This window comes from Bacteroides sp. D20 (assembly GCF_003436255.1).
GTDB lineage: Bacteria > Bacteroidota > Bacteroidia > Bacteroidales > Bacteroidaceae > Bacteroides > Bacteroides uniformis.
In genome coordinates, this window is record NZ_QSOO01000019.1 from 1 (window position 1) to 105,711 (window position 105,711).

The window sequence follows — 105,711 nt, forward strand, 5'->3', positions numbered from 1 at the left end:
CAGAAGAAGCCTCCGTGTCTGATAAGGATACGGAGGCTTTGTTCGTTTTATATCTTTACATATACTTGGATGCCGGCATGGATTGTTCTTGTGTTTTAGGCCATGAGTTTTCTGCTGATTTGTAGTGATATCAGGGTGAAATGAACATAAAAAAATGAATATTTTACTCTAAATACTACATAATGAGGATAATTATTCGTATCTTTGTCGCCCGAATAAACAAAAGAAGCTTTGGGAAAGTTTGATAAATACAAAATAGACCTGAAAGGTATGCAAGCAGATTCATGCAAATATGAGTTTGTGCTAGACAACCTTTTCTTTGCCAATATTGATGGACCGGAAGTGCAGAAGGGTAAAGTCAATGTGGTGTTAGTTGTAAAGAAAACATCTCGTGCTTTCGAATTGAACTTCCAGACAGACGGAATGGTGTGGGTGCCATGTGACCGTTGTTTGGACGATATGGAACAGCTTGTCAGCTCGACAGATAAGCTGCTGGTTAAGTTCGGTCATGAATATGCCGAAGAAGGTGACAATCTCATTGTAATTCCCGAAGAGGAAGGTGAGATTAATGTAGCATGGTTTATGTACGAGTTTGTAGCTTTGGCCATCCCCATGAAGCATGTGCATGCTCCGGGTAAGTGTAACAAGGCAATGACCAGCAAATTGAGTAAGCATATGCGCACTACTCCGGATGATGATATGGCTGAGGACACATTTGCTCCGGAAGAAGAGGTGGAGCTGATGAATGAAGAAGAAACGCAGGTAGACCCGCGTTGGGACGAATTAAAGAAAATATTAGATAACAATTAAAGATTAAAGAAAATGGCACATCCTAAGAGAAGACAGTCAAAAACAAGAACTGCGAAGAGAAGAACTCATGATAAAGCAGTAGCTCCTACACTGGCTATTTGCCCGAATTGTGGTGAGTGGCATGTATATCACACTGTATGTGGTGCATGTGGTTACTATAGAGGTAAGCTTGCAGTTGAAAAGGAAGCTGCCGTATAATTACGGTCAGTTTGACTAAAACTTATACTTGAATATCGGGCGTCTAAAAAGATTTGTAATTTAATAAGCAAACCTTTTTAGACTACCGTTGTTTCAGTAGTTCTATAAGTAAACAAGATTTTAATGGAAAAAATAAATGCAGTAATTACAGGAGTCGGCGGTTATGTACCTGATTACGTCTTGACAAACGACGAAATCTCAAGAATGGTGGATACCAATGACGAATGGATTATGACTCGTATCGGAGTAAAGGAAAGACGTATCCTGAATGAAGAAGGGTTAGGTAGTTCCTATATGGCGCGTAAAGCTGCCAAACAGCTGATGCAACGTACTGGCGCGGATCCGGATGATATAGATCTGGTGATTGTAGCTACTTCCACTCCGGATTATCATTTCCCTTCTACAGCTTCTATTTTATGTGATAAGCTAAGGCTGAAAAATGCATATGCTTTTGACTTGCAGGCAGCCTGCAGCGGATTTCTCTATCTGATGGAGACGGCGGCCAATTTCATCCGTTCTGGAAGATATAAGAAGGTTATCATTGTGGGAGCCGACAAGATGTCGTCAATGGTTGATTATACAGACCGTGCTACTTGTCCTATCTTTGGAGACGGCGCTGCAGCTTTCATGCTCGAGCCGACAACAGAAGATGTAGGTATTATGGATGCTATTCTGAGAACCGACGGCAAAGGTTTGCCTTTCCTGCATATGAAAGCGGGTGGGTCGGTTTGTCCTCCCTCTTATTTTACTGTAGACAACCACATGCATTACATTTATCAGGAAGGACGTACTGTGTTTAAGTATGCCGTATCCAATATGTCGGATGTTAGCGCGGCCATTGCCGAGAAAAACGGTCTGACAAAGGATAGCATTGACTGGGTGATTCCGCACCAGGCCAATCTTCGTATCATTGATGCTGTGGCACATCGTCTGGAAGTTCCTCGTGAGAAAGTACTGATTAATATCGAACGTTACGGCAATACCAGTGCTGCTACGTTGCCTCTTTGCATCTGGGACTTTGAAGATAAGCTGAAGAAAGGCGACAACCTTATTTTCACTGCATTCGGCGCAGGATTTACCTGGGGAGCCGTGTATGTGAAGTGGGGATACGACGGAAAGAAGCAGTAACATACTATTGCTAAATATAATATGATAAAAACGCATCCTATTTCGATTCGATGCGTTTTTTTGTCTCAATTCAAATACTGAAGTCATGCACAAAGCAGGTTTTGTAAATATCGTGGGAAATCCGAATGTGGGCAAATCCACATTGATGAACGTTTTGGTGGGTGAGCGCATTTCTATCGCCACTTTCAAGGCGCAGACCACCCGTCATCGGATTATGGGCATCTATAATACGGATGACATGCAAATTGTGTTTTCGGACACTCCGGGTGTATTGAAGCCAAACTATAAGTTACAGGAGTCCATGCTGAATTTCTCCACTTCGGCATTGACGGATGCGGATGTGTTGCTGTATGTGACAGATGTGGTTGAGACTCCCGACAAGCATAATGACTTTGTGGAGAAAGTGGGACACTTGGACGTTCCGGTATTGCTGCTTATCAATAAGATTGATTTAAGCAACCAGGAAAAGCTGGTGGAACTGGTGGAAGCATGGAAGGAATTGCTGCCGAAGGCGGAAATTATTCCTATCTCTGCTACTTCGAAATTTAATGTGGATTATGTCATGAAGCGGGTGAAGGAGCTGTTGCCCGACTCTCCTCCCTATTTCGACAAGGACCAGTGGACGGACAAGCCGGCGCGTTTCTTCGTGACCGAAATAATCCGTGAGAAAATTCTGTTGTACTACGATAAGGAAATCCCTTATTCGGTGGAGGTGATGGTAGAACAGTTTAAGGAGGAGGCAAAGAAGATTCATATCAGTGCCGTAATCTATGTGGAGCGTGATTCGCAAAAAGGTATTATCATAGGCAAGCAGGGGAAGGCTTTGAAGAAAGTGGCTACTGAAGCGCGCCGTGATTTGGAGAGGTTTTTCGGGAAAACGATATTCCTGGAGACGTTTGTGAAAGTTGATAAGGATTGGCGGAGTTCGGACAAGGAACTGCGTAATTTTGGTTATCAGCTGGATTAAGAGTTATTCATACGACTGTGACAGTCGCAAAAAACAAAGAGTGTGAACTATGGGAAATTTAGTTGCAATCGTAGGACGTCCCAATGTGGGAAAGTCTACATTATTTAACCGTCTGACCAAGACACGTCAGGCAATTGTGAATGAGGAAGCGGGAACCACCCGTGACCGCCAATATGGAAAGACCGAATGGTTGGGACGTGAGTTCTCCGTGGTAGATACCGGCGGTTGGGTAGTGAACTCTGATGATATTTTCGAAGAAGAGATTCGTAAGCAGGTATTGATGGCGGTGGACGAAGCCGACGTGATACTGTTCGTGGTGGATGTGATGAACGGGGTTACGGACCTCGACGAGCAGGTAGCTGCCATCTTGCGTCGTGCCAAGAAGCCTGTGTTGCTGGTTGCCAATAAGACTGATAATCATGAACTGCAATACAATGCTCCTGAGTTTTACAGTTTGGGTTTGGGTGACCCTTATTGTATTTCTGCTGTAACGGGTAGCGGTACGGGCGATATGATGGACCTTATCGTCAGCAAGTTCAAGAAGGAATCTGATGAAATTCTGGACGAGGATATTCCCCGCTTTGCAGTAGTGGGACGCCCTAATGCCGGAAAGTCTTCCATAGTCAATGCCTTTATTGGAGAAGACCGCAACATCGTGACGGAGATTGCCGGTACCACGCGCGATTCTATCTATACCCGCTACAATAAATTCGGTTTTGATTTCTACCTGGTAGATACGGCGGGTATCCGTAAGAAGAACAAGGTGAATGAGGATTTGGAGTACTACTCTGTAATCCGTTCCATTCGTTCCATTGAGAATGCAGATGTATGTATTTTGATGGTAGACGCTACGCGTGGCATCGAAAGCCAGGATTTGAATATCTTCTCCTTGATACAGAAGAATGCCAAGGGGCTGGTGGTTGTGGTGAACAAGTGGGACTTGGTGAAGGACAAGACTGTGAAGGTGATGAAGACTTTCGAAGATGCTATCCGCAACCGTTTCGCTCCGTTTGTGGATTTTCCTATCATCTTTGCTTCGGCACTGACCAAACAGCGTATTCTGAAGGTATTGGAAGAGGCGCGTGATGTGTACGAAAATCGTATGACGCGTATTCCGACAGCTCGTTTGAACGAGGAAATGCTGCCGCTTATCGAGGCGTATCCACCCCCTTCAATTAAGGGTAAGTATATCAAGATAAAGTATATTACGCAGTTGCCCAATACCCAGGTGCCGTCATTTGTTTATTTTGCAAATCTTCCACAATATGTGAAAGAGCCTTACAGACGATTCCTGGAAAATAAGATGCGTGAGAAATGGAAGTTGACCGGAACTCCGATAAATATCTATATCCGGCAGAAGTAAAATATATCGTGATGATATAGTCGATTCTATTAACTGGTTTTATGAAGAGAAAGCGTCCGGAACATAGCTTCCGGACGCTTTCTTATGTAATAGGTTAGAAAATGAGGTGTGGTTTTATCCTTCAAGGTTCTGTATCTCCACTTCTTTGACTTTCCGGAATAGGTCAGATGCAAATATGAAACTGTTCAACCGCTCGTTGGTGGAAGTGAAGATATCGTCTTTATTGCCTTCCCATTCTTTGTGTCCTTCGTAAATATAGATGATTTTTTCTCCGATACCCATTACAGAGTTCATGTCATGAGTGTTGATGAGAGTAGTCATATTGTATTCTCGGGTTATATCTTGTATCAGTTCGTCGATGACAAGCGAGGTCTTGGGGTCAAGTCCTGAATTCGGCTCGTCACAAAACAAGTATTGCGGGTTTAGGGCAATGGCACGGGCAATGGCTACGCGTTTCTGCATACCGCCGCTGATTTCTCCGGGAAATTTGTCTTTGGCTTCAATCAGGTTTACACGCTCCAAGCAGAACATGGCACGACGAGTCCGATCGCGCAGGGTATCGTTGCTGAACATGTTCAGTGGAAACATCACATTGTCCAGTACCGTCATGGAATCGAACAGCGCGGCACTTTGGAAAATCATTCCCATTTCCCGGCGGAGCGCTTTCTTTTCCTTCTTTCCCATGGCGAGGAAGTTGCGGTGGTCATACAACAGTTCTCCTTTGTCCGGTGTCAGCAGACCCACGATACATTTCATGAGTACGGTTTTTCCCGAACCGCTCTGCCCTATAATCAGGTTGGTCTTTCCATTCTCGAAAGTGGCATTGATATCTTTCAGTACCTCTTTTTCTTCAAATGATTTGCAAAGTCCTTTCAGTTCAATCATCCCATTAAAAGTTGAGTTAATATTAGGTCGGCGAATAAGATAAGTACGCTGCTGCATACTACGGAGTCGGTGGACGCCTTGCCCACTTCGATGGAACCGCCTTCGACGGTGTAACCGAAGAATGCCGATACGCTGGCAATGATAAAGGCAAAGAACAGTGACTTGATGATGCCGCACCAAATAAACCATTCGACAAACATGTACTGCAAGCCGTATTCCAAATCTACCGCCGACATGATGCCGCCGAACCAGCAAGTACAGAAGGCACCTATGATGCCGGCGAATATACTGAACGTCACCATCAGTGGAATGGTTGTCACCATAGCGGCAATTTTCGGTAGGATGAGATAGTTGGCAGAATTGACACCCATAATTTCAAGGGCGTCTATCTGCTGGGTGACTCGCATGGTGCCCAGCTCCGAGGCGATGTTTGACCCGACCTTTCCTGCCAGAATCAGACACATGATGGAGGAGGAGAATTCCAGCAGCATGATTTCTCGGGTTACATATCCCACTGTCCATCGAGGCATGAAAGGACTCTCGATGTTCAACTTTATCTGTATGGTGATTACAGCTCCGATGAAGAACGATATCAGCAATACGATGCCGATAGAGTTCACGCCGAGCTGTTCCAACTCGTTGACATATTGGCGGAAAAACATACGCATACGTTCGGGACGGGCAAATACGCGTCCCATCAGTATGATATATCGTCCCACTGTCTTAAGTGCTTTAAACATAACATATAAGTATTTGAATGCAAATGTACACTATTTCGGCTTATTTTTGCTACATTTGCGGCGAAAACCTTTAGAGTATGGAAGAAGAAAAAGGCATAAAGGACAATGTAGAGGAAGTTAAGGAAAATCTGCAGGTCGGACCAAGCTTGACTGCCGGGGCAGAGCCACGGGAGGAAGGTAGCATGGTGCTGCGTACGGAGGATTTGGTGAAAAAGTACGGAAAGCGTACGGTAGTGAGCCATGTGTCCATTGATGTGAAGCAAGGGGAGATTGTCGGTTTGCTGGGGCCGAATGGCGCCGGTAAGACAACTTCGTTTTATATGACCGTAGGGCTGATTACTCCCAATGAGGGACGTATCTTCTTGAATGATTTGGATATAACGAAATATCCGGTATACAAGCGTGCGCAGACGGGTATCGGTTATTTGGCGCAGGAGGCTTCCGTGTTCCGTCAAATGAGTGTGGAAGACAATATTGCATCTGTACTGGAAATGACCGACAAGCCTTTGGAGTATCAGAAAGACAAGCTGGAGAGTCTGATTGCAGAGTTCCGCTTGCAGAAGGTAAGGAAGAACAAGGGTAACCAGTTGTCAGGTGGCGAGCGGCGCCGTACAGAAATTGCCCGTTGTCTGGCCATTGACCCCAAATTTATTATGTTGGACGAGCCTTTTGCCGGTGTAGACCCGATTGCAGTGGAGGATATTCAGCAGATTGTGTGGAAGTTGAAAGATAGGAATATCGGCATTTTGATTACTGACCACAATGTGCAGGAGACGCTGAGCATTACCGATCGTGCTTATCTGCTGTTTGAAGGAAAAATTCTGTTCCAGGGTACGCCGGAAGAGTTGGCCGAGAATAAGATTGTACGTGAAAAGTATCTGAGTAATAGCTTCGTACTTCGTCGCAAGGATTTTATGAAGTAATCCCGGATACTGTCGATTGATAGAAATAAAAAAAGACCACTCATTCAGTGGCCTTTTTTTATTTCTCCTTAAATCTCTATGATTAATATTTTGGAGGTCTTGCTTCTTTCACTACCATTTGGCGGCCGAAGAATTCAGCACCGTCTAGTTCGGCAATAGCTTTAGCTGCAGCAGCGTCATCTTCCATTTCTACAAAAGCGATGCCTCTGAAACGTCCGGTGGTGCGGTCATTGATAAATTTTACAGAAGATACTGTGCCGTAATCTTCCATTGCCTTCTGCAGGTCACTCTCCTTAACGCGGTAGTTAAGGTTTCCAACATAAATGTTCATAATGAAATTGATAAAATAAATATAATGAATAAAACTCTCTTGGAAGGAAGGCTGAATAATAAATGGATTACAACGACAGAGAGTTTACAAAAGCGTTCTTGAAAACGGAAGTAAAAACCATGTAATGGAAATCGAAAAACTAATGCGCCATCATTCCGCGACAAAGAAACGCATAAAATTCGGATAAACAATGTTTTTCCTTAATTATTTTTGTAGATTGTCGTGCCTTCGGGCATCTCCCATTTCTCTTCATAGAAACTGGACGGTTCGGTTTATCATCGTCTTTTCCCTGAGTATCTTTCCCGTAAACGTCCTCCGTTGTCAGCCCGATGGTTGGGCTCTTCTACCGCTCTATCCAAGAATTAAACTGAAATAAATCGGCAATGTTCTTTTGATAATTGAAAGAATAACGCTAATTTTGCACGCCCATTTGAGATATGGAACAAAGTATAAATCAAATAAATAATTGTCAGAATGAACGTTTCATTACAAAACATTGACAAAGTAAGCGCACTGCTTACTGTAAAGCTTGAGAAAGCAGATTATCAGGAAAAAGTAGACAAATCATTGAAGAGCTTCCGTCAGAAGGCACAGATTCCCGGTTTCCGTAAGGGAATGGTTCCTATGAGCTTAGTTAAGAAAATGTATGGTAAGTCTGCATTGGCTGAAGAGGTGAACAAGCTGCTTTCAGAAACAGTATATAAGTATATCCAGGACAATAAGGTAAATATATTGGGCGAGCCTTTGCCCAACGAAGACAAGCAGCAGGAAATTGATTTCGATACTATGGAAGAGTTCGAATTCTTGTTTGATATTGCTTTGGCTCCGGAATTTAAAGCTGAAGTCAGTGCAAAAGATAAGGTAGATTACTATACTATTGAAGTTACAGACGAAATGGTGGATAACCAGGTCAAGGCTTACACTCAACGTAACGGCAAGTATGACAAGGTAGACGTTTACGAGGACAATGACATGCTGAAAGGTTTGCTTGCTGAACTGGATGAAGAAGGTAATACCAAAGAGGGTGGTATTCAGGTGGAAGGTGCTGTAATGATGCCTTCGTACATGAAAAATGATGAACAGAAATCTATCTTTGCCGGTGCAAAAGTGAACGATGTGCTTGTATTCAATCCGAATACTGCTTGGGACGGAAATGCTGCCGAATTGTCTTCTTTATTGAAGATTGACAAGGAAGCTGCTCCCGAAGTAAAATCCAATTTCAGCTTCCAGGTAGAAGAAATCACACGTTTCGTTCCGGGTGACTTGACTCAGGAAATTTTCGACCAGGTATTTGGCGAAGGTAATGTGAAAACGGAAGAGGAATTCCGTGCCAAAGTGAAGGAAGTTATTGCCAACCAGTTCGTGGCAGACAGTGACTATAAGTTCTTGATTGACGCACGTAAGATGCTGACAGAGAAAGTAGGCAAGCTGGAATTCCCGGATGCATTACTGAAGCGCATTATGCGTCTGAACAATCCTGACAAGGAAGAAAGCTTTGTAGAGGACAACTATGACAAGAGCATCGAAGAGCTGACTTGGCACCTGATTAAAGAACAGCTGGTGAAAGCCAATGATATCAAGGTTGAGCAGGAAGACATCACAAACATGGCTAAGGAAGCTACCCGCGCACAGTTTGCACAATATGGTATGATGAGTGTGCCTGAAGAAATCCTGGAAAACTACTCAAAGGAAATGCTTAAGAAGAAAGAGAGCATAGAAGGCTTGGTTAATCGTGTGGTTGAATCTAAATTGGCTGCAGCATTGAAGTCTCAGGTGGAACTGGAGCATAAGAACGTTTCTGCTGAAGAGTTCAATAAGATGTTTGCATAAGAGTAATGTGAGCCTACGGCTAAAATTTATAAAGAAACACAGAGTTTGACAAACTATAACTCTGTGTTTTTTTGTGTCTCTGTGTTCTTTTTTGTTTCTTTGTATCCTTATAAATTAAAAAATAGAAAGAAATGGATGATTTTAGAAAATACGCTACCAAGCATCTTGGTATGAACAGTTTGGTGCTGGACGATGTGATTAAATCACAAGCCGGCTATTTGAATCCCTATATCCTCGAGGAACGCCAGCTCAATGTAACGCAGTTGGACGTGTTTTCCCGTCTGATGATGGACCGCATCATTTTCCTCGGTACGCAGGTTGATGACTATACAGCCAATACTTTGCAGGCTCAGTTGCTTTATCTGGATTCGGTGGATCCGGGCAAGGATATTTCCATCTATATCAATTCGCCGGGCGGTTCGGTATATGCCGGTCTGGGTATTTATGATACCATGCAGTTCATCAGTAGTGATGTGGCTACCATCTGTACTGGAATGGCGGCAAGCATGGCAGCCGTATTGCTGGTTGCCGGTGCCGAAGGCAAACGCTCCGCATTGACCCACTCCCGCGTGATGATACACCAGCCGATGGGAGGTGCCCAGGGGCAGGCCTCGGATATTGAAATCACGGCACGTGAAATCCAGAAGTTGAAGAAAGAACTTTATACCATTATCGCCGACCACTCCCACACTCCCTTTGACAAGGTATGGGCAGATTCTGACCGTGACTACTGGATGACAGCCCAGGAGGCCAAAGAATATGGTATGGTAGATGAGGTTTTGATTAAAAAATAAATATGGCAGATTCAAGAAAGAATAAAAATAGATGCAGTTTTTGCGGTCGCACCGAAGATGAAGTCGGATTTCTCATAACGGGGATGAATGGCTATATCTGCGACAGTTGCGCCACCCAGGCTTATGAGATTACTCAGGAGGCTTTGGGGGCTGGCAAGAAGGCAAGTGCCACGAAGCTGAATCTGAAAGAACTTCCTAAACCCGTAGAAATAAAGAAGTTCCTCGATCAATATGTCATTGGTCAGGACGATGCCAAGCGTTTCTTGTCTGTGTCGGTGTACAACCATTACAAACGTCTGCTCCAGAAGGACGGCGGTGATGATGTGGAAATTGAAAAATCGAACATCATCATGGTAGGCAGTACCGGTACAGGAAAGACGTTATTGGCGCGTACTATCGCCAAGTTGCTGCATGTTCCTTTTACTATTGTAGATGCAACGGTTCTGACAGAGGCAGGTTATGTGGGTGAGGACATTGAAAGCATTTTGACGCGTCTGCTCCAGGTGGCGGATTATAACGTGCCCGAGGCAGAGCAAGGTATCGTGTTTATTGATGAGATAGACAAAATAGCACGCAAGGGTGATAATCCTTCCATTACCCGTGATGTGAGTGGTGAAGGCGTGCAGCAGGGATTGCTGAAACTGCTGGAGGGTTCTGTGGTGAATGTGCCTCCTCAGGGTGGGCGCAAGCATCCCGACCAGAAAATGATTCCGGTCAATACCAAGAATATCCTGTTCATTTGCGGTGGGGCTTTCGATGGCATTGAAAAGAAAATTGCCCAGCGGCTGAATACGCACGTTGTCGGGTATAGCGCTGTACGCAATACGGCAACCATTGATAAGAGCAACATGATGCAGTACATTGCTCCGCAGGATTTGAAGTCGTTCGGACTGATTCCCGAGATTATCGGCCGCCTTCCGGTGCTGACTTATCTGAATCCGTTGGACCGTGCGGCATTGCGCTCCATTCTTACGGAACCGAAGAATTCCATCATCAAGCAATACATCAAACTGTTTGAGATGGACAATGTGAAGCTGACGTTTGAAGATGCTGTATTTGAATATATCGTGGATAAAGCGGTAGAATATAAGTTGGGAGCCCGCGGCTTGCGTTCCATTGTGGAGACAATTATGATGGATGCCATGTTCGAAATTCCGTCAGAACAGAAGGACAATTTTGTTGTGACGTTGGACTACGCCAAGCGCCAGCTTGAAAAGGCAAATATAGCACGACTGCAAAGTGCTTAAGAATCAGATGGTAATACGGGGTAAAACCGACTATTTTACTTTTTATTGAAAAATATTCGATGGATTATGCTTGAAATTTAAGAAGTTGTTTATAACTTTGTTAGGGTTCTTTGTGAAAACAAGGCGGAGTACCACTATTAAAAGTTAACTCAATAAACAACAACCTAATGAATCATGGCAGGGAAGAAGATTAATTTGACAGACCAGCTGAAGAAATACTTCGGGTTCGACACATTTAAAGGAAATCAGGAAGCAATCATAGAGAATCTGTTGGCAGGTAATGATACATTCGTGTTGATGCCTACCGGTGGAGGAAAATCTTTATGCTATCAGTTGCCTTCTTTATTGATGGAAGGCACGGGTATCGTGATTTCTCCTCTGATTGCCTTGATGAAGAATCAGGTCGATGCGATGCGTAACTTCAGCGAAGAGGATGGGATAGCCCACTTCATCAATTCTTCCCTAAACAAGAGTGCGATAGATCAGGTCCGGTCCGACATACTCAGTGGCAAGACAAAGCTGTTGTATGTGGCTCCGGAATCACTGACGAAGGAAGAGAATGTGGAGTTTCTGAAAACGGTGAAGATTTCGTTCTATGCCGTGGACGAAGCCCATTGTATCTCTGAATGGGGCCATGACTTCCGTCCTGAGTATCGCCGCATCCGTCCCATTATCAATGAAATAGGAAAAGCCCCTCTGATAGCGTTGACTGCGACGGCTACACCGAAAGTGCAGCATGACATCCAGAAGAATCTGGGTATGGTGGATGCGCAGGTGTTCAAGTCATCGTTCAACCGCCCGAATCTCTATTATGAGGTACGCCCCAAGACTGCAAATGTAGACCGGGACATCATCAAGTTCATTAAGAACAATCCCGAAAAGTCAGGCATTATCTATTGCCTGAGCCGGAAGAAAGTGGAGGAACTTGCTGAAATCCTGCAGGCAAACGGAATCAATGCCCGTGCCTATCATGCCGGAATGGATTCGGCTACACGAACACAGAACCAGGATGATTTCCTGATGGAAAAAATTGATGTGATTGTAGCTACCATTGCTTTTGGTATGGGGATTGACAAACCGGATGTGCGCTATGTCATTCATTACGATATACCTAAAAGTCTGGAAGGATATTACCAGGAGACCGGACGTGCCGGAAGAGATGGGGGAGAAGGGCAGTGTATTACTTTCTATACCAATAAAGACTTGCAGAAGCTCGAGAAGTTTATGCAAGGAAAACCTGTAGCAGAGCAGGAAATTGGCAAGCAGCTTCTGCTGGAGACTGCTGCGTATGCCGAATCTTCCGTATGCCGCCGAAAGGCGTTGCTTCATTACTTCGGTGAAGAATATATGGAAGAAAATTGTGGTAATTGTGACAACTGTTTAAATCCGAAAAAACAAGTGGAAGCTCAAGAATTATTGTGTACCGTGATTGAAGCTATTCTCGCGGTGAAAGAAAATTTTAAAGCGGACTATATTATAGACATAATACAAGGTAAGGAAACTTCAGAGGTGCAGGCGCATCTGCACGAAGATCTTGAAGTGTTCGGCTCTGGTATGGGCGAAGAAGACAAAACGTGGAATGCTGTGATCCGTCAGGCGCTTATTGCCGGTTATCTGAGTAAGGATGTCGAAAACTATGGCTTGCTGAAAGTGACGGATGACGGTAGGAAGTTCCTTAAACATCCCAAATCATTCAAGATAGTGGAAGACAATGACTTTGAGGATGTGGAAGAGGAAGCACCTGCACGTGGAGGCGGTGCGTGTGCGGTAGACCCGGCATTGTACTCCATGTTGAAGGACTTACGAAAGAAGTTGTCCAAGAAGTTGGAAGTTCCTCCTTATGTCATTTTCCAGGATCCGTCTTTGGAAGCGATGGCGACCATATATCCGGTGACTTTGGACGAGTTGCAGAACATACCGGGTGTAGGAGCCGGAAAGGCAAAACGCTACGGCGAGGAATTCTGTAAACTCATTAAGCGGCACTGTGAGGAGAATGAGATTGAACGTCCCGAGGACTTGCGTGTGCGTACTGTGGCCAATAAGTCAAAAATGAAGGTGGCCATCATTCAGGCCATTGATCGTAAGGTGGCATTGGATGACATTGCCATGTCAAAGGGCATTGAGTTTGAAGAGCTGCTGGATGAGATAGAAGCTATCGTCTACTCCGGAACGAAATTGAATATCGACTATTTCTTGGAGGATATTATGGATGAAGACCACTTGCTGGATATCTATGATTATTTCAAGGAATCTACCACTGATAAGATTGACGATGCTCTGGATGAGTTGGGTGATGACTTTACGGAAGAAGAGGTACGTTTGGTACGCATCAAGTTTATTTCAGAGATGGCAAACTGATTGGTTTTAGTTGATAAAAAAGAAAAAAATGTTGCGTGCAAGTATACGGAATGGAATAAAAACCGTATATTTGCACGCAATAAATTTTAAACGCATAGCCCTATGTCATTTATTGCTGATAAGATTGTAATGGATGGATTAACTTATGACGACGTACTGTTAATCCCCGCTTATTCTGAAGTCTTGCCTAAAACAGTCGAACTCTCGACTAAGTTTTCACGAAACATTGAGTTAAAAATCCCGTTTGTAACTGCTGCCATGGATACGGTTACCGAAGCGAAGATGGCTATTGCCATTGCCCGCGAAGGTGGTATCGGAGTTATTCATAAGAATATGTCCATTGAGGAGCAGGCACGTCAGGTAGCTATTGTGAAGCGTGCTGAAAACGGTATGATTTATGACCCGGTGACTATCAAGAGAGGTTCTACGGTAGCTGATGCGCTGGCTTTGATGGCTGAATACAAGATTGGTGGTATTCCGGTGGTAGATGATGAAAGATATTTGGTAGGCATTGTTACCAATCGTGACCTTCGTTTTGAGAAAGATATGAATAAGCGTATCGATGAGGTAATGACTAAGGAGAACATCATTACTACCAATCCTACGACGGATATGGAGGCTGTTTCTCAAATTCTGCAAGAACATAGAATCGAGAAGTTGCCGGTAGTAGATAAAGACAACAAATTGGTAGGTCTGATTACCTATAAGGATATTACCAAGGCAAAGGATAAACCTATGGCGTGCAAGGATAGCAAAGGTCGTCTGCGCGTTGCTGCCGGAGTGGGAGTGACGAATGACACTTTGGAGCGCATGCGGGCTTTGGTGGATGCAGGGGCGGATGCCATTGTCATTGATACGGCTCACGGACATTCCAAGGGGGTTATTGAAAAATTGAAAGAAGCCAAGGCTAACTTCCCTCATATTGATATTGTTGTTGGTAATATTGCTACCGGTGAAGCTGCGAAGGCATTGGTCGAGGCTGGTGCTGATGGAGTAAAGGTGGGCATCGGTCCGGGTTCCATCTGCACTACCCGTGTAGTTGCCGGTGTGGGTGTTCCTCAGTTGTCTGCGGTTTATGATGTGGCAAAGGCACTGAAGGACACGGGTATTCCTTTGATTGCCGATGGCGGTTTGCGTTACTCGGGCGACGTAGTGAAGGCGTTGGCTGCCGGTGGTTACAGCGTGATGATCGGTTCGCTGGTTGCCGGAACGGAAGAGTCTCCGGGCGATACGATTATTTTCAACGGTCGTAAGTTCAAGTCCTATCGGGGTATGGGGTCGCTGGAAGCTATGGAAAATGGTTCCAAGGACCGCTACTTCCAAAGCGGTACCAGTGACGTGAAGAAATTGGTTCCAGAGGGCATTGCTGCCCGCGTTCCTTATAAAGGTACTTTGTATGAAGTGATTTATCAGTTGGTTGGCGGTCTGCGTGCCGGTATGGGCTATTGCGGTGCAGCCAATATAGAGAAACTGCACGATGCCAAGTTTACCCGCATTACTAATGCAGGTGTACTCGAAAGCCATCCGCATGATGTATCTATAACCAGTGAGGCACCGAACTATAGCCGTCCAGAGTAAGATAATAACAAAATAATAGTGAATGCCCGGAGAGAGATTGCCGCTTTCCGGGCATTTTGTTTATATTTGCAGCCGTATAAAAAGAACGGATGGCGCTTATGGTTAGATTGTTTTGGGTGTTTTTCTTCCTCGGGTTCGGATTGGCTGTTTCGGCCCAGGACGATCCGGTACTGATGCGTATCAATGGAAAGGAGGTCTTCCGTTCTGAATTCGAACGTAGCTATAATAAGGGCGGTACCTCTGTCGGTGCAGGCCGGAAGGCATTGGATGCATATGTGAATAAGTTTATAGACTTCAGGCTGAAAATAGAGGCTGCCGAAGTTGCGGGATTGGATACTTCCCGTGTCTTCCAGAAGGAGCAGGATGAGTATCGCCGCTGTCTGATTAAATCATACTTGACAGATGAGGAGACGGCAGAGCAGGAGGCACGGCAGTATTATGACAAGATGAAATCCGGCCGGCGTGCGGGCCGGGTATATGTGAAGCATATTTTTAAATATCTTCCCCAGAATATTTCCGGTCATACCTTGCGTGAGATGGAGTCCAGGATGGATTCTATCTACAGGGCTCTTGCAAAGGAAGGGGGAGCTGTGCCGTCTTTCGATGCTTGCGTCGAGCAATTTTCCGATGAGAAGAAAGCGTTTTGGGTGGGTTGGCTGCAGATGCCGGTGGAGTTTGAGGATATTGTATTCGGGTTGAATGCCGGAGAGATTTCCCGTCCGTTCCTCACTCCTCAAGGCATTCATATCGTGAAAGTACTCGAACAGCAGGAAATCCTTCCTTTTGAGAGGATGAAGGACAAGATAATCCGTTGTCAAACCCGTCGTCATGGAATGGATAAAGGAACGCGGGCTTTTGTGGATAAACTGAAGAAAGAATATCACTATATGCCGGATAAAGCCGGTATCGACGAACTGCTGGCCAAAGGAAGCACTTCCCGTGTATTGTTTACACTGGATGGCAAGGCATACGGTGGAAAAGAGTTTGCCGGATTTGCCGCTGTTTATCCGGCAGGGACGCGCAGACAGTTGGAGGCTTTTACAGTAAAAACGATTCTGGACTATGAAAACTCCCGTCTGGAATTGAAGCATCCCGAATTCTGTGCGTTGGTGCAGGGGCATCGTGACAGCATGTTGCTTGCCGAAATCACTGACCGTGAAGTGGGAAAGAGGAGTGTGGTGGATGAAGCGGGATTGAAAGCATATTTTGAGGCGCACCGTTCGGACTTCCATTGGGACGAACCGCGTTATAAGGGTATTGTGCTGCATTGTACTACCAAGCGGGTGGCGAAGCAAGTACGGAAATTTCTGAAACAGATTCCGGAAGAGGAGTGGATGGATGCCATCCGTCTCACTTTCAATGCCGGCGATACTCCCAAGGTGCGGGCAGAGCAAGGATTATTTGCTCCCGGTGATAATGCATATGTGGATGAATTGGTGTTCAAAGGGAAGAATGCAACCCCGGTTTTGTCATTTCCCTTTACTGCTGTACAAGGTCGTAAGCAGAAGGGACCAGATAGTTGGCAAGAGGTGCGAGAGCCGCTCGTAACCGCTTATCGGAACTATTTGGAAACGCATTGGGTGGCAAAGTTGCGTGCTGCCGGTAAGGTTGAAATTGACCAAGAGGTTTTAAAAACCGTTAATAATCACTGATGCAACCGATTAAAACACTATCTTCGTACCTCAAAACGAAGTAAATATCAGTTGGTGATGCGAACAACCTGCTTTGGGCTTTTAATTTTCCTTCTCTGTGCGGCGTGCAGCGAGCAGCACGACCATAAAGGGTGGACACCGTTAGTGGAGTTGGACGGCAATTTCCTTTACCGGGAAGATTTGCAATCGGTACTTCCTGCCGGTTTGTCCAAAGACGACAGTCTGTTGTTTGCAGAACATTATATCCGTAATTGGGTGGAAGATATTTTGCTGTACGATAAAGCGCAGAGCAATATTCCCAATAACGGTGAGATTGATAAACTTGTGGAGAATTATCGCAAAGCATTGATAATGCATACCTATCAGCAGGCTTTAATACATCAGCGGCTATCAGAGGAGATTTCAGAACAAGACTTGACGGAGTATTACGAGAAGAACCAGGCGCTCTTCAAGGTGGAACGTCCGTTGATGAAAGGCTTGTTCATCAAAGTTCCTTTGACAGCCCCGCAGCTGGGCAATGTTCGTCGCTGGTACAAGACGGAAACCCGTGAGGCGGTGGAACATCTGGAAAAGTACAGTCTGCAGAATGCTGTGAAGTATGAGTATTTTTATGATAAATGGGTGCCGGTATCGGAAGTGCTGGATATGCTGCCCTTGAAGGTTCCTAATGTGGACGAGTATCTGGACAAGAATCGCCATGTAGAGCTGAAGGATACGGCTTTCCATTATTTCCTGAATGTGAGCGATTATCGCCCGGTGGGAGAGCAGGAACCCTATGAGTTTGCCCGTAGGCAAGTGAAGGATATGCTGCTGAACGTGAAGCAGGTGGAATTCATGAAGCAAGTGAAGGATGATTTGTACCAACGGGCGGTGAAAAGAGACAAGATTAAATATTATTTAGAATAAGACACCAAGAATGAAACAGTGTATGAACTTTAAGTTTGTAATTTTATTTGCCTTGACGCTATTAGTCGGTTCTACCGTTTATGGACAAGACAACGTAATTGACGAGGTAGTGTGGGTAGTAGGTGACGAGGCTATACTGAAGTCCGAAGTGGAAGAAGCACGCATGAGTGCATTGTATGAAGGACGCAAATTTGACCGTGACCCTTATTGCGTGATACCGGAGGAGATAGCCGTGCAGAAGCTGTATCTTCACCAGGCTGCCCTCGACAGTATCGAAGTATCCGAGAGTGAGGTTATCCAGCGTGTGGACTATATGACGAACATGTATATCGCCAACATCGGTTCGCGTGAGAAAATGGAGGAATACTTCAATAAGACTTCCAGCCAGATTCGTGAAACGCTGCGCGAGAATGCCCGTGAAGGATTGAAAGTTCAGAAGATGCAGCAGAAACTGGTGGGTGAGATTAAGATAACTCCGGCTGAGGTGCGCCGTTACTTCAAGGATTTGCCGCAGGACAGCATTCCTTATATCCCTACCCAGGTGGAGGTGCAGATTATCACTCAGCAGCCCAAGGTTCCTTTGGAGGAAATAGAAGATGTAAAGAGGCGTCTGCGTGAGTATACCGACCGTGTCAATAAGGGCGAAAGCTTTTCCATGTTGGCTCGTCTGTACTCCGAGGACCGTGGCTCGGCCATGCGTGGCGGTGAAATAGAGTTTTCGGGACGCGGTATGCTGGACCCCGCTTATGCCAATGTAGCTTTCAACTTGCAAGACCCCAGCAAGGTTTCCAAGATTGTAGAGTCTGAATATGGTTTCCATATCATTCAGTTGATAGAGAAGCGCGGTGACCGTATTAAAACACGCCACATTCTGTTGAAACCGCATATTCCGGAAGAAGCTCTGGCTGCCGGTTGTGCCCGTTTGGATTCTATTGCCGATGATATCCGCAATAACAAGTTCTCTTTTGAAGAGGCTGCCTCAGTGCTTTCGCAGGATAAGGATACGCGTAACAATCATGGTTTGTTGCCGAATCCCAATACGAACACTTCCCGTTTTGAGATGCAGGAACTTCCCCCTGAAATAGCCAAGGTGGTGGATAAGATGAAAGTGGGCGAAATCTCCGAAGCCTTCACCATGATTCCGCAAAAGACCGGAAAAGAAGAGTGTGTGATTGTGAAACTGAAGAGCCGTACGACGGGACACAAGGCTACCATTGCCGATGACTATCAGAACTTGAAAGAGATTGTGTTGGAGAAACGCCGCGACGAAGTGCTGGACAAGTGGATTCGTGAGAAGCAGAAGCACACGTATGTCCGTATCAAGGATAATTGGAAGAATAACTGTACGTTCAAGTATCCGGGCTGGATCAAAGAATAATCCGGAAGGATTTACATGGATTTGTATGCAAAAGAAGAATACAAAAAATCATTTCCTGAACAAGCATAGATACCTCCTGGTAGGCATTCTATGCTTGTTTGGCATCTGTCTGCTGAGTGCGCAGGACAAAAAGAAGAGTACTGGTGCACCGGAGAAGAGGAAAGTGGACTCGATTGAACAGAAAAAGACGGAGACGTCGGAAAAGAAGAAGACGCGCGTCGATTTGTTGTACGCAGATGAGGCGCAGGCGGACAAACAGTTGCGTCCTGATGTGCAGGTACTCATCGGTTCGGTGAGGATGAAGCATGACAGTATGTACATGTTCTGTGATAGTGCGCTGATATTCGAAAAGATAAATTCTGTGGAGGCATTCGGCAATGTGCGTATGGAGCAGGGCGACACCTTGTTTATCTATGGAGACTATCTGTATTATGACGGCATGTCGCAGCTGGCCATGCTGCGTGAGAATGTACGTATGATAAATCGTAATACGGTGCTGACAACCGACAGTTTGAACTATGACCGTCTGTACGATTTGGGTTATTACTTCGAAGGCGGTACGCTGACCGACGAGGATAATGTGCTGACTTCCGAGTGGGGAGAATATAGCCCTGCCACCAAGTTGGCTGTCTTCAATCACGACGTGAAGCTGGTCAATCCGAAGTTTGTCTTGACTTCGGATACCTTGAAGTATAGTACAGCTACCAAGATTGCTACTATTTTAGGCCCCTCCGACATTGTGAGTGATCAAAATCATATTTATTCCGAACGTGGCGTGTACAATACGACTACTGAGCAGGCAGAACTGCTCGACCGTTCCGTACTGACCAACGACGGCAAGAAATTGACCGGTGACAGCCTTTTCTACGACCGCATCTTGGGATACGGTGAGGCTTTTGACAATGTACAGATGAATGATACGGTCAACCGGAACATGTTGACTGGCGACTATTGTTTCTACAACGAACTGACCGGAAGCGCCGTTGCCACCAAACGTGCCGTAGCTATCGACTATTCGCAGGGCGACAGTCTGTTTATGCATGGTGATACTTTGCGGCTGATTACCTACCATATGAATACCGATTCCATGTACCGGGAGATGCGTGCCTATCATAAGGTGCGTGCTTATCGCACGGATGTGCAGGCCGTATGCGATTCGTTGGTGTATAATTCCAAGGACTCTTGCATGACGATGTACACCGACCCTATCTTGTGGCACGGGGAACAACAGTTGTTGGGCGAGGAAATTAAAATTTACATGAACGATAGTACCATCGACTGGGCACATATCATCAATCAGGCCCTGACGGTAGAGAAAAAGGACAGTATTCACTATAACCAAGTTTCCGGTAAGGAGATGAAAGCTTTCTTCATAGATGGAGACATGCGTCTGGTGGAGGTAAACGGCAATGTACTGGTGGTGTATTATCCGGTAGAGGAGAAGGACAGTTCGCTGATTATGATGAACTATTCGGAAGGTGGACTTTTGAAAATGTACTTGAAGGAGAGAAGAATGGAGCGCGGAGTCTTTGTTGGAAAGACTACCGGTACAGCCTATCCTTTGGACCAGATTCCACCAGATAAGAGCAGGCTGCCTTCTTTTGTTTGGTTCGACTACATCCGTCCGCTCAACAAGGAGGACATCTTCGAGTGGAGGGCTAAAAAAGCAGGTGAAGTATTGAAGAAAAGTGACCGGAAACCTGTAACTTCGCCAAGGAATATGCATATTAAACGAAATAATAAGTAGCGTCATGGGAATGTTTGCAATGCGGAAGCCTCGTGGCTTCAATCATAGCTATATCTATGTGGATGAGCGGAAAGAGAAGTTGGCGAAGATGGAAGAAAACGCCAAGCGTGACCTGGGTATGCTGCCGGAAAAGGAATTCTCGCCCGAGGATATACGGGGCAAATTCATAGAAGGAACAACTCACTTGAAGCGGCGCAAGGAGAGCGGACGTAAGCCGATGCATTTGGGCATAATCCTTGTTGTCATAGCTGTGCTGATTTATCTGTGGTATGCCATCAGTAACGGAATCATTTAATAATGATTAATCATTAATCCCTAATCATTAAACATTATCATGAGCGATATCATTCATTTGCTGCCCGATTCGGTTGCCAATCAGATTGCTGCCGGAGAGGTGATTCAGCGTCCGGCATCTGTTGTGAAGGAATTGGTGGAAAATGCAATTGATGCCGAAGCAGAGGAAATACATGTGCTGATTACCGATGCGGGCAAGACCTGCATCCAGGTGATTGATGACGGAAAGGGGATGTCCGAAACGGATGCGCGTCTTTCTTTTGAACGCCATGCAACTTCAAAGATACGCGAAGCTGCCGATTTGTTTGCCCTACGCACCATGGGCTTCCGTGGAGAAGCGTTGGCTTCCATTGCTGCGGTAGCTGAAGTGGAGTTGAAAACACGCCCAGCCAGCGAGGAACTGGGGACGCGACTGTTGATTGCCGGCTCTAAAGTCGAGGGCCAGGAAGCCGTTTCCTGCCCTAAGGGAAGCAATTTTTCCATCAAGAACCTATTCTTCAATATTCCTGCCCGGCGTAAATTCCTGAAAGCCAACTCTACGGAGTTGAGCAACATCCTTACGGAATTCGAGCGTATAGCGTTGGTGCATCCTGAGGTAGCCTTCTATCTGTATAGTAATGATACGGAATTGTTCAATCTTCCGGTAATGCCTTTGCGGCAACGCATCATGGCAGTCTTCGGAAAGAAGCTGAATCAGCAGTTGCTGTCCGTAGACGTCAATACGACGATGATAAAGATTTCCGGTTTTGTAGCCAAGCCGGAAACGTCCCGCAAGAAAGGAGCGCACCAATACTTTTTTGTGAACGGGCGCTATATGCGTCACCCCTATTTCCACAAAGCGGTGATGGATGCTTATGAACAGCTGATTCCTGCCGGTGAGCAAATCTCCTACTTTATTTATTTCGAGGTAGACCCTGCCAATATCGATGTGAACATCCATCCGACGAAGACGGAGATTAAGTTCGAGAATGAGCAGGCTATCTGGCAGATTCTGTCGGCTGCGGTCAAGGAATCCTTGGGCAAGTTTAGCGCTATACCTACTATTGATTTTGACACCGAGGATATGCCGGATATTCCTGCATTCGAGCAGGCTCGTCCGATAGAGCCTCCGAAGGTACACTATAACACGGATTTCAATCCCTTCAAGACGTCTTCCGCTTCTTCCTATGGAGGCGGTGGCAATTATTCGCGCCCCAAAGTGGAGTGGGAGGGGCTTTATTCCGGTTTGGAAAAAGCCAGCAGGATGAACGAGCCGATGGAGGAAGAGCCTTTTGTAGAGGATACGGTTACCGGTACGGCTCCAAGAGAGGAGGAGAGGGTTCCTTATTTCCAGGAAACGGTTCCTTCCGGGGTAAGCGCCTCTTTCTATGGCAATGAGGCAACGGTAGAGAAAGGAGCGCAACACTTCCAGTTCAAGGGGCGTTTTATTCTGACTTCCGTTAAATCGGGTCTGATGCTGATAGACCAGCACCGGGCGCATGTCCGGGTATTGTTCGACCGCTATATGAGTCAGATTCGACAGAAACAAGGCGTATCCCAGGGGGTATTGTTTCCGGAGATTATCCAGTTGCCGGCTTCGGAAGCTGCCGTACTGGAAAGTATATTGGAAGATTTGTCGGCAGTAGGCTTCGATTTGAGCCCGCTGGGTGGCGGCAGCTATGCCATCAACGGCATACCTTCGGGCATAGAGGGGTTGAACCCGGTAGAATTGGTCCGGAATATGGTACATACTGCTATGGAAAAAGGGAATGACGTTAAGGAAGAGGTGCAGACAATTCTTGCATCGACCTTGGCACGTGCTGCGGCCATCGTCTATGGACAAGTGCTGAGCAACGAGGAAATGTCCAATCTCGTGGACAATCTGTTTGCATGCCCATCCCCGAATTATACTCCGGACGGAAAGACGGTGCTGGCGACCATTAAAGAAGACGACATAGAAAAGCTTTTCTCCAAATAAGGAAGAGTACTTTCTTTTGCATCAAGGCAAAAAAAGTACAAATATTCAGAACCTTTTAGTTCTGTTGGCGTTAATTAGACAGTTTGAATGATAAAGAGTTTAATTAACCACTTAACTATTTTAAGGTATATGAAAAAGATTCTAATGTTACTGGCTTTAGCTGGTGTGTCTTCTGTTGCCATGGCGCAGCAAAAGACTGAAGTTGTGGAAGAATTTGGTGTTATCCAGGTTCAGGATAAATATCAGGTAATCACTAATCCGTTCTGGAGTAATTGGTTTTTCTCTATAGGCGGTGGTGCCGAAGCAACTTTTGGAGATAATGATAAGGCAGGAAGTTTTGGCAAGCGTATCAGTCCGACGCTGAATTTTGCCATCGGCAAATGGTTCACCCCGGGACTGGGAGTACGTCTGCAATATAGCGGCCTTCAGGCAAGAGGATATACGTATGATGCAGGTGCTGACTACGTGAAAGGCACTCAGATGGATGACGGCTACTACAAACAGCGTTTCGACTATATGAATCTGCACGGAGATGTGATGTTCAATCTGAATGCGCTGTTTGGAGGATACAACCAGCACCGTGTGTATGAAATCATTCCTTATGTAGGTGCTGGCTTCACTCACAACTACACAAAGCCTCACCGCGAAGCTCTGTCTGTAAACGCGGGTATCATCAATCGCTTCCGTATTTCCAATGCGATAGATATTAACCTGGAGCTGAGCGCAATGGGCGTTGAAGATAAGTTCGATGGCGAAGTTGGCGGCGATCATGGATATGATGGCGTGCTGAGTGCAACGGTAGGGTTGACATACCGTTTCCCCGCCCGTGGATTCCGTCGCCCGATGCCTCAGTTGATTTCTCAGGTAGAGCTGGCTGCCATGCAGGCACAGCTTGCAGAGATGGGAGCTGCCAACCAGCAGCTGCAGAATGCATTGGTGGCTGCACAGAACCAGCCGGTGGCCGAAGTTACGGAAACCGAAGTGATTGTTCCCGATCCGGATATAGCACCGCGTACCGTATTCTTCAATATCGGTTCTGCCGAAGTCTCTCCACGTGAAGCAATGAACTTGTCTTATCTGGCAGACCAGATGAAACAGTTCCCGAACGCCACTTACACTGTAAACGGATATGCAGACTCTGCAACCGGTACGCCGGCATTCAACAAAGAGTTGAGTTTGAAGCGTGCACAAGCCGTGGTCGATGTATTGGTAAAACAATACGGAATTCCTGCTGACCGCCTGAAGGTGGATGCCGGTGGTGGTGTCGATAAGTTCGGACAGCCGATTCTGAACCGTGTGGTATTGGTGAAATCTGCCAATTAGAAAGCTACGAGCTACAAGCTACAAGGAGTTACGAGTTATAGAAATGAGAAGGGGCATGCGTTATTATGACGCATGCCCCTCATTTTTTGTAACCAGTAACTTGTAACAGGTAGCTCCTTGTAACTCGTAACTTCTGTAACTCGTATCTCCTATCCCTTATTCTCCGCCGAATTTCTTTACTTGCTCTGCAATCAGTTCCGCATCATCAAAGTAGTTTATCTTCATAGCCTTGCGTACATCGTCCAAGGTTGCGGCAGCGGTTTCCCTGGCAGTTTCGCAACCTTTCTTCAGCATGTCGTAGATGGCGGGGATGTCTTTTTCAAACTCCTTGCGGCGGTTGCGGATAGGCTCCAGTGTCTCCTGCATAATTTCGTTGAGGAACTTCTTCACTTTCATGTCGCCCAGACCGCCACGTTGGTAGTGGGCTTTCAGTTCGTCCAGATTCGGATATTCGGGCAGATAAAGGCCGAAGTGTTCCGGACGGCAAAAGGCATCCAGGTAAGTGAATACGGTGTTGCCTTCCAATTTTCCGGGGTCTTGCACACGCAGGTGGTCGGGGTCGGTATACATGCTCTTCACCTTCTTCTGCACCTCGTCGGCAGAGTCCGAAAGATAGATACAGTTGCCGAGGCTCTTGCTCATCTTGGCTTTGCCGTCCGTTCCCGGCAGGCGCAGGCAGGCTGCATTGTCGGGCAACAGGATTTCCGGTTCCACGAGGGTTTCACCATATATATAGTTGAAACGGCGTACGATTTCACGAGCTTGTTCAATCATCGGCTCCTGGTCTTCGCCCACGGGCACGGTAGTGGCGCGGAAGGCGGTAATGTCCGCTGCCTGGCTGATGGGGTAGGTGAAGAAACCTACGGGGATGCTTGTCTCGAAATTACGCATCTGGATTTCGGTCTTTACCGTCGGGTTGCGTTGCAGGCGGCTCACGGTCACCAGGTCCATATAGTAGAAGGTCAGTTCGCAGAGTTCCGGTATCTGGGATTGGATGAAGATGGTACTCTTCGTCGGGTCCAGTCCGCAAGCCAGGTAGTCCAGTGCCACCTCGATGACGTTCTGGCGCACCTTTTCCGGATTCTCCATATTGTCCGTCAGCGCTTGTGCGTCGGCGATGAAGATGAAAATCTTGTCGTACAAGCCGGAGTTTTGCAGTTCCACTCTTCTTCTCAATGAGCCTACATAGTGTCCTATGTGCAGGCGTCCTGTGGGGCGGTCGCCCGTAAGGATGATTTTTTCTTTTGCCATATTATGTATTTTTTAGTTTCTTCATTGTATAAAAGCCATTAAGACCGGCAAAGATACCTATAATTATCGAAACCTCAAGGGATGACGCTTTCTTTCCTTTTCACGTATACCTTATGGCTTCCGATGCCGCTTGTATCGATTCCGCTGCCGGGAGTATGTGCCCATTTGCGCAGTTCCACGGTGGCGGTGGAGCGGACGAGTCCGGTCAGTTGCCGGTAGATGCTGACAGTAAGGAAGGCGTGCTTGTCCAGATACTGATGCGCCAGAGCCAGACGTTGTTCGGGGGTGTATTTCTTCGACGAGTGTGCGGGTTTCCAGGAGGCACGTTCCAGTTCGCACCAATGGTTGGTTTCTCTAATCAAGGCCTTGTCCGTGCGGAAGTTCACGCCGCTTACGTAGATGCTCCGTGCATTTCGCTTCGTGCTGCTTTCTTGGGGCTGTTCGCGTTCTTTGTCGGGGTAGATGGACAGTGCGGGGGTGAATACGCCCAATCCTTCTATCTTCACCGAGCGTCCCATTCCCATTTCGTGGGCCAGGGCTTCGCCCAGCTCGCAGATAACTCCTTCGGTTACGCCTTTCGAGAATCCCGAGGTCATGGCGATGTATTCCGCCAGTTCGCGCGTGCCGGTCTGTCCGGTCATCACCATCTTGGGGTAGGTGATTGGTTCGCCCGTACCTTGCAAGTCGGGCATTTCTTTCATTTGGTAGCGTGTGGTCATTGTTGCGTTCTCCTTTCTTTTCTTTCCTTCGTTGCAAAGTCCTTTTCCCTGCGGAGCAAAGTTCTTTTGGTGGCGGAGAAATCTTAGAATAAAGCCTTTATTCCAAGGAATAGAAATTTTATTTTTAAGAATAAAGGCTTTGTTTGTAGAAACAGAATCCTTGTTCTATTTTTGTATAGGCACAAAGGTAAGTTTCCGTGGCGAGAAAAGCAAGTTTTGGTGGGGAGAATCTTCATATTTATCCGCAAATGCCTTTACTGAGATATAGTCTTTCTTTTTTATATGGAATCGCATTTTTCGGAAAAAGATTTCGGTTGCGGGCGACGGCCGCTCTTCTATTATGGAGGATGACGTTTCTTTTATACAAAAAAATATGCCACAATTTGCTCTTTTCGTAAATAAGTCGTTACTTTGCACAAATTTTAAAGAGACTATGCAATCGCAGGAAATGAGAAGCAAATATAACCTCCGTTCGAATGAATTTCATTCGGGAGCCGTCAGTTTCTCTTTTTTCGAGAAAGATATTTTTAGTTCTTTGGTAATGCGTTAATCCTTTATTGGGTGACGCATTTTTTTTGTGAAATAGCTACAACTCGTAGTTCGTAGCTTGTAACTCGTAACTTAATAGACAACAAGAGAATATGGAAAAGAATTTAAAGAAAGTGCTTGTCTTGGGTTCTGGTGCGCTCAAGATTGGTCAGGCCGGAGAGTTTGACTATTCCGGTTCGCAGGCGCTGAAGGCGTTGCGCGAAGAAGGTATCGGTTCTGTTTTGGTAAACCCGAACATTGCTACTATCCAGACATCGGAAGGTATCGCCGATCAAGTTTATTTCTTGCCGGTAACTCCTTATTTCGTGGAAGAAATCATCAAGAAAGAACGTCCCGACGGCATTTTGCTGGCATTCGGCGGACAGACGGCGCTGAACTGCGGTACGGAACTCTATCAGAACGGAATTCTTCAGAAATATGGCGTGCGCGTGCTGGGTACTTCCGTTGAGGCGATTATGTACACCGAAGACCGTGACCTCTTTGTGAAGAAGCTGGACGAGATTCCGATGAAGACTCCGAAGAGCCACGCTGTGGAGAGCATGGAAGACGCACTGAAGGCAGCCCGCGAGATTGGCTACCCCGTGATGGTGCGCTCGGCTTATGCTCTGGGTGGACTGGGAAGCGGTATTTGTCCGGACGAGGAAGCCTTCATTAAATTGGCCGAAAGCTCTTTCACTTTCTCCAAGCAGATTCTGGTAGAAGAGTCTCTGAAGGGTTGGAAGGAAATTGAATTCGAGGTAATCCGCGATGCCAACGACCACTGCTTCACGGTGGCAAGCATGGAAAACTTCGACCCGCTGGGCATCCATACGGGTGAGTCCATCGTAGTGGCTCCCACTTGCTCATTGACCGACGAGCAGGTGAAAATGTTGCAGGAGCTTTCCACCAAATGTATCCGCCACCTGGGCATCGTGGGCGAATGTAACATCCAGTATGCGTTCAACGCCGAGACAAACGACTATCGTGTCATCGAGGTGAACGCCCGTCTGTCCCGTTCTTCCGCATTGGCTTCCAAGGCTACCGGTTATCCGCTGGCATTCGTGGCTGCCAAGATTGCGTTGGGCTATACGCTCGACCAAATCGGCGAGATGGGAACTCCCAACTCGGCATATGCAGCTCCGCAGCTTGACTACCTGATTTGCAAGATTCCGCGTTGGGACTTGACAAAGTTCGTAGGTGTCAGCCGCGAAATTGGCTCCAGCATGAAGTCGGTAGGCGAAATCATGTCTATCGGACGTTCCTTTGAAGAAATTATCCAGAAGGGCTTGCGTATGATTGGTCAGGGAATGCACGGATTCGTGGGCAATGAGGGAGTGGAGTTCGATGACTTGGATTACGAACTGTCACATCCCACCGACCTGCGCGTCTTTGCCATTGCCGAGGCTCTGGAAAAGGGATATGCCATCGACCGCATCTTTGAGCTGACCAAGATTGACCCCTGGTTCTTGGGCAAGCTGAAGAACATCGTAGACTACAAGCAGAAACTTTCTCAATATAATAAGGTGGAAGACATCCCCGCCGACGTGCTGCGCGAAGCAAAAGTGCTTGGCTTCTCCGACTTCCAGATTGCCCGCTTCGTGCTGAATCCGCAAGGCAATATGGAGAAGGAAAACCTTGCCGTACGCGCCCGTCGTAAGGAGCTGGGCATCCTGCCCGCCGTGAAGCGCATCAATACGGTGGCTTCCGAACATCCGGAACTGACGAACTACCTCTACATGACGTATGCCGTTCAAGGTTATGATGTGAACTATTATAAGAATGAAAAATCAGTGGTTGTGCTTGGTTCGGGCGCTTACCGCATCGGTTCGTCTGTAGAGTTCGACTGGTGTTCGGTGAATGCCATCCAGACTGCCCGCAAGCTGGGCTACAAGTCCATCATGATTAACTATAACCCCGAAACCGTTTCTACGGACTACGACATGTGCGACCGTCTCTACTTCGACGAGCTCTCCTTCGAGCGTGTGCTCGACGTTATCGACCTGGAGCAGCCGCGCGGTGTCATCGTGTCCGTGGGTGGACAGATACCGAACAACCTGGCAATGAAGCTTCACCGCCAGTCAGTTCCCGTGTTGGGTACTTCCCCCATCTCCATCGACCGTGCCGAAAACCGTAACAAGTTCTCTGCCATGCTCGACCAGCTGGGCATCGACCAACCGGCTTGGCAGGAACTCACTAGCCTGGAAGATGTGAAAGGCTTTGTAGAGAAGGTGGGCTATCCGGTACTGGTGCGTCCGTCTTACGTACTCTCCGGTGCTGCGATGAATGTATGCTACGATGAAGAAGAACTGGAAAACTTCTTGAAGATGGCTGCTGAGGTATCTAAGGAATATCCGGTGGTGGTATCCCAGTTCTTGCAGAACACCAAGGAAATCGAGTTCGACGCTGTTGCCCAAAACGGTGAAGTGGTGGAATACGCCATCTCCGAGCACGTAGAGTTTGCCGGTGTACACTCCGGTGACGCTACGCTGGTATTCCCGGCACAGAAGATTTACTTTGCAACGGCACGCCGCATCAAGAAAATCAGCCGCCAGATTGCGAAGGAACTCAATATTTCCGGTCCTTTCAATATCCAGTTCCTGGCACGCAACAACGAGGTGAAGGTTATCGAGTGTAACCTCCGTGCATCGCGCAGCTTCCCGTTCGTATCCAAGGTGCTGAAGCGTAACTTCATCGAGACTGCTACCCGTATCATGCTGGACGCTCCCTATACACAACCGGACAAGTCGGCATTCGACATCGACCGTATCGGTGTGAAGGCAAGCCAGTTCTCCTTCTCCCGTCTGCACAAGGCAGACCCGGTATTGGGTGTGGACATGTCGTCTACGGGCGAGGTAGGCTGTATTGGCGACGACTTCTCCGAAGCATTGCTGAATGCCATGATTGCTACCGGATTCAGAATCCCCCGTCCCGAGAAGGGCGTGATGTTCTCCTCCGGAGCCATGAAGTCCAAGGTGGATTTGCTGGATGCCAGCCGCATGCTCTTTGCCAAAGGCTATAAGATTTATGCTACGGCAGGTACAGCCGCTTTCCTCAACGCCCATGGCGTGACGACGGAAGCCGTTTACTGGCCGGATGAACGCCCGGATGCGGAAAACAACGTGATGACGATGATTGCCGACCATGCCTTCGACCTGATTGTCAACATTCCGAAGAACCATACGAAACGCGAGCTGACCAATGGCTACAAGATTCGTCGCGGTGCCATCGACCACAACATTCCGTTGATTACCAATGCCCGCCTGGCAAGTGCCTTTATCGAGGCATTCTGCGAAATGAAGCTGGAAGATATCCAGATTAAGAGCTGGCAGGAGTACAAATAAATTGTTTGCTCTATAAACGATTGCAGGAGCGGAAAGCCGAAAGGTTTTCCGCTCTTTTGGTATACTGCGTTTATTTCCGTATTTTTGTTCGGGGCTGAGTCTCTGTATGAATCAAAAGAAGAAATAATATGAATGAAGTGGAAAAAATGCGTAGCTCCCAGTTGGCGGATATGTCCGTTCCGGAGATACAGGTGAAGTTCAAGCATGCCAAGCGCTTGCTGGCAAAAATGCGTGTGATGAGTACTTACGATGAGGATTACCGGAGCTTGCTGGAGGAGCTGGTACCGGGCATTCCCGCCACGTCCGTCATCTGTCCACCGTTCCATTGCGACCATGGGGATGGTATCCGGCTGGGTGAACATGTCTTTGTCAATGCCAATTGCACTTTCCTGGACGGGGGATATATCACGATTGGTGCCCATACGTTGGTCGGTCCATGCGTACAGATATACACTCCCCATCATCCGATGGATTATATCGAGCGTCGTACGGAAAAGGAATATGCCTATCCGGTGACGATAGGAGAGGATTGCTGGATTGGCGGCGGTGCCATTTTGTGTCCAGGCGTCACCATCGGCGACCGTTGTATCATCGGTGCGGGTAGTGTGGTGACGAAAGATATTCCATCCGATAGCATAGCCGTTGGCAATCCGGCAAAGGTTATCCGGAAAAATGAGGCAAAAAAGTGAACGTACTAAATGCTTGAAAAACAGAGTGTGTCGCTAAATGACTAAAAAAATATCGAAAAATATTATGCAAAAGTTTTGGTAATGTCAAAATAAGCTGTACCTTTGCATCGCTTTTGAAACGGAAGTGTACGGGCGTTTAGCTCAGCTGGTTCAGAGCATCTGCCTTACAAGCAGAGGGTCGGCGGTTCGAATCCGTCAACGCCCACACAAAATCCAAGCACTTTCGTTCATCAAAAGGGCGTTTAGCTCAGCTGGTTCAGAGCATCTGCCTTACAAGCAGAGGGTCGGCGGTTCGAATCCGTCAACGCCCACTGGAAATTTTCATTCGAAGGTGGTCTTGCAAGCGATTGTAAGGCCATTTTTTTATCCATTAACTTCCTTTTCTTAAAATCTTTATTCTTTATGTCTTGTTACTCAGAAAAAAGCAGTAATTTTGCAGTCCGATAATTATCATCATAAATACGACGTATGAAACTTGATTTACTTACCGCAATCTCTCCGATTGACGGTCGATACAGAGGCAAAACAGATGTTTTGGCTGCCTATTTTTCAGAATTTGCACTGATTAAATACCGTGTACAAGTTGAAGTAGAATACTTTATCACGCTGTGTGAGCTGCCTTTGCCGCAGCTGAAAGGGGTGGATAAGGGTGTTTTCGAAACCTTGAGAAACATTTACCGTAACTTTTCCGAAGCCGACGCGCAACGCATTAAGGACATTGAGAGCGTGACGAACCATGATGTGAAGGCTGTGGAGTATTTCTTGAAAGAAGAGTTTGACAAGTTGGGTGGTATGGACGACTATAAGGAGTTCATCCATTTTGGCCTGACTTCACAAGATATCAACAATACGTCTGTTCCTTTGTCTGTAAAGGAGGCGTTGGAGCAGGTGTACTATCCTCAAATAGAGGAACTGATAGCGCAGCTCCGTGCTTATGCGGAAGAGTGGGCCGCTATCCCCATGCTTGCCAAGACACACGGACAACCGGCTTCGCCTACCCGTTTGGGCAAGGAGGTAATGGTGTTTGTCTACCGTCTGGAACGCCAGTTGGCAACGCTGAAGGCTTGTCCGGTGACAGCAAAGTTCGGTGGCGCTACGGGTAATTACAATGCCCATCATGTGGCTTATCCGGAATATGACTGGAAGGCATTCGGCAATAAGTTCGTTTCCGAAAAGCTTGGCTTGGAACGCGAGGAGTATACTACCCAGATATCCAATTACGATAATCTGTCTGCCATCTTTGATGCCATGAAGCGCATCAATACGGTGATGATTGATATGAACCGTGACTTCTGGCAATATATCTCTATGGAATATTTCAAGCAGAAGATTAAAGCCGGTGAGGTGGGCTCCAGCGCGATGCCGCACAAGGTGAACCCGATTGACTTTGAAAATGCGGAAGGAAACCTGGGCATGGCGAATGCTATTCTTGAGCACTTGGCGGTAAAACTGCCGGTTTCCCGTTTGCAGCGTGACTTGACGGACTCTACCGTGCTCCGCAATGTGGGTATGCCGTTTGGGCATATCATTATTGCCATACAAAGTTCTTTGAAGGGTTTGCGTAAGTTGCTGTTGAACGAACCGGCCATCTACCGTGACCTGGACAATTGCTGGAGCGTGGTGGCCGAGGCTATCCAGACCATTCTGCGCCGCGAGGCCTATCCGCATCCTTATGAAGCGTTGAAAGCGTTGACCCGTACCAATCAGGCCATTACGGAAGCGTCTATCAAGGAATTTATAGAGGGACTGAATGTAAGTGAAGAGATAAAGAAAGAATTGCGGGTGATTACCCCCCATACTTATACGGGAATTTAAGCAACCACAGAAGTGTACCGGAGGAATTTCAACTTTTTACTCCGGCAATTGTTATAGAAACATATAAAATTCAAGGTATAATAGAGACAATGAATGGCCGTGAGGCCAAGGTTTAATTTTATTCGAATAAAAAACAATGAGTACAGAAAACGAAACTTGGCGTGATGCTTCTTCCGCAGAGGAGAACTCAGGTGCCGGCCGCGATGGTAACCAATTTAACAAGGAAGGTGGCTACAGCCGTCCGTCTTACAACCGTGATAATGGCGACCGTCCTTATCGCCCCAGATTTAACAGTGAAAACGGGGACCGCCCGCAGCGTCCTTATAACAGTGACCGCCCTTATCGCCCGCGCTTTAATCCTGGTGCGGACAATGGTGACCGTCCGCAGCGTCCTCGTTACAATAACGATAATGGCGACCGTCCCTATCGTCCGCGCTATAACAGCGAAGGCGGCGACCGTCCGCAACGCCCTTATGGAAACAATTCGGGTGACCGTCCTTACCGTCCGCGCTATAACAGCGAAGGTGGCGACCGTCCGCAACGCCCTTATAATAGTGACCGTCCGCAGCGCCCGCGTTATGGCAATGAGGGTGGTGACCGTCCGCAACGTCCTTATAACGGCGACCGCTCCTACAACAGCGACCGTTCTTATAATACGGACCGTCCCTATCGTCCGCGCTATAACAGCGAAGATGGCGACCGTCCGCAGCGTCCTCGCTACAATAATGAGGGTGGTGACCGTCCTTATCGTCCACGCTTCAATTCGGGTGGTGGAAGACCTGGCGGATACGGCAACAGAGACAGCTATAGCCGTCCAGTCCGTCGTTCGGCCGATTATGACCCCAATGCTAAGTACAGCAAGAAGAAACAGATAGAATATAAGGAGCAGTTTGTGGACCCGAACGAGCCTATCCGCTTGAACAAATTCCTGGCCAATGCCGGTGTTTGCTCCCGTCGCGAGGCTGATGAATTCATCACTGCCGGAGTCGTTTCTGTAAACGGAGAGGTGGTGACGGAATTGGGAACCAAGATTAAGCGCGGTGATGAAGTGAAGTTCCACGACCAGACGGTCAGCATAGAACGTAAGATTTACGTACTGCTGAACAAGCCGAAGGATACTGTGACTACTTCGGATGACCCCCAAGCACGTCGCACGGTGATGGATTTGGTGAAGGGCGCATGCGACGAACGTATTTATCCGGTAGGTCGTCTGGACCGTAATACTACAGGTGTGTTGCTGCTGACAAACGATGGTGACCTGGCTTCCAAGCTGACGCATCCCAAGTATCTGAAGAAGAAGATATATCATGTGCATTTGGACAAGAACCTGACAAAAGCCGATATGGAGCAGATTGCAGCCGGTATTCAACTGGATGACGGGGAAATCCATGCAGATGCCATCAGCTATACGGATGACTTCAAGAAAGATGATGTCGGTATTGAAATCCACTCCGGCAAGAATCGTATCGTGCGTCGTATCTTCGAATCGCTGGGATACAAGGTGATGAAACTGGACCGTGTGTATTTTGCCGGTTTAACCAAGAAAGGCCTGCGCCGCGGCGAATGGCGTTACCTCACGGAACAAGAGGTGAACTTCCTGCGCATGGGTTCTTTTGAGTAATATATAATAAGGTATAATAACTGTTTTATGGAAAAGATTAGTAGAACAAAGATTGTTGACCTGCTGAAGCGTGAAGATTTTGGCGCTATGGTCAACGTGAAGGGCTGGGTTCGTACCCGCAGAGGTAGTAAGCAAGTAAACTTTATCGCGCTGAATGACGGTTCTACAATAAATAATGTGCAGATTGTAGTAGACTTGGGTAACTTCGATGAGGAGATGCTGAAAGAGATTACTACCGGTGCTTGTTTGAGCGTAAACGGTGTGCTGACGGAATCTGTCGGTTCCGGTCAGAAGGTCGAAGTGCAGGCCCGCGAAATCGAAGTGCTGGGAACTTGCGATAACACGTATCCGTTGCAGAAGAAAGGTCATTCCATGGAGTTCCTCCGTGAGATAGCCCATCTGCGTCCCCGTACCAATACGTTCGGGGCTGTGTTCCGTATTCGTCATAATATGGCGATTGCCATCCACAAGTTCTTCCATGACAGAGGATTCTTCTATTTTCATACTCCGATTATCACGGCTTCCGACTGCGAAGGCGCAGGCCAGATGTTCCAGGTGACTACGAAGAACCTTTACGACTTGAAGAAAGATGAGAACGGTTCCATTATTTACGATGATGACTTCTTCGGAAAGCAGGCCAGCCTGACTGTTTCCGGACAGTTGGAAGGCGAACTTGCCGCTACTGCATTGGGAGCCATCTATACATTCGGTCCTACGTTCCGTGCCGAGAATTCCAATACTCCCCGCCACTTGGCAGAGTTCTGGATGATTGAGCCGGAAGTGGCGTTCAATGATATTACGGACAATATGGACCTGGCGGAAGATTTCATCAAATATTGTGTACAGTGGGCTTTGGACAACTGTGCCGACGATGTGAAGTTCCTCAATGACATGTTTGATAAGGGCTTGATTGAACGTCTGCAAGGTGTCTTGAAAGAAAGCTTCGTGCGCCTGCCTTATACGGAAGGTATCAAGATATTGGAAGAGGCTGTTGCCAAAGGGCATAAGTTTGAATTCCCGGTGTACTGGGGAGTTGACTTGGCTTCCGAACACGAGCGCTATCTGGTGGAAGACCACTTCAAGCGTCCGGTTATCCTGACTGACTATCCGAAGGAAATCAAAGCGTTCTATATGAAGCAGAACGAAGACGGCAAGACCGTGCGTGCCATGGATGTACTCTTCCCGAAGATTGGAGAAATCATTGGCGGTTCCGAACGTGAATCGGATTACAACAAGCTGATGACGCGCATTGACGAACTTCACATCCCGATGAAGGATATGTGGTGGTATCTCGATACCCGTAAGTTCGGTACATGTCCCCACTCCGGGTTCGGTTTAGGCTTTGAGCGCTTGCTGCTGTTCGTTACGGGCATGACGAATATCCGTGATGTCATACCGTTTCCGCGTACGCCGCGCAACGCCGAGTTCTAAGTTTCGGAATATACAAACTGGATAAAATCATCCGCACAAACATTCTGTTGTTTGTGCGGTTTTTTTATACCCAAAAATGTTGTAATCTCAAAATAAATCTTTATATTTGTGTCTAGCGGAACGACATAACGTTAACCAACATCATACGAATATGAAACGGAACTATTTCTTTACCATGCTGGCAGCGGTGCTGCTTGCGGTAGCGGGAGCCAATGCGCAGGAGAGCGCAGAGTTTAGGCCTGCGGAACTGGCAGGAATTTGGCAGTTATGTCATTATGTGTCCGAAATCCCGGATGTTCCCGGGATATTGAAACCGAGTAATACCTTTAAAGTGCTGAGTGATGACGGCCGCATTGTCAACTTTACAATGATTCCTGGCAAGGATGCCATCATCACGGGGTATGGGACTTATCAGCAGCTGACGGATAATTCCTATAAGGAAAGTATTGAGAAAAACATCCATCTGCCCATGTTGGACCACAAAGACAATATATTGGAGTTTGAAATAGGGGACGACGGGGTAATGTACCTGAAGTATTTTATAGCTAAGGACTTGAATGGGAATGAACTGAATACATGGTTCCATGAAACATGGAAGCGGGTGGGCATGCCCGCGAAATTCCCCGAGGACCTTGTTCGTTGATATTTCTTTCTCTTTCCCGTTTCTTTCTCAATGCAGCTTTGAAGGTCTTCTATGACGGCATTGGCCGATGAAGGCCGCATCATAAAGAGTTGTTCTAGCGGAGATTCTTTCGTTTCTCCGCAGGATAACTTTGTCTGTTGTATATCAGCCAAGTGGCTCTCTAAAAAAAAGTGGAAAACTTTTGCCAGTTCTAAGAAAAACCGTACCTTTGCAAGCCGATTATTATCTCAAAAGGATAAGCATTTAATTCATAGCGAGTTAATCTTCCATTGTCCGGGATGACTGGCTTGCGGTGAAGAAAAACATTTTAGTAGTAACATTTTAAAAAACAATTAAGAGTGGATACTTTAAGTTACAAGACCATTTCTGCAAACAAAGCTACAGTGACTAAAGAATGGGTCATTGTTGACGCTACAGACCAGGTATTGGGTCGTCTGGGCGCAAAAGTTGCGAAACTGTTGAGAGGAAAGTATAAACCTAACTTTACCCCTCACGTAGATTGTGGCGATAATGTGATCATTATCAACGCCGACAAAGTAAAATTAACCGGTAACAAGTGGAATGACAAGGTATATCTGTCATATACAGGTTATCCCGGCGGCCAGAGAGAAATCACTCCTGCCCGTTTGCAGGCAAAACCGAACGGTGATGACAAGTTACTGAGAAAAGTAGTAAAGGGTATGTTGCCTAAGAACAAGTTGGGCGCAAAATTGCTGGGCAATATGTATGTATATGCCGGCAGCGAGCACAAACACGATGCTCAGAACCCGAAAATGATTGATATTAACGTACTTAAATAAGAGATAATGGAAGTAGTAAATGCATTAGGCAGACGTAAAAGTGCAATTGCACGTATTTTCGTAAGCGAAGGTACTGGAAAGATTACTATTAATAAGAGAGACCTCGCAGAGTACTTTCCATCAAGCATTCTTCAGTATGTAGTTAAACAGCCGTTGAATAAGCTGGGTGTTGCTGAAAAGTACGACATCAAAGTTAATCTCTGCGGTGGCGGTTTCACCGGCCAGTCTCAGGCTTTGCGTTTGGCAATTGCCCGCGCACTGGTGAAAATCAATGCTGAGGACAAGGCTGCTCTCCGTTCTGAAGGTTTCATGACTCGTGATCCTCGTTCTGTTGAACGTAAGAAACCGGGACAACCGAAAGCACGTCGTAGATTCCAGTTCAGTAAACGTTAAGAGTTGGAGAACGGTTGGGGCGGACAAGTTGCTTAATTCTCGACTTTCACCTCTCAACTCTCAACTGAAAAAGCGTTTAGTATCTAAACTACCGGGACTCTTCAGATTCAGACTACCCGGCGGTTGGTTTAGAAGAAACAAAAAAGAAAGTAAACGATTAATTTAAAAGAAAATGTCTAGAACAAATTTTGATACATTATTAGAAGCCGGTTGCCACTTCGGTCACTTGAAAAGAAAGTGGAACCCTGCAATGGCTCCTTACATCTTCATGGAGCGCAATGGTATTCACATCATTGACCTCAACAAGACGGTTGCTAAAATTGACGAAGCTGCTGAAGCTTTGAAGCAAATCGCTAAATCAGGAAAGAAAGTCCTGTTTGTTGCTACTAAAAAACAAGCTAAGCAGGTGGTTGCCGATAAGGCTGCATCTGTAAATATGCCTTATGTAATCGAGCGTTGGCCGGGTGGTATGTTGACTAACTTCCCGACTATCCGTAAGGCTGTCAAGAAGATGGCTACCATCGACAAGTTGACAAGCGACGGTACCTATTCAAACCTCTCCAAGAGAGAAATTCTTCAGATTTCACGTCAACGTGCAAAGTTGGACAAGACTTTGGGCTCTATCGCTGACTTGACTCGTCTGCCGTCTGCTCTGTTCGTTATCGACGTAATGAAGGAAAACATCGCAGTTCGTGAAGCTAACCGTCTGGGTATTCCCGTATTCGGTATCGTTGATACAAACTCCGATCCTACGAATATCGATTTCGTAATCCCGGCAAATGATGACGCTACTAAGTCAGTAGAAGTTATTCTTGATGCTTGCTGCGCTGCTATGCAGGAAGGTCTGGAAGAACGTAAGGCCGAAAAGGTAGACATGGAAGCTGCCGGTGAAGCTCCTGCCAACAAAGGCAAGAAGAAAGCTACAAAAGCAAGACTCGACAAGTCCGACGAGGAAGCAATCAATGCCGCTAAGGCTGCTGCTTTCATGAAGGAAGAAGAGGCTTAATCATACTGTTGAGAGTTGAGAATTGAAAGTTGAGAGTTACTTTACGGCAATTCTCAATTCTCTATTCTCAACTCTCAATTACTTTATAAGGATATTATTAACAATTAAAATAAAAAGATATTATGGCTGTAAGTATGGCTGATATAACCAAGCTCCGCAAGATGACCGGTGCTGGTATGATGGATTGCAAAAATGCTTTGACTGAAGCTGAAGGCGATTTCGACAAGGCAATGGAAATTATCCGTAAGAAGGGACAAGCTGTTGCAGCTAAGCGTTCAGACCGCGAGGCTTCTGAAGGCTGTGTGCTGGCTAAGACTACGGGTGACTTTGCCGTTATCATCGCTTTGAAGTGCGAAACTGACTTCGTGGCTCAGAATGTTGATTTCGTGAAACTGACTCAGGATATTCTGGACCTTGCCGTAGCTAACAAGTGCAAGACTCTGGACGAAGTAAAAGCTCTGCCGATGGGCAACGGTACTGTACAGGATGCTGTAACAGACCGTAGCGGTATCACTGGCGAGAAGATGGAGCTGGATGGTTACATGACTGTAGAAGGCGCAAGCACTGTGGTTTATAACCACATGAACAGAAATGGCCTCTGCACTATTGTTGCTTTCAACAAGGCTGTTGAAGAAGGACTGGCTAAGCAGATTGCCATGCAGATTGCTGCCATGAACCCGATTGCAGTAGACGAAGATGGCGTATCTGAAGAAATCAAGCAGAAGGAAATAGATGTTGCTATCGAGAAGACAAAAGCTGAACAGGTACAGAAGGCTGTTGAGGCTGCTTTGAAGAAGGCTGGTATCAACCCGGCTCACGTGGACAGCGAAGACCACATGGAAAGCAACATGGCCAAGGGCTGGATTACTGCTGAAGACGTGGCAAAGGCAAAGGAAATCATTGCTACTGTTTCTGCCGAGAAAGCTGCACATCTGCCTGAACAAATGATTCAGAATATTGCTAAGGGCCGTCTTGGCAAGTTCTTGAAAGAAGTTTGCTTGCTGAACCAGGAAGACATCATGGACGGCAAGAAGACAGTTAGAGAAGTCTTGAAAGAAGCTGATCCTGAATTGAAGGTTGTTGACTTCAAACGTTTTACTTTGCGCGCTGAATAATTCCGCTTAGAAACGATTCTATAAAAAGAAGTGGCCGTATATGGAGTTGAATTCCTAAACGGTCACTTTTTTATGCCTCTACAGTTGCAGTGAGACGGATGATGCGTTTATCCCACGGGCTTGGTTTGCGTGTATCCTTCTGCCTTCAGGAGGTCGATGACACGTTGTTTGAAGTCGCCTTGCACGATGATTTCTCCATCTTTGGCACTTCCGCCTACTCCACATTTACTTTTCAGCAATTTGCCCAGTTCTTTCAGATTATTGTCGGTGCCCACGAAACCTGTGACAAGAGTGACGACTTTGCCACCCCGGTTCTTGCGGTCCAGCTGTACACGCAGGCGTTGTTGTGCAGGGGGGAGGGTAGCTTGCTCCTCATCGTCATTCATCTCATAGTTGTAGTCCGGGTTGGTGGAATAGACTATATTCAACCGTTCTTTCCAATCATTATTCTTCATACTTCTTTCTTTTAAACTTCCCAAAAGTACGATATTATGTGGAATTATGCAATTAGAAATTATGTTAAGCTTTTGTTGCATCCGTGTTACTGATTAGAAAAAAAGCACTACTTTTGCCAATCGCAATATTGAGAACTTAAATAAGAAACTATGAGCAGTCCGTTACAGAAAAAAGAAACCATGAAGGTGCCGGAACCTACCTTGCGCCGGCTTCCGTGGTACCTTTCCAATGTAAAGTTGCTGAAACAAAAGGGGGAACGATTCGTATCATCCACCCAGATTTCCAAGGAAATCAATATTGATGCTTCACAAATTGCCAAAGACCTTTCGTATGTCAATATCTCGGGACGTACGCGTGTAGGCTATGAGGTGGACACACTGATAGCTGTGCTGGAGGATTTCCTGGGATTTACCAATATACACAAAGCCTTTCTGTTCGGTGTCGGAAGCTTGGGAGGTGCCTTGCTGCGCGACTCGGGTCTGAGCCATTTCGGTTTGGAGATAGTAGCTGCTTTCGATGTGAAGCCCGAACTGGTGGGTACGACACTGAGCGGCATCCCCATCTATCACTCGGACAAGTTCAAGCAGAAGATGCAGGAGTACGATGTCAATATAGGCGTGCTGACGGTACCTATCGAAATAGCCCAGCAGATAACGGATTCCATGGTAGAGGGCGGTATCAAGGCCGTATGGAACTTCACCCCGTTCCGTATCCGTGTTCCCGAGAACATTGTCGTGCAGAACACTTCCCTTTATGCCCATCTGGCCGTGATGTTTAACAGACTGAACTTTAATGAGATCAAGTAATGAAGATTATTGCTGTAGGAATGAACTATGCTCTGCACAACAAGGAGCTGGGACATACACACGAGAATAAGGAACCGGTTATTTTCTTGAAACCCGATTCGGCTATACTGAAAGATGGCAAACCTTTCTTTATCCCCGACTTTTCCAACGAGGTGCATTATGAGACGGAAGTAGTTGTGCGTATCTGTCGGCTGGGCAAGAACATTGCACCCCGCTTTGCGCACCGCTATTATGATGCAGTGACGGTAGGCATTGATTTCACTGCGCGTGACCTGCAACGTAAGTTCCGTGAAGCCGGTAATCCGTGGGAACTCTGCAAAGGTTTCGACAATTCGGCAGCCATCGGCACCTTCATCCCGTTGGAGCAGGCGGGTGGAGACGTGCAAAATCTGGACTTCCATCTGACGATTGATGATAAGGAGGTGCAACGCGGTCATACAGCGGACATGCTGTTCCGGGTAGATGAAATCATTGCTTATGTCAGCCGCTTCATGACCTTGAAAATCGGTGATTTGCTGTTTACGGGTACACCTGTGGGAGTAGGCCCTGTCAGCATCGGACAGCACTTGCAGGGCTATCTTGGAGAGGAGAAAGTGCTCGACTTCCATATCCGCTGATTATCTTCGTCTTGTTTTTTCTTGTTACCTCGCTTTTTTTCCGTACTTTCGTATCAACTTAAAGAAGTAATGATATGAAGATACGTGTAGGTTTCGGCTTTGACGTCCACCAGCTGGTGGCAGGACGCGAGCTTTGGCTAGGCGGCATTCGCTTGGGACATGAAAAGGGATTGTTGGGGCATTCGGATGCGGATGTGCTCATTCATACTATCTGTGACGCATTGCTGGGTGCGGCGAATATGCGCGACATCGGCTATCATTTTCCCGATACTGCCGGTGAGTTCAAGAACATAGACAGCAAGATTCTGCTGAGAAAAACAATAGAACTGATAGCTACCAAAGGTTATTCGGTGAGCAACATTGATGCCACCGTCTGTGCCGAACGTCCTAAGCTGAAAGCACATATTCCCGAAATGCAGCGCACGCTTGCCACTGTGATGGGCATAGACGAGGACGACATCTCCATCAAGGCCACTACCACGGAGAAACTCGGCTTTACGGGCAGAGAAGAAGGTATATCTGCCTATGCCACTGTGCTGATAGTGAAAGAATAATACTATGCTGAAATGATACCGACTAATTTTAATCATCCACTTATATGAAGAAAATCTCCTTGACCTTTTGTCTGGCACTTTTATCCTCCTTGTTCTGCCCGGCACAAGTATCGCCTTTACAGTTCAACAAGAATGGAGAGTTTAAAATCGTCCAGTTTACAGACATCCACTTTAAGTATGGTAATCCGGCTTCAGACATTGCTTTGAAGCGTATTGGCGAGGTGCTCGATGCTGAGCGCCCCGATTTAGTAGTCTTTACCGGCGATGTGGTCTATGCCGCACCTGCCGATACGGCCATGCGCAAGGTGCTTTCCTATGCTACGGACCGTAAGATTCCTTTTGTCGTAACCTTTGGTAACCACGACAACGAGCAGGGAAAAACACGTGCCGAACTTTATGATGTTATCCGTTCCATGCCTTTCAATATCCAACCCGACCGTGGCGGAGTTGAATCCCCCGACTATGTCCTCACACTGAAATCCTCGGACGGCAAGAAGGATGCAGCCCTGCTTTACTGTCTGGATTCCCATTCCTACTCCAAACTACCCGACGTAAAGGGGTACGACTGGCTCACTTTCGACCAGGTGAACTGGTACCGTCGGCAGAGTGCCGCTTATAAAGCAAAGAACGGTGGCCAACCTTTGCCTGCACTGGCATTCTTCCACATCCCTCTGCCGGAATATAACGAAGCCGCTTCCGACGAGAACGCCATACTGATAGGTACCCGCATGGAAAAGGCTTGCGCTCCGGAACTGAATACGGGCATGTTCACTGCCATGAAAGAGGCCGGTGATGTGATGGGTATGTTTGTCGGACACGACCATGACAACGATTATGCCGTAATGTGGAAAGGCATTCTGCTGGCTTACGGCCGTTTCACCGGTGGCAATACCGAGTACAACCATTTGTCCAACGGTGCCCGTGTCATTGTGATGAAGGAAGGTGCCCGTACTTTCACCACCTGGATTCGTCTGAAAGGTGGCGAAATCATTGATAAGACGGTCTACCCCGACAGCTATATGAAGGACGATTGGCGTAAGCGTCCGTTGGTGACGGAATAAGGGTGAACTTAAAAAGAACGATATGGACAAGATAAGAACTGGATTAGCCGCTTACGGAATGTCGGGACGTGTTTTCCATGCTCCCTTCATCTCCACCAACCCTCATTTTGAATTGATTGCCGTTACGGAGCGCAGTAAGGAACTCTCCCGGGAAAAGTATCCCGACGCTTGTATTGTGCGGAGTTTTGGGGAACTTATCGGACTGGAAGGGTTGGATTTGGTTGTCATCAACACACCGGACAGCACTCATTATGAGTATGCCCGCCGCGCCCTCGAAGCTGGCAAGCATGTGGTTGTGGAGAAGCCTTTCACTACCACCGTGGCAGAAGCTGAGGAGCTGGTGGCACTTGCCGCAAGCCGGGGGCTGACCTTGAGCGTTTACCAGAATCGCCGGTGGGACGGCGATTTTCTGACGGTCAAGGAAATACTGTCCAAAGGCCTGCTGGGACATCTGGTGGAGTTTGAATCCACCTTCCCCCGTTATCGTAATTTTATCAAGCCGAATACTTGGAAGGAAACCGGACAAGATGGCGGTGGCTTGACCTATAACCTGGGCGCCCACGTCATAGACCAGGCTGTGCAGCTGTTCGGTATGCCCGAAGCCGTCTTTGCAGATATTGCCACGTTGCGCAAGGACAGCAAGGTAGACGACTACTTCATCATTCATTTGCTACGCCCCTCAAAGGCACCCGAAGTAAAGATAACGCTGAAATCCAGCTATCTGATGTGTGCGAGCGAACCCCGTTTCGTCCTCCACGGCAGGGAAGGTTCTTACGTGAAATATGGTTTCGACCCTCAGGAAGCCGCCTTGAACGAAGGCGTATTGCCCGTCACTCCGCACTGGGGCGAGGAGGACAAATCCTCTTGGGGGATACTTCATACGGAAAAGGGCGGTAGAATCGTGCATGAACCTTATCCAAGCCTTCCCGGTGATTATGCAGCTTTTTACGAGAATATCTATCGGCATATTTGTCACGGCGAACCTTTGCAGAGCGATGCCCGCGAGGTGGTCGGAGTCATCCGCTTGATAGAGGCAGGCTGGGAAAGCAGCCGTATGCAGCGTGTGGTTCGTATCTGATAGAAAATCTTTTACCCGGTAGGGATGTGCAGCTTCACATGTGTCAACCGGGTGTATTTCGTACTTCCTATTATATAGGTACGCGCGATGCGTGCCGATGCTATCTCCATCAGTTCCCCTACCTGGTAGGCATGTTCCACGGCGGGCAGCTGGCATGATTTCTGGCTTGCCGTGCGTGCATTCAGCCGGATGCTGACGAAGTTGCCGATGGAGTCTTTCAGCTTCAGCACCTGGCGCACATAGAAATAAGGAGTGGTCCCTTTGAGCTGCGTCTTGTAGGGGTTGTCCTCCAGTCGCACGCTGAGCACCGTCAGCGTCAGGTTCTCCACTTTTTCGCTTTCTTTCCCCAGAAAACGTCCGCCGGTGGTCTGGTACGTTTTTCTCCGTTGTATGTCGAGATGGACCGAATGGTAAATCTTGGCAATCTGTACAAAACGTTCCTGCTTGGGGATGCGTGGTTGGAATTTGAAAGCTATCCACGTAAGATAGGCAGGGTCTATACGGAGGATTTCGTGCAGGAAGTGTCCGTGGTATTTGCCTACGGAGATGATGTCGTCCCCTTTGCTCTGCATTCTTTTGGCATTGTACTCCACAAGCAGCAGGCTGCGCGGCGAGTAGAAACATAGTGTGCTTGCCATCCGTAGCGTTTCGTGAATGTCGGTGGAAAGGTCGCAAATGTAGAAGATGGACTGTCTTCCGGGCAGTGGAGAGTAAATCCATAAAGTATATTGGAGATGCTCCGGTCGGGGCAGTACGACAAGATAGGCGCCCACTTCCTTATAAGAGGCTCTCCCTTGATTGTATGCATTCAGCTTACTATACAATAAGTCTTGTTCAGTCTGCAGTATGCCGGGTATGATTGGATTTGCCATAACTCGGAATAATTTATTCCAAATATACCTTTTTGGAATGAAAAAAGCAAGGGAAAGCCAGGAAATATCAGAAGCGTACCATCAATTCCAATACCACCTTGTCTTGTTCCGACTCTTTCGCTATGCTGTTTTTGGCATAGAAGTATTTCTCGTAGTTCAGCCGGAGGTCTGTGCGGAATGCCTTGCTGAGGCTGAAGGTGATGCCGCCCGTCAGGCGTTGGCGTTTGTAGTCGGTCACTGTCAATCTGCCGGTTTCCTCATCGGCGGTTTTGGCGTCGCTCTGGTCGGTCATCATGTCGTAGCGTAGCAGGAAAGACATCTTGTTGAATACTTTTCGTAGAGGCAGGTCGTAGTTGATGAAGGTGTTGACGGCGTGTACATCTTTGAAAGCGTTGTCGGAATATTGCTTGTACAAGTATTCGCCTTCGATATGGAAACGGCCGGTTTCGTAGTAAGTGCCGATGTCATAGGACTGCATGCGTACTTCTTCCGGTTGGATACTCTGCACGCTTAGTGTCAGGTTCAGTCCTTTGGTGAAGAGAAACTGGGCTTTGGCGGAGTAGTTCACTTCCTTGTGCCATTCTTTCTGGTTGGTCAGTCCGGAACCGTTGAAAAGTCCTCCTTCCACGGTGATAGGTACATCGGTAGGCAGGGTATATCCTACTGTGAATCCCACGTCCCGTACATTGCCCACTTGCTTGGCGATGAACGAGCGGTTGGGAAAGTATTGCTGGTGCGGCGAGCGGTGGGCGTCGATGGTGAAGGGGACGCGCATTTGTCCGGCGGTGACTGTCAGTCCTTTTGTCGGGAAAAGCCGGGCGTAGGCATCCAGCATCTTGATTTGGCCTTCGTCGGAGAGGTCTATCTCGGCTTTGTAGGCTACGCTGGGCAATACGTTGCCCGTCACGCTGACGCGGGCATTGCGTACTTCGAAACGTCCTGCACCCATGGTGGTCTGATATTCGTATTTGGCGCGGATGGTTCCGTGGACTTCCGGCAGGTAGTCTTTGGTTTCCATCTTCTCCTTTTCAATCTTTTTTCCGTCCTCGTTGATGGAGGGCGTTTGGGCAATTGCGGCCAACGGCAGCAGGGCAATCAGTACTGTCAATGCACTTTTTTTCATAATCTGTTGTTGTCGAATGATTTGTCGGCGACAAAGTTCGGACATACGTGTTGTGTTTTTGTGTCATATATGTTGCATTGTTGTTACAAAAAACTGTTGGAGGGAAGAACTGCGATGGGTGCCGTTTTAATCTTTTTATGGCTTGATTTAGTTTCTTGTTTTTATTAAAACGTTGGTTGTTAGGATTGTATGTGCACTGCCACAAATGTTTCAGTCTGAAATATCAATGAAATATTCTTATCTTTGAAGGAAATATCAAGAACGTTTGTTTTAGAACCCTGATGCTTATGAAAAGACAGTTGTTTTTAGCAGGAATAAGTTTGATACTGGGCGGCATGCCGATGCTCGCCCAAGATATATCTCCGGTGAATTCCGTTTCTTACGAATGGAAGAGCGTACCGATAGTGGGAGGAGGCTTTGTGGACGGTATCGTTTTTCACCCGGAAGCTTCTGGTGTCCGTTATTGCCGCACCGATATGGGAGGAGCCTACCGGTGGGACGCTGCTTCCAACCAGTGGACGCCCTTGCTGGACTGGATAAGTCTGGATGAAAGCAATCTGCAGGGGGTGGAGAGCATTGCCATCGACCCGAAGAATCCGCAGAACGTGTATATTGCCTGTGGTACGTATACCAGTAGCTCTAATGGGGCCATACTTTGTTCTTATGATGGCGGTAGAACCTTTGCCCGTGTCGATGTGCCCTTTACGATGGGCGGCAACGAGAACGGGCGTGGTAATGGGGAACGGATGATGGTAGACCCGCAGAATGGGAATATCATTTATATGGGGACCCGTTTGCATGGTTTGTGGCGCAGTACGGATAAGGGGCGGAGCTGGGCACGGGTGGTGTCTTTCCCGGATGTCTCCGAGAAGTTTAATCCCGCCGACCGTGCCGCATGGGGGAATCGCGGCAGTGGCATCGTCTGCGTTGCCTATGATGCACAAGGCACCCGCGATGGGCGTGGTACCCGTGACATTTATGTGGCGGCTTCATTGATGGGAAGGAAAAATCTGTTCGTGAGCCACGACTATGGTGAAAGCTGGCGGCCGGTCGGGGGGCAGCCGGTGCAGTATCGCCCCACGCATATGGTCTTGACCGGTGACGGGCAATTGGTCCTGACGTATGGAGATACTCCCGGTCCAAGCCAGATGGGGGATGGAGGCGTATGGAAATACGATACCCGTAAAGGCAAATGGACAGACATTTCTCCCGTCAGACTGTCAGATGGCGAAAAGGCAGGATTTGGCTATGCAGCCGTATCTGTAGATTCTCGTAATCCGAAGCATCTGATTGCCAGTACACACAGTCTAGGGGGCAAGCACGGTTATAAAAGTGATGAGATGTTCCGTACAACTGACGGTGGCAAGAGCTGGAAACCGATTTTCAAGACGGGATATGAGTATGATTATTCTAAGGCTCCCTATACAAAAGTAGCCCCTCTGCACTGGATGTTCGATATTGAGATAGATCCTGCCGACGCTGAACATGCCATGTTTACCACCGGTTTCGGCGGTTGGGAAACTTTCAACCTCTCTGCCGTGGAACGTGGGGAACCGGTGAAATGGAGTATCATGTCTGCCGGTATCGAAGAGACCGTGCCTCTCGAACTCTATGCTCCCGAAAAAGGGGCGCGTCTGATTTCCGGTATCGGTGATTATGGTGGCTTTACGCATTTCGACCTCAATCGTCCCGATTCGTTGGGCAGCCATGCCAATCCTCATTTCGGAAATACGAATGGAGTGACGGGTGCCTGGCTGAAGCAGGATTTGATAGTCAGGGTTGGTACACTGTTCGGTCATCAGCCGGGTGCAAAGACCATTTCATATTCAGAAGATGGGGGCAGGCACTGGACTATGTGTGCCACCGTTCCGACGGAAAAGTCTCGTAATGGGCATATCGCCGTGGCAGCAGACGGCTCTTCTTGGATTTGGACACCCGACCGCTCGGAGGCTTATCTGACCCGTGATAAGGGGGCTTCTTGGCAATCTTGCCGTGGTTTGCCTAAGAATATCCGCGTCATTGCAGACAAGGTGAACCCCCAACGTTTTTATGCTGTAGATGCTGTGGCCGAAATATTGTATAGCAGCGAGGATGGTGGGGCGACTTTTCATGCCGACACATTGAATTTAACTGTTAAACGGTTCCAACGGGGTAATGCCGGTGCCGCCGTACGAAGAGGAGATCCGCGTGGAGGACAAGACCGTATCTACGCTACTCCCGGTCATGAAAAAGATTTGTGGATTGCAGCTTATGATGGTTTGTACCGCTCTGCTGCTTCAGAAAAATTTGATTTCCGTGCTTTGGATAAGGTACGTACCATCTATGCTTTTGGTTTCGGCAAGGCAAAGCCAGGCAATGATTATCCTGCCATCTATCTGATAGGCGTAGTCAACGGGCAATACGGTTTCTTCCGTTCTGACGATGCGGCGAACTCTTGGGTACGTATCAACGATGATGCCCATCAATATGGCCTGGTATTGCATATCTGCGGTGACATGCAGGAATATGGGTGGGTTTATATAGGGACACATGGTCGGGGAATTGTGACGGGAGTACCTGCGTCATAACTTTTCCATGTAGTCTTCATAACATCTCTGTATCTACTTCTCGTCCAGTCCGTACATCTTCCGCCTCTATAGGAGCGGAGATGATACGGACTTTTAGTCTTTTATAATAGCTGTATAGGAACTTACTTTATTTAAGCAAAATATTATTCGTTCATTAATATTTTATATATTTGCATTTTAATCTTCCCATCATTTCTTAATAAATGTTGGCTAATGTTTTATGATGGCATTGCATAACCTTAAATGAAAACCTAATGGTACATTTATATAGATATATCATTTTAATAATAAGTCTTTGCACTACCCAAATGGTTTCCGCATACGGATTGAGATTTCGTGGCGCAGCCAGCCCTATCGACGAAAGGACATCCTATGATGTGTTTGCCCACAGTTGTCCCTCTTTCAAAGACTACTTTGACTTGGAGTTCAACATGGCTCTGTATTCTACCGAGAGTGTCGGCTATGTATTGCGGGTTAAGGGAGCTGACGAAGGACAGATTTTCAATCTTTTCTTTGATTTTCGTGGCGATGACATCTTGTTCCGTCTGAACCAGGAGGGGAAGTGTGTGTTGATAGCCTTGCCTGTCAGTAAGGCGGAGGCGATGAAATCCCATTGGTTCAAGGTGAAGATAGCTTTCAACCTGAAGCAGGATGAGATTACTCTCAAAATTCACGATCAAGAAAAGGTATGTAAGGGGGTGTTGCTCTCTGATGAGTTCAGTCCGAAAATCGTGTTCGGTAAGAGCGACCACATCATTGACGTTCCGGAGATAGCTGTTGACAAGCTGGTTGTGAATGCCGAGCATACTTACACATTTTCCTTGGATGAGGCGGACGGAGAATCTGTCTGTAACCAAGAGGGTACTCTTTATGGAAAAGTGGAGAACCCGATATGGCTGATTAACGAGGCCTATCACTGGAGGAAAGAGGGTGGCTTTGCGTCGGCTTCGGAAGCTGGTTCTTGCTACAATGCCGACAGAAACGAGATTTATTATTTCAACCGTGATTCGTTGTTCGTCTACAATATGGAGACGGGAAGCACTTCTGCCAAGGCTTTTGCCGAACGGTGTCCTGTGAAGCTGTTTCTTGCCGGCAGTTTCTTCGATAGTGACAGTGAAAGGCTCTATGCCTACGAGGTGTATACCGAGAATGGAGATTCAGAGCCTATGATAGCGAGTTTGGACTTGCATACGTTGGGCTGGAGGGTGGAGAGTTACAGTCGGCTGAGTATGCAATTGCATCATCACTGTTCCTATTATGATGCAGTTCGCAAACGTTACACCATCTTCGGCGGCTTCGGCAATATGTACTACAGCAATAAATTCTATATGTTCAATGCAGAGGAGGGACGTTGGAATACGCTGGGTTCTCTGTCCGGCGATTTTCTTTGTCCGCGCTATTTCTCTTCGGCCGGTTATCTGGACAGTAATCATTCTGTCTACATTTTCGGGGGCATGGGCAATGAGTCGGGCGACCAGGTGATAGGTCGTCGTTATTTTCACGATTTTTATAAGGTGGATTTGCAAGAAATGCGTGTGCAGAAGCTTTGGGACATTTCAGAAGGACAGCCTAATATGGTTCCGGCGCAGGATATGGTTATACTGAATGACTCTTGTTTCTATGTCTTGCGTTATCCCGAGAGTGTCTCCAACTCGTTTTTGCATCTTTACCGTTTTTCTGTAGAAGATGGCAGTTGTCATATATTGGGTGATTCCATTCCCATTTACTCCGACAAAATCACGACGAACGCTCGTCTTTATTACAACGAGCGTCAAAGCAGGCTTTTTGTGACCGTGCAAGAAACAAGCGACGACGTGTCTTCCAAATTTTCTGTCTACTCACTGTTGTTTCCACCGGTTTCTCTTGAAAAATATACAGCAAATAACGGTGGAGGAAATGCTTCACATGTGTGGCTGGTACTGGTAGCCGCGGTTGTGGCTGTAGCTGGCGGAAGCGTGTGGATAGTGTACAAGCGGCATCGAAACTCCGGCAAGGGCGAGGATGGCAAAGCTGTGCGACAGGACAAGGAACAACTTCCTGAAGCCTCTGATGTAAAGGTGGAGAAGATGGCAGTGGATACGGGAACTGTCAATTCGATGTATTTATTCGGTGATTTCTCCGTTTTCGACCGGAACGGACGCAATATCTCCTATATGTTTTCCTTGCGTATCAAGCAGATATTCTGTCTCATTTTGCGTTATAGCGATGCCGACGGAATTTCTTCCAAGCAACTGAGCGATTTGATATGGCCCGACAAGCCAAAGGACAAAGTGAAAAACTCGCGTGGAGTAGCCATCAATCACCTGCGCAAAATTCTAAAAGAATTGGATGGCATAGAACTGGTTTACGAAAAAGGATGTTTCCGTTTCACGCTGTCCTCCGATTTTTATTGCGACTATTTGCGTTTTATGGCGATAGTTGCCGAAAACCGGATAGAGGAGTGCCGACAAGAGTTCTTGTATATCGTAGGGCGTGGCAAGTTTGTCGGCTTTATGGACGGTCCGTTGTTCGACGGTTTTAAGCAAGATGTGGAGTGCCGCTTGGAAGTGCTTGTCTTGCAGTTGATGAAGGAGGCTTTCGAGGCGCAGGATTATGCGGAAACTGTGAGTTTGGCCGAAGCGGAATTCAATATCGACCCGGTGAACGAGACAGCCTTGTCTTGTTGCCTCAAGTCGCTTTTCATACTCAAGCATGAGAATGCCGCTATTGGCACTTACCAGAAATTTGTGGCAGAATACAAAAAATATACGGGGGAGGATTATCCTCATCCTTTCAGTCTTTACTGGAGTTAGTTCCCCGGCACGTTGCATCCGGTGCTTTCAGTCTTCTCTCTTTTTATTCTTCGGTCTGCCTCTTTCAGCTTGTCCGATGGCTCTTGTTCTGTCTGATAAATGTTTACAAAGCAAAAAGCTTTTGACTTCAGTCGCATATTCAGGATACCTCAGTCTTATACTTAGGTACCCTCAGTCGTATACTTAGGGTATCTTAGTCGTATACTGAGATAAAACTATTATAAAGCCTCTGATAATTAGCGTTTTAAAAATTAAGGTTCCGGCGTTGATAAAAGAGGACAAATGGACTGTTGGAAATGGGGGGGGTAGTAGAACCGTGCGATAATTGTTTGATTCACGTTTCCCCTTTCGATACTTGAAGAGTCAAGTGCAGTCTGTCCTTTCTTTTATGGGTTAAAATAGCTCGGATTAATGTTTTTTTTTGTCCCATTATACGCAAATTAACCCTAAAATTAACCCATGCAAAATCAAATTTGTGGTCGAGGGGGCGGTTTACAATGCCCTGAGGCTGATGTGGGCGATTGGCATCGGCTCCTTTGTTATATTAACTTCTAATAATAATTAAACTATGAAACAGGCAAAAAAGCTAAAAGTCTTCGGACTGATGACCATGCTTATAAGTATGGTGTTCATGGTAAGCTCCTGCTCGGATGATGACACGGGCGGAGGGGCTTTATCTTATGGAAAAGTGACGGGTGTCGTCACAGACGATTTATCTTCTCCCCTTGAAGGGGTAACGGTCTTGGTCGATGGTTCCGGTATAACGGCTACACCGGACGGTCCTCAAGCCACGACAAATTCACAGGGTGTATATACACTCGAAAACATTTCAATAGGTACACATATAATTACATTTACGAAAGCCGATTACCAGACGGTAAGCGTTACCGTTGTGGCAGGAAAATTCAACGAAGAACAAGTAGCCGAAGTCAGCCCTAAGATGGAGTATGCAGCTGCAAAAATCAAAGGAAAAGTGACCGATGCAGGAAAGGGAAGTGCTCCGTTGGAAGGGGTGACAGTCAGCATCAGCTCTACACAGACTACCACCACCGGAAGCGACGGTACGTTTGAAATTGGCAATTTGCCGCTGGCGGACTATACCGTTACATTTACGAAAGATGGTTATGCTTCTATCGTGAAGAAAGTGGTTATGGCCGACTTTGTGGATGGCATTGCTACTACAGACGTGCGTATGGGGGGAACGGAAATCCTGCGCGGACTGACCATCGACGACTTGAAAGCTGCCGAAAAATGGTATTATAACGAATACCGCGGTGGACGGAACGCCGAAAGCTATCCCCATTGGGACTGGGCTTGCAATTACATGTGTACGATGGATTTCCGTGGCGACTGGGAAGAGCAGAACGAAGGTACCACTCTCCGCATTCGCAACAGTGAAGACGACCGCAAGAACCCCGCCGACTTGGAGATGTTCGATTCCTTTGTATTCGGAAGCAAGCTGATTACAGAAGACAACTACATGATGACCCTCCAGATTCGTACGCACAGTGCCGACGAAGCTGCTCCGGCATACTATGGCGTGCAGGTGGTAGACCTGACTGCTGCCGATCCGAAGGCTGAGATGGTGGGCGACGTCAGAACCTATGCCTCGGAAAATTACACTTCTGTTCCGGTAGACTTGAGCAAATACATCGGTAAGGAAGTAATCATTGCCATCGGTACATTCCGCGCCCAGACAGGCGACTACTGGAAGCAATTGGTATTGCGTCGCATCGCTTTTGCCAAGGAAGTTGTTGAAGGATGGGGATGGTTGCCGGGAACAGCAGTCGAAGAACTGGACGGCTGGAAGATGACTCAGGAAATGGTACGTTCTACCATGCCGCAAGTGAAGTCGCAGTTCACGGGTATGAGCCCCATCGGAGGAAGCCGCGATAACTATGTGGACGCTTATCGTGCATGGCGCGAGGTAGACCACGTTTGTGCCGAGTGGTCGTATATGCCGCTCAGCAAAGACCCTGAGGTATTCCCTTCCGAAGGTTATCTGATAAAGACACGTGGTGGAAACAATGTGAGCACAACCGTGCCCGAATCCTATTTCTATGCCAAGTTCTCCATTGCATCCGGACGCAACAAGATGACATTGAAGACCCGCAATTTCAGCGGAACGAATGCCACCTTCTTCAAGGTGACAGCCATCCGCATGGATGGAACTCTCATGCACTTGGCACCTGCCTCCAATACGGCCCAGTTTGCCGAGGCTGCCGCCGACGGTTGCTGGAAGTTTATCCATGAGGCAGGAGGAAAGGGAGATCCGGAAGGATATGCCGATTTTGTTTACGATTTGTCTCAGTTCAACGGAGAAGACGTGATGTTGACTATCGGTATCTTCAAAGGAGAAGAGAACGGCGACGAGAACAAGCTGGTGCTGCGTAGCATAACAATGGAATGACAAACTACTGATATTTAATTATTCTTGAAGCTTTCCCCTTACTTCTTTCTGCATCTTATGGAAGAAGGAGGAGGGGGAAGGCTGAAGAAACTAATAGTATGATATGAACAGAATGAAAAATTTATTTACTTTACTGACTTTGCTTTTATGGACGTTAGTGGCTTGCAGCAACGACTCTGCTGCTGATGAAAAGCCGGGCAGCGGGGGGACGGATATTCCTGCGGGTAATCTGCCGATGCAGAACGTGGCGCGTGCCATAGAGCTGATTGACAATGCCGTGGAGTGCTATTTCACGGGTACGGGCATGGCTATGTCACGTTATTACAATCCTTATACAGGCAATCGTTCCAGCGAGTTGGGCAGTGTGTGGATGTACACCAGTTCCATTGAGGCTGTAAACGCTGCGATGAAAGCCATGAAGACCGGGCAGGCAAAGGGTGAAACGGCTCTTTATGATTCTCACTTTAACCGTTACAAGGAACTCTTGACCCAACTTTATGATAATTTGGAGTATTATGCAGGTACTTTTACGCTGACCTCTTATACGCAGACCAAGCAGTGGACGGTATACGGCGTAAACCGTGGAAACGACAAAGGAGCTGCCCAGGTAGAAGGCATCCTCAATGTTTACGATGACCAGATGTGGCTGGTACGTGAATTATTGGAATCCTATCATATCACTGGTGAGCAACGTTATCTGGAAAAGGCGGAATACCTGATGGAATACGTGCTCGACGGTTGGGATTGCACTCTTGATGAACAAGGCAATCCGTTGGGAGGCATCACATGGGGCCCCGGGTATCTCACCAAGCACTCTTGTAGCAACGGTCCCATTGTCAGCCCGTTGGTGTGGCTTCATGAAATTTACAAAGGCAAGTCAGACGAAGTGACCTACGGTTATGTGGCTGCCGATAACAGCCGCAAGCTGCGCACGGAGAAAAAGTCCGACTATTATCTGGGTTTTGCCAAAGCCGTTTATGATTGGCAAAAGAAGTATTTGCTGAGACCCGATGGAGTGTACGACGACATGATGGGCGGTTATGATTCGCCGGACATAAAATATGTCACCATTGATGGCGAACGCTATCGGACGGGTTCCAAATTGCGCGATCGCGTAGGTCCGGCCATCACTTACAACAGCGGTACGATGCTTTCCGGTGCTGCCGACCTTCTCAGAGCTACGGGCGATGCTGCCTATCGGACGGACTTGGCTGAATTGACTGATAATAGCTTTGCTTACTTTGCCAAACCTGATGCCACAAAACCAGGTTGCTATACATTTGACATCAGTGGATTCTGCAATTGGTTCAACGGTGTGTTGATGCGCGGATATGTGGATGCTTATTCAGCCCACACTGTTGCTGCAAGCTGTATCGAGGCTTTCCAGAACAATCTGGATTATGCCTACGAAAATTATCAATACAAGCATATGCTTCCCACTAACCTGCTGGTGGGCTGGAATAAAGCCGAAAGGACCAAGAACAATGTGGAAGGCATGTTCACTTTTGCTTTTGCAGCCGAGTATGCAGTGTTGGCGAATTATGAATGGAGCAAAAAATAATTTTAAAAATAATGGACTATGAAGAATTTTAGCAAGATGCGACAAGGATTATCCTGCATGGTTATGGCGTTACTTCTGATGCTGATTCCGGCAGATATTTTCGCACAAAACTCTGTTCCCGTTTCGGGAATAGTTATGGACGATACCAACGAGCCGGTCATTGGCGCTGCCGTCATGGTGAAAGGCACTACCACCGGTGTCATTACCGACATTGACGGACGCTACACCATCAGTGCTCCCGCGAACGGTATCCTCAGCTTCTCTTATGTGGGATTGAAAGACAAGGAAGAGAAAGTGAACGGACGTACCACTATCAATATCATCATGGAAACCGATTCCAAGATGATAGACGAAGTGGTGGTGATAGGTTACGGAACACAGCGTCGCGGATCGGTGACGGGTGCCGTTTCTGCCGTAAAAGGTCAGGATATGATAAAGACCAAGAACGAAAATCCGCAGAACATGCTGACGGGACGTATTCCCGGTTTGCGTGTATGGCAGAAGAGCTCTGAACCCGGAACTTTCAACAACAGTTTCGATGTTCGCGGTATGGGTGCTCCATTGATTATCATCGATGGAATTCCCCGGAGCACGGAAGAATTCCAGCGTTTGAATGCAATGGATATTGATGACATTTCTGTGTTGAAAGATGCTTCAGCCGCTATTTATGGTGTACGTGCCGCCAACGGTGTAGTGCTGGTGACTACTAAAAAAGGAGGAGCAGGAAAAACGGAATTCTCTTACAACGGTTCCTACACTTTCCAACAGCCTTCACGTATGCCTGAACTGTGTGATCCTTATGAATCTATGACACTGTTCAACGAAATGTCGATGAATAACATCAACGGCGGTTCATGGGTTTTCAGCGAAGAGAGTTTCGAAGCATTCCGCAACGGCACGCGCCGTACAACGGATTGGAACGACCTGATTATCTCTAACGTGGCTCCGCAAACGCAACACGACATCAGTATTTCCGGTGGTACCGAGAAGACGAAGTTCTACATCAGCATGGGCTACTTCTATCAGGAAGGTATCTTCCGTTCAGGAGACTTGAACTACAACAAGTTCAACCTGCGCTCTAACATTTCGACTGAAATTGCTAAAGGTATAAAGTTCGAACTCGGCGTGAGCGGTATCTCCGACGAACGCAACACGCCTTACACCAGCTCACAAGACATCATCCGTAACTACTGGCGTCAGGGTGTTCTCTATCCGGCATACGCCGATCCCGAGGGAACAATGCTGAACTACAACGGTTTGGATATGGAACAGAACACTGTGGCCATGATGACGGCCGACATTTCCGGTTACAAGAAGTACAAACAGAAATATTTCCAGTCCTCGGCTACTCTGACGGCCGACTTCGGCGAATACACTCCGGTATTGAAGGGGTTGACTGCCAAAGCCATGTTCAGTTACGACTACCGTGCCGACAACAACGAGGCTTTCCGTAAAGAGTACTACCAGTATGCTTATGACGAACAGACCGGTACCTACAAGCAGAAAGTCTATAACGAAAGTTCGCCCAGCAACATGCGCCGCGAGTTTTATGACAAGTCGCAGATGTTGGGACAATTCACAGTGAACTACGACCGCACCTTTAACGATGTTCACCACGTGGGTGGTGTTATTGGTTGGGAGGTGCAGAAACGCAACGGCGACAACTTCTACGCTGTCCGCGACCTAGCATTCTCCATGCCTTACCTGCTGGCAGGTGTGACCGAAGGCCAGATTGGTGCCATGCAGACCGGTAATAACGACCTTTATGAACAGGCCAACGAAGCCTTGATAGGCCGTATCAATTACTCGTTTGCCGACCGCTACCTGCTGGAAGCACAGTTCCGTTACGACGGTTCCAGCAAGTTTGCCAAGGGACACCAATGGGGCTTCTTCCCCTCCGTATCGGCTGGATGGAGAATCTCCGAAGAACCTTTCTTCAAGAGTATCGATGTTCTGAAGTTTGTCAATCAGTTGAAGTTGCGTGCCAGCTACGGTGTACTTGGTGATGACGGCGACCTGAATTATGACTGGGCTATGGGGTACACCTATCCTTCGACCAGCGGCAACATGGCCAACGGCGACTACAACGGTTATTCGCCGGGCTACATTTTCGGCGGCAAGTTTATCAGTGCAGCCAGTCCTATGGCATTGCCTAACGAGAACATCACTTGGTTCAAATCGAAGACATTCGACATCGGTTTCGACTTTGAAGGATGGGACGGCCTGCTGGGTGTTTCGTTCGACTACTTCAACCGTTTGCGTACCGGCCGTTTCGCTCGCCGTACCGGTGCCCTGCCTACCGTGGTAGGTGCCACTGCTCCGCGTGAAAACCTGGACAGCGACCGCCAATTCGGTATGGAATTGGAGCTGACCCACCGTAATAAGATTGGTGAAGTAGGCTATAACCTGAAGGGTATTGCTACCGTTACCCGTCAGAAATACCTGACTGCTTCGGAAAAAGGACCTTGGGCCAACTCGTATGATCGCTGGCGCAACGACAACCTGACGAACCGTTATCAAGGGGTACAGTTTGGTTATACTTCCGCCGGTCGTTACACCAGTTGGAACGATATTTGGAATTACTACGGCTTCAAGGAACGCGACGTCCTGCCGGGTGATTATAAGTATGAAGACTGGAATGGTGACGGCGAGATTAACGGTCAGGACGAACATCCGTTTGCCTTTGACCAGACTCCGTGGTTGCAATTCAGCTTGAATGCCGGCCTGCAATGGAAGAACTTCGACTTCAATATGCTGTTGCAAGGTTCTGCACTGGGTTCTATGGAATACAAAGAGCCTCTGCACGAAATTTGGGGTAAGAATGGCGGTGGTGCATTGACACAGTTCCTCGACCGCTGGCATCCTGTAGACCCGAAAGCCGATCCCTATGATCCTTCTACAGTCTGGACTTCCGGTCACTATGCTTACACAGGCCGTTGGGCAAAAAATAATTCTGCTTTCAACCGCGTAAGCACTGCTTACCTCCGTCTGAAGAGCATCGAGTTGGGCTATACCTTCCCAAAACTGAAGCAGATTCCCAATGCCAGCCTGCGTGTTTATGCCAATGCTTACAACCTGTTGACTTTCACTGGCGTGAAGTTCGTTGACCCTGAGCATCCCGATGACGATCTGGGCCGTATGTATCCGTTGAACAAGACCTATACACTGGGAGTTTCCCTCTCTTTCTAAGTAATCAATGATATAAACCTAAAAAATAGTAAATATGAAACATAAACTGATATCCGCGATGTTGTGCATGACTCTCGCCACTTCATGTGTCGATATGGATATTGCTCCCAAAAATATCGTGACTTCCGAGTCGTTGCTTTCCAACGAATCGGGTATGGACATCTACATGGCGCGTCTATATAGCAATATGCCGTGGGAAGATTTCAAATATCTGTCTCAATGGGGTTTGAATTTTAACGGATGGCTGAATGCTATCGGTATCGATGGTACCGGCGAAGCAATGAACCGCGATGGTATTTGCCGTGCGTTTACCGGTGAAGACAATGCTTACTGGGGTAAAGCTTTTGAATTGTTGCGCGATGCCAACTACCTGATTGAGAACCTGCCGAAATACCAAGGCTCTTACGCCGAGATTACCTACAATCACTATTTGGGCGAAGCTTATTACGTGCGTGCCACGGTCTTCTACGCCATGGCCCGTCGTTTCGGTGGTATCCCTTTGGTAACAAAGGTCATCCAGTATCCCGGAGACGGCAACTTGGAAGTGCCCCGTGCCAGTGAGGAAGAAACTTGGAATCAGGTTTTGGCTGACTATGACAAGGCCATCGAACTGATGATGCCCGGCAGTCCCAAGAGCGGTTATAGCAACAAGTACGTGGCTCTGGCTTTCAAGTCGGAAGCGATGCTCTATGCAGGTAGTGTAGCTAAATACAATGAAACGGTAACCGGCCGTCTGACCGGCTTGGGTGCCAAAACGGGCGTACGTGTGATTGGATTCGATGAAAGCCGTTGGCAAGAGGCATCCAAGAAGTACTTCACCGAAGCCTACAAAGCTGCTTCAGAGGTGATTAAAAGCGGTGTATATTCACTTTACAAGAAGAAATGGGCTGCTAACGATCCGGAAGCGCAATATCAGAATATGGTAGATATGTTCTCCGATCTCAGTAATAATCCTGAGAACATCTATGTGAAGGAGTACGCTTATCCCACGAGCACTCACGCTTACGATTCTTACAATCTGCCGCTTACCTTCAAGGCTCCGTTGAATTGTGGCGTTTGCCCGACAGCCGACTTTGTAGAGCTGTTCGACGGTTTCGACCGTTATCCCGATGGTACCCTGAAGGTGACGACGGGCAATTCTTCTACCGAAGGTAACTATGTTATGTATGATAGTCCGATGGATTACTACAAAAATGCTGAGCCTCGTCTGCGTGCTTATGTCATCTTCCCCGGTGATATGTTCAAAGGCAAGGAGATTGAGATTTATGCCGGTGTTTATACGGGTTCCACGCCTATCAAGCCACTTCTTAGCGACTATTCGTATGGTTCGGCCACTACTAAGTACAACCATCTGAGTGCTTATAAAGAGAAGCCCAAAACGCTTTATCTCAGTCCGAAATCGGAAGACCAGCAGGAAATTGTAACCCTGCCCGACGGCTCTACGATGAAGGCTGCCGGTCAGAACGGTCCTTTCTATGAAGATGGTGGAAGTGCCATGACCGGTCTGTTGGCACGTAAATGGTTGAATCCTGACCCTGCATTTGTTCCCCGGGAAGGTAACAGTGCACAACCTTTCATCTTGATGCGTTATGCCGAGGTGTTGCTGAATGCGGCCGAGGCTGCTGTGGAACTTTCACTGGCTGGTGTATCTTCGCCGGACGACACGGATATGCTAAGTGTTGCAACGAAAGCTATCAACGACATCCGCGAACGTGCTGGTGCCCGGTTACTGACTTCCTCACTGGCTGGTACAATCGACAGCCGCGACATCGTCCGCAAGGAACGCCGCAAAGAGTTGGCTTTCGAACATAAGACCAAGTGGGATTTGCGCCGCTGGCGTGTGAACCACTATGAAGGTCGCGACGGATTCTGGGGTGAGCAACGTGACAAGGACCGTTTCAGCAACACGACCCGTTATCGTTTCCGTGGTATCTATCCGTTCTATTCGACGGAGACAGGCAAGTGGTTCTTCGACGTTTGTTTCAACTATACGACTGCCGGTGACAAAGACTTTGGCTACACTCCTTTGGACTATTACTTCTCGATTCCGGGTGGTGAGGTTTCTAAGAGTCCTGTGATTGACCAGCAGCCTAATCGATAAAACTCAATAATTTAAAAACTTAAAACGTATGAAAAAGACAATATTCTATAGCTTATTCAGCGCCCTGTTCATGTTAACCTCGTGTAGTATGTTCGAAATAGACAACTATGAGGAACCTTCCGAGACTATCTGGGGTGAGGTGGTAGATGAAGCGACCGGTAAGCGTGTATTGACCGACCAGGGCAGTGAGGGCATCCGTGTCCGCCTGACCGAATTGAGTTGGGGTGACAATGTGCAACACAACCCGGATTTTTACTGCATGATGGACGGTACATTCCAGAACACGAAAATCTTCAAGGGTGAGTATAATGTCCGTATCGACGGTCCGTTCATTCCGTTAGTACGTGAGAATACAGACGGTACCTTGCTTCACGACGGCTCTGTCAATACTGAAATCAGTGGCACGACGAAAGTGAAGTTCGAGGTGCAGCCCTTCCTGAACGTCGAGTTTGTGGGCAATCCGCAGGTGAGCAACGGTGTCATCAAGGCACAAGTACGCGTAACACGCGGCGTGTCGGATGAGGTCTTCCGTGAGAAAATCCAGCCGATGGGCAATTGGAAGGACGAATACTTGAACGTGACCGACATCCAATTCTTCGTCAGCTACTCAAACACAGTAGGCTACCGGGCACGCGACGAGCGTTGGTCGAGCAGCATCAACTATGAAGGCAAGAGTTTCGAGGGCTTATTGGGGAAGGAAGTTACCATCCAGTCGAACGGTAACGTACCTTCGGGCCGCAAAGTGTTTGTACGCGCTGCCGCACGTATTAACTACGACACACCCGTAGGTAGCGGTACACGCCGTTGGAACTACAGCGAGCCGATGGAAGTGCTTATTCCGTAGCCTGATGACATACAGCCGGGACTGTGCCACTATAGTGGCACGGTCTTGCCTGTATATAGGCAATCTTTTGCCACTATAATGGCAAGAGTAATGATTAATACCATAAAAACGAGAAACCAATATGAAGCAAAAACATTTTTTGATAAGTTTGGCTGTCTTGGCAACAGGCATCTCCGTAGGTGCCCAAACCAAGGATAATGTCAAGACCACTTTTCAAACCTCACGCGAGTGGAAGCCTTCCATCGACAACAGGGCCGATGCGGTGATGGTGTATGGAGTAGGGGGAAATCCCTCGGACAAGTCACGCAAGCTGTCTTTCGAGGACCGGGTAAAGTCCTGGAAAGAGCGTGGATATATCATACACTTTATGACCGGTATTGCCTGGGGTGAATATCAGGACTATTTCACCGGACAATGGGACGGGAAATGGCATTTGGACGAAGGGCAGGTCACGCAGGCCGGAGACACGATATGGCACGGTCACATGGTGCCCTATATCGTACCATCGGAGAATTTTTTAAGTTATCTGAAAGAGAGACATGTGAAGAGAGTAATCGACGCCGGCGTGGATGCCATCTTCATGGAGGAACCGGAATTCTGGGCAAGAGCCGGTTACAGTGAGTCCTTTAAGAAAGAATGGAAAAAATACTATGGCTTCGACTGGAGACCGCAACATGAATCTCCGGAAAACACTTACTTGTCGAGCAAACTCAAGTATTACTTGTACTATCGTGCACTGAATGAAGTCTTCACCTTTGCCAAGGAATATGGTAAAAGCAAAGGGATGGACGTGAAGTGCTACGTTCCCACCCACTCGTTGGTGAACTATTCGCAATGGCAGATTGTCAGTCCGGAAGCAAGTCTTGCTTCACTTCCTTGTGTAGACGGTTACATCGCTCAGGTATGGACCGGAACTTCGCGCGAGCCGAATTTCTTTGACGGTCGCAAACGTGAGCGTGTGTTCGAGACTGCCTATCTGGAGTATGGTTCCATGGAGTCGATGACTGCTCCCACCGGTCGTAAGATGTTCTTTCTGACAGATCCTATTGAAGACTGGCCGCGTGACTGGGCAGACTATAAGAAGAATTATCAGGCCACCTTTACGGCGCAATTGCTCTATCCCAACATAGCCGATTACGAAGTGATGCCTTGGCCGGAACGTATCTACGAAGGGCTATACCGTACAAGTGCCAATAGCGACAAGAAAGAACGCATTCCCCGTTTCTATTCCACACAGATGCAAGTGATGATTAACGCCCTGAACCGTATGCCTCTGACCGATAATAAACTGACCGGAAGCGAAGGATTCAGCGTACTGATGGCAAATTCTTTGATGTTCCAGCGTTTCCCTACGCACAACGGATATGAAGACCCACAACTTGCCAACTTCTACGGTCAGGCGTTGCCTTTGCTCAAACGAGGTGTGCCCGTCAAGACCGTCCACATTGAGAACCTCGGCTATAAAGAAGCGCTGGCTGACACAAAAGTGTTGCTGATGACTTATGCAAACATGAAACCGCTTGAGTCCGAAGCGCACAGCCACATTGCCGATTGGGTGAAGAAGGGCGGAGTGCTGATTTACAGCGGGACGGACAACGACCCTTTTCAGAATGTAAGAGAATGGTGGAATACCAACGGGCATAACTATACTACTCCTTCCGCACATCTTTTTGAGCAGATGGGACTTCCTGCCAGACCGGAACAGGGAGAATACAGTTACGGTAAGGGAACCGTATGTATTGTCCGTACCGACCCTAAAGATTATGTCCTGCATGAAGGCGGTGACAAAGATTTTTTGTATCTTGCGGCCCGAATGTACGAGCAGAATGCGAAAGCGGGGAAGCTGGAGTTCAAAAATAACTTCTATCTGCAAAGGGGAGATTACGACTTGGCTGCTGTGCTTGAAGAAAGCGTGAGCGACGAGCCGTTTACTGTGGAAGGATGTTTGATTGACCTTTTCGACCCCAAATTACCGATCTACACTTCCAAGCGGATAAATCCGGGTGAGCAAGCCTTGTTGCTGAATGTAGAACGTGTAGCCGGTAAGAAGAAGCCGCAGGTTCTGGCTTCAGCAAGTCGCGAAGAACAGGAAGAACGCGGAAAAGGCCGGTACTCCTATGTGGCGAAAAGTCCTGCCGAGACTTCAAACGTATCGCGGGTGCTGCTGCCCCGTTGTCCTAAGAGTGTGACAGTCGACGGCAGAGAAGTATTCGATGCCAAGCGTTGGCATGCAGCAAGCCATACATATTTGATAGAGTTTGAGAATAATCCTGACGGAGTGTCGGTGAAGTTTTGCTGGTAATCTCAGGCCTTTTATTTTTTTAAGTGTAACAACATAAACAATTATTTCATATAAACAATATGAGAAAAAAGCTTTTATACACCTTGTTGGTATCATGCCTTTTTGCGTGCAGTGACAAGGATACGTCTTATGAAGTCGTCAAGAATGACTTGAGAGCTCCAGCCTACCCGCTTGTTACCATCGACCCTTATGCCAGTGCATGGTCCATGAGCGATAACCTTTATGACAGCCCCGTTCGCCATTGGACGGGTAAGGATTTCCCACTGATTGGCGTGGTGAAGGTAGACGGTGTTTCCTACCGTTTTATGGGAACCGAGGAATTGGAGATGAATGCCATCGTGCCCACCTCGCAGCAAGGCGATTGGACGGGCCGGTATACCACAGAGAAGCCTGCGGGCGATTGGACCTCTGCGGGTTACGACGATTCCAAATGGAAGTCAGACCGTGGTGCCTTTGGTACCAAGGAAAATGAGCCTACGGCAAAAACCCAGTGGGGAACCCGTAATATCTGGGTGCGCCGTATGGTAAATATTGACCGTGATTTGACCGGTATACCTGTCTATCTGGAATTCTCCAACGATGACGATGCCGTATTCTACATCAACGGAGTGAAAATACACGGCACAGGAACCACGTGCAACAAGAACAAAGTCGTGAAACTTCCCGATGAGGCTTTGGCGGTTTTGAAGCAGGGCGACAACATCATTGCCGCCGAATGTATCAATCCGGTTGGTAACGGCTTGCTCGACTTCGGCCTGCAGATTCCGAAACATCTGGAAACTGTGTTTGGCAATACAGCCGTGCAGACCTCTGCCGACGTGCAGCCCATGCAGACACACTACGCTTTTACCTGTGGTGATGTCGACCTGAAAGTCACCTTCACGGCACCTCTCTTTATGGAAGACCTGAAGCTGCTGAGCCGTCCCGTGAATTACCTTACTTATAGTGTTGCTGCCCGTGACGGCAGGGAACACGAAGTGGAGGTGTATTTTGAGGCTTCTCCGCGCTGGGCGCTCGACCAGCCTTACCAGCAATCTGCAAGCAAGGGATATGAAGCTGACGGGCTGCTCTACCTGAAGAGTGGAAGCAAGGAACAGAACATCCTGGCAAAGCAGGGCGATGACCTCCGCATTGACTGGGGATATTTCTACATGGTTGCCGGCAAGGAAAACACTGCATACAGTGTCGGCAACAGTACCGAACTGCGCAAGAACTTCGTGAACGGAACTTTGAACTCAGCTTCGCTCGAGGGAGAGGACAGCAATGGAAACATGGCTTTGGTGCGTAGCCATGGCAAAGTGAAGAATGTTACCGACAAGATAATGCTGGGCTATGACGACATCTATTCCATCCAGTACTTCGGTACAAACCTGCGTCCTTACTGGAACTCAAAAGGCGACCGTACCATCGAGGCTGAAATGCTGGCTGCCTACAATGAGTATGACAAATTGCTGGCACGTTGCTATGCTTTCGATAAGAAGTTGATGGAAGACGCTTCAGCAGCAGGCGGCAAGGAATATGCCGAACTCTGCGCGTTGGCCTACCGTCAGTCCATTGCCGCCCACAAACTGGTGGAAGCCCCCAACGGTGACCTGTTGTGGCTGTCGAAGGAAAACAACAGTAACGGCTGTATCAATACGGTGGACCTGACTTATCCCTCAGCTCCCCTCTATCTGATTTATAATCCGGAACTGGAGAAGGGCATGATGAACGGTATCTTCCATTATAGTGAAAGCGGCAAATGGACCAAGCCCTTCGCCGCCCATGATTTGGGTACCTATCCTCTTGCCAACGGCCAGGTCTACGGAGGCGATATGCCGGTGGAAGAGAGTGGAAACATGCTGATTCTTACAGCTGCCATTGCTGCCGTAGAAGGCAATGCCGACTATGCTGCCAAACATTGGGAAGTGCTCACCACTTGGACAGACTATCTGGTGGAAAAGGGACTTGACCCTGAAAACCAACTCTGTACCGATGACTTCGCCGGACACTTTGCGCATAACACCAATCTTTCCATCAAGGCAATTTTAGGAGTGGCCTCTTATGGCCGGTTGGCTGAAATGCTCGGCAAGAAGGATGTGGCCGAAGCCTATACAACGAAGGCACGCCAGATGGCTACCGAATGGGAGCGCATGGCCAACGACGGCGACCATTATCGCCTGACTTTCGACAAGCCGGGTACATGGAGCCAGAAGTACAACCTGGTTTGGGACAGACTGCTCGGACTGGACATCTTCGACAGCAAAATTGCAGAAATGGAGATACCTTATTATCTGGCCAAGCAGAATATCTATGGTCTGCCCCTCGACAATCGTGAGACTTACACCAAGACCGACTGGATTATGTGGACTGCCACTATGGCTCCCGACCAGGCTACTTTCCGTGAATTCATCGTCCCGGTGCATAAGTTCATGAACGAAACGATAGACCGCGTGCCGATGTCCGACTGGGTGTTTACCGACAAACCCAACTGGCGTGGCTTCAAGGCCCGCTCGGTAATAGGCGGATATTACATGAAGATGCTTGAAGGCAAGTTGATGCAAAATAAACAATGACAAAATTTACCAAACGAATGAAAAGACTCTTTGCATGGGGAACCGCCCTCCTTCTTGTTGGCGGTATGCAGGCGGCCTCGTTGCCGGTTGATGAGCCGATTACACCTGTGGATTACGTCAGCACCTTGGTTGGCACGCAGTCCAAGCATTCCCTTTCTACGGGTAATACTTATCCTGCCGTGGCTATGCCTTGGGGCATGAATTTCTGGACTCCACAGACCGGAACCATGGGTAACGGATGGGCCTACACCTATGATGCCGACAAGATTCGCGGCTTCAAGCAGACGCACCAGCCCAGCCCGTGGATTAACGACTACGGACAGTTTGCCATTATGCCCGTTACCGGAAAGGTGGCTTTCGACCAGGACGAGCGTGCCAGTTGGTTTTCTCACAAAGCCGAGACTGCCACTCCTTATTATTATAAGGTCTATCTTGCCGACCATGATGTGACGGCGGAGTTTGCTCCTACCGAGCGTGCCGCTGCTTTCCGTTTCACTTTCCCTGAAACGGAGGAAGCCTATGTGGTGGTAGATGCCATGGACAACGGCTCTTTTGTGAAAATCATTCCGGCTGAAAAGAAAATCATAGGCTACACTACCAAGAACAGCGGTGGCGTGCCAAGCAATTTCAAGAACTACTTTGTATTGCAGTTCGATAAGCCTTTTACTTATACTGCTGCCGTGAAGGACGGAAAGATTGATTCCCGTACCACCGAGGCAGGTGCCAATCATGCCGGTGGCATCATCGGTTTTCATACCCTCCGTGGCGAGCAGGTGAATGTACGTGTGGCTTCCTCATTCATCAGTCACGAGCAGGCTGAGTTGAACTTGAAGGAACTGGGTGGCCGGACGCTTGAAGAGGTGGCGAAAGCCGGGCGTGACGAATGGAACCGGGTGCTGGGCCGCATTGAAGTGCAGGATACCGACCTCGACCGTCTGCGTACTTTCTACTCTTGTTTCTACCGTTCGGTGCTTTTCCCGCGCAGTTTCTACGAGATAGATGCGCAAGGTCAGGTAATGCACTACAGCCCCTATAATGGTGAGGTGCTACCCGGCTATATGTTTACCGACACCGGTTTCTGGGACACTTTCCGTTGTCTCTTCCCCTTCCTCAACCTGATGTATCCATCCATGAATGCCAAGATGCAGGAAGGATTGGCCAACACTTACAAGGAGAGCGGTTTCCTGCCCGAATGGGCCAGTCCGGGACACCGTGGTTGCATGGTGGGCAACAATTCCGCCTCTGTGGTGGCGGATGCCTGGCTGAAAGGTCTGCGTGGCTACGACATCGAGACATTATGGAAAGCCGTGAAGAGCGGTACGGAGAATGTGCATCCCGAGGTTTCCTCTACCGGACGCCTGGGACATGAGTATTACAACAAGCTGGGTTATGTGCCCTATAATGTGGGTATCAACGAGAATGCAGCCCGTACGCTGGAGTATGCCTATGACGATTGGTGCATCTACCAGTTGGGACTTTCGCTCGGCAAGTCGAAGAAAGAACTGGCTCCTTTCGCCAAACGCGCGCTGAACTACCGGAATCTTTTCGACCCTGCCCACAAGCTGATGCGCGGCAAGAATGAGGACGGTACGTTCCAATCGCCGTTCAATCCCTTGAAGTGGGGTGATGCCTTTACCGAAGGAAACAGCTGGCATTATTCATGGTCGGTTTTCCACGATCCGCAAGGGCTCATTGATTTGATGGGGGGCAAGGATTCCTTCAACCGGATGATGGATTCCGTGTTTGTGCTGCCGCCTGTATTCGACGAAAGCTATTATGGCAGTGTCATCCACGAAATCCGGGAGATGCAGATCATGAACATGGGCAACTACGCTCACGGCAACCAGCCCATACAGCACATGATTTACCTCTATAACTATTCCTCCCAGCCGTGGAAGGCGCAGTACTGGCTGCGTGAGGTCATGGAGCGCATGTACAATGCCAATCCCGACGGCTATTGCGGTGATGAAGACAACGGCCAGACATCTGCCTGGTACGTATTTTCAGCTTTGGGATTCTATCCCGTCTGTCCGGGTACAGACCAGTATGTGCTGGGTGCTCCTCTCTTCCGTTCTGTGCGTCTGCACTTGGAAAATGGCAAGACTGTGACGATTGAAGCTCCTGAGAATAGTCGCGCCAACCGCTACGTGCAGAAACTCACAGTGGACGGCGTTGACTATACACGCAACTATCTGACGCACGGGCAACTGATGAACGGCTCCTCACTGCGTTTCACTATGGACAATGTGCCCAACAAACAGCGTGGGGCAGGAGAGGAGGACGCTCCTTACTCCTTCTCGAAAACGCTTAAAAAGAAGAAGTGATTTCAAAGCCAAAACCATAGCAATTAATGATGAGGGTGTGCCGAATGTCTGACGGAATGATAGCTGAAAAACGTTTTGGCACACCCTCTCTCTTTTACGATAAATCACTGTTCGAAAACCCTATTTACCATGAAACTTAAGAAACTTACTATTTACTGCTTGGCATTGTTTTGTGCCTCTTCTTCTCTTTATGCGCAATCCGGTGAAGAAGTTCAAAAGAAACGCAGCGGCAATCCGATTTTTCCCGGTTGGTATGCCGACCCTGAGGGGGTGGTGCTGGACGGGAAGTTCTGGATTTATCCTACATATTCCGCTCCTTATGATGAACAGACTTTTATGGATGCCTATTCTTCGCCCGACTTGGGGCATTGGACCAAGCATCCACGCGTGCTTTCAAAGGAAAACATCCCATGGCTGCGCCGTGCTTTGTGGGCACCGGCTGTCATCGAGGCCAATGGCCGCTATTATCTTTTCTTCGGAGGGAACGACATACAGAACAACTCTGAGATTGGCGGTATCGGGGTGGCTGTGGCAGACAATCCGGCAGGTCCTTTCAAAGATGCGCTGGGCAAGCCCTTGATTGATAAGATTGTGAATGGAGCACAACCCATCGACCAGTTTGTGTTCCGCGATGACGACGGCACTTACTATATGTACTATGGCGGATGGGGGCATTGCAACATCGTGAAACTGTCTCCCGATTTACTTGGTGTCGTTCCTTTTGATGATGGCACAGTCTATAAGGAAGTGACTCCTCAGGACTATGTAGAAGGGCCTTTCATGCTGAAACGTAACGGAAAGTATTACTTCATGTGGTCGGAAGGCGGTTGGGGAAGCCCCGACTACCGTGTGGCCTATGCCATTGCCGACTCTCCTTTCGGACCGTTCCATCGCGAGGGAATAATTCTTCAGCAGGATGCCGGTGTAGCTACCGGTGCCGGACATCATTCGGTGGTGCGTGGAAAAGGCAAGGACGAATGGTACATCATTTACCACCGTCGCCCGTTGGGAGAAACGGCTGCAAACAGCCGTGCCACCTGCATTGACCGGATGTACTTTGACAAAAAAGGAAAGATAAATCCGGTGCGCATGACTTTCGAGGGAGTGAACGCTACCCAAACCCCACTTGACTAATAGCAATTTTCAATTCAAATTTATATAGAAGAAATATGAGTCTTAATTCCAAAAAGATTTGTTTCAGTCTTGTTCTGGCTGCGGCTGCCGGGATGGTTCAGGCTGCCAATAGTAGCTGCCTTCTTGCCGATGCGGGTTTTGTGGCCGTGCAGGACAATACGGCATCTGCCGGAAACTATTCCTCTAACCGTCCTAAAGAGAAACAACGCCTTTTCCGTTCCACTGCCGTGGAGAAAGAGATTGCCCGTGTACAGAAACTTTTGAAGAACCGCAAGCTTTCCTGGATGTTTGCCAACTGTTTTCCCAATACGCTGGATACTACTGTGCACTTCCGCAAGGGCAGCGATGGAAAGCCTGATACTTTTGTATATACGGGTGACATCCATGCTATGTGGTTGCGTGACTCAGGGGCGCAGGTATGGCCATATGTGCAGCTTGCCAACAACGACCCGAAACTGAAAGAGATGCTGGCCGGTGTTATTCTGCGCCAGTTCAAGTGCATCAATATCGACCCGTATGCGAATGCCTACAACGACGGTGCGCTGCCCGATGGGCATTGGATGAGTGACCTTACTGACATGAAGCCCGAACTGCATGAACGCAAATGGGAAATCGACTCGCTTTGTTATCCCTTGCGGTTGGCTTATCACTACTGGCAGGTGACGGGTGACACTTCGGTTTTCGGTGCTGAATGGCTGGAAGCCATCCGCAACATTTATACTACTTTTTGTCAGCAGCAGCGCAAAGAGGGTGTCGGTCCCTACAAATTCCAACGCAAGACGGAGCGTGCGCTCGATACGCTGAACAATGACGGTCTGGGTGCTCCTGTCCGTCCGGTGGGACTCATCGTGTCCTGCTTCCGCCCGTCGGACGATGCCACAACGCTTCAGTTCCTTGTGCCTTCCAACTTCTTTGCCGTCACTTCTTTGCGCAAGGCTGCCGAGATTCTGGAAACAGTGAACAAGGAGACTGCCCTGGCTGCCGACTGCCGTGCCTTGGCCGATGAGGTGGAGATGGCTTTGAAACGCTATGCAACCTACAACCATCCTGAATTCGGTACCATCTATGCTTTCGAGGTTGATGGTTTCGGCAATCATCTGCTGATGGACGATGCCAATGTACCCAGCTTGCTTGCCATGCCCTATTTGGGAGATGTAGATGTCAATGACCCCATTTATCAGAATACCCGCCGTTTTGTGTGGAGCGACAGCAATCCCTATTTCTTCAGCGGCAAAGCCGGCGAGGGTATCGGCGGACCGCATATCGGCTATGACATGGTGTGGCCCATGAGCATTATGATGAAAGCCTTCACAAGCCGGGATGATGCCGAAATCAAAACTTGCATCAAGATGCTGATGGATACGGATGCAGGTACCGGCTTTATGCACGAATCGTTTCATAAGGATGATGCAACCAACTTCACCCGCCCCTGGTTTGCCTGGCAGAACACCCTTTTCGGTGAGCTGATATTGAAGTTGGTTAATGAGGGGAAGGTGGATTTATTGAATAGCATAGATTAAGATATAACATGAAGAACTTATATACATGGGTGGCTGCCCTCCTTTTCGTGGCATTGACAGTTTCGGTTACGGCTTGTACTTCTGCCTCTTCTGCCGGTACGGTGACGGTGGTGGACCGGCCGGATACACATGCTGTCAATGCCAATTATATGGGTTACCGTGCCCCGCTTCGTCCGTTGAACTTTATAAAATTGCCGGTAGGCAGCATCCGCCCCGAGGGTTGGGTAAGGAAATTTCTGGAGTTGCAGCGCGACGGCCTGACCGGACATTTAGGGGAAATCAGCGCTTGGTTGGAAAAGGATGACAATGCCTGGCTTACGACCGGCGGAGACCATGGTTGGGAGGAAGTTCCCTATTGGCTCAAAGGGTATAGCAGTTTGGCATATATTCTGAATGATCCGGAGATGATAGAAGAAACCAAATACTGGATTGAAGGCGTATTTGCCAGCTGCCAGCCGGACGGTTATTTCGGCCCGGTCAACGAACGCAATGGGAAGCGCGAACTTTGGGCACAGATGATCATGCTCTGGTGCCTGCAATCTTATTACGAGTATTCTCAGGACCGGCGTGTCATAGACCTGATGACAAACTACTTTAAATGGCAGATGACGGTCCCCGACGACCGGCTTCTGGAAGACTTTTGGGAGAACAGTCGTGGAGGTGATAATATCATCAGCATCTACTGGCTTTACAGCCATACGGGAGATGCTTTTTTGCTCGAATTGGCCGAAAAGATTCATCGCAACACTGCGGACTGGACTCAGTCGACCTCTTTGCCCAACTGGCACAACGTAAACATTGCCCAATGTTTCCGTGAGCCTGCCACTTATTATATGCAGACCGGTGATTCTGCCATGCTGAAAGCCTCTTATAATGTCCATCGGCTGATCCGTCGTACTTTCGGGCAGGTGCCCGGCGGCATGTTCGGGGCGGATGAGAATGCCCGTTTGGGATATATCGACCCTCGCCAGGGGGTGGAAACCTGCGGGCTGGTTGAGCAGATGGCTTCCGATGAAATTATGCTTCGCATGACGGGCGACCCCTTATGGGCCGAGCATTGCGAAGAAGTGGCATTTAACTCTTATCCGGTTGCCGTGATGCCGGACTTTAAAGCGCTGCGCTACATCACTTGCCCGAACCATGTCGTCAGTGATTCCAAGAATCATCATCCGGGCATCGACAACCGCGGACCGTTTCTTTCGATGAATCCTTTCAGCAGTCGTTGCTGCCAGCACAATCATGCACAAGGCTGGCCCTACTTTGCCGAACATCTGGTTTTGGCAACTCCCGACAATGGAGTGGCAACGGCTCTTTATGCAGCTTGCAAGGCTGTGGTGAAAGTAGCTGATGGAAAGGAAATCACTTTGCACGAAGAGACGAATTATCCTTTTGAGGAAGACATCCGCTTTTCTGTCTCTACCGGGGGGAAAGTCGTCTTCCCGTTCTATTTCCGGATTCCTTCATGGACTCAAAAGGCGAAAGTGCGCGTGAATGGTGAGGAAGTGGATGCGGCTCCCGTGGCAGGAAAGTATCTCTGCATCCATCGCGAGTGGTCGGATGGGGACCGCGTGGAATTGACGTTTCCGATGTCTTTGTCCATGCGCACCTGGCAGGTCAATAAAAACAGCGTAAGTGTGGATTACGGTCCTCTCACGCTCTCTCTTAAGATTGCTGAGAAATATGTGGAGAAGGACAGCCGCGAAACGGCCATCGGTGATCCTAAATGGCAGAAAGATGCTGACCCTCAAAAATGGCCCACTACTGAGATATATCCCGGCAGCGCGTGGAATTATTCGCTGGTGTTGGACAAGACAGAACCCTTGAAGCACTTCGAGGTAATCCGTAAATCATGGCCGGCTGACGACTACCCTTTTACGGTGGCCAATGTACCTTTGGAGGTGAAGGCTGTCGGCCGATTGGTTCCCGAATGGGAAATAGATGAAACCGGGTTGTGTGGTGTGTTGCCCGAAGAGGATGCGGCGAGAGGCGATAAAGAAGAAATCACACTCATCCCCATGGGAGCGGCGCGGTTAAGGATAACTGCGTTCCCGAATACAAAAGAATAAATTGATGAATGATGCGGACAGTAGTGAAGTGCTGATACCTTTAACTCCTTTGCATAAACAGAAAACTTGAAATAAAATGAAACGTATTGCTTTTTTGGATTATGTGCGCGTGTTTGCGTGCTTCTTGGTCATGCTGGTTCATGCCAGCGAGAATTATTATGGAGCTGTAGGTTATACGGACATGGTGGGACCGCAGGCTTTCCTTCAGAACGAGGCCGATAGGTTATGGGTATCTATTTACGATGGCTTCTCACGTATGTCTGTGCCTCTGTTTATGATTGTTTCGGCTTACCTGCTTGCGCCTATGAAGAAGGGACAAAGCTGTTGGGAGTTTTACCGCAAACGTTTCCTGCGCATCATGCCGCCGTTCATCTTTTTCATGGTGCTGTACAGCACGTTGCCCATGTTGTGGGGACAGATAGACGGCGAACAGTCTATGAACGACCTTTCACGCATCTGGCTGAACTTTCCTATGCTTGCCGGACACTTCTGGTTCATGTATCCGTTGATAGGCCTTTACCTGTTCATCCCGGTCATCTCACCGTGGCTGGAGAAGGTTTCGGCGAAAGAAGAACGTTTCTTCATCGGACTGTTCCTGGTTTCTACTTGCATACCTTTCCTCAACCGTTGGTTTGGTGAGGTGTGGGGACAGTGCTTCTGGAACGAATATCACATGCTATGGTATTTCTCGGGTTATTTGGGCTACCTTGTGCTGGCACATTATATCCGCGTGCATCTTACTTGGGGGCGTTCCTTGCGTCTGTGGGTCGGTTTCCTGCTTATGCTGGTCGGGGCGGTGGCTACCATATGGTCGTTCTATGTCCAGGCTGTTCCGGGAGTGGTTCATTCTACGCCGGTCATTGAGGTGGGATGGGCTTTCTGCACCCTTAATTGCGTGGCGTTGACGGCAGGCACGTTTCTGCTGTTCAGTTGCATCAGCATTCCGCAACCTCCGCGCTTCATTGCCGAAATGTCGAGACTCAGCTACGGCATGTTCCTTATGCACATATTCTGGCTTGGCTTGTGGGTGTCGGTGTTTAAGTCTACATTGGGATTGCCCACCGTGGCTGCCATTCCGGTTATAGCGGTATGTACGTTTATCAGTTGTTTCGTGGCAACCAAGCTCATCTCGTTGATACCGGGCAGTAAGTGGATTATCGGGTAGAGACGGTAATACTGTAAGATACAGCAGTGAGAATGGTAAGGCAACTTTTCATGCCGATACATAAATTTCTGTTTAGGAATTGTGGCGGAAGTGCCTTGCATTTAAGCGATGATATGCAACTGTTTGGCATATCCGGCAGCTACTTTTGCGGTAAAGTAAAAGTAGTCTGCATGGTATGTTGGGGATTACTGCTTGCATTTTGGAAAAGTTTTTATAGCTTTGTGTTGAATAAAAGATTTTTTGGAATGTAAACGATAATAATAGCCTTCGGGCAAGACATATTGCAAACTTGCGGACAATTGTTCGATTCGGTTAAATCTGGTAAATTAAACATGAAATCAAGAACAATAGGTCTAAGTTGGTTTGTACCCTCACGAAGGGCACAGGCTGCTTTTACTTATTTTGATTTCAAGGTTTACCAGAACCTAACCGGAGAAATAGGAAAAAGTGAGTGCTGTGTCCTTTTTCTTTTGTTATGACAGCCGGAAATGCCGAAAACCGAGAAGAGTAGGTGAATTTAGAGAACAATGTAATTATGTCAAGAGTATTTAAAGTAAAGCCCAAGAGACTTAAAAAAGTAAATGGTCTGGTATTGACACCGGAGATGGAAGTGATTGTTACGACTAAAATCAATATGTCGGATCCTTTCAGTAATTGTGCAAAAGAACTGAAGGAGGCTTATATGCGTCTCTACAGCTTCGATTATGAGAAAGCTTGTTGCAACAGAGGGGATTTTGATTTCGCGGCACTTGATTGACCGGTATATTTTTTTGTGCCAACCTTAAAAAGCTAAAGATATGAACTGTATTAACACAGATTACTTCAAGCCTTTTTTGCAGGCTTTTTGCGAGAAGACACAACCGTTGTATACTTGTGGGTATCCATGGGGACCATTTGTGCCCTATACGATGCCCCGATATAACGATGCCGATGTGAAAATATTCTATATGGGCAGGGATACTTATTATTGGGTGGAGCAAGAAGAACTTTTCGAAGCTTTTACGAATCATGTTTTGGAAGACTATCTGGGGAAAAACGCGGCATGTGTAGATGTTGAAAAAATGTTGGGATGGAAAAATAACGCCGGTTCCTTTTGGACAATGGTTGCCAAACTGCATCTACTGATACGCACGGGCAGATACACTGAAGACATAATGCAGATAAGTGCCGCAGACAAAGTGATACTCGAAGAGATTGGTTACGGAAACATCAATGCCATAGAGCAGCAGACCAGCTTATCGAAAGAAGGGTATTGGGAAGCGATAACTTCTTTGGACGGTTATTGTCAAATCCGGGAAGCCGGTCGCCCTTTTGAGAAATTGAAGTCGGTGATAGAAGCCTACCACCCGGATTTTATCTTCATTTTCAATTGGGAAGAACGTGACGATGTATTCGAGGGTATGGACTTTGAGTGGCAGAAAGTGTATTACAAGGACAAGCTACAGGCTGTATATACCTTGCCCGGCTACTCTACCAAGGTGATATGGACTTCCCATCCCCGGCGTTATTCCTATTTAGGAACCAACATCGAAGAGATGGCAGGGAGCTTGGCTGATACATTTGCCGCCATTCGCTGACCAAGATAGTGTGGATGGAATCAAAATCTTTTTCAGACATTGTAGGAACAGTTTTTTCAAACAGCATGTTTTTACAGCTTGTCTTATTGATGTCTGAAAAAGATGATGCAGATAAGGGGTTTGGACGTTACTCGTTGGTTTGGGAAGCAAAGTGCTGGAATGTCACTTCGGCTTCCACCCAGAAATCATTCATCCGCAATAGGTCGGGGATAGAGTAGGGCTTATGGGTGCAAATGTCGTGTACTGCATGGCAAATGCAGATGTCTTCCAGTTCAGACCTGCTCAAGCAGCCTTCTGCCCAGCTTGTTTCGTCATCGAGTTCATCGGTTAAACCGAGTGCTTTGTCAGTTACATCCGGTATATTGTCGATGCCATTTGAAATGGAACAACTTTCTATCTCGGCAAGCCCTTTTTTATCGAGCAGTGTATCGATGAGTTTGATTATGCGGTTGAAGTCCGAAGAATAGAACATATCTTCTTCCAGAACAAGTACGGACTCGCTTCCGTTGTGGCTAAACAGCAATCGACCTTCAATCTCACAATCATCATCAAAAGTTTCGTCTTTCAGTGATTGGTGCATGGCTCGATATAGATTAGCAGTGTGGGCATACATTTGCCTGGTCAGTCCGAGAAGCAGTTCATTGATTTGTTTGAAACGTTCTTTTTCGGCCTGGTTGCATAGGAACATTTGGTTCAGCAGATAGCTTCTTGTGTGTAAGAGGTATTCTATTCTATCCAAAGTCTCTCTATCTTGGATTTTGTCTAAACGCGGATAAGTGCAATGGTGGCCCGGGATGGTTGTGGTGGGGATAATTCGTTTTAGTTCCATCTCGATGGCTGTCAGTATGTGCCGTTTTCGGGCAGTGTCTCGTTCTGATTGGATGAGTTCAAAGGTTTCTTTTGAGTATACGTCCATGGTCTGTTGTTTTTAGAATTGGTTTGATTACGGCAAAGGTAGGTAGGGATTATGCCATTTGGCGGCAGAACTCTGGTATAAGATAATTGAGGATTGAGACTTGGCTATAAATAATTATAAGTTAAAACAATATGGGTAAGGAACTTTTTAGTCGTTATGTTTGGCTCTTGGAGACCATTCATCGTGCGGGTAAGATTACATTCGAGGAAATCAACGCTCGCTGGCTTCGTTCGGAACTAAGTGGTGGAGAAACTCTTTCACTCCGTACTTTTCATCATCATCGGGATGCGATAGAAGAGCTGTTTGACATCAATATTGAATGCATCAAGCGTGGAGGTTATTGCTATTATATAGAGGATACAGAAGAATTGGAAAAAGGTTGTGTGCGCAAGTGGCTGTTGAATTCGTTTGCGGTAGACAACCTGATAGTTGAAAGCCGTAAGCTAAAATCACGTATTTTGCTTGAAGAAGTTCCTTCTGGAAAGCGGTATCTGATTCCGCTGATTGAAGCGATGCGCGACGGTATGATTGTTGAGGTGGACTATCAGAGTTTTCGGCAACAGGTACCTGCTAACTTTGAAATAGAACCTTATTGTCTGAAATTGTTCCGGCAGCGCTGGTATGTGGTGGCACGCAGTCCGCATTATAATCGCGTGATGATTTATTCGCTTGACCGTATTCTTGATTTGGAGGTGTCGGAGAAAACGTTTTACTATCCGGAAGAATTCAATCCTCAGTCTTATTTTGATGCCTGCTTTGGCATTGTAGCAGATGATGATATAGGGATAGAGACTGTGCAGTTGAAGGTCTACGCTCCTCAGGACAAGTATTTTGATGCCTTGCCATTGCATCATTCCCAACGTACGGTAGAAGTTACGGAAGGACATACCGTTTACGAATACCGAATACGGCCAACGTATGATTTTGTGCAGGAGTTGCTTTCGCACGGGGCAGATGTGGAGGTTTTGCAGCCTTCATTGTTGCGTAGCCGGTTGGGTGATATAGCAAAAGAGATGGTTGCTCTTTACAATATTCCGTAATGGTTTGCATTACGCGTACGGAATAGGTTGAGTTTTAATTTCATTATGAATATATTTGCAGGGCAAGACAAGAAATAATAATTTTGTATTTAATAGATTGCATATGAATAAATTACTTCCCCTCTTATGCCTTTCCCTCGCTCTGTCCGCCTGTTCACGTACGGAAAAGAGGTTGGAGGCGCATGTTTTCGTACCGGATGCAGTGTGTGCCCATACGCCGGCGCTGAACCAGGGCCGCACTTCTACCTGCTGGACTTATGCTTCGGCCTCTCTGTTGGAGTCTGACTGGCTGGCGGGGCATCCCGGAGATACCGTGCGCCTGTCGCCTATGTACATGGTCAGGCAGAAATACTTGAATCAGCTTGATGCCTACTATTACTCTTGCGGCAGGGAAGAAATCAGGAATGGCGGACTGGGACATTCTTTCCTCCGTGTGCTGGAGGAAGACGGTGTGCTGCCGTTGGAAGCATATCGGGGGCGACGGCAGGGAAGCAAAAGGCATGACCACGGGGCTTTGCTGAAACAACTGAAGAAGCTGGCGGAGGAGGCCGTGAAGCATTGCGACCTCCCCGGCTACAGGAAACGCGCTGTAGCCCTGCTGGACGAGCAGATGGGGGCGGTGCCCGATTCGTTTCTCTACCGTGGCAGGAGCTATACCGCCCGTTCGTTTGCCGACTCGCTTCGCTTCAAGGCGGAGGATTATGTGCAGTTGACGAGCTTCACGCATCATCCTTTTTATACCCCTTTTATATTGGAAGTACCGGACAACTGGGAGCATCAGTGCTATTTCAACCTTCCGCTGGACGAGTTGGAGCAGGTGGTGCGCCGTGCGCTGTCTGCCGGCAAGACGGTGGCTTGGCATGGAGATGTGAGCGAAGATACTTTCAGTCCGCGTCAGGGAATGGCTCTTTGGACGCAGCATCCGGTGACACAGGAGATGCGGCAACATGAGTTCGAGCGTTTCCTTACCACAGACGACCACATGATGCACCTCATCGGCACGGCGCACGATGAGGCGGGACGCTTCTACTATCTCTTGAAGAATTCGTACGGAAGATATGGCGCCTACGCAGGGCTGCTCTACATGTCCGAAGATTATTTCAGAGCGAAGACTGTCTCGGTTCTGCTGAGGAAGTAATCCCCCTCCAATCTTTCCCGTTCATCGGTTTTTGCGATGAAACTGCTTTTACTCTGTGTCCGCTTTCCCGTTGAAGGTTCGGCAGCCGTCAATTGACAGCTGCCGGCTTCACTGCGGTAAAGGCGCGGCGACACTTTCTCCCTTCATCAGCCTCACTCCCTCACTTCTGCAACATCACTGCACAACGGTTGCAGCGTCACTGCAAAAGGGTTGCAGTGTCACTGCATAACAGTTGCAGCGTCACTGCAAATACGGTTGCAGTGCTACTGCAAAATGGATGCACTGTCTTTGCAGTGCTTGTCTGCTGATTCATACATGGTTATGCCGAGGGGAGGGAATGTGCAGTGAAAGACCGGTACGCAGTCGATAAGAAGATGCGGGAGCACCTGCGGGGCGAGGTAGCGCGAAGGAAAGGAGTTTCACCGCAAAAGCCGATGAATAGGAAGATTGAGGGAGAAGGTGAAGGAGATGGAGGATGAAAATACATTTCTCTTTAGCGAAAAAGCTGTGTATTCTGCTTGAAAACGCGTACTTTTGCAGACTATATAAATGAATTGCAGAATATGAACAAACCCGGGAAGCGAGTATTGGTCGGCATGAGCGGAGGTATAGACAGTACCGCCACTTGTCTGATGCTGAGGGAGCAGGGCTATGAGATAATCGGTCTCACCATGTGGGTGTGGGGAGACGAACCGGTGGAAGCCCGCAGCCTTGCCGACAGTATGGGAATTGAGCACTATGTGGCGGATGAGCGCGATGCTTTCCGCCGGATTATCGTTCGGAACTTTATTGATGAGTATCGCCGGGGGCGTACTCCCAATCCTTGTGTGATGTGCAATCCATTGTTCAAGTTCCGCATCCTGACGGAGTGGGCGGACAGGCTGGGCTGTGCGTTCGTCGCTACCGGGCACTACACCCGTCTGGAGGAGCGGAACGGGAAGACTTACATCGTTGCCGGAGATGACGACAAGAAAGACCAGTCCTATTTCCTCTGGCGGCTGGGGCAGGAGGTGTTGAAGCGGTGCATCTTCCCGCTGGGGGCGTTCACCAAGATGCAGGTCCGCGGGTATCTTCGTGATAAAGGATATACGCTCAAGGCGGAAGAAGGGGAAAGTATGGAAGTCTGCTTCATCAAGGGCGACTACCGCGACTTCTTGCGCGAGCACTCTCCGGAGATAGACAGCGAGGTGGGGCCGGGATGGTTTGTCAATTCGGAAGGCGTCAAGCTGGGCGGGCACAAAGGATTCCCTTACTACACCATCGGGCAGAGGAAGGGGCTGGAGATTGCTTTGGGCAAACCTGCCTACGTGCTGAAAATCAATCCGCAGAAGAACACCGTGATGCTGGGCGATGCGGAGCAGTTGAAAGCCGGATACATGCTTGCCGAAGAGGAAAACCTGATTGACGAGGCGGAATTCTTTGGCAGTGAAGAGCTTACCGTGCGCATCCGCTACCGCAGCAAACCCATCCCTTGCACCGTGAAGCGCCTGGAGGACGGGCGTCTGCTGGTGCGCTTCTTGTCGGAGGCTTCTGCCATTGCTCCGGGACAGTCTGCCGTGTTCTACGTCGGCCGGCGTGTGGTTGGCGGCTCATTCATCGCTTCCCAACGGGGCATCGGGATGTATATTGCAGAAAATAATAAAAACACAGATATATGAGAAAACTCTTTTTCCTTCTACTTTTCATCTTGGCTGCTGTAGGCGCATCGGCCCGGCAAGACACTTTGAAGTATCGCATCAGCCTGAAGGACAAGGCTGCCACCACGTATTCGCTGGAACATCCGGAAGCGTTCCTTTCTGAAAAGGCGATTGAGCGCCGCCGCAAGCAGAACCTTCCGATAGACTCGACAGACCTTCCGGTATGCCGTAAGTATGTGGATGAGATTCGCAGGCAAGGCGTGAAGATTGTCGTTACCGGCAAGTGGGAGAATTTTGTTACAGTGTCCTGCAACGACTCTGCATTGGTGGAGCGCATTGCCGCTCTGCCTTTTGTCCGGGAGACGGAAAAGGTATGGATAGCTCCCGGAGGTGACGGGCCGTTCATGGCAACGGAGCGCGACTCTCTGATAAACCGCCCGAGCGTGCATCCCGACAGCATTTATGGACTGGCTGTCGACCAGATACGGCTGAGCAATGGCGATAAGCTGCACGAAGAAGGCTTCAAGGGACAAGGAATGACGATTGCCGTTATCGACGCGGGCTTCCACAATGCCGACAAGATAACCGCCATGCAGAATATCCGCATCCTGGGTACGAAGGATTTTGTGAACCCCCAATCGGATATATTTGCCGAAAGCAGCCACGGCATGGCGGTGCTCTCGTGCATCGCCATGAACCGCCCCGGTGTCATGACCGGTACGGCTCCCGAAGCTTCTTTCTGGTTGCTGCGCAGCGAAGACGAATACTCCGAGCATCTGGTAGAGCAGGACTACTGGGCTGCGGCTGTGGAATATGCCGATAGCGTGGGAGTGGATGTACTCAATACTTCATTGGGATATTACGCTTTCGATGATAAATCCAAGAATTATAAGCTCCGCAATCTGGATGGGCACCATGCGCTGATGTCACGTCAGGCATCGCGCATAGCCGATAAGGGCATGGTATTGGTATGCAGTGCCGGAAATTCGGGCGCCGGTTCTTGGAAGAAGATTACGCCTCCGGGCGATGCCGGGAATGTGTTGACGGTGGGCGCTGTCGACAAGGAGGCTGTCCTGGCTCCTTTCTCGTCTGTAGGGAATACGGCAGACCATCGGATAAAGCCGGATATTGTAGCCGTCGGGCTGGGTGCCGACGTGATACGCACGGACGGCAACCAGGGAAGGGCGAACGGTACCTCTTTTGCCTCACCCATTATGTGCGGCATGGTGGCCTGCTTGTGGCAGGCTTGCCCCGAACTTACGGCAAAAGAAGTGATGGAATTGGTGCGCCGTTCCGGTGACCGTGCCGATTTTCCCGATAACATCTACGGTTATGGCGTGCCCGATATGTGGAAAGCATATCAGGATTATCTGCTCAAAAGATAGCCATATGGAATCGTTGTCTTTGTATGAGCTCAACGCCCTTGTGCGCCGCAGTCTGGAACAATGCCTTCCTGACGAGTGTTGGGTGCAGGCGGAGTTGAGCGATGTGCGTACCAACAGTACGGGGCATTGCTATCTGGAATTTGTGCAGAAAGACCCTCGCAGCAACAGCCTGATAGCTAAGGCGAGAGGAACAATCTGGGCAAATGTGTTCCGCCTGCTGAAGCCCTATTTTGAGGAAGCCACGGGGCAGGCGTTTGTTGCGGGCATCAAAGTGCTGGTGCAGGTCACCGTCAGCTTCCACGAACTTTACGGCTATAGCCTTACGGTGCAGGACATAGACCCCACCTATACCTTGGGCGATATGGCACGCCGCCGCAGGGAGATACTGAAACAGCTCGAGGAAGAGGGGGTGCTCACTCTTAATAAAGAACTGGATATGCCCCGCCTGCCGCAACGTATTGCCGTCATATCCTCACCGACGGCGGCGGGCTATGGTGACTTCTGTCATCAGCTGGAAAACAATTCCCGGGGTTTCTACTTTTATACGGAACTGTTTCCTGCCCTGATGCAGGGCGACCGTGTGGAGGAGTCTGTCCTCTCTGCTCTCGACCGGGTAAATGCACGCTTGTCCGAGTTTGATGTGGTTGTCATTATTCGCGGTGGAGGCGCCACGTCCGACTTATCCGGTTTCGATACTTATCTGCTTGCTGCTGCTTGTGCACAGTTTCCGTTGCCTGTCATAACGGGCATCGGTCACGAGCGGGATGACACGGTGCTGGATTCTGTGGCACATACCCGTGTAAAGACCCCTACGGCGGCTGCCGAATTCTTAATAGAGTCCATGGACAGCGCTGCTGATGAACTGGAAATGCTTGCTTCTCGCTTGCATGAGGGTGTCAGGAATCTGTTGCAGCAGGAACAGCGCAGACTCTCTGGTTACAAGAACCGGATTCCTTCTGCCGCATACCATCGTATATCCGATGCAAAAATGGCTTTGCTGACTGTGCGGAAAGATGTGGTGCAGGCTGTGACTTCCTCTTTGTTCCGCCATCGCCATCGCCTGGAATTGTTGCAACAACGATTGGCAGATGCTTCACCGGAAAAGTTGTTGGCCCGCGGTTACAGCATTACGTTGAAAGATGGGAAAGTAGTGAAGAATGCAGATGAACTGCAGGAGAATGATATGATAACAACCCGTCTGCAGAATGGTGAAGTGGTTTCAATAGTACATATTTAACTCTCCTCTCATTCATGCAGTGTTTTGCAAATCTCTGCATTTTATGAATATTGTTTAAATCATTTAAAATGAACAAAGATGAAAACACAAAATTTGTTTTTTATGCTGATACTGATAAGTATGGCATTTAGTTTTATTTCATGTACGGATGAGGATGATAAGGTCGAAATTCCTCAACTGGTAGGTAAGTGGATTGTGAAAGAACCAGTCCTGCAGGACGATTTTGTGACCTGCTATACGTTTAATGCAGACAAGACCTATGAAGTTTATACCGGAAGCCCGTTATCTAACGGAGTCCCTTTTCGTGGAACTTATATCATAAGTCTTGATGAAAAATTGATTAAGTTGTATGATAAAGAGGAACATTGTACTGAACAATATCATATTTTGAAACTGACGTCCAAGGAGATGAAGTGGGAGAACGCATCGCCCAAAGACGGGAATTCTGACAAACGGCTTGAGAAGTACAACGATTAATTAATTTCAATTATGCCGGTAACCAAGAAAAAAGAGACCTACTCCGAAGCCATGGCACGTTTGGAGAAAATTGTCAGCCAGATAGACAACAACGAACTGGAGATAGATGTGCTTGCTGAAAAAATAAAGGAAGCAAACGGAATTATAGCATTTTGCAGCGATAAATTGACCAAAGCTGACAAGGAAATTGAAAAATTACTGTCGGAGAAGTGGGAATCTGAAGAATAAAAGCTATTTTTGTTGCAAAATGTACGTAATAGAAGTAACTAATACTTTGAGATATGAAAGAACTTGATTGGGCTAATCTGCCGTTCGGATATATGAAGACAGATTACAATGTGAGAATTTACTATCGTAACGAACAATGGGGCGAACTGGAAGTTTGCAGTGAGGAAACCATTCCTATGCACATGGCTGCCACTTGTTTGCACTACGGTCAGGAAGCGTTTGAGGGTTTGAAGGCTTTTCGTGGCAAAGACGGTAAAGTGCGTATCTTCCGTTTGGAGGAGAATGCAGCCCGCCTGCAATCCACTTGCCGTGGCATCTTGATGCCGGAACTTTCTACGGAGCGTTTCAAAGAAGCTATTCTGAAGGTGGTGAAGCTGAACGAGCGTTTCATTCCGCCTTATGAATCGGGTGCTTCTCTGTATATCCGTCCGTTGCTGGTGGGTACCGGTGCGCAAGTAGGCGTACATCCTGCCAGCGAATATCTGTTTGTGGTGTTCGTGACCCCGGTAGGTCCTTACTTTAAGGGTGGATTCTCAACCAATCCGTATGTCATTATCCGCGAATTCGACCGTGCTGCCCCATTGGGTACCGGTATTTATAAAGTAGGTGGTAACTATGCAGCCAGCTTGCGTGCCAACAAGAAAGCGCACGATTTGGGTTATGCCTGTGAGTTCTATCTGGATGCCAAGGAAAAGAAATACATGGACGAATGTGGTGCTGCCAACTTCTTCGGCATCAAGGACAATACGTATATCACTCCGAAGTCCACTTCCATCCTGCCCTCCATCACCAACAAGAGCCTGATGCAGCTGGCAGAGGATATGGGCATGAAGGTGGAGCGCCGTCCGGTTCCCGAAGAAGAGTTGCTGACTTTCGAGGAAGCGGGTGCCTGCGGTACGGCTGCCGTTATCAGCCCCATCGAACGTATTGACGACGTAGAGAACGGCAAGTCATACGTTATTTCCAAGGATGGAAAACCGGGACCGGTATGTACGAAGCTCTACAACAAGCTGCGTGCCATCCAGTATGGTGACGAGCCGGATACTCACGGGTGGGTGACGATTGTTGAATAATACGGTGATGGTAATATCTATCGTATAAGACTTGCCGGGACTTTGTTTTTTATACTTTTAGGCACGGATTGCGCGGAAAGCACGGATAGATTGAAGAGGAACCGTGAAAATCCGTGTAATCCGTGCCTAAAATAATATGTTTTATGTTTCAATGCTTCTTAAATGGGAAAGAACAAGTTAGAGAAGTTTGCCGATATGGCGAGTTATCCGCATGTTTTCGAGTATCCGTATTCCGCGGTGGATAATGTGCCGTTTGACATGAAAGGGAACTGGCACGGGCGGTTTTTCAAGAACGACCATCCCATTGTCCTGGAACTGGGCTGTGGTAGGGGAGAATATACTGTCGGATTGGGACGCATGTTTCCCGAAAAGAACTTCATCGGAGTGGATATAAAGGGTGCCCGCATGTGGACGGGAGCCACCGAGTCGCTGGAGTCGGGCATGAAGAACGTTGCTTTCTTGCGTACGAATATCGAAATCATCGACCGCTTTTTTGCTACAGATGAGGTGAGCGAAATCTGGCTCACTTTCTCGGACCCGCAGATGAAGAAGGCGACCAAAAGGCTTACTTCCACTTATTTCATGGAGCGCTACCGCAAGTTCCTGAAGAATGACGGCATAGTCCATCTGAAGACGGACAGCAACTTCATGTTTACCTATACCCGGTACATGATTGAAAGAAACCGGCTGCCGGTGGATGTGATGACGGAAGACTTGTACCACTCCGGCATGGCTGATGAGATACTCAGCATCAAGACCTATTATGAACAACAATGGCTGGATCGTGGTTTGAATATCAAGTACATCAAGTTCCATCTTCCGCAAGAGGGCGAGTTGCAGGAGCCGGATGTGGAGATAGAGCTGGATGAGTACCGCAGTTATAACCGTAGTAAGCGTAGTGGACTACAAACCAGTAAATGATGCGAATCAGTGGTTAAAAATACTACTGATTCGCATAAAAATAGTAAATAGTAAATCGTCAAATAGTACATACAATGACATTATATCCAAAATTAATCCTTGATGCATTGGCAACAGTGCGTTATCCCGGCACCGGAAAGAATCTTGTTGAGGCTGAGATGGTGGCCGATAACATGCGGATTGACGGGATGAAGGTCAGCTTCTCGTTGACATTCGAGAAACCGACTGATCCGTTCATGAAGTCAATGGTGAAGGCTGCCGAGACAGCTATACATACGTATGTCTCTCCCGAGGTGGAGGTTGTGATTACGACTGAAAGCCGTCAGGCGGCACGTCCGGAAGTGGGTAAGCTATTACCCCAGGTGAAGAATGTTATCGGAGTGTCTTCCGGAAAAGGTGGGGTAGGTAAGTCCACGGTTGCTGCCAACCTTGCCGTGTCTTTGGCAAAGTTGGGTTATAAAGTAGGTCTGCTGGATGCTGATATCTTCGGGCCTTCTGTTCCAAAGATGTTCCAAGTGGAAGATGCCCGTCCGGTGGCAGAGAACATTGGTGGACGTGACTTGATTGTTCCGATAGAGAAGTATGGCATCAAGTTGCTTTCCATCGGTTTCTTTGTAGACCCCGACCAGGCCACTTTGTGGCGGGGAGGTATGGCAAGCAATGCCTTGAAGCAGCTGATTGGTGATGCCGATTGGGGAGAACTGGATTATTTCCTTATCGACCTTCCTCCCGGAACGAGCGACATTCACTTGACAGTGGTGCAGACTTTGGCACTGACAGGAGCTATCGTTGTCAGCACGCCGCAGGCTGTGGCGCTGGCAGATGCCCGCAAAGGCATCAATATGTTTACCAATGATAAGGTGAATGTGCCCATTCTCGGTTTGGTGGAGAACATGGCTTGGTTCACGCCTGCCGAATTGCCGGAAAACAAGTATTATATCTTTGGAAAAGAAGGCGCAAAGAGACTGGCTGAGAAAATGAACGTACCCTTGCTGGGACAAATTCCTATCGTGCAGAGTATCTGCGAGAGCGGTGATAAGGGGACTCCGGTTGCTTTGGATGAGAATACGGTGACCGGGCGCGCTTTCCTGCAACTGGCTGCTGCCGTAGTCCGTCAGGTAGACCGCAGAAATATGGAAATGGCGCCGACGCGGATTGTGGAAGTGCATAAATAAACATGGATGTTTTCCTTATGAAAAGGAGCAATTGCCCGTCGTCGGGTAACTGCTCCTTTTCCATTTAAACTTGTTTAGAGAGAGAATTAGTTTATTTAGTTGGAGTAACAGTGGCATTCTGAACAGCAGGGCTCTTCTCCGGTTCTTGCAGGCGGAACATGATAGGAACTGTATATTTTACGTTTACAGCTTGCCCTCTTTGCATGCCGGGCTTCCACTTAGGCATAATGGTAGTCAGGCGGATTGCTTCGGCATCCAGCAGAGGGTCGGCACTACGGAGAACTCTGGGATTGATGATGTTGCCCTCTGTATTTACGATAAACTGTATGGTAACTCTTCCCTGAATCTTAGCTTTCTGTGCTGCTACCGGATATTTGATGTTTTTGCCGATGAATTCCATCATTGCGGGCATGCCGCCGGGATATTCGGGCATTTGTTCTACGACTTCAAAAACGGTTGCCTCTTCCGGGTAGGTAGCTTCTTCGGGAGCATAACCCACTACCACCATTTCATCTATCTTGTTTTCAATGGGAGCATACTTCACCGGGGTCTTGTCTTCTGTCAAGCGGAACATCACTGGTACCGTAAATCTTACGCGTACTGCTTCTCCGCGTTGTGTACCGGGTTTCCATTTAGGCATGGCACTGATGACGCGAATGGCTTCTTTATCCAATTCCGGGTCAATGCCGCGCAATATTTTCACATTGGTAATACTGCCATCCTTCTCCACAACAAATTGCACGGTAACCCGTCCTTGCGTACCTTTCTTCATGGCTGCTTCCGGATATTTGATGTTCTTGCTCAAGTATTCCATTAGTGCAGACATGCCTCCACCAGTGAATTCGGGCATGTGTTCCACTACCTCGAAAATCGGATTGTCGAGAGTATCCTTGTCCACTACCTTTCCTTTGTAAGTCACAGCTTTCGTGTCTTGTTCCGGTTGGGGAGCTGCTTGAGGGTCTTGAACTTCCGGTGCTGGTTGTTCGGTTTTTGGATCTACGGCCTCTATGACTTCCGCTGCAATCTTCTTTGTGGTACGCGCCACTGCTTCGATATTGCTGATAATCATAAGTAAGGCTGCCAAGGGAAGGAACATCAGATATTTGGTCCTTCCTATTCCTTTTGTTCTCTTTTTGTTCATCATTTTGATGCGTTTTTTTAAAGGTAAAACATTGAAACTGTTATAGATAGTTGCTGCAGCCTTTTGATGTGACAATCCTAGCAGATGGTACTGGTAGGTTTTGGAGTCATAGCCGTTCTCCAATACGCGGGCATCGGCCATATATTCCAGATTGGTGCGGATTTCCCGTTTCATGAGCCAGGCAAAGGGATTGCACCAGCAAAAAATGCACACTAGTTCACTGATGATGACATCAATGGAGTGCCATTGCCGGGCGTGTGTCTGCTCATGGGTCAATATTTCGTTGAATTCCTCTTCCGTATGCGAGGACGGATGGATAAAAATCCAGTGGAAAAAGGAGAAAGGCCCGTCTGCTTTGGGAAGCAGATGTATATTTGTGTTGCCTATTTGTACCTTGCGGCATCGGCATGCCAGGTGGATGATGCCCGCCAGTTGCATGATGAGGCGTATCATCAGCAATGCCACTATTCCCCAATAGGCGATATTGGCATATTCTGAAAGGATGCTTTTCCAGTCGGTAGGAGCCGCTTCGGTGCCTATTGTGAGTTCCGGTAGCACAACGCTGGCATAGAGGTCTGCCATGGCCACCATCGGTTCCTGCTCCGTAATCCACGTTTGTATGTTCAGCAGAGGTACGGCGGCAGAAACGGCAAAGAAGCAGAGCAGTGCGGTTCTGCGCCAGCCGAAAAACGTGTCTTTGTAGAAGAATAGCCGATAGAATGCATAAAACAGTACTATCGCTACATTCACTTTCAGAAAATAGGCTAACATGTTTACTCCTTTCCTTTCTCTATCATGTCTATAATGTCTTTCAGGTCATTGGCCGAAATCTTCTGGTCTTTGGCGAAGAACGAAACCATTTCCTTATAAGAATTTTCAAAGTAGTTGCGCACAAAACCGCTCATAAAGGTACGTTTGTATTCGCTTTCGCGTATAAGCGGGGTATACTGGTAAGTGTTGCCTACACGTACGGCACGGATATACTGCTTGCGCTCCAGGTTTTTCACAATAGATGCTACAGTTGTGTAGGGAGGCGCCGGTTTGGGATATTTGGCAACAATGTCTTTTACGAAGCAACTGCCCAGTTCCCAAATGTACAACATTGCTTCTTCTTCTTGTATCGTTAACTTTTCCATGGATAAAGTATTTAAATGAATTCAATGCAAATCTACGAATATTTCGTAAGTTAACATAAAACAGTGAGTTAATTAATCTAAATGTTCCTGCTGTGTGTATATTCTTTTGCCAGATTGAAAAGAACATGGCTGTTGATAATCTTCTTTTGGCTAAGATTGTCTATCTTTGCAGAAGAAGCGAAGACTGGCGGCACCTCAGCATAAAAAATGAACGGGTTCATTTTATTCTGCATTCGGTTTGCGCTGTCTTTGTTGCAATGAATTCTTTTACCTTAAATAAAGCAGAAATATGGGAACAGTTAAATCGTTGTTGCTGGGAATGTGCTTCGTATTGGGTGCATGCACAAGCCAGACTTCTACTGTGCAAACCACAGAGAAGGGAACTCAATGGGAATGGCAGAATGGTACCATTGTTGTCAAAACTCCCGAGCGTCCGGCAGGACAGAAGAGTGTATTGGGACTGACTACTCCGAAGTTGGAGGCAGTCCGTGTGGGTTTTGTTGGTTTGGGTATGCGTGGCCCCGGAGCAGTGGAGCGTTTCACTTATATTCCGGGTACGCAGGTAGTGGCTCTTTGTGATTATGAAGAGGCCCGTGCAGATAAATGTCAGGAGCTCTTGAAGAAGGCATCCATGCCCAAGGCCGCCGTCTATTCCGGTGACAAAGGATACGAGGAACTCTGCAAACGTGATGATATAGATTTGGTTTATGTTGCTGCAGACTGGCTGCATCACTTCCCCGTTGCCAAGTGTGCGTTGGAGAATGGAAAGAATGTAGCGATAGAAGTGCCTTCGGCCATGAATCTGCAGGAATGCTGGGATTTGATTAACTTGAGTGAATCTACCCGTAAGCATTGCTTCATTCTGGAGAACTGCTGCTATGACTGGTTCGAGATGAATACGCTGAACATGGCGCAGCATGGCGTGTTCGGTGAAGTTATCCGTGCGCAGGGTGCTTATATACATAATTTGAGCCCGTTTTGGGACCATTATTGGAAGAATGGAGAAAATGACAAGCTGGGCTGGCGTTTGGACTACAACATGAAGCATCGTGGTGACGTGTATGCCACCCATGGCCTTGGCCCGGTGGCGCAAGCACTGGATATTCACCGTGGTGACCGTATGGAAACGTTGGTAGCCATGGATACCAAGTCTGTAGTGGGCAAGGAGCTGGTAGAAAAAAGAACCGGCGAGGAGTGCAAGGAATTCCGTAACGGTGACCATACCACGACCATGATTCGTACAGCCAATGGAAAGGTGATTGAGATTCAGCACAATGTAATGACACCACAGCCTTATAACCGTTTGTATCAGCTTACGGGTACCAAGGGATTCGCCAACAAATATCCGGTAGAAGGGTATGCGCTTGACGCTGACCAGCTGAGTGCATCGGGCGTTCAGCCCAAAGTGGATGATTTGAATTCACACGGTTTCCTGCCGGAGACGGAGATGGAGGCACTCGTGGAGAAATACCAGCATCCCATTTTAAAGAAGTACGGTGAGATGGCGAAGGAAGTAGGAGGTCATGGTGGCATGGACTTCGTGATGGACAGCCGTCTGGTATATTGCCTGCAAAACGGTCTTCCTTTGGATATGGATGTATACGACCTTGCTGAGTGGTGCTGCCTTGCAGAATTGGGAGAACTTTCTATGGACAACGGTTGTGCGGCTGTGGCATTCCCCGATTTCACCCGTGGTGAATGGAATGTGGTGAAGGGCTACAAGCATGCATATGCAACTCCGGAAGAGGAAGCGGCTGCTATGGAGAAGGCAAAGGCATTTACTGCTAAACTGAAAGAGCAGGGAGCCAAGGAATGGGCTGAAAAGTAATAGCGGTATACTGATAAAACAAAAAACAGCAGGTGATAAGCCTGCTGTTTTTTTTTATCAGTTTGTCATTTAGTCACTTTCAGCAACTCTTCCTTCATCTTCTCCACTCCCGGAAAGCCGGTTTGTCTGAACGTGGTGTTTCCTTCGCGGTCTACAATCAGATAAGTCGGTACCCCTTCTATCTTGAATGCATCCGATAGGTATTTCCATTGGGCATCTGTCAGACGGAAATGTTCGCCGTGGATGTCGGGAATCATATTCTCCCAGGTCTTCAAGGGGGAGGTTTCGCCGGTGATGTACAGATATAGGATATCCTTGTCTTTCAGTTCCTCCTTCATGGGGGCCATCGTCTTGTTTGCCATACGGCATGGACCGCACCAAGTGGCCCAGAAATCTACTAACAATACTTTTCCTTTGAATTTGCTGATGATAGAAGTGAACAAATCTTCGTTGCTGACGTTGGCGTCCACTTGGTTGATGGTGTAGCCCGTCTTTTTCTTGTTGGCTTCGAGTTGTGCCAGCAGTTCGTCATTGGCGGCAGTCAGCATTTCACGGTATGCGGCGGGCATGGCGGCAACGGTGGCCTTTTGCTCGTCGGTGAGCGGGGTGAAGTTCTTGATACCCCGGTAGAGGGTGACATTACGGGCTATATCGAAGAAGATACCTTTGTCGGTTCCCCAGGCTTTGGCCAATTCTCCACTCCGTTCGACATTCCTTGAAGCCATTTGTACATACTGGTTGGACAAGACTGCCTGCGGCACATTCAATATACTCATATCTTCGTCGGACACGTAGTTGGCGGGTACTTTCCGGGCAAGTTCCTGATAGTAGTTGTTTGCTTCCTCCCGTTTGATGAGATTGGCGTGTAGGGCAGCCGATGTCAAGATGCTGGCAACGGAAGACAGCATGGCATTTGTAATCAGTTTGTTATTGATAGTCAAAAGTTGTCGGGTAGAAGCACTATAAGGCAACTTGTCTATTGCTTCTTGTGTTTCGTCGGATATTTGAAGTACGTATGCTTTGGCTGCATCAATATCCTTGCCAGCCAGTGCAGCTATGTTTTGATAGAGCTTGTCTTGCATGTCGATGCCGAGGTGGTTTCCGTTCAACTCTTGTGCCACGGTTTCCAGCGGTCCGTTGATATATACCATTTCTCCATAGGGTTTCCCTTCGCTGTGGAATTTAGACTTGCGCCGGGAAGCTTCGCGTAGATTGACGTATATTTCTGTTGTCTTGCCGGGTTCCATGAAGAACTGGAGCATATGCTCTCTACCCAAATATATGGTACATGGGGTAGTGCCGGGCAATGTTACTTCTTTGGTGAAACTGCCGTCAGGCTGGATGTCGAGTGGTATGTCCGTGATGTCTCCTTTGATATTCTCCCACACGGCAATACTGATTGGCATTCCCATATTGGGGCGTGAATCCAGGAGTTTTCCTTTCAGCATGGCTTTTCCGTATTGGATGACCGGTTCGGGAAGTTCGGCATTAGGGTCGGCTTTGTGTACTACGGCGTTCTGGGGAAGTGCCAGTTCCGGCAGTTTCTTGCTTTTCAGTTGTATTCCCCAGATGCTGAATCCGTTTTCCACCTTTTCGCCTTCGGTGAAGTCGAAGGAGGTAGCATTGTCGGATAGGGGAGGAAAGACCAACTGGAATTCCGCTTCGCCCGATTCGGGCATCCAAAATTCTTTACCTGGTATGATGCCTATACCGGAACGCAGTTGGTAGGTTTCTCCGTTATTGTCTGTCAGGTAGCTGTCGGGTGCAATCTGTATCCAGTACTTGGGACGATACTTGGCATAGATGTGGAGCACGGTTGCCGTGTCACTGATGACTACTTTACTCACTTCGATGGAAGTCGTGTTTCTTACGATAAACGCTGGTTGGTCAATCACACGGTTTTTGGCTTGCAGGGTACAGCAGATGCACAGTAGGAAGCCTGCTAAGAGTAAATGAATGTGTCTCATATAAATTGTTTTTTGCGAAATTACGAATGTTTCGTAAAGAAACAAGCATGTGGGAGTTAATTGATGTAAAATACTTCCATTTCTTCGTTTTTCAAAGAAACCTTGTATCTTTGCCATCTGATACTTAACACTTAATATCTTGTCATATGAGAACCAGAATTCTTTTGATGGGCTTGTTGTTGGTCGCTGTTGCCAATGCCCAGACTATCTATCATGATGCTTCCGCCTTCCCCCTTCTGGGCAAAGCAACAGAATCTACCCTTACCCGCTATGAGCGTCTGCCGGACTCTCTGCAGAACATCTCCCGCAAGCCGTTGTGGGACTTAGGCCGCAACAGTGCCGGACTCGCCGTGCGCTTCCGTTCCAACTCTACAAGCATTTCTGCCAAATGGGAAGTAAGGAACAATATGAGTATGAACCACATGACACCGACCGGCATTAAAGGCCTCGACCTCTACTGCTTGCAAGACGGCAAGTGGATATTTGCCGGTAGCGGACGTCCGCAGGGCAAAATCAATAAGGCGACTATCGTAAGCAATATGTTGCCCGAGGAGCGCGAATACCTTTTGTACCTTTCTTTATATGATGGGGTTACCTCGCTTTCCATCGGCGTGGATTCTTTATCCGCCATTACCCCGCCGGCAGTAGACTTGCCGAAACGTGAGAAGCCGGTGGTATTCTATGGTACCAGCATCTTGCAGGGAGGCTGCGCTTCCCGTCCCGGCATGGTGCATACCAATATTCTGGAACGTTGGCTCAATCGTGAGTGCATCAATCTGGGATTTAGCGGCAATGCCTTGCTCGACCTGGAGATTGCCGATGTCATAGCCGGTGTGGACGCTTCTATGTTTGTCCTCGACTTTGTGCCCAATGCTACCGTGGAGCAAATGAGAGAGCGTGCCGATAAATTCTATACCACTATCCGCAGCAAGCATCCCGATACGCCTGTCCTTTTCGTGGAAGACCCTCTCTTTACCCACTCTCCTTTTGACACCAGGATTGCCAAGGAGGTAAAGGACAAGAATGAGACATTGAATGCCTTTTTCCGTTCTTTGAAGCAACGTGGAGAGAAAAACATCTATTTCCTTGCTTCCCGTGACATCATCGGCCACGACGGGGAGGCTACAGTAGACGGCATTCATTTTACCGATTTGGGCTTTATGAGGTATGCTGAGATACTTTACCCGATATTGGAGAAACATATGCGACCGTAATTAGGTATTACAACCGTTTGTCTGTTTGCTGCCTTGCCGATGCTGTAGGGCAACTATTTGTTTCCTTTAACAAAACAGTCTGTTTCCTATAAGGGAACAGACTGTTTCAATATGGCGAACAAACTGTTTTTATATATTGGAACAAATTGTTCTGATACGCTGAAACAAAGTGTTCAAACGCATGTGAACACTTTGTTTCGTAGGCTTGGAACAATGTGTTACGCTTCTATACTCTTATGCTTCTTATACTCTTCAATCACATGTTTCCTGCTCTGCAATATCTGCCAGCGATATACCAGGCACGTGGTGATGAAGTAGAAGCCCGTTTGTATCCATAGTGCTTGGTACTCGAAAGAGACTTCATTGAGTGTGGCTCCCATGCTGTTGATGCGTACGTAGCCGTTGATGCCGAAGGTAGAAGGGAAGATGTACGAGAAGTACTTCCAGAAAGCGGGCATAGCAGCTCCCGGCCATGAAATGCCGGAGAGGAACAGCAGCGGCACGGAGGTGAACACGAACAGCAGCATGCACGTTTCGCGGTTGCGGATGGCAATGGATGCTGTCATGGCAAAGAAAATACAAGCGGCCAGGTAGGGCAGGGTGAACAGAGTCAGGACACCGGGTATCGCTATTTGGTTGAGGCTGAAAAGCCATGGAACCACACACAGTATATATACCGATACCAGTGAATATACCATGAAGTAGCTCAGCCCTTTTCCCATCACAATGCGTAGTGTGCCGTTGTAGTGGCGGTTGATAGGCACCAGGTCGCGGAAGCGGTTCTGTTCGCGTGCCGTCCCGGCAGACAAGCCGATGCCGAGTAGCAGCGTTTGCTGGATAATCAATACCAATACTGCCGGAATCAGGAAAGCGGCAAATCCGTTGGTTGGATTATAGAGGGCGACATCCTCATACTCTATCGGGTAGGCGGTAATCTCGTCCTGGCGGTCGGTGGTATTGGCGCTTCGCTCCACTTTGATGTCTGCGTTCATGGCAAGCGACACGTTGGTGTTGGCAGTCAGCAAGGCTTTGTAATACAGCAGTCCGCTCATGTCGCAGAAGATGCTGACCTGCGTTTGCTTACCGCGTACAATGTCGTCGCTGAAGGTGGAGGGGATGTAGATAATACCGTATGCCCTGCGGTCCTTCAACATCAGTTTGGCTTCTTCCATATCAGCGCAGTAGCTCACGAGGCTCACTTCGGGACTGGAGTCCACTTTCCGCAGGTATTCGCGGCTCAACGAGGAGCGTGAGTCATCCACCACGACAGTGGGCACTTCGTGGATAGTTTCGTTGGTATAGATGAAAGCGTATATCAACGGATAGACCAACGGAACGAGCACGAAGAAGATGAGCACGCCCTGGTCGCGGAAGGTGGTGCCGAATTCCCGTTTCCATATATAGAACAAGTCATGAATGCCTTGTATCACTTTCTGTCTGAACGTCAGGTCTTTCATTAGGGCATGTATTTATAGTAAACCAACGCTCCTTTCAGCCTATGGGCTATAAGGAACGGGAGCATCATGAAAATAAGCAGCGCTACGTAGTTGACCCACGAGTAAATCATGGGGTATCCATTCAGTGCCTGGTCCACATAAATCAGGAAATAGTGGCGCAGGGGGAACAGATTTGCCAATGCCTGCAATACGGGGTGCATGCCCATGGCAGGGAATGACAATCCGCACATGGAGAAAGAGAGTACGCCCCATAGGGAAGCGAAACTGAGTCCCAGACGCAGGGTAGGTAGGGTTCCTATCATCAATATTCCCATGCCTTGCGATGCCAGCACCAGGCAAAGAGTGGCAAGCAGCATCGGCAGGATGCCGCTGTTGCAGGGAAAATGGAGGAAACCGTAGAGGTATACATTATATAATATTCCCATCAGGAAGAAGATGGCGGTATGCGGCAGCAGTTTGCCGGCAAGGGAAATCCAGATGGAGTTGTTGCCCATGCGCAGCCATTCGCGGGCGGTGCGGTCTTTTATCTCGACTCCGATGGAATAGACGGTTACCATGAAGATAAGCAGCATCAATACGCCCGGTGCAAAGGTGTTGCACAGATATACGGAGTAGTTCAGCCACGGGTTATTGAGTGGATGTGTATCTATGACGATGGGTTGGAGGAAGGCCATCGCTTGTTCCTCGGTAGCTCCTTTGGCATATAGGGTGCTACGTGCTGCGGCACCGGATGCCAATTCGCTCATCATCTTCATGTCCTTGAAGAGGAGTGAACCTGCGATGAGCAGGGTATTGTTTGTATAGAAAGAGAGTTTGGGCTGCCGTCCGGCCTGCGCTTTGGCAGAGGTACCTTCGGGAATGTAGAAGAAACCGTAAATCTCTCCGCGCTGCATGGCGGTACGGGCTTCGTTGATGGTAGGGTAGCGGGCGACGACGGCTGTCTGCTCAAAAGCGTCCAAGTTACGTATCAGCTGGCGTGAAGTGGCACTCATGTCTTGGTCCACCACACCTACGGGCATGTCCGTAGGAAGCCCGGAGTCCATCAGCGTGGTGAAGAATATGTAGCAGAACAACGGTGCTATCACCATACAGAACAGATAGAGCGGGCGGGAAACAAGACGGCGGCATTCGCGTCTTGCTACATTCCACAAAGCCGTATGTTTCTTATTTCTTTCCATCATCCTCTCCAATAACTCATAACTCCTTTACTTCTTCAATACAACACTCATTCCCGGACGCAGTCCTTCCACCTTCTCTTGCGGAGCGGCTTTTACTTCGAATGTTTTCAGGTCGAACTGGCCGGTAGTCTTGGTCGCTTTCCAGGCGGCATATGTGCCGAGGTCTTTCATATAGTACACTTTCAGGCGGATATTCTTATCGAGTGCAGGGATGAACGCCTCGAATTCGGTATTCATACCCAACCCTTGCAGCAAGTCCTCGCGTACATTGAAGGTTATCCACATATCGTCCAGAATGGCGATGTTCATAATGGGAGCACCCGTGCCCACGAGCTCGCCTACTTTGGGGAATATCTCGGATACCTCACCGGCAGTCTGTGCAATCAGGTAAGTTTCCTTGATGTACGATTCAACTTCGGCCACAGCTCCTTTGGCACGTTCCACCAAGGCAGCGGCAGCGGCTTTGTCCTCGCGTTCCGCACCGTTCTTGGCCATATCATACTGGGCTTTGGCGGCTTTCTCCGTAGCCCGGGCTGCATTGCGTTGGGCGGTAACTTCGTCAAGCTTTTGTGTAGACATCACGCCTTGGTCGTGCAGGTTCTTCACACGCGTGTAGGATTTTTCGGCAATCTCCAGTCCGGCCAGTGCCTTTTGCCACATTTCATAGGCAGCTTGTATCTGTTCCCGACGGGCGCCTTTTAGAGCTTTTTCGTTCTGGGCTTGGGCTGCCGATTCGGCGGCGCGTGCTTGTTCCAGTTTGGCCTGCACGTCCGGAGCCTCCAAAATGGCAAGGGTGTCTCCGGCTTGTACGCTTTGTCCCTCTTTTACACGAAATTCCAGAATACGTCCCGGCACTTTGCTCGATACTCGATACTCCGTTACTTCTGCTTGTCCTTGCACAATTTCCGGTCCTTTACGCAACATGAAGAAACCTACAAGGGCAACGATGGCAATCACTCCCGTCAGCGTGAGGAATGCCAACAACATGTTACTGTTTTGTGATTTTGTATCCAACATATTATTTACTATTTGACTGTTTACTATTTACGATTGAAGAAACTATCAATTATCAATTGTCAATTCCCCCGTTGCCTTTCTCAGATAGATTTCCGTCAGTTTTACGTCAATCTGTGCGTCTATCTTTTCCGATTGGGCAGAAAGCCATGCGGTGTGCGCTTCGAGCACATTGCTGGCAGGTATAACGCCTTCCTCAAAGCCAAGTGTGGCGTATCTCAGGTTCTCGTTGGCTTTTTCCAGGTTCTTTTCGGCCATGGTCAGTTTCTTGGCAGCTTCGTTCACTTGGAAAGCCGACTGGTTGACCTGCAGCTCTATCTTTTCTTTGGCGTCATCCAACTGGTATTGGGCGATGCGTGCTTCCGATTTGGCTGCTTTTACTTTATAGATGCCTTCGCCCCAGTGCCAGATGGGTACCGACACCATGACACCCACATTCCACATCCCCTTGAACTTTTTCTCGAAACTGTTGAAGACGGAAGGGTTGGTTGCCATATAGCTGCCCATTAGTGCTATGGAAGGAAGATATTCCGAACGGGTGACATTTACTTTCTGCTTATAAATCTGCGTGGCAAGTTCCAGGCTACGCACTTCGGGACGGGTAGCATAAACATTGTTGATGTCGATGGCACCGTTTTCCGGAGTAGTGGGAGCCAGGTCTTCCTTCTGTTCGTCTGTGAGCATGACGGGAGTGGAAAGGTCGAGACCACACAATTGGCACAGCAGCATCCGGGCAAGGCTCAGGCCATCGGTTACTTTGGTCAGGGTCATTTCGGCCTCATTCACTTTTACTTTGATGGAGAGTCCGTCTGCTTTGGTGGCAACGCCTTCGGCAATCATTTTGTCAACGTCGCTGTCGAGCTTCTGCAGTAGTTTCAGATAACCTTCTGCCAGCTTCTTTTTATGGGCAAGGGACACTACCTGCCAATATGCCTGGTCTGTACTCAGGATTACTTCCTGCATACCGGTGTTGTGCTGCTGGCGGGCCAGCTCTTCGGCGTATTTGGTAATTTTGTTGTAGGCACGTATCTTGCCGCCCATATATAGGGGTTGGGTCAAGGTCAGTGCGCCCGCATACATGTTGCGGGTGTCTGTACGAAAGGCGTCAACCAAGGATTGGCCTGCACCGTCGAGGGCACCTACCAGGCTTTGTCCTAAAGCCGGCAATTGGCCTGCCAGTTCTGGATGAAGCTGTGCGATGACTTGGGCAGCCTGCTGTAACGGTCCGCTGAGACTTGTACCCAATCCGGACAAGGCTCCTTTCTGAGCGTCGCTGAGGATGGACAACTCTTTTTGACTGCGCATATATCCGCCGCTGGCCGAAATGTTGGGAAGGTAATTAGTAAATGCCGCTTTCCTTTGATAGTGGGCAGCGTTGATTTTTTCCTGGCTTATCAGCAGTTCTTTGTTGTTGGAGATTGCCAATGCACGGCAACTATCCAAGCTTAATGCTTCCTGGGCCTTCATGGGGAAGGATAGGTATGCCAAACAGATGAAACAGAAGAACTTTTTCATTGGGCTATACATTAATTAAGGTGATGAATCTGTTGTTTATACAGCAACAATAATTGCATAAACAACGATGCAAATGTATAGGCTTTCAATGATATTGCAAAATAATTTAGATTTTTTTGTATTAATTCAAGCTGAATGATTGCGAACCGATAAGGGTACCGTCAGCAAAAATGTCTACGCGGTAGGTGCCTGCATAGAGGTATTCTTCTACATCCCAATATACGGTGACGGCTTGCTCTTCTCCGTTGTATTCTATATACTTCTTGATGGAATATACCAGTTCCCGGTTCTCGTATGGGAAGGTGTTCGAGGAACTTTTGGTCAGCACGTCATTGTCCGGTTTGGTGATGCGGATGTAGAGGGTACGTTCGCCGGTCTCTGCAGTGATGTTTTTCACGATGGAGAAGTTTATTTTGAACTTCACGATGTCTTTCACCTTCTTGGCAGTCTTGCCGCGTTTGTTTGTGGGCTGCACAGAGATGTTGGTGGCGTCCAGTTGGGCGGCAAGTGTCACGGTCTTGGTCAGGTTCTTCTTCTCTTCGGACAAGTTGCTGATTTGCCGGGAAGCGGCGTTGTACTTCTTGGTGACATCGGCTATGATTTCCTTCTGTTGAGCAGTCAGGCGGTTTAGCGAGTCAATCTGGTTGATATAGCCTATCATGACTTTGCGGAGAGAGGCCAGTTCCTTCTTCAGACGGCGTATCTCGGTGGCATTGCTGCTCTTCACGGTGCGGAGTTCTTCCAATAAACGTTGGGTCTTCAATTGTTCCTGCTCCAAGAGTACGGAGAGGGAGTCGTTGGAGACTGTCAACTTCAGTTCGTCATATTGTCTGGCGAAGTCTGTGTATTGATTTTCAAGGTCTTCTTTATCCAGATTGAATTCCATCACCAGTTCCTTGTTGGTTTGCTTTTCGGAAATCAGCAGAATGGTAACTCCTATTAATAATAAGATAAGGAGGCTGCCTGCCACGATGAGAAGTGTATTCTTCTTAACTGCCATTTTTGATAATGATTAATGGTTAAGTGATTAATGGTTGGTGGCTGATTATTCGTCCTACATTCATTAATCGTCCGCAAAATTAATCATTAATCATTAATCATCGTCCACTAATCATTGGCTAAATGTGTATTTAACTAAAATTATTACGGAAATATTTCTCTAATTACGAAGTTCGCTGTACTTTTGCGTCATCTTTAAAGAACACTTATAAACAAAAAACTTTAGAAATTATGTCAAAAGTAACCGTAGTAGGTGCAGGTAACGTAGGTGCTACATGCGCTAATGTGTTAGCCTTTAATGAAGTGGCTGACGAAGTGGTAATGCTGGACGTGAAAGAAGGCGTTTCAGAAGGTAAGGCAATGGATATGATGCAGACTGCTCAACTGCTGGGCTTCGACACCACTGTTGTAGGTTGTACCAACGATTATGAGAAGACTGCCAACTCCGACGTTGTAGTGATTACTTCCGGTATTCCCCGTAAGCCGGGTATGACTCGTGAAGAATTGATCGGTGTTAATGCAGGTATCGTTAAGTCGGTTGCACAGAACATCTTGAAATATTCTCCGAATGCTATCCTTGTGGTTATCTCCAACCCGATGGATACCATGACTTATCTGTCATTGAAGTCTCTGGGCTTGCCGAAGAACCGTATCATCGGTATGGGTGGTGCTTTGGACAGCTCTCGTTTCAAATATTTCTTGTCTCAGGCTTTGGGCTGCAACGCCAACGAAGTGGAAGGCATGGTTATCGGTGGTCACGGTGATACTACCATGATTCCGTTGGCTCGTCTGGCTACTTACAAAGGACAGCCGGTAAGCACACTGCTGAGCGAAGAAAAACTGAACGAAGTGGTAGCTTCTACTATGGTAGGTGGTGCTACACTGACTAAGTTGCTGGGTACTTCTGCATGGTATGCTCCGGGTGCGGCAGGCGCTTATGTCGTTGAGTCTATCATCCACAACCAGAAGAAGATGATTCCTTGTTCAGTATATCTGGAAGGAGAATACGGTGAATCAGACATCTGTATCGGTGTTCCCGTAATCCTTGGCAAGAACGGTATCGAGAAAATCGTTGAACTGGAACTGACTGCTGACGAAAAAGCTAAATTTGCTGCCAGCGCTGCTGCCGTTCACAAGACAAATGCCGCTTTGAAGGAAGTAGGTGCTCTCTAATTGAGGGTAACTTAAAATGATAAGCAAACCTCACGGTCTTTTTCCGAAAGGAAAAGTCGTGAGGTTTTTTTATTCTCCAAAAACAAGAATCATTATGAAAAAACTACTATTAGGTATTGCTGCCGCTTGCCTGGCTGGTTTTACTTTTGCGCAGGATGCTCCGCTGTGGATGCGTCATAGTGTCATCTCTCCCGATGGGACCACCATTGCTTTTACGTATAAAGGAGACATCTATACGGTGCCGGTTGCCGGTGGACGTGCCATGCAGATAACTACCAATCCCGCATATGATACGGCTCCGGTATGGAGTCCGGACAGTAAGCGGATTGCTTTTGCTTCGGATCGTATGGGAAGCCTGGACGTCTACATTGTGGCCAAAGACGGAGGCGAACCACGACGGCTGACTACCCACTCGGGAAGCGAAACGCCGCTTGCTTTTACAGATGCCGGACATGTCTTGTTCTCTGCGGGCATCATGCCGTCTGCCGAGGCTGTTGTCTTTCCCTCTAACGGGCAGTTCAACCAGGTCTATCGAGTATCAGTGGAGGGAGGGCGCCCGACGATGATTTCGTCCATGCCTATGGAGTGCATCTCCATCAATAAGGAGGGAGCGATGTTGTATCAAGATAAGAAAGGTTACGAGGACTACTGGCGTAAACATCACGTATCGCCCATTGCCCGTGACATCTGGATGTATACTCCGGGAAAAGAACCGCAGTACCGCCAGCTGACCACTTTCGGAGGAGAAGACCGTGAACCGGTTTGGGCTCCTGATGGAAAAACATTCTACTATCTGAGTGAGGAAAACGGCTCTTTCAATATCTACCGACGTACTCCCGGAGATGCGAAGGCCGTGCAGTTGACGCACTATACCAAAAATCCGGTACGCTATCTCAGTGCCGCTACGGACGGAAGGTTGTGCTATGGATTTGATGGTGAGATTTACACCCTGCTTCCCGGTGGAGAAGCGCAAAAGGTGAACATCAGCATTGTTTCCGACAGAAACGACAAGGACATTATCCGCCAGATTAAGAGTAGCGGTGCCACGGAAATGGCAGTGTCTCCGGATGGTAAGGAAGTGGCTTTCGTTTTGCGCGGCGATGTCTACGTCACTTCAGTGGAATATAAGACTACGAAGCAGATAACGAATACTCCTTGTCAGGAACGTACCGTAGACTTTGCCCCCGATGGGCGGACACTGGTTTATGCTTCCGAACGTGGCGGGCTTTGGCAACTTTACACTTCGACGATTGTGCGTAAGGATGAAAAGCTGTTTACCTATGCCACAGAGCTGAAGGAAGAACGCTTGACAAACTCGGATGCCGCTTCTTTCCAACCCCAATACAGCCCTGACGGTAAAGAGATTGCCTTTCTCGAAAACCGCAGCACCATCCGTGTCATCAATTTGAAGACAAAGGATGTGCGTACCGTTATGGATGGCAAGTATCAATACTCTTATTCGGACGGTGACCAGTGGTTTCAGTGGAGTCCGGACAGCAAATGGATTCTTTCGGACTATATCGGTGTAGGTGGATGGAACAACAAAGATGTTGTGCTGCTGAATGCCGATGGCAAGGGTGAAATGGTGAACCTGACCGAGAGCGGATACAACGATGGCAATGCCAAATGGGTATTGGGTGGAAAAGCCATGATTTGGACCAGTGACCGTGCGGGGTATCGCAGCCACGGCAGTTGGGGAGCCGAAGACGATACTTATATCATGTTCTTTGATGCTGAAGCATACGACCGTTTTTTGATGAACAAGGAAGAAACCGCTTTACTCGAGGAAGCGGAGAAGGCAGAGAAGGAAAAAGCCGGGAAGAAAGACGAAAAGGATGCTAAGAAGAAAAAAGAGGATGCCGACAAAGATAAGGAGAAAAAGGTAGAGCCGTTAAAGTTCGACCTCGCAAACCGCTTTGACCGTATTGTACGCCTGACCGTCAACTCCTCGCATATGGCAGATGCCATGCTTTCTGCTAAAGGGGATAAACTCTATTATCTTTCTGTTTTCGAGGATGGGTACGATCTTTGGGAACACAATCTGAAAGAGAATGTTACAAAAGTTCTTTTGAAGAAAGTAGGTGCAGGCGCTTTGCAGCCTGACAAGGAAGGGAAGAATATCTTCCTTTGTGCCCGCGACGGAATGAAGAAGATAGAGATTGAAGGCAGCAAGATTTCTCCAATTGAATTTGAGGCTTTCTTCGATTACCGCCCTTATGGTGAGCGTGAATATATCTTCGACCACATCTGGCAGCAGGTAAATGATAAGTTCTATGTGGCAGACTTGCAAGGTACGGACTGGAATGGATACAAAGAAACTTATAAGCGCTTCTTGCCGTATATCAACAATAACTACGATTTTGCGGAAATGCTGAGTGAGATGCTGGGTGAATTGAACGGTTCTCATACGGGAGCGCGTTATTATGCTTCGGGCGCAGCACTTCCTACGGCTGCTTTGGGAGTGTTCTATGATGAAGCTTATGCGGGCGATGGACTGAAGATTAAAGAAATTATAGCTCAGAGTCCATTGACGAAGAAAAAGACGGATGTCAAGCCTGGCTGTATTATCGAGAAAGTGGATGGTGTTGCCATTAAGGCTGGCGCTGATTATTTCCCGTTACTCGAAGGTAAGGCAGGCCGCAAGGTGATTCTCTCGGTCTATGATCCTGTTACCGGAAAGCGGTTTGAAGAAACCTTGAAGCCCATATCTTACGGTGCCCAGAATGAGCTGTTGTATAAGCGCTGGGTGGAAAACTGCCGCAAGAAGGTGGATGAATATTCCGGCGGACGCATTGCTTATATTCACATCAAAGGTATGGATAGTCCGAGCTTCCGTAAGATTTACTCCGATTTGTTGAGCGAAAGCAGTCGTAAGAAAGAGGCTGTTGTGGTGGATACCCGCCATAACGGAGGCGGGTGGCTGCACGAACAAGTAGCGACGTTACTTAGCGGCAAGGAGTATGAACGCTTTGTGCCGCGTGGCCAGTACATCGGCAGCGATCCTTTTGACAGATGGCTGAAACCTTCGTGTATGCTGGTTTGCGAGGATAATTACAGCAATGCCCACGGTACTCCTTTCGTATATAAGACGTTGAGAATAGGCAAGCTGGTAGGTGCTCCCGTGGCAGGAACCATGACTGCTGTCTGGTGGGAAAGCCAGATCGATCCAAGTATTGTATTCGGTATTCCGCAGGTAGGCTGCATGGATATGCAGGGCAACTATCTGGAGAACCGCACGTTGCAGCCTGATATCCTGGTCTATAATGAACCGGAAGCTGTTTTGAAGGGAGAAGATGCACAGCTGAAAGCGGCGGTGGACCACTTGCTGAAGGGGTTGCCGCAAAAGAAATAGATGGATTGGACTTTATAAACAAGAGGCACTATAAAATATTTTGTGTAAATGCAAAATACGGGATTCAGTATGGGT

Annotated in this window: 81 protein-coding genes and 2 tRNA genes; 66 read left to right on the forward strand and 17 right to left on the reverse strand. The window is 48.0% G+C overall.

Annotated features, from left to right (window positions below):
• Positions 1-231 precede the first annotated feature (231 nt).
• From DXD78_RS17185 to der, 5 genes are all read left to right on the forward strand, one after another.
• Positions 232-810 carry a DUF177 domain-containing protein gene (locus tag DXD78_RS17185; protein ID WP_005829530.1) on the forward strand — a complete coding sequence of 193 codons (579 nt, stop codon included), beginning with the start codon at positions 232-234 and terminating at the stop codon, positions 808-810.
• A 12-nt stretch (positions 811-822) separates the two neighbouring features.
• The gene (rpmF, locus tag DXD78_RS17190; RefSeq protein ID WP_004288267.1) at positions 823-1,008 is read left to right on the forward strand and encodes a 50S ribosomal protein L32; all 186 of its coding nucleotides are present in this window, start codon (positions 823-825) and stop codon (positions 1,006-1,008) included.
• Between the two features lie 123 nt (positions 1,009-1,131).
• A complete protein-coding gene (locus DXD78_RS17195) occupies positions 1,132-2,136 on the forward strand; it encodes a beta-ketoacyl-ACP synthase III (RefSeq protein WP_005829534.1) in 1,005 nt (334 codons plus the stop codon).
• An 85-nt stretch (positions 2,137-2,221) separates the two neighbouring features.
• Entirely contained in the window at positions 2,222-3,103 is an 882-nt protein-coding gene (gene era, locus DXD78_RS17200) for a GTPase Era (protein ID WP_005829536.1), read from the forward strand.
• Between the two features lie 49 nt (positions 3,104-3,152).
• Positions 3,153-4,466 carry a ribosome biogenesis GTPase Der gene (gene der, locus DXD78_RS17205; RefSeq protein ID WP_005829538.1) on the forward strand — a complete coding sequence of 438 codons (1,314 nt, stop codon included), beginning with the start codon at positions 3,153-3,155 and terminating at the stop codon, positions 4,464-4,466.
• Positions 4,467-4,580: 114 nt separating this feature from the next.
• Here der and DXD78_RS17210 read toward each other — a convergent pair whose 3' ends face one another.
• Both DXD78_RS17210 and DXD78_RS17215 read right to left on the reverse strand, forming a co-directional pair.
• Positions 4,581-5,351 (reverse strand): ABC transporter ATP-binding protein, encoded by a 771-nt coding sequence (locus DXD78_RS17210; protein WP_005829539.1) that lies wholly within the window; start codon positions 5,349-5,351, stop codon positions 4,581-4,583.
• Complete coding sequence (locus DXD78_RS17215; protein WP_005829541.1) at positions 5,348-6,091, reverse strand: ABC transporter permease; 744 nt, start codon at positions 6,089-6,091, stop codon at positions 5,348-5,350. Before DXD78_RS17215 ends, DXD78_RS17210 begins: the two co-directional genes overlap by 4 nt.
• A gap of 182 nt (positions 6,092-6,273) precedes the next feature.
• Between DXD78_RS17215 and lptB the strand changes: the two genes are divergently transcribed.
• Complete coding sequence (gene lptB / locus DXD78_RS17220) at positions 6,274-7,014, forward strand: LPS export ABC transporter ATP-binding protein (protein WP_034523256.1); 741 nt, start codon at positions 6,274-6,276, stop codon at positions 7,012-7,014.
• A gap of 82 nt (positions 7,015-7,096) precedes the next feature.
• On the opposite strand, the gene DXD78_RS17225 is transcribed toward lptB, so the two are convergent.
• Entirely contained in the window at positions 7,097-7,345 is a 249-nt protein-coding gene (locus tag DXD78_RS17225; RefSeq protein ID WP_005829545.1) for an RNA-binding protein, read from the reverse strand.
• Between the two features lie 474 nt (positions 7,346-7,819).
• Between DXD78_RS17225 and tig the strand changes: the two genes are divergently transcribed.
• The 12 genes from tig to DXD78_RS17285 all read left to right on the forward strand — a co-directional run bounded on the left by tig (position 7,820) and on the right by DXD78_RS17285 (position 24,409).
• Positions 7,820-9,175, forward strand: coding sequence for a trigger factor (gene tig, locus DXD78_RS17230; RefSeq protein ID WP_009037816.1), 1,356 nt, complete (start codon positions 7,820-7,822; stop codon positions 9,173-9,175).
• A gap of 131 nt (positions 9,176-9,306) precedes the next feature.
• On the forward strand, positions 9,307-9,969 hold the full coding sequence (gene clpP / locus DXD78_RS17235) for an ATP-dependent Clp endopeptidase proteolytic subunit ClpP (RefSeq protein ID WP_005829555.1): 663 nt from the start codon (positions 9,307-9,309) through the stop codon (positions 9,967-9,969).
• 2 nt (positions 9,970-9,971) lie between these two features.
• Positions 9,972-11,216, forward strand: a complete 1,245-nt coding sequence (clpX, locus tag DXD78_RS17240) for an ATP-dependent Clp protease ATP-binding subunit ClpX (RefSeq protein WP_005829557.1) — start codon at positions 9,972-9,974, stop codon at positions 11,214-11,216.
• Positions 11,217-11,390: 174 nt separating this feature from the next.
• Positions 11,391-13,574 (forward strand): DNA helicase RecQ, encoded by a 2,184-nt coding sequence (recQ, locus tag DXD78_RS17245; RefSeq protein WP_009037817.1) that lies wholly within the window; start codon positions 11,391-11,393, stop codon positions 13,572-13,574.
• A gap of 102 nt (positions 13,575-13,676) precedes the next feature.
• On the forward strand, positions 13,677-15,152 hold the full coding sequence (gene guaB / locus DXD78_RS17250; RefSeq protein WP_009037818.1) for an IMP dehydrogenase: 1,476 nt from the start codon (positions 13,677-13,679) through the stop codon (positions 15,150-15,152).
• Between the two features lie 89 nt (positions 15,153-15,241).
• Positions 15,242-16,804, forward strand: a complete 1,563-nt coding sequence (locus DXD78_RS17255) for a peptidylprolyl isomerase (protein ID WP_009037819.1) — start codon at positions 15,242-15,244, stop codon at positions 16,802-16,804.
• 57 nt (positions 16,805-16,861) lie between these two features.
• On the forward strand, positions 16,862-17,710 hold the full coding sequence (locus DXD78_RS17260; RefSeq protein WP_005829565.1) for a peptidylprolyl isomerase: 849 nt from the start codon (positions 16,862-16,864) through the stop codon (positions 17,708-17,710).
• Between the two features lie 10 nt (positions 17,711-17,720).
• The gene (locus tag DXD78_RS17265) at positions 17,721-19,088 is read left to right on the forward strand and encodes a peptidylprolyl isomerase (protein ID WP_005829568.1); all 1,368 of its coding nucleotides are present in this window, start codon (positions 17,721-17,723) and stop codon (positions 19,086-19,088) included.
• 25 nt (positions 19,089-19,113) lie between these two features.
• Positions 19,114-20,835 carry an OstA-like protein gene (locus DXD78_RS17270; protein ID WP_009037820.1) on the forward strand — a complete coding sequence of 574 codons (1,722 nt, stop codon included), beginning with the start codon at positions 19,114-19,116 and terminating at the stop codon, positions 20,833-20,835.
• A 4-nt stretch (positions 20,836-20,839) separates the two neighbouring features.
• Positions 20,840-21,130, forward strand: a complete 291-nt coding sequence (locus DXD78_RS17275; protein WP_005829571.1) for a hypothetical protein — start codon at positions 20,840-20,842, stop codon at positions 21,128-21,130.
• A 39-nt stretch (positions 21,131-21,169) separates the two neighbouring features.
• Positions 21,170-23,086 (forward strand): DNA mismatch repair endonuclease MutL, encoded by a 1,917-nt coding sequence (gene mutL / locus DXD78_RS17280; protein ID WP_009037821.1) that lies wholly within the window; start codon positions 21,170-21,172, stop codon positions 23,084-23,086.
• 129 nt (positions 23,087-23,215) lie between these two features.
• Entirely contained in the window at positions 23,216-24,409 is a 1,194-nt protein-coding gene (locus DXD78_RS17285; RefSeq protein WP_009037822.1) for an OmpA family protein, read from the forward strand.
• Between the two features lie 156 nt (positions 24,410-24,565).
• Here DXD78_RS17285 and trpS read toward each other — a convergent pair whose 3' ends face one another.
• Both trpS and DXD78_RS17295 read right to left on the reverse strand, forming a co-directional pair.
• Complete coding sequence (trpS, locus tag DXD78_RS17290; RefSeq protein ID WP_005829577.1) at positions 24,566-25,660, reverse strand: tryptophan--tRNA ligase; 1,095 nt, start codon at positions 25,658-25,660, stop codon at positions 24,566-24,568.
• A 74-nt stretch (positions 25,661-25,734) separates the two neighbouring features.
• Positions 25,735-26,379, reverse strand: a complete 645-nt coding sequence (locus DXD78_RS17295) for an HU family DNA-binding protein (RefSeq protein ID WP_022401787.1) — start codon at positions 26,377-26,379, stop codon at positions 25,735-25,737.
• 641 nt (positions 26,380-27,020) lie between these two features.
• On the opposite strand from DXD78_RS17295, the gene carB reads away from it, so the two are divergent.
• The 12 genes from carB to tsf all read left to right on the forward strand — a co-directional run bounded on the left by carB (position 27,021) and on the right by tsf (position 39,761).
• A complete protein-coding gene (gene carB / locus DXD78_RS17310) occupies positions 27,021-30,248 on the forward strand; it encodes a carbamoyl-phosphate synthase (glutamine-hydrolyzing) large subunit (RefSeq protein WP_005833447.1) in 3,228 nt (1,075 codons plus the stop codon).
• Between the two features lie 128 nt (positions 30,249-30,376).
• Complete coding sequence (locus DXD78_RS17315; protein WP_009037825.1) at positions 30,377-30,937, forward strand: sugar O-acetyltransferase; 561 nt, start codon at positions 30,377-30,379, stop codon at positions 30,935-30,937.
• Between the two features lie 130 nt (positions 30,938-31,067).
• A tRNA-Val gene (locus DXD78_RS17320) sits at positions 31,068-31,142 on the forward strand.
• A 31-nt stretch (positions 31,143-31,173) separates the two neighbouring features.
• Positions 31,174-31,248, forward strand: a tRNA-Val gene (locus DXD78_RS17325).
• A 157-nt stretch (positions 31,249-31,405) separates the two neighbouring features.
• Positions 31,406-32,752, forward strand: a complete 1,347-nt coding sequence (purB, locus tag DXD78_RS17330; RefSeq protein ID WP_009037826.1) for an adenylosuccinate lyase — start codon at positions 31,406-31,408, stop codon at positions 32,750-32,752.
• Positions 32,753-32,888: 136 nt separating this feature from the next.
• Positions 32,889-34,373 carry a pseudouridine synthase gene (locus DXD78_RS17335; protein WP_008664272.1) on the forward strand — a complete coding sequence of 495 codons (1,485 nt, stop codon included), beginning with the start codon at positions 32,889-32,891 and terminating at the stop codon, positions 34,371-34,373.
• A gap of 27 nt (positions 34,374-34,400) precedes the next feature.
• Positions 34,401-35,804: an asparagine--tRNA ligase gene (asnS, locus tag DXD78_RS17340; RefSeq protein ID WP_117652905.1), complete on the forward strand. Its 1,404-nt coding sequence runs from the start codon at positions 34,401-34,403 to the stop codon at positions 35,802-35,804.
• Between the two features lie 151 nt (positions 35,805-35,955).
• Complete coding sequence (locus DXD78_RS17345; protein WP_005829599.1) at positions 35,956-36,447, forward strand: DUF4488 domain-containing protein; 492 nt, start codon at positions 35,956-35,958, stop codon at positions 36,445-36,447.
• A 338-nt stretch (positions 36,448-36,785) separates the two neighbouring features.
• On the forward strand, positions 36,786-37,247 hold the full coding sequence (gene rplM / locus DXD78_RS17350; RefSeq protein ID WP_005829602.1) for a 50S ribosomal protein L13: 462 nt from the start codon (positions 36,786-36,788) through the stop codon (positions 37,245-37,247).
• Positions 37,248-37,253: 6 nt separating this feature from the next.
• Entirely contained in the window at positions 37,254-37,640 is a 387-nt protein-coding gene (rpsI, locus tag DXD78_RS17355; protein WP_005829603.1) for a 30S ribosomal protein S9, read from the forward strand.
• Between the two features lie 172 nt (positions 37,641-37,812).
• The gene (gene rpsB, locus DXD78_RS17360) at positions 37,813-38,646 is read left to right on the forward strand and encodes a 30S ribosomal protein S2 (protein WP_005829604.1); all 834 of its coding nucleotides are present in this window, start codon (positions 37,813-37,815) and stop codon (positions 38,644-38,646) included.
• Between the two features lie 122 nt (positions 38,647-38,768).
• Positions 38,769-39,761, forward strand: coding sequence for a translation elongation factor Ts (tsf, locus tag DXD78_RS17365; RefSeq protein ID WP_009037828.1), 993 nt, complete (start codon positions 38,769-38,771; stop codon positions 39,759-39,761).
• A gap of 107 nt (positions 39,762-39,868) precedes the next feature.
• On the opposite strand, the gene DXD78_RS17370 is transcribed toward tsf, so the two are convergent.
• Positions 39,869-40,216, reverse strand: a complete 348-nt coding sequence (locus DXD78_RS17370) for a translation initiation factor (RefSeq protein ID WP_005833443.1) — start codon at positions 40,214-40,216, stop codon at positions 39,869-39,871.
• Positions 40,217-40,366: 150 nt separating this feature from the next.
• On the opposite strand from DXD78_RS17370, the gene DXD78_RS17375 reads away from it, so the two are divergent.
• The 5 genes from DXD78_RS17375 (at position 40,367) to DXD78_RS17395 (ending at position 44,333) form a co-directional block, all read left to right on the forward strand.
• Entirely contained in the window at positions 40,367-41,023 is a 657-nt protein-coding gene (locus DXD78_RS17375) for a redox-sensing transcriptional repressor Rex (protein ID WP_016274430.1), read from the forward strand.
• Entirely contained in the window at positions 41,023-41,640 is a 618-nt protein-coding gene (locus DXD78_RS17380; protein ID WP_009037830.1) for a fumarylacetoacetate hydrolase family protein, read from the forward strand. Before DXD78_RS17375 ends, DXD78_RS17380 begins: the two co-directional genes overlap by 1 nt.
• A 74-nt stretch (positions 41,641-41,714) precedes the next feature.
• Positions 41,715-42,194 carry a 2-C-methyl-D-erythritol 2,4-cyclodiphosphate synthase gene (gene ispF, locus DXD78_RS17385; RefSeq protein WP_009037831.1) on the forward strand — a complete coding sequence of 160 codons (480 nt, stop codon included), beginning with the start codon at positions 41,715-41,717 and terminating at the stop codon, positions 42,192-42,194.
• 44 nt (positions 42,195-42,238) lie between these two features.
• Entirely contained in the window at positions 42,239-43,255 is a 1,017-nt protein-coding gene (locus tag DXD78_RS17390; protein WP_009037832.1) for a metallophosphoesterase family protein, read from the forward strand.
• Positions 43,256-43,277: 22 nt separating this feature from the next.
• Positions 43,278-44,333, forward strand: a complete 1,056-nt coding sequence (locus tag DXD78_RS17395) for a Gfo/Idh/MocA family oxidoreductase (protein ID WP_009037833.1) — start codon at positions 43,278-43,280, stop codon at positions 44,331-44,333.
• An 11-nt stretch (positions 44,334-44,344) separates the two neighbouring features.
• Here the strand turns inward: DXD78_RS17395 and DXD78_RS17400 are convergent, their stop codons facing one another.
• Together DXD78_RS17400 and DXD78_RS17405 are read right to left on the reverse strand one after the other, a co-directional pair.
• Positions 44,345-45,205 (reverse strand): hypothetical protein, encoded by an 861-nt coding sequence (locus DXD78_RS17400; RefSeq protein WP_009037834.1) that lies wholly within the window; start codon positions 45,203-45,205, stop codon positions 44,345-44,347.
• A gap of 67 nt (positions 45,206-45,272) precedes the next feature.
• A complete protein-coding gene (locus DXD78_RS17405; RefSeq protein WP_034529478.1) occupies positions 45,273-46,328 on the reverse strand; it encodes a porin in 1,056 nt (351 codons plus the stop codon).
• 287 nt (positions 46,329-46,615) lie between these two features.
• Here DXD78_RS17405 and DXD78_RS17410 point away from each other — a divergent pair, with 287 nt between their 5' ends.
• The 16 genes from DXD78_RS17410 to DXD78_RS17485 all read left to right on the forward strand — a co-directional run bounded on the left by DXD78_RS17410 (position 46,616) and on the right by DXD78_RS17485 (position 76,435).
• On the forward strand, positions 46,616-48,895 hold the full coding sequence (locus DXD78_RS17410; RefSeq protein ID WP_227741041.1) for an exo-alpha-sialidase: 2,280 nt from the start codon (positions 46,616-46,618) through the stop codon (positions 48,893-48,895).
• Positions 48,896-49,149: 254 nt separating this feature from the next.
• Entirely contained in the window at positions 49,150-51,687 is a 2,538-nt protein-coding gene (locus DXD78_RS17415; protein WP_009037837.1) for a hypothetical protein, read from the forward strand.
• A 568-nt stretch (positions 51,688-52,255) separates the two neighbouring features.
• The gene (locus DXD78_RS17420; RefSeq protein WP_005829693.1) at positions 52,256-54,097 is read left to right on the forward strand and encodes a carboxypeptidase-like regulatory domain-containing protein; all 1,842 of its coding nucleotides are present in this window, start codon (positions 52,256-52,258) and stop codon (positions 54,095-54,097) included.
• Between the two features lie 103 nt (positions 54,098-54,200).
• A complete protein-coding gene (locus DXD78_RS17425; RefSeq protein WP_005829695.1) occupies positions 54,201-55,658 on the forward strand; it encodes a glycoside hydrolase family 76 protein in 1,458 nt (485 codons plus the stop codon).
• 18 nt (positions 55,659-55,676) lie between these two features.
• Entirely contained in the window at positions 55,677-58,847 is a 3,171-nt protein-coding gene (locus DXD78_RS17430) for a TonB-dependent receptor (protein ID WP_009037838.1), read from the forward strand.
• Positions 58,848-58,881: 34 nt separating this feature from the next.
• Positions 58,882-60,948 (forward strand): RagB/SusD family nutrient uptake outer membrane protein, encoded by a 2,067-nt coding sequence (locus tag DXD78_RS17435; protein WP_005829699.1) that lies wholly within the window; start codon positions 58,882-58,884, stop codon positions 60,946-60,948.
• Positions 60,949-60,976: 28 nt separating this feature from the next.
• On the forward strand, positions 60,977-61,792 hold the full coding sequence (locus tag DXD78_RS17440; RefSeq protein ID WP_005829701.1) for a DUF3823 domain-containing protein: 816 nt from the start codon (positions 60,977-60,979) through the stop codon (positions 61,790-61,792).
• 121 nt (positions 61,793-61,913) lie between these two features.
• Entirely contained in the window at positions 61,914-64,094 is a 2,181-nt protein-coding gene (locus tag DXD78_RS17445; RefSeq protein WP_009037839.1) for a hypothetical protein, read from the forward strand.
• 59 nt (positions 64,095-64,153) lie between these two features.
• Positions 64,154-66,649: a glutaminase domain-containing protein gene (locus DXD78_RS17450; protein WP_009037840.1), complete on the forward strand. Its 2,496-nt coding sequence runs from the start codon at positions 64,154-64,156 to the stop codon at positions 66,647-66,649.
• Between the two features lie 17 nt (positions 66,650-66,666).
• Positions 66,667-68,973, forward strand: a complete 2,307-nt coding sequence (locus tag DXD78_RS17455) for a GH92 family glycosyl hydrolase (protein ID WP_034525873.1) — start codon at positions 66,667-66,669, stop codon at positions 68,971-68,973.
• Between the two features lie 129 nt (positions 68,974-69,102).
• Positions 69,103-70,107 carry a glycoside hydrolase family 43 protein gene (locus DXD78_RS17460; protein ID WP_117652907.1) on the forward strand — a complete coding sequence of 335 codons (1,005 nt, stop codon included), beginning with the start codon at positions 69,103-69,105 and terminating at the stop codon, positions 70,105-70,107.
• A 35-nt stretch (positions 70,108-70,142) separates the two neighbouring features.
• On the forward strand, positions 70,143-71,627 hold the full coding sequence (locus tag DXD78_RS17465) for a glycoside hydrolase family 125 protein (protein WP_009037842.1): 1,485 nt from the start codon (positions 70,143-70,145) through the stop codon (positions 71,625-71,627).
• An 8-nt stretch (positions 71,628-71,635) separates the two neighbouring features.
• Positions 71,636-73,693: a beta-L-arabinofuranosidase domain-containing protein gene (locus DXD78_RS17470; RefSeq protein ID WP_009037843.1), complete on the forward strand. Its 2,058-nt coding sequence runs from the start codon at positions 71,636-71,638 to the stop codon at positions 73,691-73,693.
• Between the two features lie 76 nt (positions 73,694-73,769).
• Positions 73,770-74,858, forward strand: coding sequence for an acyltransferase (locus DXD78_RS17475; RefSeq protein ID WP_009037844.1), 1,089 nt, complete (start codon positions 73,770-73,772; stop codon positions 74,856-74,858).
• 535 nt (positions 74,859-75,393) lie between these two features.
• Positions 75,394-75,615, forward strand: a complete 222-nt coding sequence (locus tag DXD78_RS17480) for a DUF6140 family protein (protein WP_005829718.1) — start codon at positions 75,394-75,396, stop codon at positions 75,613-75,615.
• A 40-nt stretch (positions 75,616-75,655) separates the two neighbouring features.
• On the forward strand, positions 75,656-76,435 hold the full coding sequence (locus tag DXD78_RS17485; protein ID WP_005829720.1) for a hypothetical protein: 780 nt from the start codon (positions 75,656-75,658) through the stop codon (positions 76,433-76,435).
• A gap of 127 nt (positions 76,436-76,562) precedes the next feature.
• Here DXD78_RS17485 and DXD78_RS17490 read toward each other — a convergent pair whose 3' ends face one another.
• The gene (locus tag DXD78_RS17490) at positions 76,563-77,351 is read right to left on the reverse strand and encodes a hypothetical protein (RefSeq protein ID WP_005829722.1); all 789 of its coding nucleotides are present in this window, start codon (positions 77,349-77,351) and stop codon (positions 76,563-76,565) included.
• 131 nt (positions 77,352-77,482) lie between these two features.
• Here DXD78_RS17490 and DXD78_RS17495 point away from each other — a divergent pair, with 131 nt between their 5' ends.
• The 11 genes from DXD78_RS17495 to DXD78_RS17540 all read left to right on the forward strand — a co-directional run bounded on the left by DXD78_RS17495 (position 77,483) and on the right by DXD78_RS17540 (position 87,662).
• Positions 77,483-78,391 carry a YafY family protein gene (locus DXD78_RS17495; protein ID WP_005829725.1) on the forward strand — a complete coding sequence of 303 codons (909 nt, stop codon included), beginning with the start codon at positions 77,483-77,485 and terminating at the stop codon, positions 78,389-78,391.
• Positions 78,392-78,494: 103 nt separating this feature from the next.
• On the forward strand, positions 78,495-79,529 hold the full coding sequence (locus DXD78_RS17500) for a C1 family peptidase (protein ID WP_005829726.1): 1,035 nt from the start codon (positions 78,495-78,497) through the stop codon (positions 79,527-79,529).
• A gap of 563 nt (positions 79,530-80,092) precedes the next feature.
• Complete coding sequence (gene mnmA, locus DXD78_RS17505) at positions 80,093-81,187, forward strand: tRNA 2-thiouridine(34) synthase MnmA (protein WP_005829733.1); 1,095 nt, start codon at positions 80,093-80,095, stop codon at positions 81,185-81,187.
• A gap of 315 nt (positions 81,188-81,502) precedes the next feature.
• Entirely contained in the window at positions 81,503-81,547 is a 45-nt protein-coding gene (locus tag DXD78_RS21515; RefSeq protein WP_366244142.1) for a hypothetical protein, read from the forward strand.
• Positions 81,548-81,702: 155 nt separating this feature from the next.
• Entirely contained in the window at positions 81,703-82,551 is an 849-nt protein-coding gene (locus tag DXD78_RS21520) for a S8 family serine peptidase (protein ID WP_227239148.1), read from the forward strand.
• Between the two features lie 4 nt (positions 82,552-82,555).
• Positions 82,556-83,788 (forward strand): exodeoxyribonuclease VII large subunit, encoded by a 1,233-nt coding sequence (gene xseA, locus DXD78_RS17515; protein WP_005829738.1) that lies wholly within the window; start codon positions 82,556-82,558, stop codon positions 83,786-83,788.
• Between the two features lie 78 nt (positions 83,789-83,866).
• A complete protein-coding gene (locus tag DXD78_RS17520) occupies positions 83,867-84,265 on the forward strand; it encodes a lipocalin family protein (RefSeq protein WP_005829739.1) in 399 nt (132 codons plus the stop codon).
• 12 nt (positions 84,266-84,277) lie between these two features.
• Positions 84,278-84,493, forward strand: coding sequence for an exodeoxyribonuclease VII small subunit (xseB, locus tag DXD78_RS17525; protein WP_005829741.1), 216 nt, complete (start codon positions 84,278-84,280; stop codon positions 84,491-84,493).
• A gap of 53 nt (positions 84,494-84,546) precedes the next feature.
• Complete coding sequence (locus DXD78_RS17530; protein ID WP_005833410.1) at positions 84,547-85,566, forward strand: branched-chain amino acid aminotransferase; 1,020 nt, start codon at positions 84,547-84,549, stop codon at positions 85,564-85,566.
• Positions 85,567-85,728: 162 nt separating this feature from the next.
• Positions 85,729-86,487, forward strand: a complete 759-nt coding sequence (gene trmB, locus DXD78_RS17535) for a tRNA (guanosine(46)-N7)-methyltransferase TrmB (RefSeq protein WP_009037846.1) — start codon at positions 85,729-85,731, stop codon at positions 86,485-86,487.
• Between the two features lie 74 nt (positions 86,488-86,561).
• A complete protein-coding gene (locus tag DXD78_RS17540; protein WP_005829749.1) occupies positions 86,562-87,662 on the forward strand; it encodes an Mrp/NBP35 family ATP-binding protein in 1,101 nt (366 codons plus the stop codon).
• A gap of 91 nt (positions 87,663-87,753) precedes the next feature.
• Here the strand turns inward: DXD78_RS17540 and DXD78_RS17545 are convergent, their stop codons facing one another.
• Positions 87,754-89,574, reverse strand: a complete 1,821-nt coding sequence (locus DXD78_RS17545; RefSeq protein ID WP_009037847.1) for a M56 family metallopeptidase — start codon at positions 89,572-89,574, stop codon at positions 87,754-87,756.
• Between the two features lie 2 nt (positions 89,575-89,576).
• Entirely contained in the window at positions 89,577-89,939 is a 363-nt protein-coding gene (locus DXD78_RS17550; protein WP_009037848.1) for a BlaI/MecI/CopY family transcriptional regulator, read from the reverse strand.
• Positions 89,940-90,228: 289 nt separating this feature from the next.
• On the opposite strand from DXD78_RS17550, the gene DXD78_RS17555 reads away from it, so the two are divergent.
• A complete protein-coding gene (locus DXD78_RS17555; protein ID WP_009037849.1) occupies positions 90,229-91,767 on the forward strand; it encodes a Gfo/Idh/MocA family protein in 1,539 nt (512 codons plus the stop codon).
• 65 nt (positions 91,768-91,832) lie between these two features.
• Here DXD78_RS17555 and DXD78_RS17560 read toward each other — a convergent pair whose 3' ends face one another.
• A complete protein-coding gene (locus DXD78_RS17560; RefSeq protein ID WP_009037850.1) occupies positions 91,833-93,734 on the reverse strand; it encodes a TlpA disulfide reductase family protein in 1,902 nt (633 codons plus the stop codon).
• Positions 93,735-93,880: 146 nt separating this feature from the next.
• On the opposite strand from DXD78_RS17560, the gene DXD78_RS17565 reads away from it, so the two are divergent.
• On the forward strand, positions 93,881-94,948 hold the full coding sequence (locus DXD78_RS17565; protein ID WP_009037851.1) for an SGNH/GDSL hydrolase family protein: 1,068 nt from the start codon (positions 93,881-93,883) through the stop codon (positions 94,946-94,948).
• 218 nt (positions 94,949-95,166) lie between these two features.
• Here DXD78_RS17565 and DXD78_RS17570 read toward each other — a convergent pair whose 3' ends face one another.
• The 5 genes from DXD78_RS17570 to DXD78_RS17590 all read right to left on the reverse strand — a co-directional run bounded on the left by DXD78_RS17570 (position 95,167) and on the right by DXD78_RS17590 (position 101,112).
• Positions 95,167-96,405: an ABC transporter permease gene (locus tag DXD78_RS17570; RefSeq protein ID WP_005829766.1), complete on the reverse strand. Its 1,239-nt coding sequence runs from the start codon at positions 96,403-96,405 to the stop codon at positions 95,167-95,169.
• Positions 96,405-97,583, reverse strand: coding sequence for an ABC transporter permease (locus tag DXD78_RS17575; RefSeq protein WP_009037852.1), 1,179 nt, complete (start codon positions 97,581-97,583; stop codon positions 96,405-96,407). Before DXD78_RS17575 ends, DXD78_RS17570 begins: the two co-directional genes overlap by 1 nt.
• Before the next feature lie 27 nt (positions 97,584-97,610).
• Complete coding sequence (locus DXD78_RS17580) at positions 97,611-98,600, reverse strand: HlyD family secretion protein (RefSeq protein ID WP_005829771.1); 990 nt, start codon at positions 98,598-98,600, stop codon at positions 97,611-97,613.
• 45 nt (positions 98,601-98,645) lie between these two features.
• Entirely contained in the window at positions 98,646-100,112 is a 1,467-nt protein-coding gene (locus DXD78_RS17585) for a TolC family protein (protein WP_008664221.1), read from the reverse strand.
• Positions 100,113-100,233: 121 nt separating this feature from the next.
• Positions 100,234-101,112 carry a hypothetical protein gene (locus tag DXD78_RS17590; protein ID WP_005829777.1) on the reverse strand — a complete coding sequence of 293 codons (879 nt, stop codon included), beginning with the start codon at positions 101,110-101,112 and terminating at the stop codon, positions 100,234-100,236.
• 230 nt (positions 101,113-101,342) lie between these two features.
• Here DXD78_RS17590 and mdh point away from each other — a divergent pair, with 230 nt between their 5' ends.
• Positions 101,343-102,284, forward strand: a complete 942-nt coding sequence (mdh, locus tag DXD78_RS17595; RefSeq protein ID WP_005829779.1) for a malate dehydrogenase — start codon at positions 101,343-101,345, stop codon at positions 102,282-102,284.
• A gap of 94 nt (positions 102,285-102,378) precedes the next feature.
• Entirely contained in the window at positions 102,379-105,636 is a 3,258-nt protein-coding gene (locus DXD78_RS17600) for a S41 family peptidase (RefSeq protein WP_034529484.1), read from the forward strand.
• The last annotated feature ends 75 nt before the right edge of the window (positions 105,637-105,711 follow it).

What these genes read in the sequence shown, in the direction of transcription:
- DXD78_RS17345 (WP_005829599.1), top strand. Translation starts at nt 35,956, where the DNA reads ATGAAACGGAACTATTTCTTTACCATGCTGGCAGCGGTGCTGCTTGCG.
- DXD78_RS17195 (WP_005829534.1), top strand. Translation starts at nt 1,132, where the DNA reads ATGGAAAAAATAAATGCAGTAATTACAGGAGTCGGCGGTTATGTACCT.
- tig (WP_009037816.1), top strand. Translation starts at nt 7,820, where the DNA reads ATGAACGTTTCATTACAAAACATTGACAAAGTAAGCGCACTGCTTACT.
- DXD78_RS21520 (WP_227239148.1), top strand. Translation starts at nt 81,703, where the DNA reads ATGACGATTGCCGTTATCGACGCGGGCTTCCACAATGCCGACAAGATA.
- DXD78_RS17275 (WP_005829571.1), top strand. Translation starts at nt 20,840, where the DNA reads ATGGGAATGTTTGCAATGCGGAAGCCTCGTGGCTTCAATCATAGCTAT.
- clpX (WP_005829557.1), top strand. Translation starts at nt 9,972, where the DNA reads ATGGCAGATTCAAGAAAGAATAAAAATAGATGCAGTTTTTGCGGTCGC.
- DXD78_RS17315 (WP_009037825.1), top strand. Translation starts at nt 30,377, where the DNA reads ATGAATGAAGTGGAAAAAATGCGTAGCTCCCAGTTGGCGGATATGTCC.
- DXD78_RS17400 (WP_009037834.1), bottom strand. Translation starts at nt 45,205, where the DNA reads ATGGCAAATCCAATCATACCCGGCATACTGCAGACTGAACAAGACTTA.
- DXD78_RS17545 (WP_009037847.1), bottom strand. Translation starts at nt 89,574, where the DNA reads ATGTTAGCCTATTTTCTGAAAGTGAATGTAGCGATAGTACTGTTTTAT.
- xseB (WP_005829741.1), top strand. Translation starts at nt 84,278, where the DNA reads ATGCCGGTAACCAAGAAAAAAGAGACCTACTCCGAAGCCATGGCACGT.
- DXD78_RS17380 (WP_009037830.1), top strand. Translation starts at nt 41,023, where the DNA reads ATGAAGATTATTGCTGTAGGAATGAACTATGCTCTGCACAACAAGGAG.
- guaB (WP_009037818.1), top strand. Translation starts at nt 13,677, where the DNA reads ATGTCATTTATTGCTGATAAGATTGTAATGGATGGATTAACTTATGAC.
- era (WP_005829536.1), top strand. Translation starts at nt 2,222, where the DNA reads ATGCACAAAGCAGGTTTTGTAAATATCGTGGGAAATCCGAATGTGGGC.
- DXD78_RS17370 (WP_005833443.1), bottom strand. Translation starts at nt 40,216, where the DNA reads ATGAAGAATAATGATTGGAAAGAACGGTTGAATATAGTCTATTCCACC.
- DXD78_RS17530 (WP_005833410.1), top strand. Translation starts at nt 84,547, where the DNA reads ATGAAAGAACTTGATTGGGCTAATCTGCCGTTCGGATATATGAAGACA.
- asnS (WP_117652905.1), top strand. Translation starts at nt 34,401, where the DNA reads ATGGAAAAGATTAGTAGAACAAAGATTGTTGACCTGCTGAAGCGTGAA.
- tsf (WP_009037828.1), top strand. Translation starts at nt 38,769, where the DNA reads ATGGCTGTAAGTATGGCTGATATAACCAAGCTCCGCAAGATGACCGGT.
- DXD78_RS17500 (WP_005829726.1), top strand. Translation starts at nt 78,495, where the DNA reads ATGAATAAATTACTTCCCCTCTTATGCCTTTCCCTCGCTCTGTCCGCC.
- xseA (WP_005829738.1), top strand. Translation starts at nt 82,556, where the DNA reads ATGGAATCGTTGTCTTTGTATGAGCTCAACGCCCTTGTGCGCCGCAGT.
- DXD78_RS17425 (WP_005829695.1), top strand. Translation starts at nt 54,201, where the DNA reads ATGAACAGAATGAAAAATTTATTTACTTTACTGACTTTGCTTTTATGG.
- DXD78_RS17560 (WP_009037850.1), bottom strand. Translation starts at nt 93,734, where the DNA reads ATGAGACACATTCATTTACTCTTAGCAGGCTTCCTACTGTGCATCTGC.
- trpS (WP_005829577.1), bottom strand. Translation starts at nt 25,660, where the DNA reads ATGGCAAAAGAAAAAATCATCCTTACGGGCGACCGCCCCACAGGACGC.
- DXD78_RS17520 (WP_005829739.1), top strand. Translation starts at nt 83,867, where the DNA reads ATGAAAACACAAAATTTGTTTTTTATGCTGATACTGATAAGTATGGCA.
- DXD78_RS17475 (WP_009037844.1), top strand. Translation starts at nt 73,770, where the DNA reads ATGAAACGTATTGCTTTTTTGGATTATGTGCGCGTGTTTGCGTGCTTC.
- DXD78_RS17260 (WP_005829565.1), top strand. Translation starts at nt 16,862, where the DNA reads ATGCGAACAACCTGCTTTGGGCTTTTAATTTTCCTTCTCTGTGCGGCG.
- DXD78_RS17460 (WP_117652907.1), top strand. Translation starts at nt 69,103, where the DNA reads ATGAAACTTAAGAAACTTACTATTTACTGCTTGGCATTGTTTTGTGCC.
- DXD78_RS17575 (WP_009037852.1), bottom strand. Translation starts at nt 97,583, where the DNA reads ATGGAAAGAAATAAGAAACATACGGCTTTGTGGAATGTAGCAAGACGC.
- purB (WP_009037826.1), top strand. Translation starts at nt 31,406, where the DNA reads ATGAAACTTGATTTACTTACCGCAATCTCTCCGATTGACGGTCGATAC.
- DXD78_RS17435 (WP_005829699.1), top strand. Translation starts at nt 58,882, where the DNA reads ATGAAACATAAACTGATATCCGCGATGTTGTGCATGACTCTCGCCACT.
- DXD78_RS17495 (WP_005829725.1), top strand. Translation starts at nt 77,483, where the DNA reads ATGGGTAAGGAACTTTTTAGTCGTTATGTTTGGCTCTTGGAGACCATT.
- DXD78_RS17215 (WP_005829541.1), bottom strand. Translation starts at nt 6,091, where the DNA reads ATGTTTAAAGCACTTAAGACAGTGGGACGATATATCATACTGATGGGA.
- DXD78_RS17590 (WP_005829777.1), bottom strand. Translation starts at nt 101,112, where the DNA reads ATGGCAGTTAAGAAGAATACACTTCTCATCGTGGCAGGCAGCCTCCTT.
- der (WP_005829538.1), top strand. Translation starts at nt 3,153, where the DNA reads ATGGGAAATTTAGTTGCAATCGTAGGACGTCCCAATGTGGGAAAGTCT.
- DXD78_RS17445 (WP_009037839.1), top strand. Translation starts at nt 61,914, where the DNA reads ATGAAGCAAAAACATTTTTTGATAAGTTTGGCTGTCTTGGCAACAGGC.
- clpP (WP_005829555.1), top strand. Translation starts at nt 9,307, where the DNA reads ATGGATGATTTTAGAAAATACGCTACCAAGCATCTTGGTATGAACAGT.
- rpsB (WP_005829604.1), top strand. Translation starts at nt 37,813, where the DNA reads ATGTCTAGAACAAATTTTGATACATTATTAGAAGCCGGTTGCCACTTC.
- recQ (WP_009037817.1), top strand. Translation starts at nt 11,391, where the DNA reads ATGGCAGGGAAGAAGATTAATTTGACAGACCAGCTGAAGAAATACTTC.
- DXD78_RS17265 (WP_005829568.1), top strand. Translation starts at nt 17,721, where the DNA reads ATGAAACAGTGTATGAACTTTAAGTTTGTAATTTTATTTGCCTTGACG.
- trmB (WP_009037846.1), top strand. Translation starts at nt 85,729, where the DNA reads ATGGGAAAGAACAAGTTAGAGAAGTTTGCCGATATGGCGAGTTATCCG.
- ispF (WP_009037831.1), top strand. Translation starts at nt 41,715, where the DNA reads ATGAAGATACGTGTAGGTTTCGGCTTTGACGTCCACCAGCTGGTGGCA.
- DXD78_RS17540 (WP_005829749.1), top strand. Translation starts at nt 86,562, where the DNA reads ATGACATTATATCCAAAATTAATCCTTGATGCATTGGCAACAGTGCGT.
- DXD78_RS17255 (WP_009037819.1), top strand. Translation starts at nt 15,242, where the DNA reads ATGGCGCTTATGGTTAGATTGTTTTGGGTGTTTTTCTTCCTCGGGTTC.
- DXD78_RS17600 (WP_034529484.1), top strand. Translation starts at nt 102,379, where the DNA reads ATGAAAAAACTACTATTAGGTATTGCTGCCGCTTGCCTGGCTGGTTTT.
- DXD78_RS17415 (WP_009037837.1), top strand. Translation starts at nt 49,150, where the DNA reads ATGGTACATTTATATAGATATATCATTTTAATAATAAGTCTTTGCACT.
- DXD78_RS17490 (WP_005829722.1), bottom strand. Translation starts at nt 77,351, where the DNA reads ATGGACGTATACTCAAAAGAAACCTTTGAACTCATCCAATCAGAACGA.
- DXD78_RS17430 (WP_009037838.1), top strand. Translation starts at nt 55,677, where the DNA reads ATGAAGAATTTTAGCAAGATGCGACAAGGATTATCCTGCATGGTTATG.
- DXD78_RS17580 (WP_005829771.1), bottom strand. Translation starts at nt 98,600, where the DNA reads ATGTTGGATACAAAATCACAAAACAGTAACATGTTGTTGGCATTCCTC.
- DXD78_RS17485 (WP_005829720.1), top strand. Translation starts at nt 75,656, where the DNA reads ATGAACTGTATTAACACAGATTACTTCAAGCCTTTTTTGCAGGCTTTT.
- DXD78_RS17210 (WP_005829539.1), bottom strand. Translation starts at nt 5,351, where the DNA reads ATGATTGAACTGAAAGGACTTTGCAAATCATTTGAAGAAAAAGAGGTA.
- carB (WP_005833447.1), top strand. Translation starts at nt 27,021, where the DNA reads ATGGAAAAGAATTTAAAGAAAGTGCTTGTCTTGGGTTCTGGTGCGCTC.
- DXD78_RS17455 (WP_034525873.1), top strand. Translation starts at nt 66,667, where the DNA reads ATGAAAAGACTCTTTGCATGGGGAACCGCCCTCCTTCTTGTTGGCGGT.
- DXD78_RS17295 (WP_022401787.1), bottom strand. Translation starts at nt 26,379, where the DNA reads ATGACCACACGCTACCAAATGAAAGAAATGCCCGACTTGCAAGGTACG.
- DXD78_RS17480 (WP_005829718.1), top strand. Translation starts at nt 75,394, where the DNA reads ATGTCAAGAGTATTTAAAGTAAAGCCCAAGAGACTTAAAAAAGTAAAT.
- DXD78_RS17285 (WP_009037822.1), top strand. Translation starts at nt 23,216, where the DNA reads ATGAAAAAGATTCTAATGTTACTGGCTTTAGCTGGTGTGTCTTCTGTT.
- DXD78_RS17565 (WP_009037851.1), top strand. Translation starts at nt 93,881, where the DNA reads ATGAGAACCAGAATTCTTTTGATGGGCTTGTTGTTGGTCGCTGTTGCC.
- DXD78_RS17470 (WP_009037843.1), top strand. Translation starts at nt 71,636, where the DNA reads ATGAAGAACTTATATACATGGGTGGCTGCCCTCCTTTTCGTGGCATTG.
- rpsI (WP_005829603.1), top strand. Translation starts at nt 37,254, where the DNA reads ATGGAAGTAGTAAATGCATTAGGCAGACGTAAAAGTGCAATTGCACGT.
- DXD78_RS17440 (WP_005829701.1), top strand. Translation starts at nt 60,977, where the DNA reads ATGAAAAAGACAATATTCTATAGCTTATTCAGCGCCCTGTTCATGTTA.
- DXD78_RS17270 (WP_009037820.1), top strand. Translation starts at nt 19,114, where the DNA reads ATGCAAAAGAAGAATACAAAAAATCATTTCCTGAACAAGCATAGATAC.
- DXD78_RS17395 (WP_009037833.1), top strand. Translation starts at nt 43,278, where the DNA reads ATGGACAAGATAAGAACTGGATTAGCCGCTTACGGAATGTCGGGACGT.
- DXD78_RS17555 (WP_009037849.1), top strand. Translation starts at nt 90,229, where the DNA reads ATGGGAACAGTTAAATCGTTGTTGCTGGGAATGTGCTTCGTATTGGGT.
- DXD78_RS17405 (WP_034529478.1), bottom strand. Translation starts at nt 46,328, where the DNA reads ATGAAAAAAAGTGCATTGACAGTACTGATTGCCCTGCTGCCGTTGGCC.
- DXD78_RS17420 (WP_005829693.1), top strand. Translation starts at nt 52,256, where the DNA reads ATGAAACAGGCAAAAAAGCTAAAAGTCTTCGGACTGATGACCATGCTT.
- mutL (WP_009037821.1), top strand. Translation starts at nt 21,170, where the DNA reads ATGAGCGATATCATTCATTTGCTGCCCGATTCGGTTGCCAATCAGATT.
- DXD78_RS17450 (WP_009037840.1), top strand. Translation starts at nt 64,154, where the DNA reads ATGAGAAAAAAGCTTTTATACACCTTGTTGGTATCATGCCTTTTTGCG.
- mdh (WP_005829779.1), top strand. Translation starts at nt 101,343, where the DNA reads ATGTCAAAAGTAACCGTAGTAGGTGCAGGTAACGTAGGTGCTACATGC.
- DXD78_RS17585 (WP_008664221.1), bottom strand. Translation starts at nt 100,112, where the DNA reads ATGAAAAAGTTCTTCTGTTTCATCTGTTTGGCATACCTATCCTTCCCC.
- DXD78_RS17570 (WP_005829766.1), bottom strand. Translation starts at nt 96,405, where the DNA reads ATGAAAGACCTGACGTTCAGACAGAAAGTGATACAAGGCATTCATGAC.
- DXD78_RS17375 (WP_016274430.1), top strand. Translation starts at nt 40,367, where the DNA reads ATGAGCAGTCCGTTACAGAAAAAAGAAACCATGAAGGTGCCGGAACCT.
- lptB (WP_034523256.1), top strand. Translation starts at nt 6,274, where the DNA reads ATGGTGCTGCGTACGGAGGATTTGGTGAAAAAGTACGGAAAGCGTACG.
- rpmF (WP_004288267.1), top strand. Translation starts at nt 823, where the DNA reads ATGGCACATCCTAAGAGAAGACAGTCAAAAACAAGAACTGCGAAGAGA.
- DXD78_RS17550 (WP_009037848.1), bottom strand. Translation starts at nt 89,939, where the DNA reads ATGGAAAAGTTAACGATACAAGAAGAAGAAGCAATGTTGTACATTTGG.
- DXD78_RS17335 (WP_008664272.1), top strand. Translation starts at nt 32,889, where the DNA reads ATGAGTACAGAAAACGAAACTTGGCGTGATGCTTCTTCCGCAGAGGAG.
- DXD78_RS17225 (WP_005829545.1), bottom strand. Translation starts at nt 7,345, where the DNA reads ATGAACATTTATGTTGGAAACCTTAACTACCGCGTTAAGGAGAGTGAC.
- DXD78_RS17390 (WP_009037832.1), top strand. Translation starts at nt 42,239, where the DNA reads ATGAAGAAAATCTCCTTGACCTTTTGTCTGGCACTTTTATCCTCCTTG.
- DXD78_RS17465 (WP_009037842.1), top strand. Translation starts at nt 70,143, where the DNA reads ATGAGTCTTAATTCCAAAAAGATTTGTTTCAGTCTTGTTCTGGCTGCG.
- mnmA (WP_005829733.1), top strand. Translation starts at nt 80,093, where the DNA reads ATGAACAAACCCGGGAAGCGAGTATTGGTCGGCATGAGCGGAGGTATA.
- DXD78_RS17410 (WP_227741041.1), top strand. Translation starts at nt 46,616, where the DNA reads ATGAAAAGACAGTTGTTTTTAGCAGGAATAAGTTTGATACTGGGCGGC.